The organism is Methylobacterium sp. JK268 (genome assembly GCF_054052225.1).
Genome location: NZ_JBSVZN010000020.1, coordinates 1 through 91,908, shown reverse-complemented (window position 1 = coordinate 91,908; position 91,908 = coordinate 1). Strand labels below are relative to the sequence as shown.

Sequence of the window (91,908 nt, the reverse complement as noted above, 5' to 3'; positions counted from 1 at the left end):
CTTTTCCTTTTTTCCGGTTTCGGCGCGGGTGGGGGATTCTCCCGGGCCGCCCCGTGACGGAGCCGGCAGGACTCCTAGTTTAGAGCCGGACCAGCAACCGGGCGCTCACGGAGCAAGGATCGCATCATGGCCGAAATCGTCAGGCCCGCCGTGGCCCGACCGCTCTCGCCGCATCTCCAGATCTACCGCTGGACCTGGACCATGGCGATGTCGGTGGCCCACCGACTCACCGGGATCGCCCTCTACGGCGGCACCGCGCTGGTGGCGATCTGGCTCGTCGCCCTGGCGTCCGGCCGCGGCGCCTACGATCCGGTGGCCTGGCTCTACGGCTCGATCCTCGGGCGGCTCGTCATCTTCGCCTATACGTGGATCCTGCTGCACCACATGCTGGGCGGCATCCGCCACCTGGTCTGGGATTTCGGCCACGGCATGGAGCCGGGCACCCGCATCGCCATGGCGAAGTACACGCTGGTCGGCTCGGCCGCGCTCACGATCGTGATCTGGGCCGCCGCCCTGCTGGCGCGCTAGAAGGAACCGCGTCCATGGTCGACAACCGTCCCGAGGCCACCCGCACCATCCGCACCTCCTACGCCCGGGTGCAGGGGCTCGGCCCCGCCCATCACGGCGTCGGCGAGTGGTGGCTGCACCGCGTCACCGCGGTCGCCAACGTGCCGCTGATCCTGTCCTTCGTGTTGATCGTGGCGCTCTGCGCCGGCCGCCCCTACGAGGAGGCGGTGCGCCTCGTCTCGCACCCGCTCGTGGCGATCCTGCTCATCCTGGGCGTCCTCTCGGTGACGAACCACATGCGGATGGGCCTGCAGATCGTGATCGAGGACTACGTCCACGACCGCGGGCTGAAGATCGCCGCGGTCATCGCCAACACCTTCTACACCACCGTCGTCGCGGTCGCCTGCCTGTACGCCATCGTGCGGATCAGCCTGCGCACCCTCGTCTGACGCCCAACCCCCGGGAACCCCAGCCATGGCCACCACCGGAACCGCCGCGCCGGCCCAGAACGGCAAGGCGTACCCCATCGTCGACCACAGCTTCGACGTCGTCGTCGTCGGCGCCGGCGGCGCGGGCCTGCGCGCCACGGTCGGCTGCAGCCAGGCGGGCTTGCGCACCGCCTGCATCACCAAGGTCTTCCCGACCCGCTCGCACACGGTGGCGGCGCAGGGCGGCATCTCGGCCTCGCTCGGCAACATGGGCCCGGACGACTGGCGCTGGCACATGTACGACACCGTGAAGGGGTCGGACTGGCTCGGCGACCAGGACGCGATCGAGTACCTCGTGCGCAACGCGCCGGCGGCGGTCTACGAGCTGGAGCACTGGGGCGTGCCCTTCTCGCGCACGCAAGAGGGCAAGATCTACCAGCGGCCCTTCGGCGGCATGACCACCGATTACGGCAAGGGCACCGCCCAGCGCACCTGCGCGGCGGCCGACCGCACCGGCCACGCCATGCTCCACACCCTCTACGGGCAGGCGGTCAAGAACCGGACCAACTTCTTCATCGAGTACTTCGCCCTCGACCTGATCATGGACGAGGAGGGCCGCTGCCGCGGCGTGATCGCCCTCGACCAGTCGACGGGCGAGATCCACCGCTTCCGGGCCGCCATGACCATCCTGGCGACGGGCGGCTACGGGCGCGCCTACTTCTCGGCGACCTCGGCCCATACCTGCACGGGCGACGGCAACGCCATGGTGCTGCGCGCCGGCCTCGCGCTGGAGGACATGGAGTTCGTGCAGTTCCACCCGACCGGCATCTACGGGGCGGGCTGCCTGATCACCGAGGGCGCTCGCGGCGAGGGCGGCTACCTCACCAATTCGGAGGGCGAGCGCTTCATGGAGCGCTACGCGCCGTCCGCCAAGGACCTCGCCTCCCGCGACGTGGTCTCCCGCTCCATGACCATGGAGATCCGCGGCGGCCGCGGCGTCGGCAAGGGCCGGGATCACATCTACCTGCACCTCGACCACCTCGACCCCAAGATCCTGCACGAGCGCCTGCCCGGCATCTCGGAATCCGCCAAGATCTTCGCGGGCGTCGACGTGACCAAGGAGCCGATCCCGGTGCTGCCGACCGTGCACTACAACATGGGCGGCATCCCGACGAACTATCACGGCGAGGTGCTGACCCTGCGGGACGGCAACCCGGACTACGTGGTGCCGGGCCTGATGGCGATCGGCGAGGCGGCCTGCGTGTCGGTGCACGGGGCGAACCGCCTCGGCTCGAACTCGCTCATCGACCTCGTGGTGTTCGGCCGCGCGGCGGGCCTGCGCTGCGCCGAGACCGTGGAGGCGAACGGCCGCCTGCCCGACCTGCCCAAGGACTCGGCCGACAAGGCGCTCGCCCGCCTGGACCGCTTCCGCTACGCCTCGGGCGGCACCGCCACCGCGGAGCTGCGCCTCGACATGCAGAAGACCATGCAGAACAACTGCGCGGTCTTCCGCACCGGCGAGGTGCTGGAGGAGGGCAAGCACCTCATCCACAAGGTCTGGTCGGGCATCGACGACATCCGGGTCACCGACCGCTCCCTGGTCTGGAACACCGACCTCCTGGAGACGCTCGAATTCGACAACCTGATCGGACAGGCGGTCGTGACCATGGAATCGGCCGGCAACCGGACCGAGTCCCGCGGCGCCCATGCCCGCGAGGACTTCCCGGACCGCGACGACAAGGAGTGGATGAAGCACACGCTCGCCTGGCTCGACGCCGAGGGCCGCAAGGTCACGATCGACTACCGGCCGGTCCACACCTACACGATGTCGAACGACATCGCCTATATCGAGCCGAAGGCCCGGGTCTATTGAGCGGGGGCGCGCGGGCCGGGGGCGAGCCATGCTGAAGTGGATGCGCCGGGCGCGGCCCGCGGCCTCGCCCGACTTCCTGCGGGCGGGCGCGCCGGCCGCGCCCCCGGCCTCCTGGCAGGTGATCCTGGAGGGGGCTTCGGCCGGCGATCTCACCGCGGAGCGCGACCGCGTCCACAATCCGATGCGGGACGCCTATTTCGCGCAGAACGACGACGCGGAGTGCCGCGTCGCGTCGAAATGGACCCACTACCTCGACGCCTACGACCGGCACCTGTCGCGCTACCGGGGCCGGCCGGTGCGGCTCCTGGAGATCGGCGTCAACCACGGCGGCTCGCTGCAGGTCTGGCGGCGCTATCTCGGGCCCGAGGCGGTGATCCACGGCCTCGACATCGACCCGCGCTGCGCCACGGTCGGCGGCCCCGACGTGACCATCCACATCGGCAGCCAGACCGACACCGCCCTGCTGCGGCGGGTCGCCGAGGCGATGGGCGGGATCGACGTGGTGATCGACGACGGCAGTCACGTCAGCGCCCACCAGATCGCCAGTTTCGAGACCCTCTACCCGCTGGTCGCGCCGGACGGCGTCTACGCGGTGGAGGACGTGCACTGCTCCTACTGGCCGGAGGTCGGCGGGGGCCTGCGGGCGCCCGGCGCCTTCATGGAATACGCCAAGGACCTGCTCGACCGCCTGCACGCCCGCTACGTGCGCGATCCCGACCCGGAGCCGCGCGACCCCGGCTTCGCCGACGTGACGGAGTCGATCGCCTTCTACGACAGCCTCGTGGTGTTCGAGAAGCGGGCGAGGGGACCGGCGCGGGCGATCCCGGTCGGGTACCGGACGCTGGATTGATTCTTTCGGAGCCTCTTCATCCCATGGCCCAGTTCAACCTTCCCAAGAACTCGACCTATTCCGAGGGCAAGACCTGGCCGAAGCCGGCCGGGGCGCACCTGCAGGAATTCCGGATCTACCGCTGGAACCAGGACGACGGCGCCAATCCGCGCATCGACACCTACTATGTCGACCGCGACGATTGCGGGCCGATGGTCCTCGACGCGCTGCTCTGGATCAAGAACAAGGTCGATCCGACCCTGACCTTCCGGCGCTCGTGCCGCGAGGGCATCTGCGGCTCCTGCGCCATGAACATCATGGGGCAGAACACGCTCGCCTGCACGCTCGGCATCGACGACTGCCAATCGGGTCAGATCAAGATCTACCCGCTGCCGCACATGCCGGTGCTGAAGGACCTGGTGCCGGACCTGTCGGCCTTCTTCGCCCAGCACGCGGCGATCGAGCCCTGGCTGCAGACCGAGACGCCCGCCCCCGAGAAGGAGTGGCGCCAGACCCCCGAGGACCGCGCCCGCCTCGACGGGCTCTACGAGTGCATCCTCTGCGCCTGCTGCACCACCTCCTGCCCGAGCTACTGGTGGAACGGCGACCGCTTCCTCGGCCCGGCGGCCCTGCTCCAGGCCTATCGCTGGTTGATCGACAGCCGCGACGAGCACACGGGCGAGCGGCTCGACATCCTGCACGACCCGTTCCGGCTCTACCGCTGCCACACGATCATGAACTGCGCCAACACCTGCCCCAAGGGCCTGAACCCGGCCAAGGCCATCGCCGAGATCAAGAAGATGATGGTGACCCGGGAGGTCTGAGCGGCGCAGCGTCGCGCCGCACGCCTGAGCGAAGCCGGTCTGCGCGTCGCGAAGCAATCGATCGAAAACCGTGTGACGAATCACTGCGGCCTCCCGGCCACAGTGTCGCGAAAAGGCGCCCACGGGCGCCTTTGTCGTTCGGGGCGGCCCTGCGGCCGCCTTCGGGCGCGCGTATCTCGGCGGAAACACCCCTCCTGTCCGGGATCCGTGATGCCGCGTTCGACCCTCCGTTCCGTCGCCGTGCGGGCGCTCGCTCTCACCGCGCTCGCCGCGAGCCTGGGGGCCTGCGCCTCCTCGCGCTTCGAGGCGCCGGCGCCGCGCCTCGCCGCCCGCCAGGCGCGGCCGGCCGTGCCGGAGGCCGAGCCCGATCTCGGCGCGCCCGGGCTCGCGGCGGGTCCGGTGACCTCGGCCCCCCTGGCGCCCCCGCCGGGCGCCAGCGCGGCGCCGCCCGAGGTGGCGGCCAATCCGGGCGGCCCGATCCTGGCGGAGCCGAATCCGGCGCCGGTGCAGCAGCAGGCCGCCGTCGCGCCCCCGCCCCCGGTGGCGAGCGGCGGGCGCTCCGGGGTGGTGGGCGGCTGGACCGCCAAGGACGCCACGGGGGCGAGCTGCCGCCTCACGCTCGCCTCGACGCCGGCCCTCGACCTCTACAAGGCGCAGGCGACCGGCTGCACCAACAAGGACCTCGCCAAGGTCACGGCCTGGGATTACCGCGACGGGGAGGTCTACCTCTACCAGCCGGGCGGCACCGTGACGGCGCGCCTGCGCGCGGCGGGCGGCGCCTTGGACGGGGCGCTGTCGAAGTCCGGCGCGCCGCTCTCGCTGGTGCGGTGAGCCCGGACGCCGCGGCCGTGGACCGCCGGAACGCGCCCGGCGGCCCGGTCCCGGCGCGCGGACGGCGACGCCGGCACGACGTCGATCACGGCCGCTGCGACAGGCCGATCGCCAGGATGCTGCCGTCCACCGTCTTGAAGACGATCCCGTGCCGCCGCAGGGCCGTGACGGCGCGCCGGCGCGCCAGGGCGGACGTGCGGCCGCCGCGATTTTCCAGCCGGCGAACCGTCGACAGCGACAGGCCGCTGGTCTCGGCGAGTTGCTGCATCGACCAGCCCAGTAGCGCGCGCCCGGCCCGGACATGCGCCCCGCCGGCGCGCGCGGCGATCTCGTCGTCGCTCAACACCACGTCGGTCGATCGGGCGTCCGGCGGCGGGGGATCGTCCCACCGGATGCGACGCATGATCTGAAACGCGCTGCCGCGCATCCATCTGGCCATGGTTCGCGGCCGCCGGTCAGGCGATCGAGCGGGAGATGTCGCGCACCTCCTGCGTCCCGCGGTCGACCTGCGCGATGGCGCTCGCGATGGCGCTGACGCCCTCGGCGATGCGGGCGGCCCCCTGGGAGGCGACCTGCATCGAGCCCGACATCTCGCGCGTCACGGCGGCCTGCTCCTCGACGGCGGCGGAGATCGCGGCCGCGATCCCGTCGAGCGTCTGGATGGTCGTCCGAATCGTCCCGATGGCACCGACGGCCCCCTCCGTCGCCGCGCGGGCGGCGCCGATCCGCAGGCGGATGTCGTCCGTCGCACGGGCCGTCTGCCCGGCCAGCGCCTTCACCTCGGCGGCCACGACCGCGAAGCCGCGGCCCGCCTCACCGGCCCGCGCCGCCTCGATGGTGGCGTTGAGCGCCAGCAGGTTCGTCTGCGCCGCGATGGTCTGGATCAGGCCGACGACCGCCCCGATCTGGTCGGCCTGGACGCTCAGGCCCGCCACGATCTCGCCGGTCTGCCGGGACTGCGCCACCGCCTCCCGGGAGATGCAGGAGGCGTGGCCGACCTGCTGGCTGATCTCGGCCACCGAGGCGGCCAGTTCCTCGGCGCCCGCCGCCACGGCCTGGATCTCGCCGGAGACCCGCGCGACCGCGCCGGCCGCGTCGCTGCTCTGGCGGGTGACCCCGCTGATCGCGTCGCCGACGACGCTCAGGCTGTCGGCGATGACCCGGCCCGCCTCGGCGCGCTGCTGCCGCTGACGCACCTGCGGCGTGACGTCGGTGGCGAACTTCACCACGCGCAGGACGCGTCCCAGCGGGTCGAGGACGGGATTGTAGGTCGCCTGGATCCAGACCTCGCGCCCACCCTTGCCGATCCGCCTGTACTCGGCCGCCTGGAACTCGCCGCGGGCCAGGGCCGTCCAGAACGCCCGGTAGGCGTCCGTCGCGCGCTCGGCATCGTCGACGAAGATCCCGTGGTGGCGGCCCTTGATCTCGTCGAGCCGGTATCCCACCGCGTCGAGGAAATTCTGGTTGGCGTCCTCGATCTCGCCGGCCGGCGAGAACACGATCACGGCCTGGGATCGATCGAGCGCCGCCGTGATCCCCTCGGACGCGGCGCGCCTCAGCTTCGAGCCCGTGACGTCGATGGCGATCGCGACCACGCTCTCGACCGTGCCGTCGCGCCCGACACACGGCGTGTAGCTGGCGTGGAGCCAGACCTCGCGCCCGCCCTTGGCCACGCGCAGGACCTCGCCGGAGTGGGCGACGCCCCGGCGCAGATCGTCCCAGAAGGCCGCGTGGGCCGGGCCGCCCCGCTCGGCGGGCGGAACGAACACGCCGTGATGCCGTCCCCGCACCTCGCCGAGGCCGTAGCCCATCAGCGACAGGAAGTTGGCGTTGGCCGTCCGGACGACGCCGTCCGGTCCGAACTCGGCGATGGCCTGCGAGCGGTGGAGCGCGGCCAGGATCGTGCGCGCGGTGGGCCGGTGACAGTCAAACATTCTGCTTCCTCAGCGGAAATTAGATGCGCAATCCTCGTGCCGCTCTGCGGCGCCGTGATGTTCAGCCTATCTATAGCAAACTTACCATTTATAACATATTAATTCAAGTATTTCGCAAACGTTGTACTTGATTTCGCAAAAATGATACTTCTGTGAGAGTGGACAAGGTGGGAAATGACGGGTATTGCGGGGGTGCGCTCGGGCCTGCGGGGGGAGCCGGATCCCGCCGGTCGGGGCGGCGGGAGGACCGGTCGACATGTCACCTGCGCCGCGCAGATCCGCCCGATGCGCGACGGGAACCCGCCTGGCCGCGGGCCTCGCTGCACTGACCTCGCCGCCGGGCCACCATGCCCGAGCCTGAGAACGCCCCCGCGACGTGGCGTCCGCAGCACTACTTCCGCCACCACCTCGGCGGCAGGCAGGCGCTCGATCGCCTGAACGCGCAGGGGGGCATCGCGGTCGCGTTCCGCCCCTCGGGCGACGCCGTTCCGGATCTGCGGATCGAGGGCGGCCAGAGCCGCACCATGAGCCTGTGGCTCACGCACTCGGCCAGCGGCTTCCTGAGCGTGCCGAAGCTCGACGCGGACCTGGTCACCGTCCGCTTCGTGACCAGCGGCCAGATGATCTGGCGGGACCGCCGCGGCGAGCGGATCGCCCACCCGGGCCGCGCGATGATCGTCCCGTTCGAGGCCATGCGTTGCGCGGAGGCTTCGGCGCATTTCGCCGCCCTGAGCGGCACGATCACGCGCGCGGCGCTCAGGGCCGCCCACCACGCGCTCGAGGGTCGCGACCAGACGGGCGAGCCGGCGCTCGAGGCGCTCGCTCCGGCCGACACGGCGCCGATGAGATCCCTCCTGATGAGCCTGCGCCAGATGCATCGGAGGCTCGGCCACATCGACCCGTGCGACGATCTGTTCTTTCCGCTGTTGGAGGAGATCGTGAGCTACCAGATCCTGTCCTGCTGGCCGCGGCGCGGTGCCGAGGCCGGGAGGGCCGGCTCAGGCGCGTCGTCGGCGCATGTTCGGACCGCCGTGCAGTTCATCCACGCCCATCTCGGCCAGGCCCTGCGACTGAGCGACGTGGCGGCGGCGGCGGGCATCAGCGTCCGCATGCTGCAGATCGCGTTCAAGCGGGAACTCGGCCTGACACCCCTCGGCTACGTCATCGAGCAGCGCCTGCTGCGCGTCCATGCCGACCTCCGCGACGAGGCCGAGGCGGGTTCGACCATCGCCGACCTGGCCCGCCGGTGGGGCTTCGTGCACATGAGCGACTTCGCGCAGCGGTACCGAAGGCGATTCGGCTGCACGCCGATCGAGACGCGCCGGACTCGCGGCCTGTCGTAGGGTCGCGACCGGACCGCCCCGCCGCTCCGAGGTTTCGATGCTGCCGCCTTATCCGCGATGAACCGGTCTCCCGTCGTCGGACACGGCCCTAGCGCAGGCCGCCCCCGACCACGCTCGCCTCGACCCCGAGGGTGAGCCGGTCGGTGACCGCCCATTCGACCCCGACGCCCGCATCGGGCCGCACCGCGAGGGCGTCCCGGGAGAAGGGGGCCGAGACCGGGCTCGCGCCCACGCGCAGGGTCTCGTGGACGGCGGCGGCGCCGGCCTTGGCGTAGAGCAGCACGTCCGGCGTGAGCAGGGCGCCGACCTTCACCTGCAGGCCGCCCGCGAAGTCGCGCGTGAGTGCGAGGCGGCCCGGACCCGGGAGGCCGCCCGCCGCGGCGAGGTAGTCGAACCCGCCGACGATGCCGTAAACGAATCGGCCCTCCTGCCACATCCGGCCGCCCTCGAACCCGAGGGTCGGCCCGGCATAGCTGCCGAAGTGCTTGGAGGAGACGGCCTCGAACCCCGTCGAGAGACCCGCGTAGGAGCCCGCCCAGCGGCCCTCGCCGCCGCTGCCGGGCGGCCGGGGCCACGCGAAGGAGGGCAGGGGAGTGAAGCCGAGGAACGGCCCGACGTCCTGCGCGGCGGCGGGGACCGCCGGCAGCGCGCAGGCACCGACGAGGAGGCAGGCCGCGAGGCGGAGCCGCGGCCGAAGGGGGGGCGGGGCTGATCATGGGCGCAGGATAGCCCATGGCCACGCTCGGAGACAGCCCGGGCCGCGTCGCGGGCCGGCCCGCATTCAGAGCCACGGCCACACGAGCGGCTTGGCATTCCGCTTGAGCTCGGCCGGCAACGACGCCTGGGGATTTCGCAAATTGTTCGTCTGCACGAATGTTATATTGTCGTAGTAATCATCGAGATAGATCTTCTTTATGTTGCCTGTGTATTCCGCCAGCAATCCGTTGTACCGTCCGGTCATGCCGTCGGAGAAGGCCCAGATCTCGACTTTCCAGCCGTGCCGCAGGGCGCGGCGGGCCTGGCTGTAGAAGCTCGTGCCGAACTCCGAATCCCGGCCATCGCCGCTGACGATCACGAGCGATTGCTCTCCCGAATAATCAAGTATGGCATTGGCGATGATAAGATGGGAAAACTCGTCGACGCCCTGCTCTGAGGTGGAGTTATCGTCATTGAGGATGCGTTTCAAGATATAAGTATGATAGCCTCGGCTCCGCGCCTTTTCCCAGACGGCGCCTGCGGTATTCTTCTGTGATCCGACCAGCGCCCGTGTCATCACTTCGGACCGGTTTTCGAGAAGATCAAAAAAATTATCGAGGTGCATCCGGATGCCGAACCACGGTACGTTCGGCTCCAGACGAGCCGCTGCGCTGGTGAGCGTGTGATAGACGTTCGAGTTATCGATCACGATATGCCGCGCCATGATGATTGTCGTCCTTGAACGTCTTTAAGCACTCGATGCCGTGCGGGCTTCTCGTCCCGGCAACGGGTGCCGTCGCTCTCCCCGACGAGGCCGGCCGATGACGCCTGCGGCCATCGCAGGCGGCTCCGCAGCGGCCGGCGGGCGCACACGCGGCTGTAGTCCATGACCTGTCCTGCCGCCAAGCCGGCGTGATACGCTGCGCTGCCGCTCGGGCAGCCGTCGCCCGCTCACGAGGGGAGAGGCCGCCGGCATCGCCGCGGATCCTCCGCCAGACCCGGTGCCGCGGCGGTCTCATCGTCTGCGCGCAGGGGTCGTGACGGCGGGGGTTCCTCCGCCGAGCCGCCTCCGCGCGGATGGCGGATCAGAGGAGCCACGTCGCCACCAGGCCGGCGGTGGCCGCGAAGGTGACCAGGGTGGTAGCAAAGCCCATCGCGTTCGTCAGCCACCCGTTCACCCGCTCGCCCATGATCCCGCGGTCGTTCGTCATCAGCATCATCAGCAGCAGGAGCGGGGGCACCGAGAAGCCCTGCACCACGCCCGACCAGACGAGCGCGCGCATCGGGTTGAAGCCCAGGAAGTTCAGCCCGGCGGCCAGCGCCGTCACGGCCGCGATGGTGCCGTAGAACAGCTTCGCCTCGCCGGGACGGTCGTGCAGGCTGCCCCGCGCGCCGACCCCCTGCACGAGGTCGTAGGCCGCGCCCGTGGTCATCACCGGGACCGCCAGGAAGCCGACCCCGATCACGCCGAGGGCGAACAGGAGCTTCGCCCCCTCGCCCGCGAGGGGCGCGAGCGCCGCCGCGGCCTGGGCGGCGCTGTCGATCTCCGTCTGGCCCGCCGGGTGCAGCGTCGCCCCGGTGGACAGGATGACGAAGTAGAGGATCACGTTCGAGAACAGCATCCCGACCACCACGTCGCGGCGCGTCGCCCGCAACTCCGCGTCGGTGGCGCCCTTGCGCTGCCGGAGGGTGCGGCGCCCCTGGGCGATCTCCTCCTCGACCTCCTGGTTCGACTGCCACGTGTAGATGTAGGCCGAGAGCGAGGTGCCGATGCAGGCCACGATCATCGCCAGGAACTCGGCGTCGAGGCGGATCCGCGGCACCAGGGTGCCGCGCAGGACCGCGCCGAGATCGGGCCGCGCCATCACGGCGGCGGCCCCGTAGGCGAACAGCGCGAGCGCGAGCCAGCGGAAGAGCCGGCGCAGCAGGGCGTAGGAGCCGAGGATCTGGAAGCCCAGGATCACGGCCGCGCTGGCGACCACGATCAGCGGGACCGGCAGCGGCAGGACGAGATTGAGCGCGGCCCCGATCCCGCCGAGATTGGCGGCGGCCTCGATGACGTTGCCCAGGAAGGCGCCGAGCACCAGCGGGTAGAGCACGGCGCGCGGGTAGCGGTCGCGCACGATCGCGAACAGGCCCTTGCCGTAGACCTGCCCGAGCTTGGCCGACACGTACACGACGACGACCATCATCGGCAGCAGCACCGGGGCGACCCACAGGAAGCCGAGGCCGAACTTGGCGCCCGCGCTCGCGTAGGTGCCGATGGCCGAAGGGTCGTCGTCCGCCGCCCCGGTGATCACGCCGGTGCCGAGGAGGCGCGCGAGCGCCCGCCCGCGCGCCGGCCGCGCCTGCTCGTCTCGAACGGGTTGGCCCATCGCTCCCCACCTCCTGGACGCGATAGGCCCAACGGACCGTGAGGCCCTGGGTTCGCGGGGACGCCCCGGGATGCGCCGGCCCCGACGCCGGGCCTCCCGCCCTGATCGGGACGCAGAGCCAAGAGATCGGGACGCGGGGCCGCTTCCGCGGCGGCGCGCCCCAGTGTCTGCTGCGCGCGGGGACGATTTCCCCCGGGGCGGTCGACCAGTCCGATGAAGCGCGCGTCACACCTTCCGCGATGGCTGCTGCGGCGCGGCCTCTCCATGCCGACGAAGGTGCGGATCGCGTCCGCGATCGCCCGGGCGGCCCGCGAGGCGCAGGCCGGCGAGGCGCAGGCCGCCCGCGTGGTCGCGTTCCCGGACGCGCCGCCGATCCAGGACAACATTCCGGCCCGGTTCAGGGCGGAGCGGACGCACGCGCCGACCTGACGGACCGCGCACGAGACCCTCGGCGCGCACGGAGTCCCGATCAGCCCCGGACTTGGCGCCGGGCGTCGCGGGGCGTCATCCCGAAGCGGCGCCGGAAGGCGCGGCCGAATCCGGCGGCGTCGCGAAACCCGCAGGCGTGCAGGATCGCGGCGATGGGCTCGCCGTCCCAGGCGGGCGCGGTCAGGCAGGCGCGGGCCCGGTCGAGGCGCGCGTCGCGGATCGCCGCGGCCACGCCCTCGCCGCCGCTCTGGGCCGCGTAGAGCCGCGTCCGGGAAATGCGCAGGGCGGCGCAGATCGCCGCCGGGTCGAGATCCGGATCGTGCAGCCGGCGCTGGATATGGGCTTGGACGAGGGAGCGCAGGCCGGCGGCCGGAAGCTCGGGCTCCGGCCCAGCGGGCCCGCCCTCGACGAGGCCCCGCAGCAGGTGGAGCGCGCCCGCGACCGCGTGGGCGGCCTCATCCTCCGACAGCCGCTCGATCGAGCGGACGAGGGCGCGCAGGTAATCCGCGAAGAGGTCGGCGAGCGCGGTCCCGCCCGCGAAGGTCCGCCCGGCGACGGTCTCGACGCGGCCGACCCGCGCCTCGTAGGCCGCCCGCGGGACGTGGAGGCGCAGTTCCTCGTAAGGCTCGCGGACCCCCGAGGCGAAGGGCCGGTCGAGGCTGACGAGGCCGATCCCGCCCGGCCCGACGAGGCCGCCGCGGCGGCCCTGCTCGTGATGGCCGCTTCCCCTGATGACGAGGCTGAGGCAGACGTCGTCGAGCCCGTCGCGGCGGACGTGCTGGGGCTGCCGCGCGATGGAGAGGGGGCTGCTGCGGGTGTGGATCAGGGTTGCGTGCCGGGACACCGCCAGCAGGCGCGCCGCCCGGAACCGGCCCGTCTCCCCGACCGCGTCCACGGCGACACGGGCGAGCGCGGTGCTCCGCCAGTAGTCGAAGGCCTGTTCGGGCGCGACCGCTTCGGTCGATTGGCGGGTGACGAGAACCATCGGCGCGGGAAGCCCGGATCACGGCCTGTGCGACGACCAATCCGGCGCGGGGCGGTCCCGTTCCCGGGGGCCGCCGCCGTCACGGATTGATCCGCACCCCCACCAGGAAGGTGTCGGAGCTGTAGCTCGATCCCGGCGACGTGCTGTGCAGGTCCTCGTGCGCGTAGCTCGCCCGGATGCCGAGCCAGCGGGTCAAGCGATAATCGGCCTTGAGGCCGACCAGCATGCCGTTCTCGCGGATGCTCACGCCCTGGTAGTCGTTGCTGTAGAGCGAGCCGACGAGGGTCAGGCGCAGGTTGCGCAGGAGGTCGTAGGTGAGTTCCGCCCCGTAGGTCTGGGTCAGGACCCCGCTGGCGTTCTGCAGCACGGTCTCGACCACGCCGGTGCTGGCCGTGAGGCGCAGCGACATCAGCGGCGTCGCCGCCCAGACGAGCGCCCCGTCGAAGACCGGTCCCGTGACGTCGCGCAGGCGATTGTCCGCGTAGCTGCGCTGGAGGTAGCCGCCCGAGACCTCGCCGGTGAGGATCCGCGAGATCTCGAAGGTGCTGCCGCCCCGCACCGTCAGCCCGTCCGAGTCGCGCCGGTAGCCCGCATAGTCGAGCCTGAGGTCGTGGATGCGGGTGTCGACGAGGACATCCGCGAAGGGCATGAAGCCCGGGGTGACCTCGTAGCCGGCGCGCAGGCGCAGCCCGTAGGTGTTGGCGTTCCGCTCGGCCTGGCGCAGGACGCCGCCACTGGCCAGGAGCGCGTCGTCGTAGGATTCGCGCGTGACGAGGCCGCGCAGGGTCAGCTGCAGGCGGTTGAAATCCTGCACCACGCCGACCGCACCGCCATAGGTGGCGACGACCGGGCGCTCGCGCAGGGCCGCGTTGAGGTCGGGGCTGCCGGCGCGCTGGGTCGTCACCAGGTAGTTGCCCTGCACCTCGAAGCGCGTGTCGCGGGAGGCGTCGATGCGCAGCAGGACCGAGCCGTCGCCGTCCGGCCGGTCGGCCGCGTGGTTGTCCGGGAAGGCGCTGTAGCCGCCCCGCAGGGTGCCGGTGAGCGAGTGGGACGACCAGTCGCTCTGGAAGCCGATCTCGCCGTCCGTGCGCAGGGCGGCCGAGCCCTTGCCCTGGGCGGCGCGGTCCGGGTTGGTGTCGTAGCCGACGCCCTGCTGCAGGGCCGGGAACAGCGTCATCGCGCCGACCTTGATGCCGAGCGGCGCGTAGGGATCGCTCGGATCGATCGGACGGCGGCGCAGCAGCGGGGCCGCCAGGATCGGGTCGGGCAGGCCGGTGACCGGTTCCTGCACCACCGGGCGCACCTGCGGCGGGTCGGCGACCGGGGCCTGGACCACGGGCCGGATCACGGCGGCGGTCGGCAACCGGGTCCGCCGCTGCGGCGGCCGGCGCGGCTTCTCGCCCGCGGCGACGGGCCGGGCTGCCGGGGCGGCGCCGCGCAGGAGCGGGGGCGCTTCGCCCGATTCCGCGGGCGCGGCGACGGCCGGGTCGGCGCCCGGAAGCGGGGAGGGGGATTGGGCTGCCGCCGCCCCGGCCGCGAGCAGCACCGCGAGGGCGAGGCCGCCGGCAGCCGATCGCCGCCCCTTTGCGCCACACACCTCGTGCACCGGCTGCTCCGCCATCACCGGTCCTGCGCAGGCAGGGCACCGGATGTCATGGTTAAGACTGGTACAACCGATAGAGTTAAGGACGCGTAACCGAAGGCGGAGCGTGTATCCGCCAAGTCCTCGGCCGGCTCGGCGATGCCGCGCATCGCGCTGCCCGGGTCGGCGTCGCTCAGACGTCGAGGCGCGCGAAGGCCACCTGGGTGTCGCCGTAGGGGCGGCGCTCCAGCTCCGTGAAGCCCGGCGGCAGGACGAGGTCGGCCGAGGCCGCCTCCTCGACGAGCACGAGCGCGCCCGGGGCGAGCCAGCCGCCGTCGCGGCAGGACGCGAGGGCCCGCGGGGCGAGGCCGCGCCCGTAGGGCGGGTCGCAGAAGGCGAGGCCGAAGGGTGCGCCGGGCGGGGCCGCGCCGAGCCGGGTGGCGTCCCGGCGGAACAGCCGCGTGACGCCGCCGAGGCCCAGCGCCTCCACGTTCTGGCGGATCACGCCCCGCGCCTCGGCGCCCTCGTCGACCATCAGCGCGAAGGCGGCGCCCCGCGACAGCGCCTCGCAGGCGAGCGCCCCGGTGCCGGCGAAGAGGTCGAGCACCCGCGCGCCCGCCACGGGGTCGTCGTAGGCGTGGGCGAGGACGTTGAACAGCGCCTCGCGCAGCCGGTCCGAGGTGGGCCGGATCGCGTCGCTGCGCGGGCCGGCGAGCGCGCGGCCCCGCAGGCTCCCGCCGACGATCCGCACGGCTCAGCGCCCGCGGGGCGGGCGCCCTCCGCCTGGGCGGCCGCCGCCCGGCGGTCCCGAGCGCTTGGGGCCGCCCGCGCGCGGCGCGGCGCCCCGGCCCGGGCCTCCGCCCGGCCGGCCGGACTTCGCACCCGCGAAGCCGCCGCCGGAGCGGGAGCCGCCGGGCTTGCCGGCGGACCGGCCGCCCTCCGGTGCGTCGCCGCCGAACCGCGCGCCCGCGGACCGGCCACCGCCCTTGGCGAATCCGGCCTTCGCGCCGCCGCCCCGGGGAGGGCCGTCCTTCGCGAAGCGGGACGGGCCGCGTCCCCCGGCGCCGCTCCGGTCGGGGGCGCCCTCCGGCCGCGGCCGCCGGGCCGGGCGCTCGTCGCCGGTCCGCGGGGCCCGCGCGGGGCGCGCCCGCTCCGGTGCGGCCTCGGGCCGGGCGCCGCCCTCCTCGGCCCGCGGCCGGCGGGCCGGCCGCTCGCGGGGCGGCTCCGGGGCGGGCTCGGCCTTCAGCCGCTCCACCAGCACCCGGCGCTCGCCCGCCGCGATCGCCCCGACCCGCTCGCGCGGCCGCTCCGCGGCGGCGGCGCGGGCCTCCTTGGGGTCGCTGATCCGGCGCCGCACCCGCGGCGGACGCGCCTCGGCGGCCGCTTCGAGCTCCGGGTCGCGCCAGACCGCCCGGCGGGGGCTCGGCCCCGTCGTCGCGCCGCGCTCCGGCCGCAGGGCGGCGGGCGGGCGCCCGAATTGCGGCCGGGCGGGATCGCGGGGCCCGCGCGCCGGGCGCTCACCGAAGCGCTCGCCGCGGTCGCCGAAGCGCTCGCCGCGGCCGGCCGGGCGCGCGCCGCGGGCGGGACGCTCCTCGCCGCGCCCCTCGCCGCGCGCCTCACCCCGCCCCTGGGCCGGCCCCGGCCGGCCGGCGGGCTTCGGGGAGCCGAAGGGGGCGATGGGCTCGCGCACCGGGCTCGTGAAATCCACGCCGGCCTGCTCGGAGAGGGTCTTGCCGAGCTGCTCCTTGAGCACCTTGGTGCGCACCTCCTCGGCGAGGCCGACCTCTAGCTCGCCGAGCTGGAACGGGCCGAAGGAGAGCCGGATCAGCCGGTTCACCGACAGGCCGAGATGCTCCAGGATGCGCTTGACCTCGCGGTTCTTGCCCTCGCGCAGCCCGAGCGTCAGCCAGACGTTGTCGCCCTGCTGCCGGTCGATGGTGGCCTCGATGGGGCCGTACTCCATCCCGTCGATGGTGACGCCGCCGCGCAGGCGGTCGAGCATCGCCTGGTCGACGTCGCCGTAGGCCCGCACCCGGTAGCGCCGCAGCCAGCCGGTCTCCGGATGGGCGATCACCTTGGCGAGGCCGCCGTCGTTGGTGAGGAGCAGGAGCCCCTCGGTGTTGATGTCGAGCCGCCCGATCGCCACCACCCGGGGCAGGTCCTCGGGCAGGACGTCGAACACGGTCTGGCGCCCCTCCGGGTCGCGGGCCGTGGTGACGACGCCGCGCGGCTTGTGGAACAGCCACAGCCGGGTGCGCTCGCGGGTCGGGAGGGGCTCGCCGTCGACGGTGATGCGGTCGCCCGGCCCGACCGTGACGGCCGGCGTGGCCAGGACCTCGCCGTTGAGGGTCACGCGGCCCTCGGCGATCATCGCCTCGGCGTCGCGGCGCGAGGCCACGCCCGCCCGCGCGATCACCTTGGCGATGCGCTCGGGCTCGGCGGCGGTCGGGGTCGGCTCGGGGGCCGGGGACGCGTCGTCGCCCCCGCGGCGGCGCCTCGGTCCGCGGGGCTCTTGGTCGTTGCTGTCGCTCATGCGCGCCTGATACCAGAGCGGGTTGCATTCCGCGAGCGGGGCCGATGGGGGAATTCGCGCAGATGCCGGGGGAGGGCCGCCCGGACCCGCTCGGCCTCGCCTTCGCGGCCGCCCGCGAGGCCGCCGCCCTCGGCGAGGTGCCGGTGGGCGCGGCGATCGTCCGCGACGGGACCGTGCTCGCGGTGGCCGGCAACCGGCCGCGGACCCTGCGGGACCCGACGGCGCATGCGGAGATCCTGGCGATCCGGGCCGCCTGCCGGGCGATCGGCGACGAGCGGCTGACCGGCTGCGACCTCTACGTGACGCTCGAACCCTGCGGGATGTGCGCGGGCGCGATCAGCTTCGCGCGGATCCGCCGCCTCTACTTCGCGGCCCCCGACCCCAAGGGCGGCGCCGTGGAGCACGGGCCGCGCTTCTTCGGACTGCCGACCTGCCACCACGCGCCGGAGGTCTATGGCGGCTTTCGCGAGCAGGAGGCGGCGGCGCTGCTGCGGGACTTCTTCCGGGAACGGCGGGAGTAGGGGGCTGCGCGCAGCGGGGCTCTCCCCCCGCCGCAACCAAATCCAGCCTTGTCGATTGATTATAGCCGTTGCTATATCGGTGGCGGTGAGCGGAGCGCGGGACGGATGCGGGCGTGGCGGTTCGAGCGGCCGGAAGCGGAGGCGAGCCTCGGGGCGATGAACGGGAGCGTCGGCGTGCGCGCCTCCGGCTCCTGGCTGCGGCGCCTCACGGCCTTCCTGGGGCCGGGCTACATGGTGGCGGTGGGCTACATGGACCCGGGCAACTGGGCCACCGACATCGCGGGCGGCGCCAAGTTCGGATACACGCTCCTCTCCGTCATCCTGCTGTCGAACCTGCTGGCGATCCTGCTCCAGGCGCTGGCGGCACGGCTCGGCGTCGCCACGGGCCGCGACCTCGCCCAGGCCTGCCGCGACCATTATCCCCGCCCGGTCGGGATCGCGCTCTGGCTCGCCTGCGAGGCGGCGATCGTCGCCTGCGACCTCGCCGAGGTGATCGGCACCGCCATCGCCCTCAAGCTGCTCTTCGGCCTGCCGCTCCTCTGGGGGGCGGTGCTCACCGGCCTCGACGCGCTGCTGATCCTGCTCCTGATGCGGCGGGGCTTCCGGGCGCTCGAAGCCTTCGTGATCGCGCTCTTGAGCCTGATCTTCGCCTGTTTCGCGGTCGAGATCGCGCTCGCCGCCCCGCCGGTCCGGGCGGTGCTCGGGGGCTTCGTGCCGCGCCCGGCCATCGTCACCGACCCGGCCGCCCTCTACCTCGCCATCGGCATCCTCGGGGCGACCGTGATGCCGCACAACCTCTACCTCCACTCGGCCATCGTGCAGACCCGGGCCTATCCGCGCACCGAGAGCGGGCGGCGGGCGGCCCTGCGCTTCGCGGTGACCGACGCGACCCTCGCGCTGATGCTCGCCCTGTTCGTCAACGCGGCGATCCTGATCATGGCGGCGAGCGTCTTCCACGCCGCCGGCCGCACCGACGTGGAGGAGATCGAGCAGGCCCACGAGCTGCTCGCGCCGCTGCTGGGGGCGGGCCTCGCCTCGACCCTGTTCGCGGTGGCGCTCCTCGCCTCGGGCCTCAACTCCACGGTCACCGCGACGCTGGCCGGGCAGATCGTCATGGAGGGGTTCCTGCGCCTGCGCCTCGCGCCCTGGCTGCGCCGCCTCCTCACCCGGGCGCTCGCCATCGTGCCGGTGATCGCGGTCACCGCCCTGTCCGGCGAGCAGGGCACCGCCCGGCTCCTGGTGCTGAGCCAGGTCGTGCTCTCGATGCAGCTCCCCTTCGCGGTGGTCCCGCTGGTGCGCTTCGTCTCCGATCCGGCCAAGATGGGGCCCCTCGTCATCCCGGTCTGGCTCAAGGTCGCGTCCTGGGCCGCCGCCGCGCTGATCGTCGGGCTCAACCTCAAGCTCCTCGCCGACCTCGTGACGGGCAGCTGACGAAGCATTCCGGCAGACGTCGCCGGGCCGAACGCGCGCCGCACCTGGCCTACCGGGTCGTGCTTCGGGCATTTGCGAGTTATTTGGGCAGACGAGGCGCGAATTCGACCACGCCTGCCGGAACAAACGCGGGCATGACGACTTCTGTGTCGACACGCTTCCCGATCGCGGCAAATTCATGAAAATCAGAACGGGCTACTCGATCGCTTTCGACACCGTCGCGCCGACGCCGATGGTGCTGATGCTGAGCGTTCATCCCTCGCGGGTGGACGATCTCCTGACGCCGGAGACCATCCTGTTCGACCCGCCGGTGCCGGCCCGCGCGTACCGGGACGGGTTCGACAATGTCTGCACCCGCATCGTCGCGCCCGCCGGGCGGATCCGCATGGCGGCGGACTTCACCGTGCGGGATTCCGGCGAGCCCGATCTCCAGGCCCCCCACGCCCGGCAGGTGCCGGTGGCCGAGCTGCCGGACGCGACCCTGCCCTTCCTGATGGGCAGCCGCTACTGCGACACGGACAAGCTCGCGGCCACCGCCTGGCAGCTCTTCGGGCAGGTTCCGGAGGGATGGGGCCGGGTGCAGGCGATCGTCGACTTCGTCCACCGGCACATCCGCTTCGACTACATGCAGGCGGACGCCACCCGCAGCGCCTCGGAGGCCTACGCGCAGCGGCACGGCGTCTGCCGGGACTTCGCCCATCTCGCGGTGACCTTCTGCCGCTGCATGAACATCCCGGCACGCTACTGCACGGGCTATCTCGGCGACATCGGCGTGCCGCCGGTGCCGGACCCGATGGATTTCTCGGCGTGGTTCGAGGCCTTTCTGGACGGGCGGTGGTACACGTTCGACGCCCGCCACAACCGGCCGCGGATCGGCCGAATCCTGATGGCGAGGGGCCGCGACGCCACCGACGTCGCGCTCACCACGAGCTTCGGGCAGGCCCGGCTCGCGGAATTCACGGTCCACACCGACGAGGTGCCGGAGGGGCGGGACCGCTCGGCGATCCGGGCGGCCTGAGGCCCCTGGGTCGGGTCGCGGGGCCGCATCCCCGGCCGAGGACGGCACAATCGCGCCTCGCATTCGCCGCATGTGTCAGGTCGTCGCGACGATGATCGGCCTGGGCGGCGCTCGAAAAATGACAAAATACATAATTCTGAAGACTTAGTTCGGCGGTTTTTGTACGTTTTATCGTGATGATATCGGCCGCGTGAGTTAGAGCGACCTCGTGAGCGGGCGAATGAATCGCCTTGGTCGAGATCGGGATCGTGAAAGACGCGGCGTATTTTCGCACGAAGGCCGAGCAATGTCGGCGCCTCGCCCGGCACCTGAGCACCCAGAGCGATCCGGCGGTGACGGCGCTGCGGGCGATGGCGGCCGAGTTCGACGCGGAGGCCCTGGCCATCGAGGCGCGTGCCGCGCCCGGCCGCATCGCCGGGCGCGGCGGCGACGGTCCCGCCGAGCGCGCTTGGGCCTCGGACGATCCCTGAGGGCGGCACGACCGAGGCGCGCGCCGGCCGGGACCGCGCCCGGTCGGGCGATCGCGGCGTCGACGCGTGCGGCGGACACCCTGGCCCTCCGCGCGGCGCCCGGCCGAGAGTGTCATTAGTATATCATAATTATTTAAGTATATGGCATTGATAAAGGTCGCGTCGAACCTGCGCGTCTTGGGTTTATTCAGTAAAAATTAATGTCCCGCGATCAGATCGGGTGTCGGGGAGCGCGGATCTGGGCGTCACCATCGATCGGCCCATCTGCAGCCTCCATCCTGATCCAGAATCCGCCCTTGGGGGAGATCGCGCGATGATCCACCAGCTCGTCTATTACAGCCGCAACACGGTGCCGGGCGGTGATCGCGCCATGCTCACCAACATGCGCGAGATCCTGTCGGTCTCTCAGCGCAACAACAGCCGCGACGGCATCACCGGGTTCCTGATCTTCGACAAGACCTGGTTCGTGCAGATCCTGGAGGGCGAGCGCGCGATGGTCACGGGGACCTACAACCGCATCGCGCGGGACGCGCGCCACGCGGCCGCGACGATCATCACCGTGCGGGACGTTCCGGGCCGGCTGTTCCCGAACTGGACGATGGGCGGCGCCATGCGCACGCCCGAGGTGCAGGAGGTGTACCTGCGGCACGGGTTCGGCGGGCCGCTGGACCCGACGCGGCTGAAGTCCGACCAGGTGGTCGGCCTCGCGCTCGACCTCCAGGCTTTCGAGGTGGACCGGCGCGAGGGACTGAAGCGCGCCGGCTGATCGCCGGGGACCCACCCTCGCCCTGCCCGCCGGGCGGGGCGAGGGTGGGCGCGCCTCACATCGCCCAGCCGCCGTCGATGATGTGGGCCTGGCCCGTCGTGTAGGTGGCGGTGGCGAGGTGCAGCGCCAGCTCGGCGATCTCCTCCGGGCGGCCGATGCGGCCGATGGGCTGGCGCGCCACGAAGGCGGCCCGCGCCGCGTCGTAATCCCCGCCCGCCGAGAGGCGGTCCTGGAGCGAGGGCGATTCCACCGTGCCGGGGCAGATCGCGTTGCAGCGGATGCCGCGTGTCACGTAATCCGCCGCGATCGACTTGGTCAGGCCGATCACCGCCGCCTTGGTGGTCTGGTAGGCGCAGCGATTGGGCACGCCCTTCACGCTCGACGCCACCGAGGCCATGTTGATGATGCAGCCGCCGCCGCGCTCCAGCATGCCCGGCAGCACGGCCCGGACGGTGCGCACCATCGCCTTCACGTTGAGGTTGAAGGCGAAGTCCAACTCCGCGTCGGTCATGTCGAGGATCGTCCCGCTGTGGACGATGCCCGCGCAGTTGAACAGTACGTCGAGGCGCCCGATCTCGCCCAGCACCTGCGCCACGGCCGCGCCGTCGAGGACGTCGAGGGTGCGGGTCGTGAGGCCCGGGCCGCTGAGGTCCGCGAGCTTGGCCGCGTTGATGTCGGTGGCGACGACCTGCGCGCCCTCGCGGGCGAACAACTCCGCCGTCGCCCGACCGATGCCCTGCGCCGCCGCGGTCACGACCGCGACCTGACCCGCCAGTTTTCCAGACATGCGTGGGGTTCCCGTTGGATGATCCGTGGACGAGGGCGGCCGTCAGTCGACCGGCGCGAGTTGCAGGGGCGCCGCCGGCGCCTCCGCGGGCCCGGCCGGCTCCGCCGCGCCCCGGCCGAACTGCTTGTACCAGAGGCCGGTCAGCAGCGGCACGACGATCGACGTGACGATGATGCAGACCGCCACCAGCACGGTGGCCTGCTGCGCCGCCGGCGCGAATTGTGGGGCCACCGCGGCGATCGCCACCGGATTGGCGGCGGCCGCGCCCGCCGTCGAGGAAGCGGCGAGGCCCGCCGTGCCGGTGCCCCGCCCGATCACCTTGTCGGCGATGATGAGCGGGATGCCGGTCAGCCCGATCACGGCCAGCGCCAGCACCACGCCGAGGCCGGCGAGCGGCGAGAGCAGGGTGGAGAGGTCGATGGTGTTGCCGAGCGCGAAGGCGAAGAACGGGATCATCAGGTGCCCGCCCGGGCTGAAGAACGCCCGCAGCTTCGGGTCGAGGTTGCCGAGCGCGAAGCCGATGAGGAAGGGCAGCACGGCGCCCACGAAGATCTGCGGCTCGAAATGCGCCGCCCCGGAGGCGCCCAGGATGATCATGCTCATCAGCGGGCCGGACTCGATCGAGGTCAGCACGAAGGCGCCGGCCTCCTCGCGGGTGCCGTAGGTCTGCATCAGGGAGGCGTAGAGGCCGCCATTGGTCATATCCATCGCGCAGACGATGGCGAGGATCGACAGGCCGGCGAAGAAGCCGGTCTGGATGCCCTCCGGCGGCAGGAACCGGGCGGCGACGAGGACGATGATCCAGGCGGAGAAGAGCTTGGTGAGGACGAGGGTGCCGGACTTGCGCAGCACCGTCCCGGTGGCGCTGAGCTTGATCGAGGCGCCCATGCAGAAGAACCACACTGCCAGAATCGGGATCACCCCGGTCATGATCCCCTGCGTGAAGCCTTTGAAATAAGCCGGAGCGCCGGGCGCGAAGGTCTTGCACAGGGCGCCGAGCAGCAGCGGCGCCAGCATCAGCCCGCCCGGGATCCGGTCGATCGTTTTCTTGATGTCCACGTGCGTCTCCTCCCTGGAGCGATCATTGGAAAGCCGTTCTGCGCCCGCCTTGGTGTTGGTCTTGTTGATGGCGGTCGACCGGTCGATGGTTTGCTGTCGGGCTCCGGGCCTTCTCGCGGTCCGCGGCGGAGCGGACGATTCCTTTGCGTGCGATGTCCTTGCGGCGGTCGGATCGCCGAAGGAGATCGGTCGCGCGACGCCCCTTTGACGGAGGGGTGGAGAGGCTGTCAAGGCTGGGGGCTGGATGCCCGTTCGGTGTCGGGGCTGGGTGGGCGCGCGCGCCGCCGGGCCGGCTTGGCACTGGCGGCTTTCGACCGTCAACGGCCCCATCCGGCTGATGTCAGGAATGTCCGGTTGCAAGGGTTTTTCGGACATTTGATTCGGGGACATGGATTCCTGACATGCACCGCCCTGTGCCTCTTGCGGCATGGGAGTCAGCCGAAATCGCTCATCGGCCTGTCAGGATTTCGCTTGTTTTACTTACCGGATGGTCCGCGAACGGAGCGTAGGCGGGGTGTCGCGCCTGGGCCTCGATGAAGTCTGGTAGGCCACTGAGAGGCTGTCTGGAAATCCGCTGAGCGGGATTCCGCGTGGGCTGTTGCTGTGATTCAAGCTCTGGATGTAGATCGAGCAGAGCCGTGGCCGCCTAGCCAAGATCGCCAAGAAGACGAAGCGTCATCCCTCCGACCTGACGGACGAGGAGTGGGAACAGATCGCGCCCTTGATGCCCGAGCCGGGGCGTCGTGGCCGGCCGCGCGAGATCGAGTTCCGGGAGGTGATCAACGCGGTGCGCTACCTCGTGCGCTCGGGCTGCGGGTGGCGCAGGCTGCCGGTGCACTTCGGGCCTTGGCGGACGATCGACGGCTGGTTCCGGGAACTGGCGCGGCGGTTCCTGTTCCAGACCATCCACGACCTGGCACTGATGGTTGACCGTGAGCGGGCAGGCCGTGAGGCGAGCCCCTCGGCGGCGGAGATCGACAGCCAGACGGTGAAGGCCCCTACGCCGCGGCAAGAGGGTACGACGCCGGCAAGAAGATCACCGGCCGCAAGCGCCACATCGCGGTGGATGCCGATGGGCGCCTGATGACGGTCAACCTGACGACGGCCGACATCTCCGACAGCGCCGGAGCCCAGGTGATCCTGGACGGCATCCGCAAGCGCTGGCCCTGGGTGAAGCATCTCTTTGCCGACGGCGCTTACGACAGGCTCGAACTGATGGACAAGGCCGCCTACCTGGACTTTGCCATCGAGGTGATCCGTCGATCCGACAGCCAGACAGGTTTCGAGGTTCTCCCCCGCCGCTGGGTGGTGGAGCGCACCTTCGGCTGGATGACCCGCTGGCGACGCCTCGTGCGCGATTACGAGCGGCGCATCGACGTCTCTCACGCCATGATCCTTGTTGCTATGGGCGGCAACCTGCTCCGCCGCACCGCTCACCCATAATTTCCAAACGGGCTCTTAGAATTTCGCGATGACCGGCTTGGTCTCGGCGGCCGGCTTCGGCGGAGCCACCCAGAGCGGCGCCGAGATCGTCAGGTAGGCTGCCGTGCCGGTGAACCGGTTCACGACGTCGAATTCCCGAAAAAATCTCGCGTTGGTCGACACCGGGATCTCGCCCAGCTTGAACGTGTAGCCAACCTGGCCGCCGAGCGCCGTGACCCGGCCCTTGAACGGGCCGATCCGGTCGCCCGGGCCGCTGTCCCCCGTCAACTGATCGTAGAAGTAGCCAACGAGGCCCACCGACAGCTCCTTGCTCAGGTACTTCGATGCCGACCATTCCAGGTGGAACTCGGTTCCGGTGAGGTACTGGGTCGCCGGGTTGATCCAGTTGAAGGTGATGCCCGGCACCACCGAGAGTTCGTAGCCGAGCACCGGATCGAGGTACGTGAGGGCACCGCTGAGGTCGAGTGCCGGACGGTTGAGCGAGAAGTTGGAGAGCTGGCCGGTCTCGTAGGAGCCGGACGGCACGACGCCGAGGAGCGTGGCGCTCCAGTGAAAGTTGCCGGAGTGCCATCCTACGAACGAGGCGAGATAGATGTCGCCCACGTTGAAGTTGGCGTCGCGCTCCCGCCCGGCGATGATGCGGTCGATGCGTGGAGAAGCCAGGACCGCCCCGGCGCTGACGTTGGGCGTGCCGAACGGAATGGTGACGGAGAAGCCGAGGTTTCCACCGAAGATCTCGGCCGGAGTGACCCAGATCGGGCTCACGAAATTCGCGCTCAGGTCGAGCTTGACGTTCGCCGCGACCACGCCGCCGCTCTGGAAGGTGCGGCTGCCCCCGAGATCGCCCGAGTAGGAGTAGGTCTCGTTCTCGAAGTAGAAGCCCGGCGGTGGCGTCACGCCCGCGAGTGGACCTCGGTTGCCGAGCACGTACACGCCGAGTGCGCTCTCCGCTGCCTGGGATTTCGCCGGAACCAGGAGGCACGCCGCGGACAGGAGCGAGATCTGGGTGAGCTGCCTGACGCCCCTCATTGGACCCTCCCCGTGCTTGGCTCACCCCAGACAAGGGCGGAACCGATGCCGAGGCTTGCACAGGTTAATACCTACGCCCAACAACATTCGTGCGGCCTTCCGATATCGCGAGTCATGGAACTACCGAATGAAGTAGATGCGTCGAAAAAGTCGCATAAATGCGACTGTCAAGCAGTTTGGCGGTCGCCGATCCGCGTGCCCGAATGCTTGTCCGCGGGACGGAGTGTGGCGCAGTGACTGGCGAGCCTGTAGAGCTTGCTACCCGTCGGCTCCTGCGAACCTGCCTGATGCACGGGGCGGCCATCGGGACTTCAGCCGGGGCGATGAATCCTGATCCGCGTGTCTCATTGGGTCAAGCAGGTGCCGGCTGAAGCAGTACTGTCGCCGCCGTATTCGTGTCAGGCTGCCGTGCGCAGTCGGTGACCCGGCCGCTGGATCCGGCCTCGAAGTTCCTGTGCGTCGCTCAGCGTCCTCTGCCGACCGTCCCTGACTGCGTCAGGAGATATTCGATGATCCGCTCCCTGGGCTTGGTGCTCGTTCTCCTGACGACCTCGGCCGCTCTGTCCGGCGAGCTCCCCCGCTACGACATCGAGGCAACGTGCCGCGCGGCCCCGGTCCTCGCGGGAGGAGCCGGCAATGTCGACCGCAACTGCCTCAGGGACGAAGCGCAGGCCCGGATGCAGGTCGAGCAGCAATGGACCGGCTTCGACGCTGGACGGCGGGAGTCGTGCGCCCAGGCGACAAGTATCGGGGGATCGCCGAGCTACGTCGCCCTGCTCACCTGCCTGCAGATGTAGGCCCACGATGACGCCCAGGGCCGTCGCGAGCACCTCCCCGAACGCGCGCACAGCCACGCGTCCGGTTGGCGGAACGGTTGTCCCAGCACCACGGGCCAACGACACGGATGGACCAGGCGACCCGACGCTTCGGAGTGGAGCCATGCCCCCACACGCCCGCGCGGTGGTTCTCACGGCGAGCTTTCCGACCAGAACTCCCCCCCCGCTCCTGGGGCCAGGCGCGTTCCCTGCCACCGCGCGCCCGATGGAACCGGGTTCCATCCCGTCGGGCGTCGCGCGCGAGATCGCTCCCCTGCTGCGGCACCTCGGCGCCGACTTCGAGCGCGTCATCCGGACCGCGGGTCTGGATCCCGCCATGTTGACCGACCCGAACGCGACCATCCCGTTGAGGGCGTTCTGCGAGATGATCGGCCGCTCCGGAGCCTGCACGGGCTGCGCGCATTTCGGGCTACTCCTCGGCCAACGGGTGCGGGTCGCCTCTCTCGGGCTGGTCGGGTCCCTCATGCTGCACTCCGAGACCGTCGGCGCCGCCCTGCGCGGTCTGATCCGGCACGTGGAGATGCACTGCGTGGGAGCGACGACCACGCTCGTCGCCCGCGGCGGCACTGCCGTCTGGAGTTGCGTGATCTACGAGCCCGGGACGGCGTGCGCCGACCAGGTCGCGGATGCGGCCGCGGCCGCGGGCTTGAACGTCCTGCGTGCCCTCTGCGGCGGGAACTGGGCCCCGGAGGAGGTGCTGCTTCCGCGAGCGGTGCCGGAGGACGAACCGGCCTACCGCCGCGTGTTCGCCGCCCCGGTCCGGTTCAACCGTGAGGCGGCGGCCCTCGTCTTCCCGGCGCGCCAGCTCGACCAGCCGATCCCGGGTGCGGACCCGGCCGTCCTGCGGAGCGTGCGGGAGCGGCTGGTCGAGCTGACGCGCAGCCAGGCACCGGACTTCACGTCGCGGCTGCGGCAGTTGCTCCGCACCGAACTGATGCGCGGGAGCTGCACCGCCGAGAGGGTTGCCGGACTGCTCTCCATGCATCGGCGAACGCTGGCCCGCCGCCTGCGGGCGCAGGGAACGGCATTCAGCGCCATGGCCGACGAGGGGCGGTTCGAGATCGCCCGGCAGCTGGTTGACCACACCGATATCCCGTTCGCGCAGATTGCGGCGGCGCTCGGCTTCTCGGAGGCGAGCGCGTTCACGCGGGCGTTCCGGCGCTGGTCCGGCCAGAGCCCGACCTCGTGGCGCGCCCGGCATCGGTGACGAACGGCGAAGCCCGGGCGAGCGGCACCCCTCTTGTCCACTCCTGCGACCCGCCACCTTGTTCCAAGAAGACAAGCCGGTGTCACGTGCAGTCAAGCGGCTCTTCGGAAAGCCGGTATCGTGGTCTCCGCCCCGATCCGGCTCGGCGTCGCTGCCGTGGGCGGGTCGACACCCACGGAGGACCCGTCATGAGGTACGTCCTGGTCGTGCTCGGTCTTCTCGCGGGTCTACTCACCTTCGTACCGACAGAGGCGAACGCCGTCGTCTGCGCCCGCGGCGCCTTCCGGGCCGGGTGCGTCGGCCCACGCGGCGCGGTGGGTGTCCGGCGCGGCATCTACGGCCCGCGCGCGGTGGCGGTCCGACGCTACCGCCGCTGGTGACCTCGAGCCTCCCGACGCGGCTCGCGCCGGGGCACGATGACATGACACGCGTTGCGACCGCCTGCGCGGCCCTGCCGGCGGGGTGACACTGGCATCCGACGCCGAGGCTCGGCCCCGTGGCGGCTATGGCGGCCAAGGCTGCGGCGCGTCTTGCCGGAGCTGAGCATAGCGACCGCCGCGGTCCGCGATGCCGGGAGGCGGAGACTAGAGCATTTTCCGACGAAGTGGTTGCCGGTTCGTCCTAGAAAATGCGGCAAAAACAAAGACCTAGAGCAGCGCCCCGTTGCGACGCGATCGGGCGCTGCTCTTGGGGTAACCGACGGGAGCGACGCATGTCGACCGGGCTCGCCGATGATGCCGTCCTCGCAACGAGGCCCCAGGACTGCCCGGGCATGCGCTGGATCCCGGGCGGCACGTTCCGCATGGGTTCGGATCGACACTACCCCGAAGAAGCGCCCGCCCACCGCGTGACTGTGGACGGCTTCTGGATCGACGCGGCCCCGGTCACGAACAGGCAGTTCAAACGGTTCGTCCGCGCCACGGGCTACCGCACTGTTGCGGAAATCCCGCCCAAGCCGGAGGACTACCCCGGCGCGCTGCCGCACCTGCTGTTTGCCGGTTCGCTCGCGTTCGTGCCTCCGCGCGGACCCGTCGACCTGCGCGATTGCAGCCAGTGGTGGACGTTCCAGAGAGGCGCGAACTGGCGCCACCCCTACGGCCCGGGCAGCTCGATCCGGGGTCTCGACGACCATCCCGTCGTCCACATCGCCTACGCCGACGCCGAGGCCTACGCCGCCTGGGCCGGCAGGGCACTGCCGACCGAGGCCGAGTGGGAGTTCGCCGCGCGCGGCGGGCTCGACGGCGCCGAGTTCGCGTGGGGTGACGAGTTCGCGCCCGGCGGGCAGCGGATGGCGAACACCTGGCAGGGTGACTTCCCGCACCGGAACATCTCCCAGTCTGTCCAGCGGACGTCGCCGGTCGGAGCCTTCCCGCCGAACGGCCACGGCCTCTTCGACATGATCGGGAACGTCTGGGAGTGGACGTCCGACTGGTACGCGCGCAAGCACCCGGCCGACGCGCCGAAGGCCTGCTGCATTCCCCGGAACCCGCGTGGCGGGCGGGAGGAGGACAGCTTCGACCCCCGCAACCCGCGGAGCAGGATCCCGTGCAAGGTGGTGAAGGGCGGCTCGCATCTGTGCGCGCCGAACTACTGCCGCCGCTACCGCCCCGCGGCCCGCCATGCGCAACCCATCGACACCTCCATGAGCCACGTCGGCTTCCGGTGCGTCGTGCGAGAGGACTGAGCCATGAGTGAGGACAACATGCGCGACACGATCCCGGCGGCCCCTGGAGCGGGCGGCACCCTCAGCCGCCGCAACATCCTCCTCGCGGGCACGTCGGCCCTCGCGACCGCTGCGCTGGTGTCGGGTACGGAGACCTCCCCCGCCCAGGCCCAGCAGCAGCCGACGCTGGCCGGGCAGAAGCCGAACATCCTCGTCATCATGGGCGACGACATCGGCATCTGGAACATCGGCGCCTACCACCGCGGGATGATGGCGGGCCGCACGCCCCACATCGACAGGCTGGCCGCCGAGGGCATGCTGTTCACCGACTACTACGCCGAGGCGAGCTGCACGGCGGGCCGCGCGGCCTTCATCACCGGCGAACTGCCGATCCGCACCGGCATGACCACGGTTGGTCAAGCCGGCGCTCCCGTCGGCCTGCCGGCGGAGGCCGTGACCATCGCCACCGTCCTGAAGGGCATGGGGTATGCGACCGGCCAGTTCGGCAAGAACCACCTGGGCGACAAGAACGAGTTCCTGCCGACGGTGCACGGCTTCGACGAGTTCTTCGGCTACCTTTATCACCTCGACGCGATGGAGGACCCGGCCCATCCCAGTTACCCGCAGGAGCTGCTGGACAAGGTCGGCCCGCGCAACATGGTCCATTCCTGGGCGACGAGCGTGGACGATCCCACCGACGACCCCCGTTGGGGCAGGGTCGGCAAGCAGCGGATCGAGGATGCCGGCACACTCTATCCCAAGCGCATGGAGACCGTGGACGACGAGATCCGTGATCTCGCGCTCAACTTCATCGACAAGGCCAAGGCGGACGGCAAGCCGTTCTTCGTCTGGCTCAACCCGACCCGCATGCACGTCACGACGCATCTGTCGCCGAAGTATCAGGCGCTGCGCAATTCCAAGAACGGCTGGACCATTCACGAGGCCGGCATGGCGCAGCTCGACGACGATGTCGGCTTAGTGATGAAGAAGCTGCAGGATCTGGGTTTGGACGACAATACCATCGTGGTCTTCACCACCGACAACGGCACCGAGGTGTTCACGTGGCCAGATGGGGGGCAGACACCCTTCGCGCAGTCCAAGGGCACGGTGATGGAGGGAGGCTTCCGCGTGCCGGCGATGATCCGCTGGCCCGGCAAGGTACCGGCCGGCAGAGTCGAGAACGGGGTGATCTCCGGCCTCGACTGGTTCGCGACCCTCGTCGCAGCCGCAGGCAACTCGGACATCGCCGAGGAGCTCAAGAGGGGCAAGAAGATCGGCGATCAGACGTACAAAGTGCATCTGGACGGCTACAACCAGATGGACATGATCACAGGCCAGGGGCCGTCGAAGCGCAACGAGATCTGGTATTTTGGCGAAAGTGAACTGGGAGCTGTCCGGATCGGCGACTACAAGTACCGCTTCATCGACCAACCGGCCGGGTGGCTGGGAGACAAGACCAAGCCCGACGTGCCCTACATCACGAACCTGCGGCTCGATCCCTTCGAGCGGGCGGGCTGGCCCAGCGAGGGTACGAAGGTCGGGACCCAGAACTACATGAACTGGTTCCTGTACGAGTTCTGGCGCTTCACCTTCGTCCAGCAGGAGGTGGAAAAGCTTGCCATGACGGCGATCGAGTTCCCGCCCATGCAGAAAGGGGCGAGCTTCAACCTCGAAGCAGTGAAGGCGAAGATTCAGGCGGCTCGGTCGGCGATGGGGAAATAGGATTTTATAAGATGACAGATGAAAAGCGGTAGCCGTTCAATCGTGCATCTTATAAGGGAGGGCTCTATCAAGCGCAAAATCAGTAGCACGGCGGCAAAAATTTGTTGAAAGAGAGAACTTTATGAAGAAGGTTCTTCTTTTTATGATTGTGGCGGCATCAGGAACGGTAGATGTGTTGAGTTCTCCATTTGCTGCGTCAGCTCTACCAGGAGCTTTGATTCGCTTGAACGATACCATCGCCGTGCCTACGGCGCATTGGTAAGCCCATCGTTACACGATGGGTCACGGCCACATGCGTCAACACCACGAGATGCGGCACGATACCGATCATCGGAATCGGCTCCGCAGGCAGCCCATGAACCGCCATCGCCACATGGAGGGGAGTGCGGAGAGGCCTGCCGCAAACCCGGGCGGCCCATGTTCCGGTCGGTGAGCCGCCTTATACGCAGAATGCCTTCGCCAAGCTCAAGGCGCTCCTGCGAAAGGTCGGCGAGCGAACGGTCGACGGGCTCTGAACCACCATCGGCTGCATCGTCGACCTTTTCACGCCAGCCGAGTGCGTCAACTACTTCGCCGCCGCAGGGTATGATGCAACCTGATGGGATTCCGCTCTAGGGTCAGAACCTATTCAGCTTGACCGTGCGAAGGGCCGCTTCGGGTGGTAAGCTGAAATTGCGCGGCCGCTCACTACGGTTTGATCACACCCACCTAAGCCCCTAAGGGAGAACGCCTCAATGCTTTGAAGAGATGTTAACGCCGGCGATCGTTATGTATGCGCACCTCTCAGGTCGTCGAGCCTGAGTACCGTTGTGTCTGCGACGATCATATGATCTAGATGCGTTGACTGCGCATATTATTGAGCACTTCTACTTCCGATCCACTCGAAGAATGTTTGCCTTGTAGAACTTTTTCGGATTGAACATGTGCGAGGAGTTCAATATATTTATTTGTCGTTGCTTCACTAATTTCTGAAACGGGGCTCCCAACAATTTTCTCGATTTCGTCAATGGCCCGTTTTGCTAGAAGCGCTGCCTCCGATCCTGCCTCTGACGATACAGCAAGATCCTTGTATCCGCGAAGATGATTCCGCAAAACCCTAACTACGAGGTAGACAGCATCAACAACTAGCTGCTTATTGCGTTCACCCGCTATCACATCAGGTATCCGGTGTGTTGTTGAATTAGATTCTACCTCGACATTAAATTTTTCCACGACTTCATCTCCCCTTATCTAGTTAGAAACTCGATGACATCGAAGTGATTTCTTGGCAGCTCCGGTATGATGTACTCAGCAGAAAGAGGATGAGCCTTGTCCTCAGGAGGAGGCTCACGAATGAGCGAAGCGACCTGCACAGCGGGTATGACGTACAAAAGCGGACGAAAGTCGCTCACCCGCGCAGCATTTATTACTGCAGCTATCTCACTCACTTGAGAATCTCCGATTACTCCAGCGCTGTGCTTAGCCTGAGCACCGCGGAGGATCCCAGTTCGATTTGCGCCGATCTTGCTGCTGTGTCGTTCACCACGGTAGACTTCCTCGAATAGTGACTGATACATTTCGAACGGACTCGATGTTGGCGGAACAGCGCTATCGCGCCCGTTCTGACGGGGATCAAATTCTGGAGTGCACCATACATAATGGACATCGCCATAATATTTCTGCGCAATCTTGTAAGATATCCACGTATTGGTGGAATATAGAATTACAGAGTTCGGCAAGTTTATTACCCCACCGGCACATTTCTCTGAAGCCCCGCAGAGCCTACGCGCTGTGCCCGTACCCCGCAAGGAGCTCCTCTCGGACGGGAGGTCCGCTTCGCAGCCTTGCCCAGATCTGGGTCCAGTCGACTTCACCAGTGTACACCATCTGCATCAACGCTGCATCATTCCGGTCGCTCGTGAGTTCCGCTTTGGGTCGAAAGCAGCCCCTCGCACGGTCAAGCCGATTGGGTTTTGGCCCTAGCACCTCGACCATGGTCAGCTTAACCGGGCGACGACGATCAACTTGTCGATCCCGCTCGCGACAATGCGCTCGCGGGCGGGACGGGCCAGGATAATGCATCCGTGCGACGCCCGTCCGGGTGCTGCGATGGAGTCGCCATGAATCAGAAATCCCGACCTCCCGCACATGTCATTTGTCGACGCCGGTGTCAGCGGAAGGCTGTAGGGCGAAGGCCCCATGATGGGCCCTCCAATCTGGTAGTCGCCACGGGGCAGAGGGCCGACATCCTGGCGACACTGCGCGTCCGGGTTATTCTTTCCGCCGCCGACCTCCGACCCGGAATATCCGAACGCCTCGAGATCGAGCGAGCCGTCGCGCCTTAGATACAGCCGGCCAGTCGCCTGTTCATAAACGTAGGCGCTCTGGGCAGCGGGCGCCGCTGTAGCCTCAGCCGCAAAGGTTAATCCCGTGAGTTCTGCTGATGCCCGCAATCGCTGCGCGCGAGCCACAGCGGCAGCCTCCGTTCCCGGTATCCACCCTTCATGCACCTGGATTGCCAAGGCAATGCCATTCAATTGCGCTAACGACAGTCTCGCGATGATCTCGTCGGGCGAAACACCTGTTCGCTCGACGACGGACTGGACATAGGCGTTGGAGTCGTTCTCGTTCGTCGGCGCGTAGCGGAAAATAGCCTGCTGCAGGGTGAGGGAGCGGTACGATCGGCTGCGCAGCAGCGTGGCGATCGCCTCAAGGCCTGTGGCCTCGTCAGGAAATATGGCAAAGCGGCTGTCGCCGCCGATGGCGCCGCAGGAGTCGGCAAAGCTGCCCTTCTGAATATTGCCGGGATTGCAGTTCCGCCAGGACCGCGATCCATTTTGTCGGACGGATTCCGTTCCATCATCCGCTTTGTAAATGACCGTCCCGACCTGTGGCGACCATGCAGACACGAAAGTCATACGATCCTCCGCAGTGCAGTGCTACCCAGCATGGTCGCGGTCGACGCTTCAGTCCGACCGATACGGGTGCTGAGCGAGTCTAAGGCCGGTGACGGTAGCCTTGTCTCGGCTATTCGGCTCGGTCCCTGATCGAATCAGCCGTCCAATTTTGCATGAGTCAAGTCAAATTCTGGCATTGCGATCTCTGGCTTATTGGTGCATAATGCGATAAAGTTGTGCAATATCCTGCGAATATCTTCGATTGTAATTCCTGCCACGTGAATCGTTCCACAAAAATGCCGGGAGGAAACATGCCCCAAGATGTCATAAAACCCGCAATACGAATGGCGTTGCGGCTGCATGAGATTGGCGATGCCAGCCCCTATCAACTCTGCTTTGCTGGCAAGGGCCGAAGCGGCGCGAGCTTCGGCTTCATGCAAGGCGATCTCGCTGCCGGCCAGCCTGAGGTACAACGTGCATTTCGAACCGTACTCGCTGCCAACGATATACCCGAGGCGGACATCGACAGCCTCGTCGCGCGGCTCTCGGTTCACCTTGTCCACAATCCGCTAAGCGTGGCCGAGACCAAGCGGGTGAATGAGGCTCTTTTGGCAGGCCGTGCCACAGTTGATATCATGGACGAGAGTATTCTCGGCAACGTCTACCGCCAAATAGATGAATGCATGGCTACGGCGTTGCGGGCGGGGCGCACGATCACGCCCAAGGCTTTGCTCTACATAGCGCTATGGATCAACATGAGCGGCTATCCAGACAGACTGTTGCTCTGGTTATCTGGCCATGATCCTCACCTCAGCGTTCCGGTGTCAGCAGCGCCAACGGTAGTAGATGGTTCAGCGATGGAGGGATATCTCCGAGCTACCAGTTACTACGTGTCCAATCCCGGCAATTTTCCACATCTCCTGTCCTGCGTCTCCGCGGGTGCAGCATTGCTGCCGGGTAGCGCGCCGGCCTCCGCCCTGAGCTTGACGGCCATTTCGGCCCTTGCTGCGGGACCGGCAGCTGACATCGTCGCGCCAGCCCTCCCGAGTGGTTGGGTGTTGCGCGTGCAACGGCTACGCCAGGAGCGTAGGGTGGGAGAGGGATTCGACCGGACCGTCGGGCATTACGCCGTATTCCACGATGGGAGCCCGGCCGGCATTGAAGGGATGACGGTCGAACGGCAGGGCCCAGGTAACAATGGAAGGGCGGGCACGCTGTCTCACACCTGCATCGAGGCCAAGCAGTATCCACTTGCGGTCCATGCCACGCCGAAGTACTCGACACGCAACTTTGAGAAGAATGGTAACCACCCACGTCCAGCAATTGAGGTCAGTAACACCGGCCACCGTGTTGGCATCCTGATCCATCCGGCAGATCGTTATGGTTCGACGATCGGCTGTATCAACCTTGCAGGCCAGCTCGATGATGAGGATTCCGACATCTCGCTGCCCGACAGCATCGCGCGGGTGGTTGCGATCATCGAAGACATCGGACGCTTTATCGGAGACGCTTGGCCAGCCGCTGGCGAGGCGCTACCGCGCGTGCACCTTGTGATTCAAGATGCCGGTTAGAGAATTTCCCGCTGAATTTATTCCCAATTCAGCGGATAAACTCAGGTAATATCAATATTATGGGATAAATTAGCGCATAAAATGAGAAATGAACTACTCTAGGTAATTATCATAAAATAGATCATTGGGCGCAACTTCGGGAGGGCGGACCGACGATCTTGATCGCAGCCGCCATCGGACGCTCAGCCTCAAGTTCAGCTGACTGCCCGGGTTGCAACCTCGCACAATCCGCCTGCAGCGGCTGCTTCGCAGCACGAGGATGCATATAAGTCGGTAGTGCTTGATAGCACCCGAGTCATCAGTGAACGAGATAGCCTAAATTATATTACTGCGCATGATCGATGTGTGCGAAAGGCGTCATAGCCCGAACGCCGCGCCGTCCCGCTCGCCGATCACCACGCTCTCCGCCAGGATCTCCCCGCCGTCGCGCGCGCGGAGGTTCCGGTGCTCGGCCCCGGCGCCCGACGCGGGCGTCCATCGCACGACGCGGTCCATCCCGCCCGTGCGGGCCTCCCCGGCCGGAGTGGGCCGGGGAGGCCGCAAAGGAAGACGCACCGCTACCGCCCGAGAAAATCCTCCAGCGCCCGCAGCGTCTCCTGCGGGTTCTCCTCCGCCACGAAGTGGCCCGACGCGATCACCACCCCCTCGGCCTGCGGCGCGAAGGTCTCGCGCCACGCCGCCAGCATCGGGTCGAGCCCGCCGCGGCCCACGAAGCCCGAGCCCGGCAGCAGCAGGGTCGGGCAGGCGAGTGTGCGGCCCGACGCGAGGTCCGCCTCGTCCGCCGCCCGGTCCGGCCCGGCGCCCGCCCGGTAATCCTCGCACATGGCGTGGATGCGGTCGGGCACGTTCCAGCTCTGCCGGTAGAGCGCGAGGGCCTCCCGCCCGAAGGCGTCGAGGCTGCCGTCGCCGGTCCAGGTCCGCAGCAGCCCCTCGTAGTAGGGGTCCGGGCCCTGCCGGGCGATCTCGGTCTCGGGGCCCGGGGCCGGCTCGGCGAGGAAGCGCCAGTGCGGGTAGGCGGACGGGTCGGCCTCCATGCGCCGCCACTGCATCACGGTCGGCAGGATGTCGAGGAGGGCGAGCCGCTCCACCCGGCCCGGCTCGTCGAGGGCGAGCCGGTAGCCGACCCGGCCGCCGCGGTCGTGGCCGGCCAGCGCGAAGCGGGCGTGGCCGAGATGCTCCATCACGGCCACCGACTCCCGGCCTAGGCGGCGCTTGGAATAGGCCTCGTGGGCCGCGTCACCCCGCGGCGCCGCCGACCAGCCGTAGCCCTTGAGGTCGAGGCACACGACCCGGTGCGTGCGGGCGAGCGCCGGCGCGACCCGGTGCCAGCAGGCATGGGTCTGCGGGAAACCGTGGAGCAGGAGCAGGGGCGGCCCCTCCGCCGGCCCGCCGACCCGGGCGAAGAAGCGCCCGTCGGGCAGGTCGATCCAGCGGGACTCGAAGCCGGGGAAGAGGTCGGCGGGCATGGCGGGCTCCGTCACTCGGGACCCGCGGAAATCTAGGGCGTGTCAGCCCGGAATCCCCACCGCCCGCCAGCCGATGTCGCGCCGGCAGAAGCCCTCCGGCCAGTCGATCCGCGCCACCGCCGCGTAGGCGCGCGCCTGCGCCTGCGCGATCTCCTCGCCCAGCGCCGTCACGGCGAGGACCCGGCCGCCATCGGCGAGGAGCCGCTCGCCCTCGCGCCGGGTGCCGGCCTGGAACACCAGGGCGCCCGTCGCCTCCGCGGCCGCGATCCCGCGGATCTCGGAGCCCCGCGCCACCGGCCCCGGATAGCCCGGGGCGGCCATCACCACGGTGAGCGCCGCCTGCGGCGACCAGGCCGGCGCCGCCCCCGCGAGGTCGCCCGACGCGGCGGCGAGGAGCAGCGGCACGAGGTCGTCCGCGAGGCGCGGCATCAGCACCTCGCATTCGGGGTCGCCGAAGCGGACGTTGTACTCGATGAGCATCGGCCCCTCCGCGGTCAGCATCAGCCCCGCGTAGAGGATGCCCCGGAAGGGCGTGCCCCGCGCCCGCATCCCGTCGAGGGTCGGCCGGATGATCCGGGCCATCACGGCGGCCTCGATCTCCGGCGTCAGGACGGGGGCGGGGGAATAGGCGCCCATGCCGCCGGTGTTGGGGCCGCGGTCGCCGTCATGGACCCGCTTGTGGTCCTGCGCGGTGCCGAAGGCGACCGCCCGCGTCCCGTCGCAGAGCGCGAAGAAGCTCGCCTCCTCGCCCGCCAGGAAGGCCTCGATCACCACCTCGGCGCCCGGCTCCGCGAGCAGGTGCGTCACCGCCGCCTCCGCCTCCGGCAGGGTCTCGGCCACCACCACGCCCTTGCCGGCCGCGAGCCCGTCCGCCTTGACGACGATCGGGGCGCCCCGGTCGCGCAGGTAGGCGAGGGCGGGCTCGACCGCCGTAAAGCGCGCGAAGGCGGCGGTGGGGATGCCGAATTCCGCGCAGAGGTCCTTGGTGAAGCCTTTCGAGCCCTCGAGCTGCGCGGCGGCGGCCCGCGGCCCGAAGGCCGGGATGCCGGCCGCGTCGAGGGCGTCGACGATCCCCGCCACCAGCGGCGCCTCCGGGCCCACCACCACGAAGTCGACGCCCTCCCGGCGGCAGAACGCGGCGACGGCCTCTCCGTCCATCACGTCGAGGTCCGGGTGGTTCTCCCCGTGGGCGGCCGTGCCGGGATTGCCGGGCGCCACCAGCAGGCGGCGGCAGGACGGGCTCTGCGCCAGTTTCCAGGCCAGCGCGTGCTCGCGGCCGCCGGAGCCGATCAGCAGGATCGTGAGGGGAGTGGGCATGGCCGGTCCGTGGCAGGGGCGGGTCTGCGGCCCGTGTAGGCGATCGGGCCGGAGGTTCCAACCGGCCCGCGGACGGGCCTCCGCCATCCCCCCTTGGCCGCGGCGCGGCGGTATGGGATGACCAGGGCATGAGCATCGACGCCTCCCTCGACATCGACGCCCTCAAGGCCGAGGCCACGGCGTGGTTCGCCACCCTGCGCGACCGCATCTGCGCCGCCTTCGAGGCCCTGGAGGACGAGGCGGCGGGCCCGTTCAACCCCGAGGCGCAGGCGCCGGGCCGCTTCGTGCGCACGCCCTGGACGCGCACCGACCACACCGGCGCGCCGGGGGGCGGGGGCACCATGGCGATGCTGCACGGGCGCGTCTTCGAGAAGGCGGGCGTGCACGTCTCGGCGGTGCACGGGGAATTCGCCCCGGAATTCCGCGTCCAGATCCCGGGCGCCGCGGAGGATCCGCGCTTCTTCGCCACCGGCATCTCGCTGATCGCGCATCCGTGGAACCCGAACGTGCCGACCGTGCACATGAACACCCGCCTCGTGGTGACCACGAAGGCGTGGTTCGGGGGCGGGGCCGACCTGACGCCGGTCCTCGACCGGCGGCGCAGGCAGGACGATCCCGACGCGGTGGCGTTCCACGCGGCGCTCAAGGCCGCCTGCGAGCGCCACGAGGGCGCCGACTACGCCCGCTACAAGACGTGGTGCGACGAATACTTCCACCTGAAGCACCGCGACGAGCCGCGGGGCATCGGCGGCATCTTCTACGATTATCACTGGACCGGCGATCCGCAGGCCGACCTCGCGCTCACCCGCGACGTCGGCGAGGCCTTCCTGCAGGTCTACCCGGCGATCGTGCGGCGGAACCTCGCCACGGCCTGGACCGAGGCCGACCGGCACGAGCAGCAGGTGCGGCGCGGGCGCTACGTGGAGTTCAACCTGCTCTACGACCGCGGCACCATCTTCGGGCTGCGGACCGGCGGCAACGTCGACTCGATCCTCTCCAGCATGCCGCCGACGGTGCGCTGGCCGTAGCGGCCTCCAAGCTCCCCGCCCCGCGGGACTTGACCGACCGACATCCTCGCGCGTTGATCGGGCATGCTCCTGACCTTCTTCACCGCCCTGCGCGCCGCCAAGGTCCCGGTCTCGCTGCGCGAGTACCTGACCCTCCTCGACGCTCTCGACCGCGACCTCGCGGAGCAGCGCGTCGAGGAGTTCTACTACCTTTCCCGCGCCGCCTTGGTGAAGGACGAGCGCAACCTCGACAAGTTCGACCGCGTCTTCGGCCAGGTCTTCAAGGGCATCGAGTCCCTGGGCGAGGCGGTCGAGCCGCAGGCGATCCCCGAGGAGTGGCTGAGGAAGCTCGCCGAGAAATACCTCACCGAGGAGGAGCGGCGGGAACTGCAGGCGCTGGGCTGGGACAAGCTGTTCGAGACGCTCAAGCAGCGCCTCGCCGAGCAGAAGGGCCGCCACCAGGGCGGCTCGAAGTGGATCGGCACCGCCGGCACCTCGCCCTTCGGCGCCTATGGCTACAACCCGGAGGGAATCCGGATCGGCCAGGACGGGAACCGCAACTTCCGGGCCGTGAAGGTCTGGGACCGGCGCGACTTCAAGGACCTGGACGATGCCGAGGAACTCGGCAGCCGCACCATGCGGCTCGCCCTGCGGCGCCTGCGCCGCTTCGCCCGCACCGGCGCGGCGGAGGAGCTCGATCTCGACGGCACCATTCGGGAGACCGCCAAGGCCGGCTACCTCGACCTGCGGCTGCGCCCGGAGCGCCGCAACGCCGTGAAGGTGCTGCTCTTCCTCGACATCGGCGGCTCGATGGACTGGCACGTCGGCCTCGCCGAGCAGCTGTTCTCGGCGGCGCGCTCGGAGTTCAAGCACTTCGCCCACTACTACTTCCACAACTGTCCCTACGAGACGGTCTGGACCGAGAACCGGCGCCGCCACACCGAGCGCACGCCGCTCCTCGACGTGATCCGCACCTACCCGTCCGACTACCGGGTGGTGTTCGTGGGCGACGCCTCGATGTCCCCCTACGAGATCGCCATGCCGGGCGGCTCGGTGGAGCACTGGAACGAGGAGGCCGGGCAGGTCTGGCTGACGCGGATCCTCGACCATTTCCCGAAGGCGGTCTGGCTCAACCCGGTGCCGGAGGCGCACTGGCCTTCCACGCAGTCGATCGCGATGATCCGCCAGCTCCTGGCGGGCCGCATGTTCCCGCTGACCCTGGAGGGGATCGACCGGGCGATGCGGGAATTGGTGCGGTAGGGCGTCGGGGCGGGGCGGGGGAACCCCTCTCGCGAGTGAGCGACCGTGCTCACACTTCGCCTATCGACATGAAAAAGCTCTTCTTTTGCAGCCGCTTGAACGGAACCAAGGAGACCCGCGGGATCCCCTCTCCCGTGCGGGAGAGGGGTAGGGGTGAGGGTCCCGGACCGTGCCGTCATCAAGCGGTGACTGTCGTGCTGGCGGCGGGACACTTCAGAATACTTGCTGAACCACCTGGACCCTCACCCCTGCCCCTCTCCCGCACGGGAGAGGGGATCCCGCGGGTCTCCCCGGCTTCGTTCAAGCGACTGCGAAAGAAGCGCTACAGGGAGAGGCGTGCCACCTAAGATCAGGGCCGACGATCAGAGCCGAGACCCGTCTCGCGGGTTCGTGGATGCGGGACCGCGCATGCACGCCAACGGGTCGTCCGCCGCCTCACCCCTGCCGGGGCGGCGTCGTCACCTTGAGCCCGTCGAGCTCCGGCTTGATCTTGATCTGGCAGGACAGGCGGGAATTCGGCCGCACGTCCGAGGCGAAGTCGAGCATGTCCTGCTCCATCGGCTCGGCCGGGCCCACCGCCGCCTCCCACTCCGGATCGACGTAGACGTGGCAGGTGGCGCAGGCGCAGGCGCCGCCGCACTCCGCGTCGATGCCCGGCACGTTGTTGCGGATCGCGGTCTCCATCACGGTCGAGCCGACCGCGCCCTCGACGGTGCGGGGCGTGCCGGCGGCATCGACGTAGGTGATCTGGACCATCGGGCGCTCCGTTCCGGCCGCCAGGCCGGCCTCCGGGCCCGCGGCAGCGCCTGATTGGCGGGACGGGACACGGATTGCAAGCGCGCCGTTGGCCGCGGCGGGTCGGGGCGCCGCTAGAGGCTGTTATGGACCCTGGACAGCCCGCAGGGTCGCGTGAGCGACGCCATCCGCGGCGTCGGTCAGGAGAGGCAAGGCAGCCAGCCTTGCCTCTCCTGACCTCCTGGCGGGCTGGTCGCCGCTGACGCGACACAATACCAGTCCACGGTCCATAACAGCCTCTAGGCCGGCGGCGGTGCCGCCGCCAGGGTCGCGGCGAGGGCCGCCGCCAGGGGAGGCAGGAGGTCGCGGGCCGCCCCCTCGTCGCCCCGGCGCAGGGCCTCCTCCAGCCGGGCCGCCAGCGCGCCGACCCGCCGCGCGCCCACGCCGGCGGCCGCGCCCTTCAGGGTGTGGGCGAGGTCGGCCCGCTCGGCCGCCGGGCGCGCCGGGTCCGCCAGGTCCGGGCCGAGCCGGCCGCATTGCTCCCGGAACAGTCCCATCACCTCGGCGGCAAGATCGGCGTCCCCGAAAGTCTGTTGCGCGAGGTGCCGGGGGTCGAGCAGGGGCTCCGGATCCTCCACGACGCGCCGTCCTCCCCGATGGTCCGCAACCTATCCACAGCGGGATCCAGCACCCGCGGGCGCCGCCCTGTCTATCCGGAATCGTTGCGCAGCCGGGGGATAGGCCGGGATAACGTCGGCCCCCGCGCGTATGGTAACCATTCCCTTAAGGTTTTCGCCGGGCTTCGAGCGGAGCGGGTATCCGGCTGGTACTCCTTGCGTCTAAGGTCCGATTGGTAAATGGCGACAGCCCCGTGCCGGCCCGCGGGGACCGGCACGGGGCGGGATCGGGGCGGGGGCGGCGGTGCCCGCCCGGATCCCTCGCCGGCGTTCACGGCGTAACGAGGCGTTCGATGGCAACCGAGAAGAAGCTCAAGGACCCGACGGAAGCGGCGCTGTCGGCGATTGAGCAGGCCTTGAACCTGGACCAGACGCCCGCCGGCTCCGACGCCAGCCGCGTCGAGCCGCGCCTGCCCGACGTCGAGGATTCCGATCCCCTCGCGGCGCCGCGCCGCCCGGAGGGGCGGTCGGGCGAGCCGGCCTTCGACGGCAGCGTCATGCCGGAACTGGAGCGCGAGGCCCGCCGCGAGGGCGGCCTGCTGCCTCCCGACCGCTCCCTCGTCGCCAACGACGACCGCCGCGGCATCGGCGCCATGCGCCAGAGCCTGCGGGTGCAGCCCTCGCGCACGCCCTACGTCCTCGCGCTCCTCGCCTCGACGCTCTGGCTCGCCGGCTTCGCGGCGCTGGCGTGGTCGCAGGCGAACGGCGACCTGCGCGGCTTCCTCGCCGGGCTCTCCGGCCTGCAGGGCGCGGTGGGCGCCGCGGCTGTGCTCGCCCCCGTGCTGCTGTTCTTCATCGCCGCCATGCTCGCCGTGCGCGCGCAGGAGATGCGCCTCGTCGCCCGCGCGGTCGGCGACGTGGCGATCCGCCTCGCGGAGCCCGAGGCCTTCTCCACCGACGCCGTGCTGACGATGTCCCAGGCGGTGCGCCGCGAGGTCGCCGCGGTGGGCGACGGCGTCGAGCGGGCGCTCGCCCGGGCGGGCGAACTCGAGACCCTGGTGCGCGGCGAGATCTCCACCCTGGAGCGCGCCTATTCGGACAACGAGATCCGCATCCGCGCCCTCGTGGACGAACTCGTCGCCCAGCGGGAATCCATCGTCGCCAACGCCGAGCGGGTGCGCGGGGCGATCCAGGGCTCCCACCAGACCCTGACCCAGGAACTCGACACCGCGGCCTCGCGGATCGTCACCGCGGTCGACGGGGTGGGCGAGCGCGTCACCGCGACGCTCGGCAGCCGCGGCGAGGAGATCACGACGGCGCTCGGGCGCCGGGGCGAAGAGATCACCGCCGCGCTCGCCGAGACCGGCGAGCGCGTCGCCCAGGCGGTGTCCGGCCAGGGCGACGGCCTCGTGCAGCGCCTCGCGGCGACCGGCGACAGCCTGAAGGCGAGCCTCGGCGAGGCCGGCGACTCCCTGGCGGCCACGCTCCAGGCGCGGACGGACGCGGTGACGGAGGCGCTCGGGCAGGCCGGCGGGCGGGTCACCGCGGCTTTGGCCGAGAGCGCCACCGACGTGGCCCGCGCGCTCGGGGAGACGGGCTCGGGCGTGATCGCCGCCCTCGCCCGCGAGGGCGAGCAGGTGCGCGAGACCTTCGGGCGCTCCACCGCCGCCCTGGAGGAGCGCCTGCTGTCGCGCGGCCAGGACCTCACCGACCGCTTCGCCGAGACCGGCGACGCCATCACCCAGCGCTTCGCGGCCTCCGGGAACGCGGTCGCGGCCCATATCGCGGACCGCTCGATCACCCTGCGCGCCGAGATCGAGGAGGCGGGCGCCCGCGTGGCCGAGGCCCTGGAGGCCCGCGGCCGCGAGACCGGCGGCGCCCTGGAGGCGGCCGGCGACGGCGTGCTGGAGGCCTTCGCGGCCCGCGCCGCGCGGCTGCGCGAGGAGGTCGCGTCCCTCGTCGAGGAGGCGGCGCAGGCGATCGGCGTGCGGGCCGCGGACCTCGCGGGCCGCTTCGACGAGACCATCGCGCGGGTCGAGGAGGCCCTGGTGGTGCGCGGCGGCGCCCTGGAGCGCGGCCTCGCCGAGACCGGCGAGCGCATCGCCGATCTGATGGAGGAGCGGACCGCGAGCGCCACGGAGGCCTTCGCGAGCGCCTCCGAGACGCTGCAGAATTCCCTCGACGGGCGCACCGGCGCGGCCATCGCGGCCCTGCGCCAGGCCGCCGCCGAGGTCGGGCGCGAGATCGACGCCCGCACCGTCGAGGCCCAGGAGGGCTTCCGCCAGGCCGTGTCGGGCGTGTCGGGCGAACTCGACGCCCGCGCGGCCGAGGCAGCCGAGACCATGCGCCGGGCCGCCGAGGCCGCGACGGGGGCGCTGGGCACCCGCACGGTCGAGGCCGCGCAGGTCTTCCGCCGCACCGCGGAACTCACCGGCGCCGAACTCGGCGCCCGGGCGAGCGAGGTCGTGGACGTGCTGCGCCGCTCGACCGAGACCGTCGCCGAGGCGGTGGGCGCGCGCACGCAGGAGAGCGTCGGCCTCGTGCTGCGCAACGCCGAGGATCTCGCCGCGACCTTCGAGAAGGCGAGCGGGGAGGCTGCCTCGCGGATGCTCGACGCCGCCCAGGAGGGCACCCGCCTGCTCCATGCCCGCGTCGACGAGACCGACGCGCAGCTGCGCGACGCCCTCGGCCGCATCGAGGCGGCCGCCGCCGCGGTGGTGCGCGCCACCGACGCCGCCACCGGGGCGCTCGATTCCCGCACGGAGGGCGTCGCGGCCGCCTTCCTGAGGGCCGCCGAGGAGGCCTGCGCGCGGATCGACGACCGCACCGCCACCTCGGACGAGGCCCTGCGCCGCTCGGTGGAGACCCTGGCCGCGCGCGCCGAGGAGGCCGCGCGGGCCATCGCCGAGACCGCCGAGACCGCCACGGGCGCGGTCGACGGCCGCATCGAGGCGGCCGCCGCGCGCTTTGCCGAGGCCACCGAGGCCGCCCGCGGGCGCCTCGACACCCACACGCAGGAGACGGACGCCGCCCTGCGCGAGGCGGTCGAGTTCGTCGTGCTGCGCGCCCGCGACGCCGCCGTGGCGATCGCCCGCTCGGCCGAGATGGCGACCGGCACGGTCGACGCGCGCATCGGCAGCGTCGCCTCCGCCTTCGTGCAGGCGGTCGAGACCGCCACCGGCAGCCTCGACGGCAAGATGGCGGCGGCGACGACCGCCCTGATCGGCACCGCCGACGCGGTCGGTGCCCGGCTCCAGTCCCGCACCCGCGAGGCCGACGAGGCGCTGCGGCGCTCGGTCGAGACCCTGTCCGAGCGCGCCGACGAGGCGGCCGCCCTGGTCGCCCGCACGGCCGAGACCGCGACCGGCTCCGTCGACCAGCACCTCACCCGCCTGGCCGAGGCCTTCGTGCGGGCGGCCGAGGAGGCCGAGAGCCGCGTGACCGCCCGCTCGGGCGAGGCGGACGCGGCCCTGCGCGGCGCCCTCGACGCCGTGGCGTCCCGCGCCGAGGCGGTGGCCGCTTCCATCGCCGCCGCGGCCGAGACCGCGACCATCGGGCTCGACGGCCGCATCGAGACGGCCGCCGCCTCCCTGGTCGGCGCCGCCGACGCGGTCGGGGCGCGGCTCGGCGAGCGCGCCGAGGAGGCCGACGCGGCGTTGCGGCGCTCCGTCGAGGCCCTGGCGGCCCGCGCCCACGAGGCCGCCGCCGAGATCGCCCGCTCGGCCGAGACGGCGACCGGCGCGGTCGACGCGCGGCTCGCGGGCGTCGCCGAGGCCTTCCTGCGGGCCGCCGACGAGGCGCAGAACCGCGTGACCGCCCGCACCGGCGAGGCCGACGAGGCGCTGCGGCACTCGGTCGAGACCCTGGCGAGCCGGGTCGAGAGCGCGGCCGCCGCCATCGGCACCGCGGCCGAGGGCATCAGCCGCGAACTCACCGCGCAGATCGGCACCGTCGAGACCGCCTTCGGCGGCAGCGGGCGCGAGATCGTCGCCCTGATCGGGCAGCACGCGGACGAGGCGCAGACCCGCCTGGCGGGCGCCGGCCGCGACATCGTGCTCGCGGTGACGAGCCAGGGCGCGCGCGTCAACGACGCGCTGATCCGCACCGGCGAGACGCTGGCCGGCACCGCCGAGACCAGCGGCAAGACCATCGACGCGGTGCTGACGAGCCGCCTCGCGGCCCTGCAGGACCTGATCGCCCGCGGCGACATCCTGGCCGAGCGCATCTCCCGCGACACGGGCGACCTGTCCCAGACGGTGGCGAGCCGCCTGGAGGAGATCGACCGGGTCATCACCGTGCAGGGCCGGGCGGTGGCCGACAGCATCGCGGAGCGCACCCGCGAGGCCAGCGCCATCGTGGAGACCACCCTCGGCGCCCTGGAGGAGCGCTCGGCCAAGCGCACCGCCGAGATCGGCGCGACCTTCGAGGGCCTGCTCGGCGAGGTCGACCGGCACCTCGGGACCCGCGCCAACGCCCTCAACGAGGCCCTGATCGTGCGGGCGGGCGAGATCGCCCGGGCGATGGCGGAGGGCGGGCGCGAGATCGCCCAGGCCCTGGAGACCCGCGCCGACGCGGCCGCGCAGGCGATCGGCGCCCGCACCCAGGCGATGAGCGACGCGCTGGCCCTGCGGGCCGGCGAGATCGGCACCGAGCTCGGCCGGCGCACCGAGGAACTCGCCGCCCGCATGGACGAGGGCGCGATCCGCTTCGACGAGCGGGTGCTGCAGCGCCTGGACGGCGTCGCCGCCGCCCTCGACGAGCGCAGCCGGCTCATCGAGGACACGTTCGGCGGCCAGGCGCAGGAGATCCTGCGCCAGGTGGAACTGCGCACCCGCGCCCTCGACGCGGAACTCGGCCAGCGCGGCCGCGACCTCGTCGCCCTGGTCGAGTCCCAGGGCGGCGACGCGACCCGCAGCCTCGCGGGCCACGCGGAGACGCTCCGCGCCGCCTTCGAGGGCGGCACCCGGGACCTGTCGCGTCTCGTGGAGGAGAGCACGGCCGCCCTCAGCGAGGGCCTGGAGGCCCGCCGCCGGCTCGTCGAGGAGACCTTCGGCCGCGAGGCCGAGGCGCTGCTCGCGCGGCTGGAATCGCGCCTCTCCGCCATCGACGCGGAGCTCGGGGCGCGCACCCGCGACCTCGTCGGCTTCGTGGAGAGCCACGGCGACGCGGCCGGCCGCGACCTCGCGGGTCATGCCGAGGCGATCCGCGCGGCCTTCGAGGGCCGGGCCGAGAGCCTGTCGCGCCTCGTGGAGGAGCGCACCGCCGCCCTCGCCGCCGAGATCGACGAGCGCGGGAAGGCGATGTTCGGGGCGCTGGGCCAGCGGGTGACCGACCTCGCCCGGCTGTTCGACCGCGGCGGCGCCTCCCTCGCCGAATTGCTGGAGCGCCGCGGCGAGACCGTGCTGGTGCGGCTGCGGGAGGCCGTGGCCGAGGCCGAGCGCGCCCTCGATGCGGGCAGCACCCGCCTGCAGGACGGGGTCGCGTCGCGCACCACCGCCCTCACCACCCTGCTCGATGAGCGGGGCGGGGCGGTCGACGCCGCCTTCGAGGCGCGCCTCGCCCGCCTCGGCAGCCTCGTCGAGGAGCAGGCCGCCACGATCCACGCCCTGCTCGACGGCCAGGCCGAGATCCTGCGCGCCGCCCTGGACGAGCGCATCCGCGCCCTGCACGACACCCTCGACCAGCGCGCCGCGGCGATGCGCGGGCTCCTCGACGGCGAGGCCGGCACCTTCAGCCAGGCGATCGATGCCGGCGGCCGCGGGCTCGCGCAGCTCATCGAGGCGCAGGTCGGCGGCCTGACCGGGGCGCTCGACGCCCGCACCCGCGACCTCGCCACCCTGTTCGACCGGCGGATCGCCGCCCTCGACCTGCTGGTGGAGCGCCGCGGCGCGGCCTTCGCCGAGACGGTGGAGAGCCGCGGCAGCGCCCTGGCGCAGCTCGTCGACGACCGCGCCGCCGCCTTCGCCCGCACGGTGGAGGAGCGGGCCGGGGCCTTCGCGGCGCTGATGGAGGGGCACCGCGACGCCTTCGCGCGGCTCCTCGACGGCGGCGCGGGCCTGCGGGAGGTGCTGGAGGAGAACGAGCGGGCGATCGCGGCCCTGCTCGATGCCCGCCAGACCGCGCTCGCGCGCGAGCTGCAGACCCGGACCAACGCCTTCGCGGCGACCCTCGACGAGAAGACCCGGGCCCTGTCCGGCACCCTCGCGCAGGGCGGCCAGGTGCTCGCCGACGCGATGGGGGCGGGCGACGCCGCCGCCGCGGCCCTGCAGGGCCGCGTCGCCTCCCTGTCGGAGGCGGTGGAGCGCGCCACGGACGGCCTCGTTTCCCTGTTCGAGGGCCGCGCCTCGGACCTCCTCGCGCGGATCGAGAGCCGCGGCGGGGACCTCGCGGCGCGCCTCCAGGACCAGATCACCGCCCTCGACGGGACGGTGGCGGCGGGGGCGGACGCCTTCGCGGGCACGGTGGATGCGCGGGCCGAGACCCTCGCGTCCCTCCTGCGCGAGCGCACCGAGGCCCTGGCGGGCGCGGTGGACGAGCGCAGCGCCGCCTTCACGGCGCGGATCGACGGGCGCATGCGGGCCTTCGCGGCCCTGGTGGCGGCCCGCGGCGAGGCCCTGGCGGACGCCTTCGACGATCGCAGCGACGCCTACGCGGCCCTGGTCGACGCCCGCACGGCGGCCCTCACCCAGGCCCTCGACGAGCGCTCCGCCGCCCTGCAAGCGGCCCTGGACGCCCAGGGGGCGAGCCTGTCCGGCGGATTCGACCGCCGGGCGGCGGCGCTGGCCGCCCTCATCGACCAGCGCAGCGCGACGCTGACCCGCGGCCTCGCCGAGACCGCCCGGGCCATCGTCCAGGCCCTCGAAGGGCCGGGCGCCGAACTCGCCCGCAGCCTGGACGAGCGGGTGGGGGCGCTGGCCGAGATCGTCGACGGGCGCGGCCTCGCGCTCGGCCGCACCCTCGACGCGAGCACCCGCAGCCTGCAGGAAGCGATCGACGCCCGCGGCCAGGCCCTGGTGGCGCGGCTCGAACAGAGCGGCGGCACGGTGGTGGGCGGTCTCGACCGCCAGGTCGCGGCTCTGCGCGACCTCGTGGAGGGGCCCGGCACCGCCCTCGTGGCGACGCTCGACGCGCGCTCGCAGGCCCTGGAGCAGGCGCTCCACGAGGGCGTGGGCGGCGTGATCGAGGCCCTGGAGCGGCGCAGCCGCGACCTCGCGGAGGTCACCGCCCGGGCGGCGTCCGACCTCCATGCGGCGGCGGACCGGGGCGCGACGCGGGCCGTCGAGGCCCTGCGCCAGACCGGCGACCGGCTCGGCGGCGACCTCGGCGCCCTGGTGGACCGGATTGAGGCGGCCTGCACCGGCCTCCAGGATCTGATCGGCAGCGCGGGCGAGAACCTGGCGGCGGTCGAGGACGGGCTCGCGGGCCGCATCGCGCAGATCCAGGGGGCGCTCGGCGCCCTCGCGGACGAGACCGGGCGGGCCTCCGAGCAGGTCTCGGGCCAGGTCACCGCCCTGCAGGACGCGGCGACCGGGGCGCTGCGGCAGGCGTCGAGCCTCGCCGCCTCCCTGGACGCCCGCGGCAAGGCCCTGACCGAGGTCACCCGCCAGCAGCTCGCCGGCCTGACGGCGGCGGCCGGCGATCTCGAAGGGGTGGAGGGCCGCCTCGCCGCCGCCCTCTCCGACCGCCGGGAGGAGATCGACGCGCTCCTCGCCCGCATCGACGAGCGCGCCGGCGCCCTGACGGCCTCCACCGAGGGGCTCGGCGGGCGCGTCGAGGAGACCCTGCGCGGCGTCGAGGCGCGCCTGAAGGCCCTCGGCGACGGCGTGGCGCGCACCGCGCGGTCGGCGGCCGATCAGCTCACCGCCTCCTTCGAGACCCTGCGCGGCAGCGCCGAGGCGGAAGGGGCACGGGCGGCGGACGCGGTCCGGCTCTCGGTCCAGGGGGCCTCGGGCGAGCTCCAGGGCGCCTTCGGCGATGCCGCGACGCGCTTCCAGGGTACCGTCGAATCCCTGCGCGGCATGGCAGGGGAGATCCGTCAGACCCTGGACGAGATCCGGTCCGACCTGCAGCGCGGCGTGAACGCGATCCCGCAGGAGACGCAGGACGCGACGAGCGAGATGCGCCGCGTGGTGGCCGACCAGATCAGGGCGCTCAACGAGCTCTCGTCCCTGGTCGCCCGCTCGGGCCGCAGCGTCGACGTCGCCGCCCCCAAGGCGGCGCCCAAGGTCGCCGAGGCCAGGGTGGCCGAGACGAGGGCGGCCGAGGCTCGCGCCGTCGAGGCGCCGCGCCAGCAGGTCGCGGAGGGCGGCCGGTCCGCCGCCGCGCCGGCGGCGCGTCCGACGCCCGCGGCACCGGCCGCCTCCGCCCCGGCCCCGCGTCCGGCCGGCCCGGCCGCGGCGCCGCGGCCGGCGGCCGCTCCCTCCACCCAGGCGGCCCGCCCGGCCGCGACCCCGGCTCCCGCCCGCCCCGCGCCCGCGGGTCGCGGCGGGGCCGGCGCCGGCTGGCTCTCCGACCTCCTCAGCCGCGCCTCGCAGGACGAGGCGCCGGCCGAGGCCGGCGGGGCGGCGCCCGCCGGGACGGAGGAGGATCTCGGCTCGATCGACTCGATCACCGGCAACATCGCCCGGATGATCGATCATCAGGCCGCGGTCTCCCTGTGGGAGCGCTACCGGCGGGGCGAGCCGAACCTGTTCACCCGCGACCTCTACACGGCGCAGGGCCGGCAGGCCTTCGACGAGATCAGCCGCCGCTACCAGGCCGAGCCGGAGTTCCGGCGGACCGTCGACCGCTACGTGCGCGAGTTCGAGCGGCTGCTCGGGGAGGTCTCCCGGTCCGACAAGGACCCGCGCCGGTCGAACGCCTACCTGACCTCCGAGACCGGCAAGGTCTACACGATGCTCGCCCATGCGAGCGGGCGGTTCGACGGGGCGTGAGCGATCCGCTCCGCGGATCGCCCTGATGCCGCATCGCCACGCCCGGGCGCCGTCAACAGGCGGCGCCCGGGACCGCCTTCCGCGGAACCCGCCCGGCGGCTAGCCTCGCGGCCATGTCCGCTTCGCCCCTCTCCGCGCCCGCCAACCTGCCCGAATGGTCCGTCACGGACCTCGCGGCGGCGCTCAAGCGCACCCTCGAGGACGCGTTCGGCCACGTGCGGCTGCGGGGCGAGATCTCCGGCTATCGCGGCCCGCACGGCTCGGGCCACGCCTATTTCAGCCTGAAGGACGGCGGCGCGAAGATCGACGCGGTGGTCTGGAAGGGCACGCTTCTCCGCCTGCGCCACAAGCCCAAGGAGGGGCTGGAGGTGGTCGCCACCGGGCGGATCACCACCTTCCCGGGCAAGTCCGCCTACCAGATCGTCATCGAGTCCCTGGAGCCGGCCGGTGCCGGCGCCTGGATGGCGCTCCTGGAGGAGCGCCGCCGGCTGCTCGCCGCCGAGGGCCTGTTCGACGCCGCCCGCAAGCGCGCGCTGCCGTATCTGCCGCGGGTCGTCGGCGTCGTGACCTCGCCCACCGGCGCGGTCATCCGCGACATCCTGCACCGGCTGGAGGACCGCTTCCCCCGTCCCGTCCTGGTCTGGCCCGTGCGCGTGCAGGGGGAGGGCTCGGCCGAGGAGGTGGCGGCGGCGATCCGGGGCTTCAACGCGCTCCCCCCGGACGGGCCGATCCCGCGGCCCGACGTGCTGATCGTCGCCCGCGGCGGCGGTTCGATCGAGGATCTCTGGAGCTTCAACGAGGAGATCGTGGTGCGGGCCGCCGCCGCGAGCGCGATCCCGCTCATCGCCGCCGTCGGGCACGAGACCGACGTCACGCTGATCGACCACGCCGCCGACCGCCGGGCGCCGACCCCCACGGGCGCCGCCGAGATGGCGGTGCCGGTGCGCCTCGACCTCCTGGCCGATCTCGACGGGCTGGCGCGCCGCCACGCCGCGGCCCTGGGACGCCTGCTCGACCGGCGGCGCTCGGACCTGCGCGGCCTCGCTCGGGTGCTGCCGAGCCCGGAGGCTTTGCTCGCGGTCAAGCGCCAGCGCCTCGACCTCGCCGAGGCGCGGCTGCGCCCGGCGCTCGGCGAGGCGGCGCGGGCGGCCCGGGGACGGCTCGCCCGCGTGCTGCAGGCGCTCGCCCGCCACCCGCCGGAACTCGCCCTCGGCCGCGCCCGCGCCCGGCTCGCGGGGATCGACCACCGGCCCCGCCACGCCCTGGAGCGCCTGGTCGCGGTGCGGGCCGAGCGGCTGAGCGGGGTGGCGCGGCGCCTCGCCCAGGCCGAGATCCGCGATCTGGAGCGCCGCCGCGCCCGCTTCGCGGCGGCCGCCTCCCTGTTCGACAGCCTCAACTACCGCTCCGTGCTCCAGCGCGGCTACGCCCTCGTCCTCGACGGAGAGGGGCACCCGGTCGCCGGGGCCGAGGCGGCCCGCGCGGCGGGGCGCATCACCGTGGAGTTCCAGGACGGGACGGTCGGGGCGGTCGTCGAGGGCGCGCCGCCGCGGCGGGCCGCGGGGAAGCGCGGCCAAGTGGCGCCGGCCCGGCAGGGGTCGCTGTTCGATCCCTAGAAGCGGTGGATGCAACCCGCGGTAGTTGGCTTCACCTCACTGGCGCAACAGGCGAAATTCCCGCGGAACGGGGCGCTGTACCGGTCCTGCGGTCGAGCTCAATGCTCCGCGGCGACCGATCTGCCCCGAAACCCCTTTCCGTTTCCGCCGAGAGCACCAAGTCCCAGCATCGGAGGCGGTTCCCGCACGCCGCGCAGACCGGGGACGCGCCCGGTGCAGTTGTGACGCGCCGCGGCCCCGGCCTAGGACCGGCCAGTCTGGAACCGTTGTGATCGAGGAAGCCGCGCGCCGCGACCGGAAGCATGTCCGCGAGGCGCGCCGCGCACCCGACAGCCGGAGGGCGACGATGATCAAACTCACCGTGAACGGGGCGGAGCGCAGCTATGACGGGGATCCCGACATGCCGCTCCTCTGGTACCTGAGGGACGAGCTGGGCCTCACCGGCACCAAGTTCGGCTGCGGCATCGCGGCCTGCGGGGCCTGCACCATCCATCTCGGCGGCGCGGCCGTGCGCTCCTGCCAGACCCCGGTCTCGGCGGCGGAGGGCCAGCCGGTCGTGACCATCGAGGGGCTGGCGCCGGACGGCAACCACCCGCTCCAGGTGGCGTGGCGCGACCTCAACGTGGCGCAGTGCGGCTACTGCCAGACCGGGCAGATCATGCAGGCGGCCTCGCTGCTCAAGGACACGCCCAAGCCCACCGACCAGGACATCGACACCGCCATGAGCGGCAATCTCTGCCGCTGCGGCACCTATCCGCGCATCCGCGCCGCCATCAAGCAGGCGGCCGGCGTGACCCCGAAAGCCAGCCAGGGAGAGCGCCTGTGATCCACGACCGCGACCTCGCGTCCGGGCCGGTCCCGGGCCTCAGCAATGTCAGCCGCCGCGGCCTCCTCGGCGGGGCCGGCGCCCTCGTCCTCGCGCTATCCCTGCGCGGCCCCGCCCGGGCCGCCGAGGCGGAGGAGCCGAAGACATTCGGCGGGGACGCCATGCCGCATGGGCGGCGCGACGACCCGCACCTCTTCGTCGCCGTCGCGCCCGACGGCATCGTGACGGTGACCTGCATCCGCTCCGAGATGGGGCAGGGGGTGCGCACCTCGATCGCGCTCACCATCGCGGACGAGCTCGACGCCGACTGGTCCAAGGTGCGGGTCGCTCAGGCCCCCGGCGACGAGGCGAAGTTCGGCAACCAGGACACGGACGGCTCCCGGTCGCTGCGCCACTACTTCATGCCGATGCGCCGCGCCGGCGCGGCGGCCCGCCAGATGCTGATCGAGGCCGCGGCGAAGTCTTGGGGCGTGCCGGCCGGCGAGGTCACGGCCGAGAACCACGTCCTGCGCCACGCCAAGAGCGGCAAGCAGGCGGGTTACGGCGAGTTCGCCGCGGCGGCCTCCGCGCTGCCGGTGCCGACGGGCGAGGCGCTCCGCCTCAAGGACCCGTCCGCCTTCCGCTACATCGGCAAGGGCCAGGTCGGGCTCATCGACAACCGCGACATCACCACCGGCAAGGCGTGGTACGGGCTCGACACCCGCCTCGACGGCCAGCTCTACGCGGTGGTCGCCCACCCGCCGGTCTTCGGCGGCAAGGTCAAGTCCTTCGACGCCGCCGACACCCTGAAGGTGCCGGGCGTGGTCAAGGTGGTCCCGATCGACCCGCCCGCCCCGCCGGTCGAGTTTCAGCCCCTCGGCGGCGTCGCGGTGATCGCCAAGAACACCTGGGCGGCGATCAAGGGCCGCGAGGCCCTCAAGATCACCTGGGACGACGGTCCGAACGCCTCCTACGACTCGGACACCTACCGGGCGCAGCTGGAGGAATCCGCCCGCAAACCCGGTAAGGTCGTGCGCCAGGAGGGCGACGTCGACGCCGCCATGAAGGCGGCCAAGAAGCGGGTCACGGCGGAGTACTACATCCCCCACCTCGTCCAGGCGCCGATGGAGCCGCCGGCCGCGACCGTCCGCATCAAGGACGGCAAGGTCGAGGCCTGGGCCTGCACCCAGGCGCCGCAGGCGACCCGCGACCGCATCGCCAAGCGCCTCGGGATCGGCCCCGAAAACGTGACCGTGAACGTCACGCTCCTCGGCGGCGGCTTCGGGCGCAAGTCGAAGCCCGACTACGTGGTCGAGGCGGCGCTCTGCTCCGAGGCCATGGACGGCGCGCCCGTCAAGCTGACCTGGACCCGCGAGGACGACCTCCACCACGGCTACTACCACACGGTGTCGGTGGAGCACCTGGAGGCCGGCCTCGACGACAAGGGGATGCCGGTGGCGTGGCTGCACCGCAGCGTCGCGCCGACCATCGGGTCGATCTTCGTCGACGGCGCCGCCAACGAGATCCCGATCGAGCTCGGCATGGGGCTGGTGAACACCCCCTTCGCCATCCCCAACATGCGGATGGAGAACCCGAGCGCCCCGGCCCATGTCCGCATCGGCTGGTTCCGCTCGGTCTCGAACATCCCGCACGCCTTCGCGATCCAGTCCTTCGTGGCCGAACTCGCCCATGCGGCGGGGCGCGACCCGAAGGAGTACCTGCTCGACCTGATCGGGCCGGCCCGGATCATCGATCCGGTCAAGATCGGCGATGCCTGGAACTACGGCGAGGACCCCTCGCTCTACCCGATCGACACCGGGCGGCTGCGCGGGGTGATCGAGACGGTGGCGAACGGGATCGGCTGGGGCCGCAAGCTCGACAAGGGGCGGGGCCTCGGCATCGCCGGCCATTACAGCTTCGTCACCTACACGGCGGCGGCGGCCGAGGTGGAGGTCGGGCCCAAGGGCGAGATCACCGTGCACCGGGTCGATATCGGCGTCGATTGCGGGCCGCAGGTGAACCCGGAGCGCATCCGCTCGCAGCTCGAGGGCGCGGTGGTGATGGGCATGGGCCTCGCGCTCACCGCCGAGATCAGCTTCAAGAACGGCCGGGCGGTGCAGGACAATTACGACACCTACGAGCTCACCCGCATCGACGCGGCGCCGAAGGTGATCAACGTCCACCTGCTGCCCGGCCGCGATTACGGCAAGCCGCTCGGCGGCGTCGGCGAGCCGGGCGTGCCGCCGGTGGCGCCCGCCATCGTCAACGCGATCTTCGCCGCGACGGGCCGCCGGGTGCGCCAGCTGCCCGTGCGCGACAAGCTCAGCGCCTGACGGCGCCGGACCCGCATGCACCAGGGGCCGCCCGCGCGAGCGGGCGGCCCCGTTCTCGTCCGGAACGGACCCGCGGCCGCGGCGGTTGAGCGGGCGACCCCCTGACGGAGCCGTCCCGATGAAGCTCAACCTCCCCCTCGCCGCCCTCCTCGGGACGCTCGCGGCCGCGCCCGCCATGGCCGCCTGCGAGCAGGACATCGCCGCCTTCGAGCCGTCGCTCTCCGACCAGACGCGGGACGTGATCTCGACCTCGACGGCGAGCAAGGAGGTGTCGAGCCGCCGCGAGGCGCAGGGCGAGGCCGCCAAGGCCGAGGGCGTGCCGCCCTCCGCGCTGCCGAAGGGGCCGGAGCCGGGCTCGGGCGAGTCGCAGGCCGCCGCCCAGGCCGGCGCCGGCACCGGCGTCATGGAGGCCCGCGCCAGCCTCAACCGCGCCCGCGAGGCCGCCCGGAAGGGCGACGAATCCGGCTGCCGCAAGGCCCTCGACGAGGCGAAGGCGCAGGCGAAGACGGGCCGCTAGGCCGGTTTGCTTCGGGTGCAGGGCTGCCCGGATCGCCCTGGTCTGGAGGGGAGGCGCCGCCTACCTAGGGAGTGCCCATGCTGCGCTGCAGCGCAAGAGCGGAGTTTCCCGTGCCCTCCCTGTTCGATCCGATCACGCTCGGCGCGATCCACGCGCCGAACCGTATCCTGATGGCGCCGCTGACCCGCGGCCGGGCCACGCGGGAGCACGTGCCGACCCCGCTCATGACCGAGTACTACGCGCAGCGCGCGGGGGCCGGCCTGATCATCAGCGAGGCGACCGGCATCAGCCGCGAGGGCCTGGGCTGGCCCTTCGCGCCGGGCCTGTGGAGCCCGGAGCAGACCGAGGCCTGGAAGCCCGTGACCGAGGCGGTCCACCGGGCCGGCGGGCGGATCGTGGCCCAGCTCTGGCACATGGGCCGGATCGTCCACCCCGACTTCCTCGGCGGCGCGGCGCCGGTCTCGGCCTCCGCCACCACGGCGCCGGGCCAGGCTCACACCTACGCGGGCAAGCAGCCCTACGCGCAGGCCCGGCCCCTGCGCGAGGACGAGATCCCGCGCCTCCTCGACGATTACGCCAAGGCGGCCCGCAACGCCGTCGAGGCCGGATTCGACGGGGTGCAGATCCACGCCGCGAACGGCTACCTCATCGACCAGTTCCTGCGCCGCTCCAGCAACACCCGCGAGGACCGCTACGGCGGGCCGGTGGAGAACCGGATCCGGCTGCTCGCCGAGGTGGCGGGCGCGGTGGCGGACGTGGTCGGGGCCGACCGCACCGGCGTGCGCCTCTCGCCCAACGAGCCGATCCAGGGCGTCGAGGATCCCGAGCCCGAGCCCCTGTTCGGGGCAGCGGCCGCCGCCCTCTCGCGGCTCGGCCTCGCCTTCCTGGAACTGCGCGAGCCGGGGCCGGACGGCACCTTCGGCAAGGCCGCGCATCCGCCGGTCGCCCCGGCCATCCGGGCGGCCTTCGCGGGGCCGCTCGTCCTCAACTGCGACTATGACGGGCCCCGCGCCCAGGCCGCCCTCGACGAGGGACGGGCGGACGCGATCGCCTTCGGCCGTCCCTTCATCGCGAATCCCGACCTGCCCGCGCGCCTCGCCCAGGGGGCGCCGCTCGCCAAGGACGACACCAAGACCTGGTACAGCCGGGGTCCTGTGGGCTACGTCGATTACCCGACCCTGGGGCAGGCGGGGTAGGGCCGCGGCGGCGGGTCCGCGCGACCTGCCGCCCCGTCCGCCCGTCCGCCGGCGATTCCCGGCTTGACGCGCGGCGCGCCGCTTGCAACCGGGAGCCGGGCCGGCGGCGGCCCGACAGCGCGAGAGATGCCCGCATGAGCACCACCGGTCCCCAGCCGAGTCAGGCCACCGAGCCGACCCAGCTCCTCCACCTCGTCTTCGGCGGCGAACTCACCAGCCTCGACGGCATCACCTTCCGGGACCTGTCGCGGCTCGACATCGTCGGGATCTTTCCCGACTATGCCAGTGCCGCCATGGCGTGGAAGGCCAAGGCTCAGCAGACCGTCGATAGTGCGCTCACCCGCTACTTCATCGTCCACTTGCACAAGCTGCTCCAGCCCTGACGTCGAGGCGGGAGGCGTGTCGATGAAGGCATTGTGACGCTCACCGCCCCCTGTTAAAGCCGGGCCGCCGCGCCGGGCCCGGCACCCTCTTCCGGCGGCCAGGACCAACGACATGGCGATGAAATCCTCCATCAAGATCGTGGCGGGCAACGCGAATCGGCCCCTCGCGGAAGCGATCGCCGCCTACCTGGAGCAGCCGCTCGCCCTCTGCTCCGTGCGGCGCTTCGCCGACATGGAGATCTTCGTCGAACTCCAGGAGAACGTGCGCGGCGAGGACGTCTTCATCGTCCAGTCGACCTCCTTCCCGGCGAACGATCACCTGATGGAACTCCTCATCATGATCGACGCCGCGCGCCGCTCCTCGGCCCGGCGCATCACCGCGGTGATCCCGTATTTCGGCTATGCCCGGCAGGACCGGCGCACTTCGGGCCGCACGCCGATCTCGGCCAAGCTCGTGGCGAACCTGATCACCGAGGCCGGCGCCGACCGGGTCCTCACCCTCGACCTGCATGCCGGGCAGATCCAGGGCTTCTTCGACATCCCGACCGACAACCTCTTCGCCGCGCCCGTGATGGTGCGCGACATCAAGGAGCGCCTCGATCCGGCCGACATGATGGTGGTGTCGCCCGACGTCGGCGGCGTGGTGCGCGCCCGGGCGCTCGCCAAGCGCATCGACGTGCCGCTGGCCATCGTGGACAAGCGCCGCGAGCGGCCGGGCGAGTCCGAGGTCATGAACATCATCGGCGACGTCGAGGGCCGCTCCTGCATCCTCGTCGACGACATCGTCGATTCCGGCGGCACGCTGGTGAACGCCGCCGAGGCCCTGCTCGCCCAGGGTGCCAAGGACGTGTCGGCCTACATCACCCACGGCGTGCTCTCGGGGGGCGCGGTCTCGCGCATCGCCGCCTCGAAGCTCAAGGAGCTGGTGATCACGGATTCGATCCAGCCCACCGAGGCCGTGAAGCTCGCCCGCAACATCCGGGTCGCCACCATCGCGCCCCTCCTCGGCGAGGCGATCGGCCGGACCGCGGAGGAGACCAGCGTGTCGAGCCTCTTCGCCTGAGGCGGGGTGGCCCAAAACCGGTTTGCACCCTCCGGGCGACGCGCCTATATTGCGGGCTTCTCCCTCACAGCGTGAGACGGGACGTTCCGGGTGTCCCGGGATGTCGGCGGTGCCCCCGGCGCCGCCCGCCGCCTTCTGCCGCGCGTGGGGTCGTCATTCAGGTCCGCCGGCAGGTCCCGGCGGCGTCGCGCTCCCGCCGGGGGCGCCCGAGGAGGTGCTGCATGTCCCAGGGTCCGTTGATGCCGAAGGCGACGGCCGTCTGGCTCATCGAGAACACGTCGCTGTCCTTCGATCAGATCGCCGATTTCTGCAAGCTGCACCCGCTGGAGGTGAAGGGCATCGCGGACGGCGAGGTGGCGAGCGGCATCAAGGGGCTCGATCCGGTCTCCACCGGCCAGCTCACCCGCGAGGAGATCGAGAAGGCGCAGAAGAACCCGGCCCACCGCATGAAGGTGGCGGTGTCGAAGGTGAAGCTGCCCGAGGTCAAGCGCAGCAAGGGGCCGCGCTACACGCCCCTGTCGCGCCGCCAGGACCGCCCGAACGCGATCCTCTGGCTGCTGCGCAACCATCCGGAGCTCAAGGACGCGCAGATCATGCGCCTCGTCGGCACCACCAAGTCGACGATCCAGCAGATCCGCGAGCGCACCCACTGGAACTCGGCCTCCCTGCAGCCGATGGACCCGGTCACCCTCGGCCTGTGCTCGCAGATCGACCTCGACTTCGAGGTGCAGCGCGCCGCCAAGGACCGGCCGGCGGCGGTCGAGGGCGCCGAGGGCGGCCAGACCCTGATGCCGGCGGAACTCTCGGTCCTGCCCGAGCATGAGGAGGACGACCGCGACGAGCCCCGCCGCCCCGGCCGCGACGAGCGGCTCGACGCGGCCTCGGTCTTCGCCCGCCTCAAGCCCCTGAACCGGGGCGAGGAGGAGGACGAGGACGAGATCTGACACGCTGGCGGGAACCGGCCGGGGCGGCCTCCCGCCGCCCGGCCGGTCAGCCCGCGGCCTTTAGGGTCGGGATCGCGTCGATCTCGTCCCCGAGCCGGGCCTTCGCCTGCCAGAGGTCATAGGCCTCCTGCATCCGCAGCCAGAGGTCGGGACCATTGCCGCAGAGCTTGCCCAGCCGGAGCGCCATCTCGGGTGAGACGCCCGACTGCTCCGCCAGCACGCGGTGAAGGTGCTGGTGCGTGACACGAAGGTGCCCGGCGATTTCCGCGACAGGTCGTCCCAGAGCCGGCAGCACGTCTTCGCGCAGGATCGCGCCGGGATGGGTCGGCGCTCTCCGGCGGACCGGCACCTCCTCGCTCATGGACGACCTCCTGCTGCCACGACAGCCATCCCGGCATCGTACCAGATCCGCTCGCGTCTGCGGAGCGACGTGCCTGTGCAGAGCAGATCTGCGCCGCACAGGCCGGCCGACACGCCGATCGCTTCGATCAGGCGCATGGTGGGTCAATGATACTGTTCGAAATCGACGCGCTGGGCATCCTCGCCGTCGAACTCGAATGTGATGCACCACGGCCCGTTGATATGGACGGAATATCGGATGGGATTGAACCCACGCAGGGGATGGAATCTGTAACCTGGGATGTCCATGTTTTCCGGCTCCCGGGCTGTATCGAGAGCGTCGAGGCAACGCAGAAGTCTGGCATGAAATTGTCTATTGATCTTCGCTGTGACGCCCTGCTCGAAGAGTTCTCTCAAGCCCTTATGCAGATAGCTTGAGATCATCGATGCGCCACTGCGGAGTCACCTAACGGTATGCGGGTCCCTGTTGCGTGTCAATTGACTGGGTTTGCCTTTTTCTCTGCGGTTCAGGCGAGACGCTGCGGCTCTGCCGCCGAGACGAAGCATCTTCTTGCGCCTGAACCACTTTTGCGCTACAGCGCCCCATCCCGCGAAGTCCGCGCGCGGTGAGGGGAGGGGCCGTGCGCCCCTCTTTCGCATGGCGCGGCCTCTTCGGGGACAACACGGTCCTGTCCGTCGATTTGCGCCGGCACGCTCCCGACGGGAGCGCGCGTTCCGGGTGGCTTCGCGAAGCCGCCGGGACTCCGGCGGGCAGGAGCGGCCCGTCACACGAGCCGCCGGCGCCGTCCGGACCCCGAAGGGGCCGGGCGATCTCAAGGAGCTTCAATGTCCGCAGGTTTGCAAGGCGTCGCGTCGAGCCGCGAGGATTTCGCCGCCCTCCTCGAAGAGTCGTTCCGTGAGCACGAGATCACGGAAGGCTCCGTGGTCAAGGGCCGGGTCGTGGCGATCGAGAAGGACGTCGCCGTCATCGACATCGGCGCCAAGACCGAGGGGCGCGTTCCCCTCAAGGAGTTCACCGGCCCCGGCCGCGACCAGCCCATCGGCGTCGGCGACGAGGTCGAGGTCTACGTCGACCGCATCGAGAACGCGCTCGGCGAGGCGGTGATCTCCCGCGACAAGGCCCGCCGCGAGGAGAGCTGGGTCAAGCTCGAGAAGGCGTTCGAGAACAACGAGCGCGTCTCCGGCACCATCTTCAACCAGGTCAAGGGCGGCTACACGGTCGACCTCGACGGCGCCGTGGCGTTCCTGCCGCGCTCGCAGGTCGACATCCGTCCGGTCCGCGACGTCACGCCCCTGATGGGCACGCCGCAGCCCTTCCAGATCCTCAAGATGGACCGCCGCCGCGGCAACATCGTGGTGTCGCGCCGCACCGTCCTCGAGGAGAGCCGCGCCGAGCAGCGCTCCGAGCTCGTCGCGAACCTCGAAGAGGGTCAGGTCATCGACGGCGTGGTCAAGAACATCACCGAGTACGGTGCGTTCGTGGACCTCGGCGGCATCGACGGCCTGCTGCACGTCACCGACATGGCGTGGCGCCGCGTCAACCACCCGTCCGAGGTCGTCAACATCGGCCAGACGGTCAAGGTCAAGATCATCAAGATCAACCACGAGACGCACCGCATCTCGCTCGGCATCAAGCAGCTTCTGGCCGATCCGTGGGAGGGCATCGCCGCCCGCTACCCGGTCAACGCCAAGCTCAAGGGCCGCGTGACCAACATCACCGACTACGGCGCCTTCGTGGAGCTGGAGCCGGGGATCGAGGGCCTGATCCACGTCTCGGAGATGAGCTGGACCAAGAAGAACGTCCATCCGGGCAAGATCGTCTCCACCTCCCAGGAGGTCGAGGTGCAGATCCTGGAGGTCGATCCGGTCAAGCGCCGCATCTCGCTCGGCCTCAAGCAGACCCTGCAGAACCCCTGGGAGGCCTTCGCCGAGAAGCACCCGGTCGGGTCCGAGGTCGAGGGCGAGGTCAAGAACAAGACCGAGTTCGGTCTGTTCATCGGCCTCGAGGGCGACGTCGACGGCATGGTCCACCTCTCGGACCTCGACTGGAACCGTCCGGGCGAGCAGGTCATCGAGGAGTTCAAGAAGGGCGACATGGTGCGTGCCCAGGTTCTCGACGTCGACGTCGAGAAGGAGCGCATCTCGCTGGGCGTCAAGCAGCTCGGCGGCGACCCCTTCGCGGATGCCGGCGAGATCCGCAAGGGTCAGGTCGTCACCTGCGAGGTGCTGGAGGTCAAGGAATCCGGCATCGAGGTGAAGATCGTCGACACCGACCTCCAGGCCTTCATCCGCCGGGCCGAGATCGCCCGGGACCGCGGCGACCAGCGCCCCGAGCGCTTCGCCGCCGGCGAGAAGGTGGATGCCCGCGTCACGCAGTTCGACCGCAAGGCGCGCCGCGTGCAGCTCTCCATCAAGGCGTTGGAGATGGCCGAGGAGAAGGAGGCGATCGCCCAGTTCGGCTCGGCCGATTCGGGCGCCTCGCTCGGCGACATCCTCGGCGCGGCCCTCAAGGCCCGCGCCGCCGACAAGAAGTAAGCCCGACCGGCCCGGGCACCGCCCGGGTCGCCACGGCGAGACGACGAGAAGGCCCGCGCCGGGAGACCGGTGCGGGCCTTCTCGCTTCGTCGGGAGGGGGCGCGTCTCGAAGTTTCGCCAAGCCCAGAATTCGTATACTTGGGCTTGGTGTCGAACATTCGAGATGGTCAACGGCCCCGTCGATCTCGGGCCTGCCCGAGATCGAATCGATGCGTCGGCATCCTGGGCCGTTTGTATTATTCAGGGTGTTCCCGGCTGCGCGGTGCTCTCGTTGTTCTTGGGCACATAGCGCCTAACGTCAATCTCGCCTCCGCGGGCGCGTGCCTGCGCGATGTCGTAGGCGTTCTGCATCCGCATCAGCGTGTCCATCTTCACGCCGAAGGCCTTCTCGATGCGCAGCGCCATCTCGGGTGACAGGGACGCGTTCTCGTTCAGGAGCGGCGACAAGGCCTGCCGCGTCACGCCCAGCACGTCGGCAGCGGCCGTCACGGTCAGGCTGTTCGGCTCGATGATTTCCGTGCGGATGAAGCTTCCGACATGCGGCGGGTTCTTCAATCGATATCCGGTGTCAGTCATCAGAAATCCACCCTCTGGCGACAACTCGTGTCAATGATAATCCTCATAATCGAGGTCGTATATGTCGATCTCATTGTGGTCGATTATGACTGTGATGCGCCAGTTTTTGGTGACATGGAGCGCCCATAAGCCGGCACGCTCGCCAATGCTGCCATTGATGCGGCTTCCAGCTCGGCAAGGCGGACAGCTCATCCTCTGCCTCCATGGCGTCCAGGAAGAAGAGGATTTTGCGGACCTTGTCGACGACCGCGGCCGGCAAGCCGGACGCATTGTCCTTCTCGATCAGTCGCCGCAGGCCTTTGTGTTTGACGTTCCGAATTCTCATCCGGCGGCCGAGTACGGATCATGACCGTCGCCCGTCAAGCGACGGTTGACGATCTATTCCGCACGGGAGCCGTTGGTCCTTCGCACCGGAGGGTGTTGCGCGAGACGGACGTCACCTCCGATCTGGCCGGCGCTCCGCCATGGCGCTCGATTCCGGTGCATGCGCCTCGAGCGTGACCGTCAGTCCGTCGCACCGCGTGACCGATGCGCCAGCCCGCGCAGGGGGCGATAAACCGGCACGCGCAGGATCTCCCGCGAGACCGCCAGCGCCTCGGTCGAGCGGCTGAGGCAGGCGTGGTCCAGGGGGTCGCGCGAGAGCAGGCGGGTGGAGAAGTCCCGGAACGGGCGGGAGGGGTCCGGCGCGGGCGGAGGGTCGGGGATGTCCGGCATCGCCCGGATTACACTGTGGCCGTCCGGCGGCGGCATTCACCTATGTCGCTCGGCCGCTCACCGCGTCGTGAATCGGCGCATCACGTCCGGGCCGCGGTGGGGGCGGGTGCGAGGGCGCTGAAGCGCAGGCCGAACACCGTCGTCAGCATCACGAACCAGACCGTCTTGCCGCCCGTGAACAGGATCGCCTCGTAGCCGGTGAGCAGCAGGACGAAGCACCAGATCCGGATGAACATCAGGTCGAGGGAGCGGTTGGCCCACGCCGCGGAATCGGTCCGGGCGGCGTTGGCGAGGAAGCAGCGCAGGGGCTGCCAGAAGGTCCAGAGCATCGAGAGCATCAGGCCGACGACGCCGGTGAGCACCGCCATATTGAGCACGGCGTTGTGCGCGTGGGCCGCCCGCGCCCCCCAGGACTCGGTGAACGACCAGCTGTGGACGAGGCCGGCGGTGCCCCAGAAGGCCTGGAAGCCCCAGCCGAGGACCGGGCGCTGCAGGATATGCGCGATGGTGAAGGTCCAGATCTGGTCGCGTCCGGTGAAGGTCGGGTCCGACATCGTCGCGTGCACGAAGGCGTGCACCGGCTCCAGCGTGACGGACCCGATCGTCAGGAGATGCGTGAAGACCAGCATCAGGGCGGCGAGGGCGAGCTTCCAGCCGCGCCCGATCCCGGCGGTGAGCAGGCGCGCCGCGATCAGCGACACCGGAAACAGCATCAGGGGCGATTTCGAGCGCGTGAAGAGCAGGAACACGAAGGCCGCCGCCGCGATCGCGAGGCCGCCCGCGCGCGAGCCCGTGCGCGCCACGTAGAGCCCGATGAAGCACAGGATCGCCATCCCGGCGCCCGCCTCGTTCTTGTGCGCGAAGGAGCCGCGCCAGCCCCCCGCGAGGTCCGGTTCCCAGACGTCGGTCGCCTGGTGGATGGCCCGGTTCGGCACCAGGATCACCCCCCCGTAGCACAGGAGCAGCATCACGCCCGCGCAGGCTCCGAGCAGCCGGGCGAAGCTGCGCTGGTCCCAGGGCAGCAGCAGCAGCGAACCCGCCTGGATCAGGACCAGGGCGTTGAGGACGAGCCGGCGCAGCGACAGGTCCGCCTCCGGCGAGGCCAGGGCCGTCACCGCGAACCATCCGAACATCACCAGGGTCAGCGGGCTGAGGATGAGCCGGATCCGGGCGGCGTGGCGGGCGATCAGGAAGGCGAGGTGGCAGGCCGCCAGCCCGAGGATGGCGAGCTGCCAGAACTGGTCCGCCTGCGACTTCACGTCGAGGTAGCTGGCCCGGCTCAGATCCGTGAAGGGCTCCAGGTTGATCCAGTAGAGCAGGACGGTGACGCAGAACAGCGTCGCGCGGAACGCCTTCTCGGAGAGAGAGAGCGTCCGGTCCCCCGGCAGGGCTGTCACGGCCTGCGTCACGTGCGGCTGACCCTCGGCTGATGCGCGGCGGGCCGGGGGCTGCCCCGAACCGGGATTCGCCGCCCGCCCGCGCTGGGGAGCCGGCAAGGGGCGGGCCAGCCCGCCCGTCCCGCGATCGGGCACCGGCCCGGACCGGCCGCGCTGGCACCCCGCTTGCGCGGCCGGGGCATCGGAGCGGCCCCGGGCGCGGGAGGCGTGCCGATCCGGGACGGCGCGGGAGGGGCGGCATGGACGCGAGACTCGTGAGGGCGGGACCCTTGGCGGGACCCTTGGACGGTCCCGTCCGGGCATGGCCGGCAGCGGTGCGGCGCGAGGCCGGCGGACCCTCCCTGCGCGCCGACATCCAGGTCCTGCGCGCCTGGGCGATCATCGCGGTGATCCTGGACCACGCCCGCTTCCCCTTTCTCCCCGGCGGCTTCCTCGGCGTCGACATCTTCTTCGTCATCTCGGGCTTCCTGATCACCGGCATCGTCGACCGGGACCTTGCCGCAGGGCGCTTCTCGCTGCGGGGCTTCTACGCGCGCCGCGCCCGGCGTCTCCTCCCGGCGGCCTACGCGACGCTCGCCGTCACCAGCCTCGCGGCGCCGCTCCTGCTCGATGGCACCGAGTTCCGGAACTTCGTCCTGCAGCTCGCGGGCGCCGTCACCTTCACGGCGAACGTCGTGCTGTGGAAGCAGGCCGATTATTTCGGCACCCAGGCCGCCCTGAAACCGCTCCTCCACGTCTGGTCGCTGTCCCTGGAGGAGCAGTACTACCTCGTGCTGCCGGCGGCCCTGATGCTGTGTTCGCGGCGCTTCCGCCCGGTGCTGGTCGGGGTGGGCGCGGTCGCGAGCCTGCTCGTCTGCGCCTGGCTGATGACGCGCAGCGTCCCGGCCGCCTTCTACCTGTTCCCGAGCCGGGCCTGGGAGCTCGCGATCGGGTCGATCACCGCCCTCGCCGTCGGCCGCAACCTCGTGCCGCCGCTGCGGGCCCGGTTCCTGCGCGGCGCCTGCGCGGCCCTGCTCGTCGGCCTGCCCCTCTGCGTCACCGCCCAGGGGCATCCCGGCCTGCCGGCCCTGGCGGTCTGCATCGCCACCGCCGTGCTGCTGGTCCCCGCGCCGACCGCCACGAGCCCAGCCGCGGCCCGGGCGACGGCCGGGCTCGTGGCGGTCGGCGACCGCTCCTACTCGCTCTACCTCGTGCATTGGCCGTTCTTCGCCTTCGCGAACAACCTGTTCCTGACACCGGTGCCGCCGGCCCTGAACGCGGCGCTCCTCGTCCTCGTCGCGGCGGCGGCGGAGCTGCAATACCGCTTCGTCGAGCAGCGCTTCCGGGGCCTCGTCGTCACCCGCCGCACGATCCTGATCCTGGCGGCCATCCCGGCCCTGCTCGTCGGAGCGAGCCTCGCCGCCCTGCCGCCGGAGGGCAGCGCCGCGATGCGGGCGCGGGAGGGCGGGGCGGGCCTCGGGGAGGTCTGCGACACCAAGGCGGACGTCCCGGCGCTCGCCGCCTGCGCCACCGCCGCGGCGCCCCGCACGATGCTCTGGGGCGATTCCTTCGCGATGGCGCTGGTGCCCGGTTTGGCGCCGGCCTCGCCGGGCGGGATCGTCCAGGCGACGAAGAGCGTCTGCGGGCCGTTCCTGGGCCTCGCGCCCGTCGACGGGGCCGTCTACACGCGGGACTGGGCGCAGCGGTGCCTGCGCTTCAACGAGGCGGTGCTGCGCCATCTCGCCGAGACGCCGAGCATCCGGCTCGTGGTCCTGTCGAGCGCGCTGGTCCAATACGTGCCGGGCGGCGAGGACCATGACTGGCGCACCCTCGCGCAGACGCCCGGCGGGCTCGCCGAGCGGCCCCAGGACCCCGACGCGCTGCTGGCCGGGCTCGCCCGCACGGTCGCGGCGATCCGCGGCCTTGGCCGGCGGGTCGTGCTGGTGGCGCCGCCGCCGCTCGGGCCCCTCGATCTCGGCCGCTGCCTGGAGCGGCGGGCCGAGGGCAAGCCGGTGATCGGGGGCGAGGCGGATTGCGGGTATCCGGTCGAGACCTACCGGCGCGTCCGGCGGCCGATCCTCGACCTGCTGGCGCGGGCCCGCGCGCAAGGCGTGGAGGTCGTCGATTTCGAGCGGGAGCTGTGCGGGACCGGGCGCTGCCTCGCGGTCCTGGAGGACCACGCCCTCTACCGCGACCGGGACCATCTCAGTGCCGACGGGGTGCGGCTCCTGGCGCGGCGGATGCGCTGGGACGCGCTCTTCGCCCCGGACGCGCGGCCGTGACCCCTGGCGCGAGGAGAGGGACGATGCGGCTGTCGCGGCGGATCCTGGTCTGGCTCATCGTCACCTGCACCCTTGCCGCGGCGCTCCCGGCCGCGGCGGGAGAGCCGCGGTTCCGCCGCGGGATCGGGGTCTCGCACCTGTTCGGCTGGGCGGAGGTCGGGGGGATCCGGAAGGACACGATCGTCTTCCCGCCCTTCGCGGGGCCGGACCGGATCATGCCGGTCGCCGAGATGCGGGCCCTGCGCGAGGCCGGTTTCGACTTCGTGCGGCTCGCCGTCGACCCGGCTCCCTTCCTGGCCTTCGACCGCGACCGGAAGCGGGCCGTCCGGGTCATGGTGCTGGAGCAGGTGAAGACCTTCCTCGCCGTCGGCCTCGGGGTGATCGTCGACCTGCATCCGAGCGCCGGCGAGGGGCCGTTCAACGACCGCGCCCTGGTGGCGGGCCCGCAGGACCCGGCCTTCCGCGCCTACCTCGCCGCGCTGGGGGAGATCGCCGGCGATCTCGCGCCGCTGGCCCGGGAGCGGGTGGCCCTGGAAGTGATGAACGAGCCCGTCATCCCGACCCGCGCCTGGCAGCCGATGCTGGAGGCCGCCTACCGGGCTGCCCGCGCTCGCGCGCCCGACCTCCTGCTGGTGCTCGGGGGCGGCTCGTACAACGCAGCGCCGGAGCTGGTCGCCCTCGACGCCACGCCCTTCCGCGGGGATCCGGCGCTGCTCTTCACCTTCCACAGCTACGAGCCCGGCCCCTTCACGCATCAGGGCGCGCCCTGGGCCGACACTCGCTATTTCGCGGACGTGCCCTATCCGGCGCGGGCGCGGCCCCTGACGGAGATGCTCGACGCGTCGCGGGCGGCGATCGCCGCTTCGTCCCTGTCGCCGGTGGAGCGGGCGAGGGCGCTCGGCGCCATGGCGGCGACGCTGACGAACTACGCCCGGTCGGATTTCGGCCGCGACGACCTCGCGCGCCTGTTCGGGACGGTCGCCGCGTGGGCGCGGCGCAACGGCATCCCGCCCGGGCGGATCCTGCTCGGCGAGTTCGGCGCCCGGCGGGGCGAGGGCACGCTCGAGGCCGAGCGCGCGCGCTACTTCCGGGACGTGCGCCAACTCGCCGAGGCGCAGGGCTTCGCGTGGGCGGTCTGGGTCTATCGCGGCTGGGGCGGCTTCGCCCTGGCGGGGGAGAGGGGCGGGCCCGCGATCGAGCCGCTGGTGCGGGATGCGCTGCTGCCGCGCGGGGAGTGAGGCGGGCGCCCGCCATAACCCTCCCCCTCTGCGGGGGAGGGTGGCGAACGGAGTGAGCCGGGAGAGGGGATCCAGGTTTCAGGATGTGGCGCCAGCCACCACGGTTCAGCCAATTCCTGAAGCGTGGTTCCCCTCTCCCGGCCTGCTCCGCAGGCCACCCTCCCCCGCAAAGGGGGGAGGGTTCATGCCTCCCGCGCCTCCTCGAAGAACCGCAGCAGCTCCCCGCACAGCACCTCCGGCTGCTCCTCCGGGATCCAGTGGCCGCAGGCCTCCACGACCCCGCCGCGCACGTCCTCGGCGACGCGCCGCAGGGACTCGATGCACTCCGTCCCGCGCCCGAAGCTCTCCGCGCCGCCGAGCGCCAGGACCGGCATCCGCAGCTTGCCGTCGCGGGCGAGCATCGCCCGGTTGTCCTCCGCGTCCTGCGGCAGGGCGCGGTAGAAGGCGAGCATCGCCCGGAAGGCCCCGAACGTCGTGTAGGTGCGCAAGTACTCGCGCTGGTCGGCCTCCGGGATGGCGGTCGGCCGGTGGCCGTAATGGTCGAACAGCCAGCGCACCACCAGGTCCTCGCGGCCGGCGCAGAGCGCCTCCGGCAGGTCGAGGGTGCGGAAGAAGGCGTGGTGCCAGCGCCGGCCCCCTTGCGAGAAGTCGGCCCCGTCGCCCGGGATCACCACGTCAAGAATCGCGAGCCGGGCCACCGCCTCCCGGTGCTGCGCGGCGAGCGAGAAGGCGACCGGCCCGCCCCAGTCGTGGCCGACCAGGAAGAACCGCTCCAGGCCGAGATGCCCGTGGACGAGCTGCCAGACGTCGTCCGCCAGGGTCTTCTTGTCGTAGCCGGTGGCCGGCCGCGCGGAATCGCCGAGGCCCCGCAGGTCCGGCGCGATCACCCGGTAGCGCTGGCTGAGGCGCGGGATCACGTGGCGCCACTCGTGGGAGGTCTGCGGGATGCCGTGCACGAGGACGACCGCCTCGCCCTCGCCCGCGTCGAGGTAGTGCAGGCTCGTGCCGTCGAGGTCGGCGTAGCGGCGCGCGATCGCGGGCTTGGCGTCGGCGGTCATGGGGCGTCCTCCCTCGGGGCGTCAGGCGGCGGGCGGGCGGCGCTTGAACATCAGGCCCGCGGCGCGGAAGCCGCCGTCGACGTTGAGCGTGTGGCCGTGGATGTAGCGGGCCTCGTCGGAGCACAGGAACACGGCCGCGTCCGCGATCTCCTCCGGCGTGCCGTAGCGGGTCATCGGGATCAGGTAGCCGTAGGCGGCCCGGGTCGCGGCGTCGTGGGCAAAGGTCGCCATCTCGGTCTCGATCGCGCCCGGAGCGATGTTGTTGACGTTGATGTTGTGCCCGGCGAGCTCGACCGCCATCACCTTGGTGAGGAGTTCGAGCCCGGCCTTCGCGGCGCCGTAGGCCGCCCGCCCGTCGCCGCCGCGCTGGCCCGACAGCGAGGCGATGTTGATGATCTTGCCGCCGCCGCCCTCGACCATCGCGCGGGCGCTGGCCTGCGCCACCAGGAAGGCGCCGGTGAGGTTGATGCCGATGATGCGGTTCCAATCCTCCAGCCGCGTCTCCAGGAAGGGCGTGTTGCCCCCGACCCCGGCATTGTTGACCAGGATGTCGAGGCGCCCGTGCCGATCGAGGATCGCCGCGATCACGCCGGCGACCGAGGCCGGGTCGGCCACGTCGAGGGCGAGCGCCGCGGCCCGCCCGCCGGCCGCGCGGATCCCCTCCGCCGCCGCCTCGGCACCCTCCCGGTTCACGTCGGCGATCACCGCCACCGCCCCCTCGCGGGCGAAGGCCTTGGCCACCGCGAGCCCGATGCCGCGGGCGCCGCCCGTCACCAGGGCGACCTTGTCGGCCAGTCGCTGCGTCATTCGTCCCCTCCCGTCGGTTTCATACGCTTTCCGATCGATCGCTTCGCGATGCGGAAAGCGGCTTCGCTCAAGCGCCGCGCGGGCTGGTGATCCGGCATCCGGACGTCATCTTCCGGATGCCGGATCAGGCGCCTTTGGCGGCCAGGAAAAAGTCGGGCCGGCCGACCTGGCCGCCCTTGAGCGCGAGGTCGAGCCCCGCCGGGCCGTCCCCGGCCCCGTGCGCCCGGCAGAGCGGCGCGCCCGGCGCCAGCGGCGCCACCGCCGAGAGCGCGTCGATGCCGAGCTGCGCGGCGGCCCGGCCCGAGGTGTCCCCGCCCGCGATCACCGCCCGGGTGAGCCGCCCCTCGCGCATCACCCGGGCCAGGATCGTGCCGAGGCCCGCGCCGATACGGTCGTCCACCGCCTCGGCCCTCTCGCCCGCGCCGCGCACCGCCTCGCGCAGCCGCGCCACCGCCGGGTCGTCCGGCCCCTCCGCGGTGAAGACCAGCGGGTCGCGGCCCTCAGCCAGAGCCGCGAGTGCCGCCTCCGCGGCCCGGCCGGTCTCGCGCGCGAAGGCGTCCGCATCGACGGCGAGCGAAGCGTCGAGCCGGATCGCCGCGAAGCCGCGCTCCCGGGCGTGGGCGATCTGCGCCGCCGTCACCGGCGAGACCGAGCCCGACACGGCGGCGATCCGCGCGACGGGGACGGGCCGCGCCGGCGGCGTCTCCGCGGGCAGCAGGCCCGCCGCGCGCCAATGGGCGACGAGGGCTGCCTCGAAGCCCTGCGAGCCGATGCCGAAGACCGGCCGCCCGCCGCGCTCCCAGATCAGCCGCCCCGCCTCGGCCAGGGTCTCGCGGTCGAGGACGTCGAGGGAGACGATCCGCGCCCCCGCCGCAAGCGCGCGCGCGAGCTGCGCCGCGGCCTCGCCGCGCTTCATCGCCACGAAGTCGACGAGGCCGACCGGCAGCGCGGTCTGGCGGGCGAGGTGGCGGCCGAGATCCGCCTCGTCCATCGGCGTGACCGGGTGGCGGGCCATGGTCGGGTGGCGGTCGAGGCGGTGCCCGGTCTCGCCCGCCATGGCGAAGAGATTGCCGAAGCTCTGGTAGCGGCCCATCCCGGGATCGGCGACCACCATCGGGATGAAGGCCGGATCGAGGAGGGCGGCGCCGATCTCCGCCGCGCGGCCGATCGAGCCCACATGCGGGGCGGAATCGAAGGTGGAGCAGACCTTGTAGTGGAGGATCGGCGCCTTGAGGCCGGCGAGGAGCCGGAAGACCGGCGGCAGGTGGCGGTCCATCCAGTCGGGCGATTGCGCGCGGGCCATGCCGGCGATGCCGAGCGCCCGCGCCGTCGGGAAGGCGGCGAGGCGCCCCGGCGAGGGCGGCTCCAGGAACAGCACCGTCTCCAGCCCCGCGAAGGCCAGCACCTCCATGGCGGCCGAGGAGCCGGTGAGGTCGTCGCCGTAGAAGGCGACGAGGGGCCCCGCCGGCAGGGGCGCGCTCACGCGGCGGCCCCCATCGCGTCCCGCAATTCCGGATGCGCTTGCGCGTGGGCGTCGAGCGGGATGCCGGCCACCGCCGCCTCCCAGGCCTGGCGCAGGGCCGCGACGCCGGCGGCCGGCCCGCCCGGATGGGCCATGATGCCCCCGCCCGCCGTGACGATGAGGTCGGTGGAGCCGAGCGCCGCGTAGGTGCCGGGCGCCTGGCGCACCCCCTGGCCGGAGGAGAAGACCGGCATGGCGAGGCAGGGCTTGTCGGGAAAGAGCGGCGTCAGGCAGGTGCGCGCCGAGGCGACCACGCTGTCGTCGTCCTCCGCGAACTTGTTGGAGAGCCCGTTGACGTGCATGTGGTCGGCGCCCGCGAGCCGCCAGATCTTCTGCCAGGCGACGTAGGACCAGCCGAGCAGCGGGTGGCGCGAGAGGTAGCCCCAGCCGTTGCGGTGGGCGTGGATCGGCAGGGCGCTGTGGCGGCCGAGCTCGATCATGCCGACGAGCCCCACCGAGTTCAGGCTCGCCATCAGGCAGGTGGCCCCCTCCGCCACCAGCAGGTCGTGGCGGCGGCGCATCTGGTCGAGGTCGCCCGTGAGGTTGAAGGCGACCATCACCTTGCGGCCGGTGCGGTCCGCGTGGGCGTTGACCACCCGCATCACCGCGCGCACGCGCTCGTCGAAGGGGCAGGACGGCCCGTCCGACTGCAGCTCGTCGTCCTTGATGAAGTCGATCCCGCCCGCGCAGAGGCTGGCGACGAGGTCCGCCGTCTGCTGGGGGTCGAAACCGACGCTCGGCTTGATGATCGTCCCGATCACGGGCCGGCCCTCGACGCCGGCGAGCCTGCGGGTGCCGTCGATCCCGAAGCGCGGTCCCGGATAGGCGTCCGCGAAAGCCTCCGGCAGGCGGATGTCGAGGAGGCGCAGGCCCGTCACCGGCTTCAGCTCGAACAGGTTGCCGGCCACCGTGGCGAGCAGGTTCGGCAGCGAGGGGCCGAGATTGTCGAGCGGCCAGGACAGGGTGACGCGGGCGCGGCGCGGCCGGCCCGTCGCCCCCGCGGAGGGGAGCGACGGCGTCTCCGGCGCCGCGTCGAGGAGGTCGAGGCGCTCGACCCGGGCGGCGGCGCGCGCCTTCAGCTCCGGCGTCTCGCCGGGCACCGGCACGAAGGTGCCGCTCGACTGCTCGCCCGCCATGATCTCGGCGGCGCGGCGCGGATCGGTGAGGCTCTCGAGGAGGTAGTCGGCCTCGATCCGGGTCGGAGGGACGGACGCTGCCACGGCGCTCACCCGGCCCGGCAGGAGAAGCCGCCGTCGACCGGCAGCGACACGCCGGTGATGTAGCCGGCGGCGTCGGAGGCGAGGAACAGGGCGGCCTGCGCCACGTCCCAGGCGGTGCCCATGCGGCCCATCGGGCAGACGGCGTCGCGGGCGCGCACCATCTCCTCGGGGTCGGCGTACTGGCCGGCGATCTGCTGGTGGATCAGCGGCGTGTTCATCATCCCGGGCATGATCGCGTTCGCCCGGATGCCGTCGCGCGCGTATTGAAGCGCGATGCCCATGGTGAAGTTGTTCACCGCGGCCTTGGCGGCGTAGTAGGCGGCGTAGGGGTAGCCGGTGTAGCGCACCGCCGCGATCGACGAGACGTTGACGATCGCGCCCGATCGCTGGGCCAGCATGTGCGGCAGCACGTGCTTGCAGGTCAGGAAGCAGCCCGTGACGTTGAGGTCGAGGGTGCGCTGCCAATCCGCCTCGTCGAGCTCGACCGGGCCGCCCATCTGGGCGTAGCCGACATTGTTGTGCAGCACGTCGATCCGCCCGTGGCGCCCGACCGTGTCGGCGACCACGGCCGCGACGGAGGCCGAATCGGTGACGTCGCAGGACGCGGCGGTGGCCCGGCCGCCCTCGGACTCGATGATCCGCACCGTCTCCTCGGCGGCGGCCCGGTTGATGTCGACGCAGACGACCGCCGCCCCGTTGCGGGCGAACAGCGTCGCCGTGGCCTTGCCGTTGCCCCAGCCCGGTCCGACCGAGCCGGCCCCGAACACGATCGCGACCTTGTCCTTCAGCTGCATGGCAGGTTCCGTAGGGTGTGACGCTGTGAGGGATCCGGGCGCCGCGGCGCCCGATTGCGATAGGCTCTTCGGGTGGTCAGTACAGCGCGTGGTTCCATTGCCACCCCCCTTTTCCGGACGACTGCAGCGTCAGCGGAAGGAGATCCGGAAAAGGGGAGCCCATCCACAAGAACCAGCCTCTCGACGTCGTGGATCACCCGAGCTTGCCGGTGGTGGCTTCGAGGAGCGACCACGCCTCGTCGCCGTAGCGCTTGCGCCACTCCTCGTAGAATCCCGCGGAGACGAGGCGCTGCCGGAAATCGGCGTTGGAGACCTCGAAGAACTGCAGGCCGAGCGACTGCAGCTTGCCCTGCAAGGTCGCGTTCAACTCTTCGACCTCGCGGCGCTGCACCAGGGCCTCCTGGTTGATGTTGCGCTCCAGGATCTCGCGAAGGTTCGGCGGGATGCGCTCCCAGGCGCGGCGGTTCGCCAGCACCCAGAACCCGTCCCACATGTGGTTGGTGAGCGAGCAGTACTTCTGCACCTCGTACATCTTGTCGACGAGGAGCCCGATCAGCGGCTGCTCCAGCCCATCCGCGATCCGCGTCTGCATCGCCGAGTAGGTCTCGGCCCAGGGGATCGAGACCGGGGCCGCCCCGAAGGACTTGAACATCGAGGTCCAGAGCGGGGAGGGCGGCACCCGGATCTTGAAGCCGCTGAAGTCCTCCGGCGTGCGGATCGGCTTCGTCGAGGAGGTCGTCTGCCGGAAGCCGTGGTTGTAGGACTTCTCCAGGCAGACGAGGTTCGCCTTCTCGAAGGCGCCGCGGACGTGCCGGCCGAGCGGCCCGTCGAGGGCCTCCCAGACCTTGTCGTAGGTCGGGAAGGCGAAGCCGACGCCGCTGATCGAGGCCACCGGCACCAGGGTCGACATCAGCACGCCGGTCTGGGCGAAGAGTTCGAGGGCGCCCGAGCGCAGCTGGCTCAGCATGTCGGCGTCCGAGCCGAGCTGGTTCTTCGGAAACAGCTCGATCTGGACCTTGCCGTCGGTCTCCCGGGCGACGCGGTCGCGCACCCGGCCCATGGCGAGGTTCAGCGGGTGGTCGCCCGAGACGATGTTGCCGAACTTGAGCCGGACATCCGGCTCGGCGGCGCGGGCCACGAAGGGCGCGGCGAGGAGCCCGGCGGCTCCGGTCGTCAGGAGGGTGCGGCGCGTCGGGCGTGACATGGAAGGCTCCCTGGGGCTCGCGGGCAGGGGGGCGGAGGATCAGAGGAAGCCGGTCGAGATCCACGGGACCGCGATCACCACGGCGAGCCCGATCACCAGGGCGGCGATGTAGCCGAGGATCGGGCGCATGCCGGCGTCGGGGTGGATCCGGCTGATGGCGCAGGCCGCGTAGTAGCCGACCCCGAAGGGCGGCGCGAAGAGGCCGATGCCCATCGCGAGGATCACCACCATGGCGTAGTGCACCTCGTGCACGCCGACCTGGCGGGCGATCGGGAACATCAGCGGCCCGAACAGCACGATGGCCGGGATCCCCTCCAGCACCGAGCCCAGCACCACGAAGGCGAGGGCCGAGACGATGAGGAAGACCGGGGCGCCGCCCGGGAGCGCCTTCATCATGGCGGCGAGGGTGCCGGAGAAGCCCGACTGCGTGAGCGCCCAGGCCATGCCGGTGGCCGCCCCGATGATCAGCAGGATCGCCCCCGACAGCGAGGCGGTCGTCACCAGCATCGGGTAGAGGCGGCGGAGCGGGAACTGCCGGTAGATCACGAGGCCCGCGAGCGCCGCGTAGACGATGCCGATGGTCGAGACCTCGGTGGCGGTGGCGATGCCCTCCACCACCGCGAAGCGGATCACGAAGGGCAGCGCCAGGGCCGGAACCGCCACCACCAGGGCGCGGCCGATCTCCGCGCCGGTCGCCCGGCGCACGTGGCTCAGGTCCTCGCCCCGGTAGCGCCACCAGACCAGGCTGCACAGGGTCACCCCGAGCACGAGGCCCGGCAGCAATCCGCCGGTGAACAGGGCCGAGATCGACACGCCGGTGACCGATCCGATGGTGATGAGCACGATCGAGGGCGGGATGGTCTCGGTCTGGGCGCCGGTGGCCGAGAGGAGCGCCACCAGGTCGCCCTCCTTGGCGCCGCGGGCCTTCATCTCGGGAAACAGCACGGGGGCGACCGCGGCCATGTCGGCGGCCTTGGAGCCCGAGATGCCCGAGACGAGGTACATCGCCCCGACCAGCACGTAGGAGAGGCCGCCGCGCACGTGGCCGAGCAGCGCCGCCAGGAAGCCGACCATCGCCCGCGCCATCCCGGTCGCCTCGATCAGGAGGCCGAGGAAGACGAAGAGGGGGACGGCGAGCAGGATCAGGTGGCTCATCCCCTCGTCCATCCGCCCGATCAGGACCAGGGTCGGGAGCCGCGTGGTGAGCGCCAGATACGCGAAGGTCGCGGTGCCGAACGCGAAGGCGATCGGCACGCCCGCGAAGACCAGCGCCCCGACGAGGCCGACGAAGAACAGGAGCAGGTTGAGGTTGCCGAGCGGCCGGAACAGGGGGGCGGCGAGCCAGAGGGCGCCGCCGACCACCGCCACGGTGGCGAGCGCGGCCAGCACCGCCCGGCGGTCCGGGTTCTCGGCGAGGCGGATCAGGCCGGTCACCAGCATCAGCCCGATGCCGGTGGGTAGCGCCGCGGCGCGCCACGCGTTCGAGATCTCCAGCGCCGGGGTGGTGATGAAGAGCTCGTCCTGGGCGAAGTCGAGGGCCGGGCCGATGGTGAGGACCAGGAAAGCGAGGCTCACCGCGACCGCGAGCGCGTCGAGGGTGGGCCGCCAGCCGGGGCGGACCATGGCGACGAGCGCCGTCATCCGCATGTGCTCGGCCCGCCGGTAGGCGACGACCGCCCCCAGCATGGCGAGCCAGAGGAACAGCATCGCGGCGAGTTCGTCCGACCACACGATCGGCTGGTGGAAGACGTAGCGGCTGCAGACGCCGATGAACAGCACGACGATCTCGACCGCCACCAGGGCGGCAGCGGGCGCCTCGACGAGGTGGCCGATCAGGCGGTCGAGCCCGACGAGCCAGCCGCCGCGCCGCGTCCCCGCCGCGTAGAGGCCGGATTCCCCGGTGGATGCGATCGCGGCCATCGTGGTCCTCCCTGCGCGCGGCGTCCGGACCGTCAGGGTCCGCCGGACCGTCGAGGGTCCGGATTCTGGCCGGGGCCGGGAGCGTGCGGACGTGATGCGTGCGGATGCGCACCGTCCCGCTGGCGCGCCGCCCGTTCCGGGACGGTGCCGCCGCGCCCTCTCGCGTTGTCCTGCCCTGACCCGTTCTGTTCTCCGGGCAGGTTACACCACGCGGGCGGCCCGGGAACTCGACATCGGCGCAGCGATCCGTGAAGAAAACTCACACCGGCCGCCCCCGGGAGGAGCCCCATGCCGCTGTCCCGCCTGCCGCTCAACGCGCTCAGGGCCTTCGACGTCACCGCCCGCCTCGGGAGCATGAGCGCGGCGGCGGCCGAGCTCGGCGTCACGCACGGCGCCGTGAGCCGTCACGTCCGGGCGCTGGAGGCGCAGTTCGGCCTGCCGCTCCTGGAGCGGCTCCCCCGCGCGGTAACCCTGACCCAGGAGGGCGCCCAGCTCGCCGCCAGCCTCGGCGAGGCCTTCGACCAGATCCAGCTCGCGATCTCGCGCGTGCAGCCCGGGCCGCTCACCCTGTCGTGCTCGGCCACCGTCATGATGTACTGGCTGATCCCGCGGCTGGAGGCGTTCAAGCAGCGCAACCCGACCATCGAGCTGCGCCTCAACATCAGCTACGGCGAGGTCGACTTCATCCGCGACGAGATCAGCGTAGCGATCCGCAACAGCATGTACCGCCCGCCGCCGACCGCCCGGGCGCGGCGGCTGATCGTCGAGGAGATCGGCCCGGTCTGCCACCCCGACTACGCGGCCCGCCTCGGGCTCGCCGGGACGGAGGATCTGGCGCGGGCGCGCATCCTCGCGACGGCGACGCGGCCGAACGCCTGGGCGGAGTGGGGGGAGGCGGTCGGCCGGCCGGACCTCGGCATCATCCCGCAGGAGATCTACGGGCACTTCTACCTCGTGATCCAGGCGGCGGCCTGCGGGTTGGGGCTCGCGCTGGCGCCGCGCCTGCTCGTCGACTCCGAGATCCGCGCCGGGCACCTCGTGGCGCCCTTCGGCTTCACCCCCGGCCCGCACCGCCTGGACCTGTGGATCGCCGAGCACCTCCAGGCGCGGGCGGACCTGCGGTGCCTCGTCGACTGGCTCGAGGCCGAGATGCGCCGCTCGGCCGAGCCGTGACCGCGCGGCGGACCCGGCCCGCCCGGACGGTCAGGCGGCAGCCGCGGCGGGGACGGCCCGGTCGCTCCCCATGTGGCTGACCGGCGCTCCGAGCCGGGATTCCACGGCGCGGTAGAACCCCCGGACCTTGCAGGCGAGGCTCGCGGCGGTCTCGTCGCCCGACAGGACTTCCCGGGGCAGGGCGTGGAGGTGGTCGAGATGCGCCGGGAACAGCGCCCCGTGCCGGGTCGTGACGGCGGTGGCGAAGCCGAGGTCGCGGGCGAGCCGCGCCTCCCGCGCGCCGCAGGCCCGGGCATTCCCGAACGGGTAGGCGAGGTGGCGGACCGGGCGGTCGATCACGCCCTCCAGGAAGGCGCGGTTGTCCGCGAGGTCCGCCCGCACCTCCGCCTCGGAGGCCGGCGCGAAGGCGATGTGCCGCGTGCCGTGCGCCCCGATCGTCACGAGCGGGTGCCCGGCGAGGCGGCGCAGGCCGTCGCGGTCGAGCCCCTCCCGGCGCAGCAGCGCCGCGGGCGACGAGCCCGCCGCGTCGAGCAGGTGCCGCAGGCCGGGCAGCAGGCCGTAATCGGCGTGGATCCGGCGCTCGATGGTCAGGAACGCGGCGGTCTTGGACGCCGCGTCCGGGCAGGCGAAGGGCGCCGCGAAGCCCGGGATCGCGATCCGGTCCCGGTGGCGCAGCAGGTCGGCCAGTTCGAGCCACCACGCCTCCATGGCGCCCGTGATCATCCCGGTGGCCACGTAGACCGTGAAGGGCGCGCCGTGCCGCTCCATCACCGGCAGGGCGTGGGTGAGGTTGTCGGCGAAACCGTCGTCGAACGTGAAGGCGGCGAAGCGGCCCGGGACCCGGTCGCGCAGGCGCCGCACCGCCTCGTCCAGGCCGACCAGGGCGATGCCGTCCGCCCGCAGGGCGCGCAGGGCGCGGTCGAGCCGCGAGACCGGGCAGCGCAGGCTCCGGTCCGGGTGGAAGGCGTCGTCCGGCACCACGCTGTGCAGCATGAACACCGTGCCGCAGCCGCCGTAGCGCCGGCCCAGGAGGGCCGCCAGCCCGCTGCGATGTGCGAGAATCGGCAATCCGGCCTTGAGCAGTTCTCGTGTGGACATTCCCGCCCGTCCCGCGACGACACGGCTTTCGGCCTCGCTGCTTGAATACAGCAAGATCGACCGGCGCGCCAAAACCTTCGTTCGAGCAGGGTAAACTACGCAGGGGTGTGCGAAGGCTCTCGATGGCGACCCAGGATGGGATCGTTTCCGGCCGACGCGGCTCCATCTTGGGGGGAGGGCAGCGGTGCGGGGGCGGGTCTTGGTGATCGACGACATCCGGGTGCGGCCCCCCGACGGGGCGGAGGCCGGTGCCCTGCCCTGGCGGATCCGCGCCTACGCTTCCCTGCCCGAGGCCGAGCCGGCTTGGCGCCGCGCCGTGGCGGCCGGCGGCTGCAGCGTGTTCCAGACCTACGAGTGGCTGTCGGCGTGGTGGGAGACGCTCGGGGCGCGGGCGGGCACGCGCCCCTGCATCGTCCACGTCACGGCCCGGGACGGGACCGACCTCCTGCTGCTGCCGCTCGGGATCCGCCGCCGGGCCGGCCTGCGGGTGCTCGAATTCCTGGGCGGCGATCGCGCGGACTACGCCATGCCGGTGGTCGCCCCGGCCGCCTCGTGGGAGCCGGCGCGCGTCGCGCTCCTGTGGGCCGGGATCCTGGAGGCCCTGCCGCCCGTCGACCTCGTGCGCCTGCAGCGCATGCCCCGCCGCCTCGACGGCGTCGAGAACCCGCTCGCGCAGCTCCCCGGCCTGCGGCCGGACCCCCTCGGCGCCAGCGGGGCGGCGCTGCCCTCCACCTTCGAGGCCTTCGCGAAGGCGCGCAGCACCCAGTTCTTCGCCCAGAACCGCCGCCTCGCGCGCCGCCTCGCGGAGACCGGGCCGGTCCGGCTGACCTTCGCGGAGAGCGAGGCGGAGCGCCTCGCGGTGACCCGCTTCGTCATCGCCCAGAAGGCCCGCTGGCAGCGGGAGTCGGGCCTGCGCGACACCTTCGCGCGCGGGGAGGTGGCGTCCTTCTACGAGCGCGTGACCCGGACGGCCTTCCGCGAGGGCGGGATCGGGGCGGCCGGGCTGTGGGTCGGCGGCGACCTCGTCGCCGGGCTGTGGGGCGCGGAGTTCCGCGGCCGCTACGTCTACCTGGTCTCCAGCTACCGCCCGGACTGGAGCCGGTTCGCCGTCGGCCGCCTGCTCACCGAGGGGGTGATCCGCGCCCTCATCGCCCGGGGCGACCTGCACACCTACGACCTCACGGTCGGCGACGAGGGCTACAAGGCGAGCTGGGCGGATCACGCGCTGCCGCTCCTGGCGCTCGTCGCCGGGCGCACCCGCCGCGGGCGGCTCGCCGCGGCCTTCCTGGCGGCCGTCCCGGCCCTCCGGGCGAGCGGCCCCGCCCGCCGCGCCCTCGCGCTGCTCCGGCGCACCCGCCGGGTCGTCCGGCGCCGGACGCAGAGGGCGGGGTGACGGCGGGGCCGCCCGCCCCGGAGACCGGCCCGATCCGCGATACAGGAATTTGATCCTAATGACGGCAGCGCGCCGCGTCGCGCGCTCGGCTGGCGCCCGGCTTGCGCTGGACTCGGCACGGCGTCCCTGCCTGTGCCGCTCCGGAACGAAATCCTTTCCGGAACGGGACAGCGGGGCGCCGGACCGGGATTCCGACCGGAGTGGATCGTGGACCAGCCGAGCGTCAGCATCGTCATCAAGGCCCTGAACGAGGAGGGTCGCATCGCCATGGCGGTCGAGAGCGCGCTCGCGGCGCTCGACGGCCTCGACGGCGAGGTCATCCTCGCCGACAGCGCCTCCACCGACCGGACGGTGGCGATCGCCGCCCGCTACCCGATCCGCGTGGTGACCCTGGCCCGCGCCGCCGACCGCTCCTGCGGGGCGGGGGGACAGCTCGGCTACCAGTACAGCCGCGGCGATCACGTCCTGATCCTCGACGGCGACATGCGGCTCGATCCGGGCTTCGTGCGCGCCGCCCTGGCGGCGCTGGCCGACGACCCGCGGCTGGCGGGCGTGGGCGGGCTGATCCGCGAGCGGGCCATGGACAACGTCGAGTTCGAGGCCCGCGAGCAGCGCGGCGAGCCCGACCGCCTCCCCGGCATGGTCACCCGCCTGGATTGCGGCGGCCTCTACCGGCGGGCGGCGCTCGAGTCGGTCGGCTGGTTCACCGACCGCAACCTCCACGGCAGCGAGGAGCTCGAACTCGGCGCCCGGCTCCACGCCGCCGGCTGGACGCTGATGCGGATCGACCATCCGGGGATCGACCATTACGGCCATTCCGACGGCGATTACCGGCTGCTGGCGCGGCGCCTCGCCAACAAGACCGCCTTCGCCAGCGGCGAGGTCTTCCGCGCCGCCCTCGGCCGCCCGCATTTCCGGCTGGTCTGCCGCAACAACGTGATCTTCCGCCTCTGCGCGGTGGTCCACCTGTGGTGGGCGGCCCTCTTCGGCGTCCCGCTTCTGACCCGGGGCGCCCTGGCGGTCCCCGAGATGGCGGCGGTCCTCGCCTTCCCGTTCTGCGCCATGGCGCTGAAGTGGCGCTCGCTGCGCTACGGGTTCTACGCGGTCTCCGCCTGGAACGTCTACACGCTGGGCTTCTGGCTCGGGCTGGTGCGCTCCCGGGTGCCGCCCGGCGCCTGGATCGACAGCCGGGTGATCGCCGAGGGCGACCGCCCCCGCGCCTCCGGCCCGTCCCCCGCGCCGCGCCCGCGCTCGGCCCTCCTTCCCGGCAGCACCCCGATCCAGGGCTAGGCGCGCGGGCGCGGCGGGACCGACCCCCCTCACCCTCCCGGCCCTGTCCGTCGCCGCAGGCGGCGGTCCCGGGGCCAAGATGATCGCCGCGGTCGTCGGGCTTTGTCTGCAACGTTACGCAAACTTGGTGCGCCGATGTCAGTCAATCTCAAGTCATCTCCGCCGGGTCGGCTCCTGTCGATCAACAACTACTTCTACCCGCGCGGCGGGGCCGAGGTGGTGTTCCTGGAGCAGAACCGGCTGATGGAGGCGATCGGCTGGGAGGTGGTGCCGTTCGCGATGCGCCACCCGAACAACCAGCCGACCCCGTGGGACGCCTACTTCCCGGACGAGATCGAGTTCGGGCGCGGCTACGGCCCGGCGCGCACGCTCATCAATGCGGGCCGGGTCCTGTACTCGTTCCAGGCGCGCGACCGGCTCTCGGCGCTGCTCGACCGGGTCCGGCCGGACGTGGCGCACGCCCACAACGTGTACCACCACCTCTCCCCGGCGATCCTGCCGCTCCTGCGCGCGCGGGGCATCCCGGTCGTGATGAGCGTGCACGACCTGAAGCTCGGCTGTCCGGCCTACACGATGATGCGCGACGGGCGCCCCTGCGCGTCCTGCCGGGGCGGGCGGTTCCACAACGCCGTGCGCCACCGCTGCCTCAAGGGCTCGCTCGCCGTCTCGGGGCTCGTCGCCCTGGAGAGCGCGCTGCACCGCTGGCTGGGGCTCTACGCGGACAACGTCGACCGGTTCGCGGTGCCGAGCCGCTTCGTCATCGACACCCTGGTGGAGTGGGGCTGGCCGCGCGAGCGCTTCGTCCACGTGCCGAACTTCGTCGAGGCGCGGCGCTTCCGGCCGGACGCGCCGATCGGCGAGCGCTTCGTCTATTGCGGCCGGCTCGACCGCTCGAAGGGCGTCGAGACCCTGGTGCGGGCGGCCGCCCGCGCCCGCCAGCCCCTGGCGCTCGCCGGCCGCGGCCCCGACGAGGCGAACCTGCGCGCGGTGGCGGCCGAGACGGGCGCCGACGTGACGTTCCTCGGCCACCTCGACGCGGGGGCGCTCGCGGCGGTCCTCGAAGGGGCGCGGGCGGTGGTCCTGCCCTCCGAGGTCAACGAGAACGCCCCGATGGCGGTGCTGGAGGCCTACGCGGCCGGCCGCCCCGTCATCGCGAGCCGCATCGCCGGCATCCCCGAACTGGTGCGCGAGGGCGAGACCGGGCGGCTGGTCCCGCCCGGCGACGTCGCGGCGCTCGCCGAGGCGCTCGCCGCCTTCGCGGCGATGCCCGCGCGGCGGCTCGCGGACCTCGGCAGCGCCGGCCGCGCCTGGGTGGCGCGGGACTTCACGCCGGAGGCGTACCGCGCCCGGCTCCTCGACCTCTACGCCACGCTGGGCGCCGGCCGGGCCGCGCCGAACCGGGAGCGCGCCGCATGACTCAGGCCGTCGGAAACGTCACGCTCCGGCAGGCGGACGAGGCCGCCGCCGCGGCCGAGGTCGCGCCCGGGCGCCCCATGCGGGTGACCATGCTCGGCCTGCGCGGCTTCCCGGGCGTGCAGGGCGGGGTCGAGAACCACGTCCAGAACCTCGCCCTGGAACTCGTCACCCTCGGCTGCTCGGTCGAGGTGATCGTGCGCTCCTCCTACATGCCGGACGGGCCGGACGCGCCCGGGCCGGTCTGGCGGGGGATCCGGCTCGTGCGCCTGTGGGCGCCGCGGGTGATGGGCGTCGAGGCCTTCCTGCACACCCTGCTCGGGGTGATGCGGGCGGTCGCGACCCGGCCCGACGTGATCCACATCCACGCGATCGGCCCGGCCCTGTTCGCGCCGCTGGTGCGGCTGGCGGGGCTCAAGGTCGTCGTCACCCATCACGGGCCGAACTACGAGAACGAGAAGTGGGGGGCCTTCGGGCGCTCCCTGCTGCGGTTCGGCGAGCGGGTCGGCATGCGCCTGTCCCACGCGCGGATCGCGGTCTCGGCCTCCCTCGCCGAGCGCATGCAGCAGAGCCACCGGGTGGCGGTGGCGGCGATCCCCAACGGCATCCCGGCGCCGCGCCCGGCCTCGCCCGCCCCGGCCCTGCCGGTCGGGCTGGTTGCGGGCCGCTACGTGCTCTGCGTCGCGCGGATCGACCAGCAGAAGCGGCAACTCGACCTGATCGCCGCCTGGGAGCGGGCCCGGCCGGGGCCGGGCTGGATGCTCGCGCTGGCGGGGGCCGCGGACTACAACGCGGAATACGCGCAGGAGGCCGCGCAGGCCGCCGCGCGGGTGCCGGGCGTCGCCCTGCTCGGGCGCCAGGACCCGGCCGTGCTCGCCGACCTCTACCACCACGCCGCCGCCTTCGTGCTGCCCTCCGGGCACGAGGGCCAGCCGATCGCCGTGCTGGAGGCGATCAGCTACGGCTGCCCGCTGATCCTGAGCGACATCCCGCCCCACCGGGAGGTGGCGCCGGACGGGACGCGCTTCTGCGCGCCGGGCGACGTGGCGGCGCTGGCGGGCCACCTGGCGGAGGTCGTGGCCGAGGACAGGGGGGCGCCCCCGCGCCTCGACGACGCCACCCGCGCCCGCGTCGCCGCCCTCCACGACTGGGCCGAGATCGCCCGCCGCACGCTCACCGCCTACCGGGGGGCGCTCGGGGGCGGGGGGCGGTGAGGGGCGGCCCGCGCCTCCGGCCGCGGGCCGCCACGCCCGCCGGAGCCGGGCTCCTGCCCCTTCTACCCGGCCTGGGCCGCCGCGACCGCGTCGAACGGACCGGGGAGCGCTTCATCGCGCCGTGCCGCGGATCACGGGCCGAGCGCGCCCTCGACCGCGGGCCTCACCTCCGATCGGTCAAGCCGGGCGCCGAGCGGGGCGCATCCCCCGCGGTGTCGTGTGCCGGCAAATAATTATCACGCTCGATTGGCAATGATCGGCTTCTGATTTCGCACTATCGTTCCCGCTTGTCGGAACCCTATTGCGGATTGTACTGCGGAAGGTCTCGCCCTGATCGCCTGATCTCCTAGTTCTTCTGCGCCTGCCGACCGCTTCGTGACTTCGTGTCGCGGAGCGCTCGGTTGGGAGCGGCCGGGCCCGGCGTGGTCCGGCACAGGAAGGGAGAGAGAACCATGGCCAATCATCAGGGTGCCGAGCACCACAAGAAGGCGGCCGAGCATCACGAGCACGCGGCCCGTCATCATCACGAGGCAGCCAAGCACCACGAGGCGGGCAACCACGAGAAGGCGGCGCATCACGCCCACACCGCCCACGGGCACGCGACCCACGCCGCTCATCACCACACCGAGGCGAGCCGGCACCACGCCGAGCAGCACGGCCAGCACTGACACGACAGGGCGGCGCCCGATCGCACCCCGCTCGGGCGCCGCTCCGGAGCTGGTTTTGGCCGCATGGGCTCGACGAACCGGTATCCGCTCCGTCGCACGAGGCCCGGTCCGTTCGATGCGAGAGGGCAGGGACCGCGCCGTTCCCGGCTCGGTGGCGGCTCCCCGTCACCCCGCGGGCATCCCCCGCCGCAGCACCGGCCCGGCATAGAGCGCCGCGATCCCGCCGAGCACCACCACGGCGAGCACCAGCGTCATCGCCGAACCCCGGGCCGCATCGAGGGCGAGCGCCGCGCCGCCGAGGGCCAGCGCGGCGGCGTCCCGCGGCCGGATCGTCGCCACGCCCGCCACCCGCCGGGCGCGGGACGCCACGATCGGGTTGAACAGCAGCGCCGAGAGGATCATCGCGCCGGGCACCGCCGCGAGCCCCAGCACCGGCGCGAGCCAGGCGGGCAGGGCGACGAGGGTCAGGCAGGACGAGCCGGTGAGCAGCAGCAGCACGTTGGCCTGGCCGGCGATCAGCAGGAGCCGGTCCGAGGTGGCGTAGAACGCGGTGGTGAAGGAGGGGATCGCCAGCAGCGCCAGGAAGGTCGCCGCCCCCCCGTAGGGCCCGAAGAGCGGCAGGCCGAGCGGCGCGGCGAGCAGGATGCCCGCGATGGTGAGCGCCGTGCAGCCGACGACGAGGCGGCGGCAGGTCTCGGTGTCGCGCCCCAAAGCGGCCCGGTCCCCGCGCTCCAGCAGGGGCGCCGCCCGCGGCGCGAAGCTCTTGAGCAGGAAGAGCTGGAAGAAGGTGTAGAGGCCGGCGATCCGCGAGGCGACGGCGTAATCCGCCACCGTGCCGGACGGGAACAGGGCGCCCGCGACCAAGAGGTCGATGGCGCCGAGCTGGTTGGCGAGCAGCGTCGCCACCACGAACTTGCCGCCGTAGCCGAGATCCCAGCGGCTCCAGGCGCGCAGGCCCGCCACGTCCGTCCGCCACGCCCCGCGCGCCGCCCACAGCCAGGGCAGCAGGACCGAGAGGGTGAGGATCGGCGCCACCCCGTCGGCCCCGAACCCCGCGAGGGCGGCGAGCGGCAGCAGCAGCATCCGGGTGGCGCTCGGCGCCACGTCGCCGACCAGGATCGATTCGGAGATCCGCGAGCGGCCCTCCAGGGCGCCCGTGGAGACGATCAGCAGCGTGTTGAGGACCCCGAAGGGCGCGAGCAGCCGCAGCCACGCGGCGAGGCCGGGCTTGCCGACCGCCGCCGCCAGCGCCTCGGCGCCGAGCGCCCCGCCGAGCGCCAGGAGCCCCGCGAGCAGGAAGGCGAGGAGCAGCGAGAACCGGTGCAGCCGCACCTCGCCCGCCCGGTCCTCCGGGCGCCGGGAGACGTGGTAGAGGAGGACGAGCGAGCCGCCGACCCCCAGCGCCGTCGCGATCAGCCGGTAGGCCCCGAAGGCGATCATCATCTCGCCGAACTGGTCGCGCGACAGGATGCGGCCGAGCTGGACCAGCACCACGAATTGCGAGGCCAGCCCGAACAGCCGCGCCCCGGAGCCGAGGACCAGCGTGCGCAGGTAGGGGCCGACGCCCGCAGGCGCCGAAAGGGTCGAGACGCGGCTCATGTCACCTCGGCGGGAGGAGGGGGGACCGAACGGGATCAGCCGGATTGTCCGACCGTCGCCGTGCCGAACCGGTCCCGGCGCTCGACCGGGAGCGGCACCGGAGCCGGGCGGGACCGCCCGGCCGCCAGCACCGCCAGCCCCATCACTAGGGCGGCCGCGAGCCCGAGGCCGACCAGGAAGGCGGCCGGGAGCACCACCTTCGGCGAGGGCGGGAAGCTGCGCTGCTTGGGCGCCACGGCGTCCGACAGCACCCGCAGGTTGACGCTGCTCACCCGCTCCTGCTCGCCGGTCTCCCGGGCGCGCTTCAGCACGCTCTCGTAGACGGAGCGCCGCGCGTCCCGCTCCCGCTCCAGCTCCTGCAGCCCGACGCCGGCGCTGTCGTTGCTGATCATCTGGGCGCGGGCCTCGTTGAGCTGCCGGCGGATCGCCGCCTCGCTGGCGCTCGCCCGCTCGGCCTCCTTGCGGGTCCCGTCGACGATCCGCGCCTTCTCGATCTGGATGCGCTCGGCCACCGCCCGCTGCTGGGCGTAGAGGTCGGCCATGGCGGGGTGGCGCTGGCCGAGGCGGGTCCCGGTCTCGGCGATGCTGCGCGCCAGGGCCGCCGCCTGCTGGCGCAGCCCCTGCATCTCGGCCGATTGCAGCATCTCGGGCAGGGCGGTGCCGGCCGCGTCCTGCACCTTCATCCGCTCCGCCTGGGACAGGCGCGCATGCGCCTCCGCGGCGCGGATCGAGGCGGTGACGAGCTGCTGGTTGAGGTCCGCGAGCTGCTGATCGGTGAGCAGGCGCCCGCCCGAGGCGGTGAGCCGGTTGTCCCGGCGATAGGCGACGATCCGGCGGTCCGCCTCCTCGACACCCTGGCGCAGCACCTCCAGGCGCCCGGCCAGCGCGTCCGAGATGCGCTTGGCGGCGAGCTTGCGCGATTCCGACTCCTCCGCGAAATACGCGGCCCCGATGGCGTTGGCGATGTCCGCGGCCTTCTGCGGCGCGTCCGCCTTGGCCGAGACCTCGATGACGAAGGTGCGCTCCGGCCGGCGCACCTGCAGGGTCTGGCGCAGCGTGTCGGTCGCCGCCGTGACCGGGTCCGGCGCCTGCGCCGGCACGTCCATGCCGAGGAAGCGCTTCACCGCCAGGACGGTCGGGTTCGCGGAATCCGGCCGCACGAAGTACGGGTCGGCGTCGAGGTGCAGCCGCTCGACCACCCGCCGCAGCACCGCGTTCGACTGCACGACCCGCGCCTGGCTCTCCGCCACGGTGATGCCCGCATCCGCCTGCGGGGTGCGCATGGTGACCTCCCCGTCGAGGGTGCGCAGGTCGATCGGGTCGATCAGGATCTCGATCGCCGCGGTGTAGACCGGCTGCAGGAGCCGCAGGATCCCGAACCCCGCCGCCATCGCCAAACTCCCGGCGAGCAGGACGAGTCCCAGCCGCCGGCGCAGGGCGCCGAGCAGGAGCCCCGGCCGCAGGGACGGGGCCAGGGGGTCGGGCGGCGCCATCCGGACGGGCTGCGCGTGGGACGAAGTCTCAAAGTTGAACATCCGACGCAACTCCCCGCTCGCCCTCGCCGCCGATCCCCGTGCCGAATCGGGATGCCGGCCGTGCCGACACACCTCCCGTCGCAGCTCCGATGCCAGGTCCGGTCCGCCGCAATCCGCGGACCGGGTCCCGCGGGCCGTACGCCGCAGAGGCGCTGCGGGGCGGCGCGATGCTTCGCAGGCGCCACACTGTATTGCGCTTCGATTGCGCGCCGGGGCGACCGACCTTCATCCGATGGCGGCCGAGCTCGAATCGGTCTGACAGAACGTCATGCGAGATCTTCTTCGGTCGATCGCGCCGGAGGATCATCCAGGCTTCATACAGCCAAGCTAGGAGGCGGCCGCGACGCGGTTCGACGATGCGCGAGGGGCGATGATCAGGACATTCCATGCGGCGCTGCTGGCCGCGACGAGCCTCGTGCCGGCGGCGGCTCTGGCCCAGCCGGTGCCGACGGGGCCGGCCGTCGGTTTCGCGAACAGCACCACGGTGCCGCCCGGCACGGTTATCAACCGGGTCCTCGACAGCTACGCGGCGCTCTCGGCCGGCAGCCCGTCCGTGCTCCTGCAGAATTACCAGGCGGTCGTCGCCCTGACCCAGTCCCGCACTGACGCGCAGACGCTGGCGGCGATCCACGACGACCGCACGGCGCAGCCCTACAGCATCCTGAACGGCCTCGGGCCGCTGACCTCCGCCTACCTGACGGGGGCGGGGGCCTCCTTCAGCGGGGCCACCCCGGCGAGCCTGACGCCGACGCGCTACGTCGCGACCACGCTCGCGGATTACGCGGCCAGCATCAATGCCGGCAGCAATGCCAGCGCCGGCACCACGCGGTTCGGCAACGGCACGGCGACGCCGCTCGCGGCCGCGGTCGACTTCATCAACAATACGGTCCGGGCGAACGGCTCGACCGAGCCGCCCAAGCGCCTCTTCGCACGCGACCAGGGCACTGCCCCGGCCATCGACCCGCTCGATCCCCGCTTCAACAACTACAGCGCGACGACGAACCGGGCCGCCCTCTCGACCCGCGACACGGCCGCCTTCGTGGTGCCGTCCTACCTCCGGGCCTTCCCGGTCCCGGCCGCCTACGGCACGGTCGAGCAGTGGGTGCGGGGCTTCACCGTCACGCCCGCCATGGTGGCGGCCAATGGCGGCCAGCCGATCACGGTGCCGAATGTCGGCAGCTTCGATGCCGCCGGCACCTTCACGCCGGCCCGCTTCACCGTGGGCGACTACGTGCCGGGCATCGGCACCTCGCCGCGCCCCTACCGCGTCGCGACGGGCGTCGCCGTGCCGGACCTCCTGCGGCCCGTCATCAACAGCACCAACCCCTACGCGGACGGCGCCTTCCCGAGCGGGCACACGAATTCGGGCTACCTGCAGGCGCTCGGCGTCGCCTTCCTGGTGCCGCAGCGGGCGCAGGAGCTGCTCACCCGCGCCGCGGAACTGGGCCAGGACCGCATCCTCGCGGGCATGCACTCGCCCCTCGACGTGATGGGCGGCCGCATGGAGGCGACGGCGATCGCCGCCACCAACATCTACGCGGCCCTCTACGATGCCGCCGGCAACCGGCTCGACTGGACGAACCCGGCCAACGCCGCCGCCTACGCGGTCTACCAGGCCTACCGGCAGACGCAGGCCACTCTCGCCGCCTCCTGCGGGGCCAGCGACGTCGCCGCCTGCCTCACCGCCGCGAAGGCCGCGGGCACGGCCGACGCCTTCGGCGACGCGGCCCGCAACAAGGCGGACTTCACCGCGCGCCTGACCTACGGCTACCAGCCGGTCGGGGCCTCCGCCCCGATGACCGCCGCCGAGGTGCCGGTCCAGGCCTCGGTGCTGCTGCTCACGCGCTTCCCCTACCTGAGCGATGCCCAGCGCCGGGAGGTGCTGGCGAGCACCGGGCTCCCCTCGGGCTATCCGCTGCTCAGCGGCAACACCTATGACGGCTGGGGCCGCCTGAACCTCTACGCGGCCCAGGACGGCTACGGCGCCTTCAGCGGTCCCGTCACCGTCACCATGGACGCGGCGCAGGGCGGCGTCTCCGCCTCCGACACGTGGCGCAACGACATCGCGGGGGCGGGCTCCCTCACCAAGGCCGGCACCGGCACGCTCGTCCTCACCGGCACCAACACCTATGCGGGCGGCACCACGGTCGCGGGCGGCACGCTCGTCGGCCATGCCCAGGCCTTCGGGTCCGGCGCGATCACCGACAATGCCAGCCTCGTCCTCGACCAGGCCGCGGATGCCGAGATGGCGAACCCGATCGGCGGCACCGGCTCGCTGACCAAGCTCAATGCCGGCTCCCTCACCCTCACCGGCACCAGCACCTTGACGGGGCCCACCGCCGTGCTCGGCGGCCGGTTGGCGGTCAACGGCACGCTCGCCGGCTCGGTCGTTGCGGTCGGCTCCGGGGGCACGCTCGGCGGCACCGGCACGGTGGGCGGCGTCGTCGCCCAGAGCAGCGGCACCGTGGCGCCCGGCAACTCCATCGGCACCCTCAACGTCGCCGGGAACGTCTCCTTCGCGGCCGGCTCGACCTTCCAGGTCGAGACCAACGCCGCCGGACAGGCCGATCGCCTGGCCGCCACCGGCACCGCCACCCTGGCGGGCGGCACCGTCCAGGTGCTCGCCCAGAACGGCGCCTACAACCCGCGCACCCTCTACCCCATCCTCACCGCCAATGCGGGCGTGAGCGGCACCTTCGCGGGCGTCACCTCCAACCTCGCCTTCCTCACCCCCACCCTGCGCTACCAGGCGAGCGAGGTCGACCTCACCCTCACGCGCAACGACATCGCGTTCGCCACCATCGCCCGGACCCGCAACCAGGCCGCCGTCGCCACCGCCATCCAGGCCAGCGGCGCCGGCACGGCGATCTTCGACCGCACGGTCGGGCTGACCACGCCCGAGGCCATCACCGCCTTCCAGGCCACCACCGGCGACGTCCACGCCAGCTCGGTGTCGAGCGCCTACGAGACCGCCTTCTTCGTGCGCGAGGCGATCCTCGACCGCCTGCGCTGGGGCGGCTCGGGCCTGCGCGACTACGGCAGCCTGCCGGCCACCTACACGGCCGACCTGCCCGGCCGCGCGGCGCCGGTGGCGCCGGTGCCGGTGCGGGTGCTCGACCCGCAGGTCTTCGCGCTCTGGGGCCAGGGCTTCGGCGCCTTCGG

75 protein-coding genes and 2 pseudogenes are annotated in these 91,908 nt (G+C 71.8%); 43 read left to right on the top strand and 34 right to left on the bottom strand.

All coding sequences use genetic code 11. From position 1 onward, the window contains the following. The first annotated feature begins 126 nt into the window (after nt 1–126). The 6 genes from sdhC to ACW9J6_RS21250 all read left to right on the top strand — a co-directional run bounded on the left by sdhC (nt 127) and on the right by ACW9J6_RS21250 (nt 5,292). The gene (sdhC, locus tag ACW9J6_RS21275; RefSeq protein WP_457118510.1) at nt 127–528 is read left to right on the top strand and encodes a succinate dehydrogenase, cytochrome b556 subunit; all 402 of its coding nucleotides are present in this window, start codon (nt 127–129) and stop codon (nt 526–528) included. A 14-nt stretch (nt 529–542) separates the two neighbouring features. Next, nucleotides 543–956 carry a succinate dehydrogenase, hydrophobic membrane anchor protein gene (sdhD, locus tag ACW9J6_RS21270; protein WP_457118509.1) on the top strand — a complete coding sequence of 138 codons (414 nt, stop codon included), beginning with the start codon at nt 543–545 and terminating at the stop codon, nt 954–956. Between the two features lie 25 nt (nt 957–981). Continuing rightward, nucleotides 982–2,808, top strand: a complete 1,827-nt coding sequence (sdhA, locus tag ACW9J6_RS21265; protein ID WP_457118508.1) for a succinate dehydrogenase flavoprotein subunit — start codon at nt 982–984, stop codon at nt 2,806–2,808. Nucleotides 2,809–2,836: 28 nt separating this feature from the next. After that, the gene (locus ACW9J6_RS21260) at nt 2,837–3,658 is read left to right on the top strand and encodes a class I SAM-dependent methyltransferase (RefSeq protein ID WP_457118507.1); all 822 of its coding nucleotides are present in this window, start codon (nt 2,837–2,839) and stop codon (nt 3,656–3,658) included. 23 nt (nt 3,659–3,681) lie between these two features. Further along, nucleotides 3,682–4,461 carry a succinate dehydrogenase iron-sulfur subunit gene (locus ACW9J6_RS21255; RefSeq protein ID WP_457118506.1) on the top strand — a complete coding sequence of 260 codons (780 nt, stop codon included), beginning with the start codon at nt 3,682–3,684 and terminating at the stop codon, nt 4,459–4,461. A gap of 210 nt (nt 4,462–4,671) precedes the next feature. Continuing rightward, on the top strand, nt 4,672–5,292 hold the full coding sequence (locus ACW9J6_RS21250) for an AprI/Inh family metalloprotease inhibitor (protein WP_457118505.1): 621 nt from the start codon (nt 4,672–4,674) through the stop codon (nt 5,290–5,292). An 85-nt stretch (nt 5,293–5,377) separates the two neighbouring features. Here the strand turns inward: ACW9J6_RS21250 and ACW9J6_RS21245 are convergent, their stop codons facing one another. Next, nucleotides 5,378–5,719, bottom strand: coding sequence for a helix-turn-helix domain-containing protein (locus ACW9J6_RS21245; RefSeq protein WP_457118504.1), 342 nt, complete (start codon nt 5,717–5,719; stop codon nt 5,378–5,380). A 28-nt stretch (nt 5,720–5,747) separates the two neighbouring features. After that, a complete protein-coding gene (locus ACW9J6_RS21240; protein ID WP_457118503.1) occupies nt 5,748–7,226 on the bottom strand; it encodes a methyl-accepting chemotaxis protein in 1,479 nt (492 codons plus the stop codon). Nucleotides 7,227–7,573: 347 nt separating this feature from the next. Between ACW9J6_RS21240 and ACW9J6_RS21235 the strand changes: the two genes are divergently transcribed. Next, entirely contained in the window at nt 7,574–8,569 is a 996-nt protein-coding gene (locus ACW9J6_RS21235; RefSeq protein ID WP_457118502.1) for a helix-turn-helix transcriptional regulator, read from the top strand. Nucleotides 8,570–8,657: 88 nt separating this feature from the next. Here the strand turns inward: ACW9J6_RS21235 and ACW9J6_RS21230 are convergent, their stop codons facing one another. From ACW9J6_RS21230 to ACW9J6_RS21220, 3 genes are all read right to left on the bottom strand, one after another. Continuing rightward, complete coding sequence (locus ACW9J6_RS21230; protein WP_457118501.1) at nt 8,658–9,005, bottom strand: outer membrane protein; 348 nt, start codon at nt 9,003–9,005, stop codon at nt 8,658–8,660. Between the two features lie 345 nt (nt 9,006–9,350). Beyond that, nucleotides 9,351–9,989, bottom strand: coding sequence for an NYN domain-containing protein (locus ACW9J6_RS21225; RefSeq protein WP_457118500.1), 639 nt, complete (start codon nt 9,987–9,989; stop codon nt 9,351–9,353). Nucleotides 9,990–10,350: 361 nt separating this feature from the next. Then, nucleotides 10,351–11,640 carry an NRAMP family divalent metal transporter gene (locus tag ACW9J6_RS21220; RefSeq protein WP_457118499.1) on the bottom strand — a complete coding sequence of 430 codons (1,290 nt, stop codon included), beginning with the start codon at nt 11,638–11,640 and terminating at the stop codon, nt 10,351–10,353. A 213-nt stretch (nt 11,641–11,853) separates the two neighbouring features. On the opposite strand from ACW9J6_RS21220, the gene ACW9J6_RS21215 reads away from it, so the two are divergent. Continuing rightward, nucleotides 11,854–12,069 (top strand): hypothetical protein, encoded by a 216-nt coding sequence (locus tag ACW9J6_RS21215; protein WP_457118498.1) that lies wholly within the window; start codon nt 11,854–11,856, stop codon nt 12,067–12,069. Nucleotides 12,070–12,109: 40 nt separating this feature from the next. On the opposite strand, the gene ACW9J6_RS21210 is transcribed toward ACW9J6_RS21215, so the two are convergent. The 4 genes from ACW9J6_RS21210 to ACW9J6_RS21195 all read right to left on the bottom strand — a co-directional run bounded on the left by ACW9J6_RS21210 (nt 12,110) and on the right by ACW9J6_RS21195 (nt 17,169). Further along, nucleotides 12,110–13,054 carry a helix-turn-helix domain-containing protein gene (locus ACW9J6_RS21210; protein WP_457118497.1) on the bottom strand — a complete coding sequence of 315 codons (945 nt, stop codon included), beginning with the start codon at nt 13,052–13,054 and terminating at the stop codon, nt 12,110–12,112. Between the two features lie 79 nt (nt 13,055–13,133). Continuing rightward, nucleotides 13,134–14,675: an outer membrane beta-barrel protein gene (locus ACW9J6_RS21205; RefSeq protein ID WP_457118496.1), complete on the bottom strand. Its 1,542-nt coding sequence runs from the start codon at nt 14,673–14,675 to the stop codon at nt 13,134–13,136. 154 nt (nt 14,676–14,829) lie between these two features. Beyond that, nucleotides 14,830–15,387, bottom strand: a complete 558-nt coding sequence (gene rsmD / locus ACW9J6_RS21200; protein WP_457118495.1) for a 16S rRNA (guanine(966)-N(2))-methyltransferase RsmD — start codon at nt 15,385–15,387, stop codon at nt 14,830–14,832. 3 nt (nt 15,388–15,390) lie between these two features. Next, the gene (locus ACW9J6_RS21195) at nt 15,391–17,169 is read right to left on the bottom strand and encodes a pseudouridine synthase (protein WP_457118494.1); all 1,779 of its coding nucleotides are present in this window, start codon (nt 17,167–17,169) and stop codon (nt 15,391–15,393) included. A gap of 44 nt (nt 17,170–17,213) precedes the next feature. On the opposite strand from ACW9J6_RS21195, the gene ACW9J6_RS21190 reads away from it, so the two are divergent. The 5 genes from ACW9J6_RS21190 to ACW9J6_RS21170 all read left to right on the top strand — a co-directional run bounded on the left by ACW9J6_RS21190 (nt 17,214) and on the right by ACW9J6_RS21170 (nt 21,375). Continuing rightward, complete coding sequence (locus ACW9J6_RS21190; protein WP_457118493.1) at nt 17,214–17,690, top strand: nucleoside deaminase; 477 nt, start codon at nt 17,214–17,216, stop codon at nt 17,688–17,690. A 105-nt stretch (nt 17,691–17,795) separates the two neighbouring features. Continuing rightward, on the top strand, nt 17,796–19,121 hold the full coding sequence (locus ACW9J6_RS21185; RefSeq protein WP_457118492.1) for an Nramp family divalent metal transporter: 1,326 nt from the start codon (nt 17,796–17,798) through the stop codon (nt 19,119–19,121). 178 nt (nt 19,122–19,299) lie between these two features. Continuing rightward, nucleotides 19,300–20,139, top strand: a complete 840-nt coding sequence (locus tag ACW9J6_RS21180; RefSeq protein WP_457118491.1) for a transglutaminase-like domain-containing protein — start codon at nt 19,300–19,302, stop codon at nt 20,137–20,139. A gap of 248 nt (nt 20,140–20,387) precedes the next feature. Next, the gene (locus tag ACW9J6_RS21175) at nt 20,388–20,609 is read left to right on the top strand and encodes a hypothetical protein (RefSeq protein WP_457118490.1); all 222 of its coding nucleotides are present in this window, start codon (nt 20,388–20,390) and stop codon (nt 20,607–20,609) included. A 313-nt stretch (nt 20,610–20,922) separates the two neighbouring features. Beyond that, nucleotides 20,923–21,375, top strand: a complete 453-nt coding sequence (locus ACW9J6_RS21170) for a BLUF domain-containing protein (RefSeq protein ID WP_457118489.1) — start codon at nt 20,923–20,925, stop codon at nt 21,373–21,375. A gap of 55 nt (nt 21,376–21,430) precedes the next feature. On the opposite strand, the gene ACW9J6_RS21165 is transcribed toward ACW9J6_RS21170, so the two are convergent. Together ACW9J6_RS21165 and kdgT are read right to left on the bottom strand one after the other, a co-directional pair. Continuing rightward, nucleotides 21,431–22,162 (bottom strand): SDR family oxidoreductase, encoded by a 732-nt coding sequence (locus ACW9J6_RS21165; RefSeq protein ID WP_457118488.1) that lies wholly within the window; start codon nt 22,160–22,162, stop codon nt 21,431–21,433. A 42-nt stretch (nt 22,163–22,204) separates the two neighbouring features. After that, on the bottom strand, nt 22,205–23,221 hold the full coding sequence (gene kdgT, locus ACW9J6_RS21160) for a 2-keto-3-deoxygluconate transporter (protein ID WP_457118487.1): 1,017 nt from the start codon (nt 23,219–23,221) through the stop codon (nt 22,205–22,207). Between the two features lie 625 nt (nt 23,222–23,846). Here kdgT and ACW9J6_RS21155 point away from each other — a divergent pair. Next, nucleotides 23,847–24,664 (top strand): annotated as a pseudogene (locus ACW9J6_RS21155) (IS5 family transposase). Nucleotides 24,665–24,679: 15 nt separating this feature from the next. On the opposite strand, the gene ACW9J6_RS21150 reads toward ACW9J6_RS21155, so the two are convergent. Continuing rightward, nucleotides 24,680–25,693, bottom strand: a complete 1,014-nt coding sequence (locus tag ACW9J6_RS21150) for a SphA family protein (RefSeq protein WP_457118486.1) — start codon at nt 25,691–25,693, stop codon at nt 24,680–24,682. A gap of 509 nt (nt 25,694–26,202) precedes the next feature. Here ACW9J6_RS21150 and ACW9J6_RS21145 point away from each other — a divergent pair. From ACW9J6_RS21145 to ACW9J6_RS21120, 6 genes and pseudogenes are all read left to right on the top strand, one after another. Then, nucleotides 26,203–26,490 (top strand): hypothetical protein, encoded by a 288-nt coding sequence (locus tag ACW9J6_RS21145; RefSeq protein ID WP_457118485.1) that lies wholly within the window; start codon nt 26,203–26,205, stop codon nt 26,488–26,490. Nucleotides 26,491–26,734: 244 nt separating this feature from the next. Further along, nucleotides 26,735–27,736, top strand: coding sequence for an AraC family transcriptional regulator (locus ACW9J6_RS21140; RefSeq protein WP_457118484.1), 1,002 nt, complete (start codon nt 26,735–26,737; stop codon nt 27,734–27,736). A 188-nt stretch (nt 27,737–27,924) separates the two neighbouring features. Beyond that, on the top strand, nt 27,925–28,116 hold the full coding sequence (locus tag ACW9J6_RS21135) for a hypothetical protein (RefSeq protein ID WP_457118483.1): 192 nt from the start codon (nt 27,925–27,927) through the stop codon (nt 28,114–28,116). Nucleotides 28,117–28,448: 332 nt separating this feature from the next. Beyond that, on the top strand, nt 28,449–29,420 hold the full coding sequence (locus ACW9J6_RS21130) for a formylglycine-generating enzyme family protein (RefSeq protein ID WP_457118482.1): 972 nt from the start codon (nt 28,449–28,451) through the stop codon (nt 29,418–29,420). A 3-nt stretch (nt 29,421–29,423) separates the two neighbouring features. Next, nucleotides 29,424–31,121: an arylsulfatase gene (locus ACW9J6_RS21125; RefSeq protein ID WP_457118481.1), complete on the top strand. Its 1,698-nt coding sequence runs from the start codon at nt 29,424–29,426 to the stop codon at nt 31,119–31,121. A 434-nt stretch (nt 31,122–31,555) separates the two neighbouring features. Further along, nucleotides 31,556–31,720: pseudogene (locus ACW9J6_RS21120) on the top strand (IS630 family transposase); the annotation flags it as partial. Nucleotides 31,721–31,952: 232 nt separating this feature from the next. Here ACW9J6_RS21120 and ACW9J6_RS21115 read toward each other — a convergent pair. Together ACW9J6_RS21115 and ACW9J6_RS21110 are read right to left on the bottom strand one after the other, a co-directional pair. Further along, entirely contained in the window at nt 31,953–32,333 is a 381-nt protein-coding gene (locus tag ACW9J6_RS21115) for a hypothetical protein (protein ID WP_457118480.1), read from the bottom strand. Nucleotides 32,334–33,097: 764 nt separating this feature from the next. Beyond that, nucleotides 33,098–34,018 (bottom strand): tlde1 domain-containing protein, encoded by a 921-nt coding sequence (locus tag ACW9J6_RS21110; RefSeq protein ID WP_457118479.1) that lies wholly within the window; start codon nt 34,016–34,018, stop codon nt 33,098–33,100. Between the two features lie 290 nt (nt 34,019–34,308). Here ACW9J6_RS21110 and ACW9J6_RS21105 point away from each other — a divergent pair, with 290 nt between their 5' ends. Continuing rightward, on the top strand, nt 34,309–35,568 hold the full coding sequence (locus tag ACW9J6_RS21105; RefSeq protein WP_457118478.1) for a hypothetical protein: 1,260 nt from the start codon (nt 34,309–34,311) through the stop codon (nt 35,566–35,568). Between the two features lie 357 nt (nt 35,569–35,925). Here ACW9J6_RS21105 and ACW9J6_RS21100 read toward each other — a convergent pair whose 3' ends face one another. From ACW9J6_RS21100 to purD, 3 genes are all read right to left on the bottom strand, one after another. Next, a complete protein-coding gene (locus ACW9J6_RS21100; protein ID WP_457118477.1) occupies nt 35,926–36,051 on the bottom strand; it encodes a hypothetical protein in 126 nt (41 codons plus the stop codon). 74 nt (nt 36,052–36,125) lie between these two features. Next, the gene (locus ACW9J6_RS21095; RefSeq protein ID WP_457118476.1) at nt 36,126–37,034 is read right to left on the bottom strand and encodes an alpha/beta fold hydrolase; all 909 of its coding nucleotides are present in this window, start codon (nt 37,032–37,034) and stop codon (nt 36,126–36,128) included. 42 nt (nt 37,035–37,076) lie between these two features. Continuing rightward, complete coding sequence (purD, locus tag ACW9J6_RS21090; RefSeq protein ID WP_457118475.1) at nt 37,077–38,351, bottom strand: phosphoribosylamine--glycine ligase; 1,275 nt, start codon at nt 38,349–38,351, stop codon at nt 37,077–37,079. Nucleotides 38,352–38,479: 128 nt separating this feature from the next. Between purD and hemF the strand changes: the two genes are divergently transcribed. Both hemF and ACW9J6_RS21080 read left to right on the top strand, forming a co-directional pair. After that, nucleotides 38,480–39,379: an oxygen-dependent coproporphyrinogen oxidase gene (gene hemF / locus ACW9J6_RS21085; RefSeq protein ID WP_457118474.1), complete on the top strand. Its 900-nt coding sequence runs from the start codon at nt 38,480–38,482 to the stop codon at nt 39,377–39,379. A gap of 63 nt (nt 39,380–39,442) precedes the next feature. Continuing rightward, the gene (locus ACW9J6_RS21080) at nt 39,443–40,618 is read left to right on the top strand and encodes a vWA domain-containing protein (RefSeq protein WP_457118473.1); all 1,176 of its coding nucleotides are present in this window, start codon (nt 39,443–39,445) and stop codon (nt 40,616–40,618) included. Nucleotides 40,619–41,053: 435 nt separating this feature from the next. Here the strand turns inward: ACW9J6_RS21080 and ACW9J6_RS21075 are convergent, their stop codons facing one another. Further along, nucleotides 41,054–41,374 (bottom strand): 2Fe-2S iron-sulfur cluster-binding protein, encoded by a 321-nt coding sequence (locus ACW9J6_RS21075; protein WP_457118472.1) that lies wholly within the window; start codon nt 41,372–41,374, stop codon nt 41,054–41,056. A gap of 278 nt (nt 41,375–41,652) precedes the next feature. After that, complete coding sequence (locus ACW9J6_RS21070) at nt 41,653–41,991, bottom strand: Hpt domain-containing protein (RefSeq protein ID WP_457118471.1); 339 nt, start codon at nt 41,989–41,991, stop codon at nt 41,653–41,655. Between the two features lie 332 nt (nt 41,992–42,323). Here ACW9J6_RS21070 and ACW9J6_RS21065 point away from each other — a divergent pair, with 332 nt between their 5' ends. The 9 genes from ACW9J6_RS21065 (at nt 42,324) to ACW9J6_RS21025 (ending at nt 59,757) form a co-directional block, all read left to right on the top strand. Continuing rightward, nucleotides 42,324–50,903: an apolipoprotein A-IV repeat region-like domain-containing protein gene (locus tag ACW9J6_RS21065; RefSeq protein ID WP_457118470.1), complete on the top strand. Its 8,580-nt coding sequence runs from the start codon at nt 42,324–42,326 to the stop codon at nt 50,901–50,903. A gap of 113 nt (nt 50,904–51,016) precedes the next feature. Next, nucleotides 51,017–52,516 (top strand): exodeoxyribonuclease VII large subunit, encoded by a 1,500-nt coding sequence (gene xseA, locus ACW9J6_RS21060; protein ID WP_457118469.1) that lies wholly within the window; start codon nt 51,017–51,019, stop codon nt 52,514–52,516. A gap of 346 nt (nt 52,517–52,862) precedes the next feature. Next, nucleotides 52,863–53,342: a (2Fe-2S)-binding protein gene (locus ACW9J6_RS21055; RefSeq protein ID WP_457118468.1), complete on the top strand. Its 480-nt coding sequence runs from the start codon at nt 52,863–52,865 to the stop codon at nt 53,340–53,342. After that, entirely contained in the window at nt 53,339–55,654 is a 2,316-nt protein-coding gene (locus ACW9J6_RS21050) for a molybdopterin cofactor-binding domain-containing protein (protein WP_457118467.1), read from the top strand. The genes ACW9J6_RS21055 and ACW9J6_RS21050 overlap by 4 nt, the downstream gene beginning before the upstream one ends. A gap of 118 nt (nt 55,655–55,772) precedes the next feature. Next, the gene (locus ACW9J6_RS21045) at nt 55,773–56,171 is read left to right on the top strand and encodes a hypothetical protein (RefSeq protein WP_457118466.1); all 399 of its coding nucleotides are present in this window, start codon (nt 55,773–55,775) and stop codon (nt 56,169–56,171) included. A gap of 110 nt (nt 56,172–56,281) precedes the next feature. After that, nucleotides 56,282–57,367 (top strand): alkene reductase, encoded by a 1,086-nt coding sequence (locus ACW9J6_RS21040; protein WP_457118465.1) that lies wholly within the window; start codon nt 56,282–56,284, stop codon nt 57,365–57,367. 134 nt (nt 57,368–57,501) lie between these two features. Next, complete coding sequence (locus tag ACW9J6_RS21035) at nt 57,502–57,750, top strand: DUF4170 domain-containing protein (protein ID WP_457118464.1); 249 nt, start codon at nt 57,502–57,504, stop codon at nt 57,748–57,750. Between the two features lie 118 nt (nt 57,751–57,868). Continuing rightward, the gene (locus ACW9J6_RS21030; protein WP_457118511.1) at nt 57,869–58,813 is read left to right on the top strand and encodes a ribose-phosphate pyrophosphokinase; all 945 of its coding nucleotides are present in this window, start codon (nt 57,869–57,871) and stop codon (nt 58,811–58,813) included. 221 nt (nt 58,814–59,034) lie between these two features. Continuing rightward, nucleotides 59,035–59,757 (top strand): DUF1013 domain-containing protein, encoded by a 723-nt coding sequence (locus tag ACW9J6_RS21025; RefSeq protein WP_457118463.1) that lies wholly within the window; start codon nt 59,035–59,037, stop codon nt 59,755–59,757. Between the two features lie 46 nt (nt 59,758–59,803). Here ACW9J6_RS21025 and ACW9J6_RS21020 read toward each other — a convergent pair whose 3' ends face one another. Both ACW9J6_RS21020 and ACW9J6_RS21015 read right to left on the bottom strand, forming a co-directional pair. After that, entirely contained in the window at nt 59,804–60,118 is a 315-nt protein-coding gene (locus ACW9J6_RS21020) for a HigA family addiction module antitoxin (protein ID WP_457118462.1), read from the bottom strand. Nucleotides 60,119–60,261: 143 nt separating this feature from the next. Continuing rightward, nucleotides 60,262–60,540, bottom strand: a complete 279-nt coding sequence (locus ACW9J6_RS21015) for a type II toxin-antitoxin system RelE/ParE family toxin (protein WP_457118461.1) — start codon at nt 60,538–60,540, stop codon at nt 60,262–60,264. Between the two features lie 402 nt (nt 60,541–60,942). Between ACW9J6_RS21015 and rpsA the strand changes: the two genes are divergently transcribed. Then, nucleotides 60,943–62,652: a 30S ribosomal protein S1 gene (gene rpsA / locus ACW9J6_RS21010; protein ID WP_457118460.1), complete on the top strand. Its 1,710-nt coding sequence runs from the start codon at nt 60,943–60,945 to the stop codon at nt 62,650–62,652. Nucleotides 62,653–62,892: 240 nt separating this feature from the next. Here rpsA and ACW9J6_RS21005 read toward each other — a convergent pair whose 3' ends face one another. Next, complete coding sequence (locus tag ACW9J6_RS21005; RefSeq protein ID WP_457118459.1) at nt 62,893–63,228, bottom strand: HigA family addiction module antitoxin; 336 nt, start codon at nt 63,226–63,228, stop codon at nt 62,893–62,895. 61 nt (nt 63,229–63,289) lie between these two features. Between ACW9J6_RS21005 and ACW9J6_RS21000 the strand changes: the two genes are divergently transcribed. Then, nucleotides 63,290–63,577, top strand: coding sequence for a hypothetical protein (locus tag ACW9J6_RS21000; RefSeq protein ID WP_457118458.1), 288 nt, complete (start codon nt 63,290–63,292; stop codon nt 63,575–63,577). A 155-nt stretch (nt 63,578–63,732) separates the two neighbouring features. Here the strand turns inward: ACW9J6_RS21000 and ACW9J6_RS20995 are convergent, their stop codons facing one another. Further along, nucleotides 63,733–63,942 carry a hypothetical protein gene (locus ACW9J6_RS20995; protein ID WP_457118457.1) on the bottom strand — a complete coding sequence of 70 codons (210 nt, stop codon included), beginning with the start codon at nt 63,940–63,942 and terminating at the stop codon, nt 63,733–63,735. 80 nt (nt 63,943–64,022) lie between these two features. After that, on the bottom strand, nt 64,023–65,351 hold the full coding sequence (locus tag ACW9J6_RS20990) for an O-antigen ligase family protein (protein WP_457118456.1): 1,329 nt from the start codon (nt 65,349–65,351) through the stop codon (nt 64,023–64,025). A 227-nt stretch (nt 65,352–65,578) separates the two neighbouring features. Between ACW9J6_RS20990 and ACW9J6_RS20985 the strand changes: the two genes are divergently transcribed. Both ACW9J6_RS20985 and ACW9J6_RS20980 read left to right on the top strand, forming a co-directional pair. After that, complete coding sequence (locus ACW9J6_RS20985) at nt 65,579–67,600, top strand: acyltransferase family protein (RefSeq protein WP_457118455.1); 2,022 nt, start codon at nt 65,579–65,581, stop codon at nt 67,598–67,600. A gap of 23 nt (nt 67,601–67,623) precedes the next feature. After that, nucleotides 67,624–68,838, top strand: coding sequence for a glycoside hydrolase family 5 protein (locus ACW9J6_RS20980; RefSeq protein WP_457118454.1), 1,215 nt, complete (start codon nt 67,624–67,626; stop codon nt 68,836–68,838). A gap of 182 nt (nt 68,839–69,020) precedes the next feature. On the opposite strand, the gene ACW9J6_RS20975 is transcribed toward ACW9J6_RS20980, so the two are convergent. The 7 genes from ACW9J6_RS20975 to ACW9J6_RS20945 form a co-directional block, all read right to left on the bottom strand. Beyond that, complete coding sequence (locus ACW9J6_RS20975) at nt 69,021–69,896, bottom strand: alpha/beta fold hydrolase (RefSeq protein ID WP_457118453.1); 876 nt, start codon at nt 69,894–69,896, stop codon at nt 69,021–69,023. 21 nt (nt 69,897–69,917) lie between these two features. Next, the gene (locus tag ACW9J6_RS20970; RefSeq protein ID WP_457118452.1) at nt 69,918–70,703 is read right to left on the bottom strand and encodes an SDR family NAD(P)-dependent oxidoreductase; all 786 of its coding nucleotides are present in this window, start codon (nt 70,701–70,703) and stop codon (nt 69,918–69,920) included. A gap of 124 nt (nt 70,704–70,827) precedes the next feature. After that, entirely contained in the window at nt 70,828–72,186 is a 1,359-nt protein-coding gene (locus tag ACW9J6_RS20965) for a four-carbon acid sugar kinase family protein (RefSeq protein ID WP_457118451.1), read from the bottom strand. Next, a complete protein-coding gene (locus tag ACW9J6_RS20960) occupies nt 72,183–73,445 on the bottom strand; it encodes a ribulose-bisphosphate carboxylase large subunit family protein (protein WP_457118450.1) in 1,263 nt (420 codons plus the stop codon). The genes ACW9J6_RS20965 and ACW9J6_RS20960 overlap by 4 nt, the downstream gene beginning before the upstream one ends. A 5-nt stretch (nt 73,446–73,450) precedes the next feature. Beyond that, nucleotides 73,451–74,239 (bottom strand): SDR family NAD(P)-dependent oxidoreductase, encoded by a 789-nt coding sequence (locus ACW9J6_RS20955; protein WP_457118449.1) that lies wholly within the window; start codon nt 74,237–74,239, stop codon nt 73,451–73,453. Between the two features lie 193 nt (nt 74,240–74,432). Beyond that, nucleotides 74,433–75,443: a TRAP transporter substrate-binding protein gene (locus tag ACW9J6_RS20950; RefSeq protein ID WP_457118448.1), complete on the bottom strand. Its 1,011-nt coding sequence runs from the start codon at nt 75,441–75,443 to the stop codon at nt 74,433–74,435. A gap of 39 nt (nt 75,444–75,482) precedes the next feature. Next, a complete protein-coding gene (locus ACW9J6_RS20945; protein ID WP_457118447.1) occupies nt 75,483–77,363 on the bottom strand; it encodes a TRAP transporter large permease in 1,881 nt (626 codons plus the stop codon). 288 nt (nt 77,364–77,651) lie between these two features. On the opposite strand from ACW9J6_RS20945, the gene ACW9J6_RS20940 reads away from it, so the two are divergent. After that, a complete protein-coding gene (locus ACW9J6_RS20940) occupies nt 77,652–78,536 on the top strand; it encodes a LysR substrate-binding domain-containing protein (protein WP_457118446.1) in 885 nt (294 codons plus the stop codon). A 30-nt stretch (nt 78,537–78,566) separates the two neighbouring features. On the opposite strand, the gene ACW9J6_RS20935 is transcribed toward ACW9J6_RS20940, so the two are convergent. After that, nucleotides 78,567–79,634 carry a polysaccharide deacetylase family protein gene (locus ACW9J6_RS20935; protein ID WP_457118445.1) on the bottom strand — a complete coding sequence of 356 codons (1,068 nt, stop codon included), beginning with the start codon at nt 79,632–79,634 and terminating at the stop codon, nt 78,567–78,569. A 184-nt stretch (nt 79,635–79,818) separates the two neighbouring features. Between ACW9J6_RS20935 and ACW9J6_RS20930 the strand changes: the two genes are divergently transcribed. The 5 genes from ACW9J6_RS20930 to ACW9J6_RS20910 all read left to right on the top strand — a co-directional run bounded on the left by ACW9J6_RS20930 (nt 79,819) and on the right by ACW9J6_RS20910 (nt 85,612). After that, nucleotides 79,819–81,027, top strand: coding sequence for a GNAT family N-acetyltransferase (locus ACW9J6_RS20930; RefSeq protein ID WP_457118444.1), 1,209 nt, complete (start codon nt 79,819–79,821; stop codon nt 81,025–81,027). Between the two features lie 207 nt (nt 81,028–81,234). Then, nucleotides 81,235–82,317 carry a glycosyltransferase gene (locus tag ACW9J6_RS20925; RefSeq protein ID WP_457118443.1) on the top strand — a complete coding sequence of 361 codons (1,083 nt, stop codon included), beginning with the start codon at nt 81,235–81,237 and terminating at the stop codon, nt 82,315–82,317. Nucleotides 82,318–82,452: 135 nt separating this feature from the next. Then, entirely contained in the window at nt 82,453–83,733 is a 1,281-nt protein-coding gene (locus ACW9J6_RS20920; protein WP_457118442.1) for a glycosyltransferase, read from the top strand. Continuing rightward, nucleotides 83,730–84,944 carry a glycosyltransferase family 4 protein gene (locus tag ACW9J6_RS20915; RefSeq protein WP_457118441.1) on the top strand — a complete coding sequence of 405 codons (1,215 nt, stop codon included), beginning with the start codon at nt 83,730–83,732 and terminating at the stop codon, nt 84,942–84,944. The genes ACW9J6_RS20920 and ACW9J6_RS20915 overlap by 4 nt, the downstream gene beginning before the upstream one ends. Nucleotides 84,945–85,396: 452 nt before the next feature. Next, nucleotides 85,397–85,612 carry a hypothetical protein gene (locus ACW9J6_RS20910; RefSeq protein ID WP_457118440.1) on the top strand — a complete coding sequence of 72 codons (216 nt, stop codon included), beginning with the start codon at nt 85,397–85,399 and terminating at the stop codon, nt 85,610–85,612. Between the two features lie 165 nt (nt 85,613–85,777). Here ACW9J6_RS20910 and ACW9J6_RS20905 read toward each other — a convergent pair whose 3' ends face one another. Then, entirely contained in the window at nt 85,778–87,211 is a 1,434-nt protein-coding gene (locus ACW9J6_RS20905; protein ID WP_457118439.1) for a lipopolysaccharide biosynthesis protein, read from the bottom strand. Between the two features lie 35 nt (nt 87,212–87,246). Next, nucleotides 87,247–88,746, bottom strand: coding sequence for a GumC family protein (locus tag ACW9J6_RS20900; protein WP_457118438.1), 1,500 nt, complete (start codon nt 88,744–88,746; stop codon nt 87,247–87,249). A 370-nt stretch (nt 88,747–89,116) separates the two neighbouring features. Here ACW9J6_RS20900 and ACW9J6_RS20895 point away from each other — a divergent pair. Then, on the top strand, nt 89,117–91,908 hold a 2,792-nt coding region (locus ACW9J6_RS20895; protein ID WP_457118437.1), incomplete at its 3' end, for an autotransporter-associated beta strand repeat-containing protein.

Bases quoted from the DNA above. Each gene is read 5' to 3' on its own strand.
- ACW9J6_RS21020 (WP_457118462.1), bottom strand. From the start codon at position 60,118: ATGAGCGAGGAGGTGCCGGTCCGCCGGAGAGCGCCGACCCATCCCGGC.
- ACW9J6_RS21130 (WP_457118482.1), top strand. From the start codon at position 28,449: ATGTCGACCGGGCTCGCCGATGATGCCGTCCTCGCAACGAGGCCCCAG.
- ACW9J6_RS20980 (WP_457118454.1), top strand. From the start codon at position 67,624: ATGCGGCTGTCGCGGCGGATCCTGGTCTGGCTCATCGTCACCTGCACC.
- ACW9J6_RS20905 (WP_457118439.1), bottom strand. From the start codon at position 87,211: ATGAGCCGCGTCTCGACCCTTTCGGCGCCTGCGGGCGTCGGCCCCTAC.
- ACW9J6_RS21215 (WP_457118498.1), top strand. From the start codon at position 11,854: ATGAAGCGCGCGTCACACCTTCCGCGATGGCTGCTGCGGCGCGGCCTC.
- ACW9J6_RS20945 (WP_457118447.1), bottom strand. From the start codon at position 77,363: ATGGCCGCGATCGCATCCACCGGGGAATCCGGCCTCTACGCGGCGGGG.
- ACW9J6_RS21230 (WP_457118501.1), bottom strand. From the start codon at position 9,005: ATGTGGCAGGAGGGCCGATTCGTTTACGGCATCGTCGGCGGGTTCGAC.
- xseA (WP_457118469.1), top strand. From the start codon at position 51,017: ATGTCCGCTTCGCCCCTCTCCGCGCCCGCCAACCTGCCCGAATGGTCC.
- ACW9J6_RS21255 (WP_457118506.1), top strand. From the start codon at position 3,682: ATGGCCCAGTTCAACCTTCCCAAGAACTCGACCTATTCCGAGGGCAAG.
- hemF (WP_457118474.1), top strand. From the start codon at position 38,480: ATGAGCATCGACGCCTCCCTCGACATCGACGCCCTCAAGGCCGAGGCC.
- ACW9J6_RS21105 (WP_457118478.1), top strand. From the start codon at position 34,309: ATGCCCCAAGATGTCATAAAACCCGCAATACGAATGGCGTTGCGGCTG.
- ACW9J6_RS21005 (WP_457118459.1), bottom strand. From the start codon at position 63,228: ATGACTGACACCGGATATCGATTGAAGAACCCGCCGCATGTCGGAAGC.
- ACW9J6_RS20975 (WP_457118453.1), bottom strand. From the start codon at position 69,896: ATGACCGCCGACGCCAAGCCCGCGATCGCGCGCCGCTACGCCGACCTC.
- ACW9J6_RS21260 (WP_457118507.1), top strand. From the start codon at position 2,837: ATGCTGAAGTGGATGCGCCGGGCGCGGCCCGCGGCCTCGCCCGACTTC.
- ACW9J6_RS21180 (WP_457118491.1), top strand. From the start codon at position 19,300: ATGAAAATCAGAACGGGCTACTCGATCGCTTTCGACACCGTCGCGCCG.
- ACW9J6_RS21190 (WP_457118493.1), top strand. From the start codon at position 17,214: ATGGGGGAATTCGCGCAGATGCCGGGGGAGGGCCGCCCGGACCCGCTC.
- ACW9J6_RS21170 (WP_457118489.1), top strand. From the start codon at position 20,923: ATGATCCACCAGCTCGTCTATTACAGCCGCAACACGGTGCCGGGCGGT.
- ACW9J6_RS21205 (WP_457118496.1), bottom strand. From the start codon at position 14,675: ATGGCGGAGCAGCCGGTGCACGAGGTGTGTGGCGCAAAGGGGCGGCGA.
- ACW9J6_RS20970 (WP_457118452.1), bottom strand. From the start codon at position 70,703: ATGACGCAGCGACTGGCCGACAAGGTCGCCCTGGTGACGGGCGGCGCC.
- ACW9J6_RS21025 (WP_457118463.1), top strand. From the start codon at position 59,035: ATGTCCCAGGGTCCGTTGATGCCGAAGGCGACGGCCGTCTGGCTCATC.
- ACW9J6_RS21145 (WP_457118485.1), top strand. From the start codon at position 26,203: ATGATCCGCTCCCTGGGCTTGGTGCTCGTTCTCCTGACGACCTCGGCC.
- sdhC (WP_457118510.1), top strand. From the start codon at position 127: ATGGCCGAAATCGTCAGGCCCGCCGTGGCCCGACCGCTCTCGCCGCAT.
- ACW9J6_RS21000 (WP_457118458.1), top strand. From the start codon at position 63,290: ATGTCGATCTCATTGTGGTCGATTATGACTGTGATGCGCCAGTTTTTG.
- ACW9J6_RS21035 (WP_457118464.1), top strand. From the start codon at position 57,502: ATGAGCACCACCGGTCCCCAGCCGAGTCAGGCCACCGAGCCGACCCAG.
- ACW9J6_RS21045 (WP_457118466.1), top strand. From the start codon at position 55,773: ATGAAGCTCAACCTCCCCCTCGCCGCCCTCCTCGGGACGCTCGCGGCC.
- rpsA (WP_457118460.1), top strand. From the start codon at position 60,943: ATGTCCGCAGGTTTGCAAGGCGTCGCGTCGAGCCGCGAGGATTTCGCC.
- purD (WP_457118475.1), bottom strand. From the start codon at position 38,351: ATGCCCACTCCCCTCACGATCCTGCTGATCGGCTCCGGCGGCCGCGAG.
- ACW9J6_RS21250 (WP_457118505.1), top strand. From the start codon at position 4,672: ATGCCGCGTTCGACCCTCCGTTCCGTCGCCGTGCGGGCGCTCGCTCTC.
- ACW9J6_RS21235 (WP_457118502.1), top strand. From the start codon at position 7,574: ATGCCCGAGCCTGAGAACGCCCCCGCGACGTGGCGTCCGCAGCACTAC.
- ACW9J6_RS21140 (WP_457118484.1), top strand. From the start codon at position 26,735: ATGGAACCGGGTTCCATCCCGTCGGGCGTCGCGCGCGAGATCGCTCCC.
- ACW9J6_RS21055 (WP_457118468.1), top strand. From the start codon at position 52,863: ATGATCAAACTCACCGTGAACGGGGCGGAGCGCAGCTATGACGGGGAT.
- ACW9J6_RS21080 (WP_457118473.1), top strand. From the start codon at position 39,443: ATGCTCCTGACCTTCTTCACCGCCCTGCGCGCCGCCAAGGTCCCGGTC.
- ACW9J6_RS21015 (WP_457118461.1), bottom strand. From the start codon at position 60,540: ATGATCTCAAGCTATCTGCATAAGGGCTTGAGAGAACTCTTCGAGCAG.
- ACW9J6_RS21030 (WP_457118511.1), top strand. From the start codon at position 57,869: ATGAAATCCTCCATCAAGATCGTGGCGGGCAACGCGAATCGGCCCCTC.
- ACW9J6_RS20950 (WP_457118448.1), bottom strand. From the start codon at position 75,443: ATGTCACGCCCGACGCGCCGCACCCTCCTGACGACCGGAGCCGCCGGG.
- ACW9J6_RS20910 (WP_457118440.1), top strand. From the start codon at position 85,397: ATGGCCAATCATCAGGGTGCCGAGCACCACAAGAAGGCGGCCGAGCAT.
- ACW9J6_RS21240 (WP_457118503.1), bottom strand. From the start codon at position 7,226: ATGTTTGACTGTCACCGGCCCACCGCGCGCACGATCCTGGCCGCGCTC.
- ACW9J6_RS21125 (WP_457118481.1), top strand. From the start codon at position 29,424: ATGAGTGAGGACAACATGCGCGACACGATCCCGGCGGCCCCTGGAGCG.
- ACW9J6_RS21210 (WP_457118497.1), bottom strand. From the start codon at position 13,054: ATGGTTCTCGTCACCCGCCAATCGACCGAAGCGGTCGCGCCCGAACAG.
- ACW9J6_RS21195 (WP_457118494.1), bottom strand. From the start codon at position 17,169: ATGAGCGACAGCAACGACCAAGAGCCCCGCGGACCGAGGCGCCGCCGC.
- ACW9J6_RS20915 (WP_457118441.1), top strand. From the start codon at position 83,730: ATGACTCAGGCCGTCGGAAACGTCACGCTCCGGCAGGCGGACGAGGCC.
- ACW9J6_RS21165 (WP_457118488.1), bottom strand. From the start codon at position 22,162: ATGTCTGGAAAACTGGCGGGTCAGGTCGCGGTCGTGACCGCGGCGGCG.
- ACW9J6_RS21065 (WP_457118470.1), top strand. From the start codon at position 42,324: ATGGCAACCGAGAAGAAGCTCAAGGACCCGACGGAAGCGGCGCTGTCG.
- ACW9J6_RS21150 (WP_457118486.1), bottom strand. From the start codon at position 25,693: ATGAGGGGCGTCAGGCAGCTCACCCAGATCTCGCTCCTGTCCGCGGCG.
- ACW9J6_RS20900 (WP_457118438.1), bottom strand. From the start codon at position 88,746: ATGTTCAACTTTGAGACTTCGTCCCACGCGCAGCCCGTCCGGATGGCG.
- ACW9J6_RS20920 (WP_457118442.1), top strand. From the start codon at position 82,453: ATGTCAGTCAATCTCAAGTCATCTCCGCCGGGTCGGCTCCTGTCGATC.
- ACW9J6_RS21095 (WP_457118476.1), bottom strand. From the start codon at position 37,034: ATGCCCGCCGACCTCTTCCCCGGCTTCGAGTCCCGCTGGATCGACCTG.
- ACW9J6_RS21135 (WP_457118483.1), top strand. From the start codon at position 27,925: ATGAGGTACGTCCTGGTCGTGCTCGGTCTTCTCGCGGGTCTACTCACC.
- ACW9J6_RS21245 (WP_457118504.1), bottom strand. From the start codon at position 5,719: ATGCGCGGCAGCGCGTTTCAGATCATGCGTCGCATCCGGTGGGACGAT.
- ACW9J6_RS20935 (WP_457118445.1), bottom strand. From the start codon at position 79,634: ATGTCCACACGAGAACTGCTCAAGGCCGGATTGCCGATTCTCGCACAT.
- ACW9J6_RS20995 (WP_457118457.1), bottom strand. From the start codon at position 63,942: ATGCCGGACATCCCCGACCCTCCGCCCGCGCCGGACCCCTCCCGCCCG.
- ACW9J6_RS21075 (WP_457118472.1), bottom strand. From the start codon at position 41,374: ATGGTCCAGATCACCTACGTCGATGCCGCCGGCACGCCCCGCACCGTC.
- ACW9J6_RS20985 (WP_457118455.1), top strand. From the start codon at position 65,579: ATGGACGCGAGACTCGTGAGGGCGGGACCCTTGGCGGGACCCTTGGAC.
- sdhA (WP_457118508.1), top strand. From the start codon at position 982: ATGGCCACCACCGGAACCGCCGCGCCGGCCCAGAACGGCAAGGCGTAC.
- ACW9J6_RS20955 (WP_457118449.1), bottom strand. From the start codon at position 74,239: ATGCAGCTGAAGGACAAGGTCGCGATCGTGTTCGGGGCCGGCTCGGTC.
- sdhD (WP_457118509.1), top strand. From the start codon at position 543: ATGGTCGACAACCGTCCCGAGGCCACCCGCACCATCCGCACCTCCTAC.
- ACW9J6_RS21185 (WP_457118492.1), top strand. From the start codon at position 17,796: ATGCGGGCGTGGCGGTTCGAGCGGCCGGAAGCGGAGGCGAGCCTCGGG.
- ACW9J6_RS21110 (WP_457118479.1), bottom strand. From the start codon at position 34,018: ATGACTTTCGTGTCTGCATGGTCGCCACAGGTCGGGACGGTCATTTAC.
- ACW9J6_RS21225 (WP_457118500.1), bottom strand. From the start codon at position 9,989: ATGGCGCGGCATATCGTGATCGATAACTCGAACGTCTATCACACGCTC.
- ACW9J6_RS21220 (WP_457118499.1), bottom strand. From the start codon at position 11,640: ATGGGCCAACCCGTTCGAGACGAGCAGGCGCGGCCGGCGCGCGGGCGG.
- ACW9J6_RS20940 (WP_457118446.1), top strand. From the start codon at position 77,652: ATGCCGCTGTCCCGCCTGCCGCTCAACGCGCTCAGGGCCTTCGACGTC.